The organism is Streptomyces sp. NBC_01268, assembly GCF_036240795.1.
In the GTDB taxonomy this organism is placed as follows: domain Bacteria; phylum Actinomycetota; class Actinomycetes; order Streptomycetales; family Streptomycetaceae; genus Streptomyces.
The window spans coordinates 4393048-4508390 of the sequence record NZ_CP108454.1; the positions used below are offsets into that span (position 1 = coordinate 4393048).

The 115343-nt window shown below is 72.9% G+C and carries 95 protein-coding genes and 1 tRNA gene (2 of these 96 only partly in view); 61 read left to right on the forward strand and 35 right to left on the reverse strand.

The annotated features are described in order from the left end of the window. From pstS to mshD, 8 genes are all read right to left on the reverse strand, one after another. On the reverse strand, positions 1–478 hold the beginning of the coding sequence (gene pstS, locus OG309_RS19605; protein ID WP_329422569.1) for a phosphate ABC transporter substrate-binding protein PstS. 656 nt of this gene lie to the left of the window's left edge; only the first 478 of its 1134 coding nucleotides appear in the window; the start codon lies at positions 476–478; its stop codon lies off the left edge, out of view. A gap of 196 nt (positions 479–674) precedes the next feature. After that, positions 675–1073, reverse strand: coding sequence for an NUDIX hydrolase (locus OG309_RS19610; protein ID WP_329422571.1), 399 nt, complete (start codon positions 1071–1073; stop codon positions 675–677). Then, on the reverse strand, positions 1070–2065 hold the full coding sequence (locus OG309_RS19615) for a CHAD domain-containing protein (RefSeq protein WP_329422573.1): 996 nt from the start codon (positions 2063–2065) through the stop codon (positions 1070–1072). Before OG309_RS19615 ends, OG309_RS19610 begins: the two co-directional genes overlap by 4 nt. Further along, positions 2052–4313 (reverse strand): RNA degradosome polyphosphate kinase, encoded by a 2262-nt coding sequence (locus OG309_RS19620; RefSeq protein WP_329422575.1) that lies wholly within the window; start codon positions 4311–4313, stop codon positions 2052–2054. Before OG309_RS19620 ends, OG309_RS19615 begins: the two co-directional genes overlap by 14 nt. Positions 4314–4545: 232 nt before the next feature. Continuing rightward, entirely contained in the window at positions 4546–5496 is a 951-nt protein-coding gene (locus OG309_RS19625; RefSeq protein WP_329422577.1) for an ABC transporter permease, read from the reverse strand. After that, positions 5493–6332 (reverse strand): ABC transporter ATP-binding protein, encoded by an 840-nt coding sequence (locus OG309_RS19630; RefSeq protein WP_329422579.1) that lies wholly within the window; start codon positions 6330–6332, stop codon positions 5493–5495. Before OG309_RS19630 ends, OG309_RS19625 begins: the two co-directional genes overlap by 4 nt. Beyond that, positions 6329–6715 (reverse strand): GntR family transcriptional regulator, encoded by a 387-nt coding sequence (locus OG309_RS19635; protein WP_402544597.1) that lies wholly within the window; start codon positions 6713–6715, stop codon positions 6329–6331. The genes OG309_RS19630 and OG309_RS19635 overlap by 4 nt, the downstream gene beginning before the upstream one ends. 131 nt (positions 6716–6846) lie before the next feature. Then, complete coding sequence (mshD, locus tag OG309_RS19640; protein ID WP_329422582.1) at positions 6847–7773, reverse strand: mycothiol synthase; 927 nt, start codon at positions 7771–7773, stop codon at positions 6847–6849. Between the two features lie 140 nt (positions 7774–7913). Between mshD and OG309_RS19645 the strand changes: the two genes are divergently transcribed. The 3 genes from OG309_RS19645 to OG309_RS19655 all read left to right on the forward strand — a co-directional run bounded on the left by OG309_RS19645 (position 7914) and on the right by OG309_RS19655 (position 14132). Further along, a complete protein-coding gene (locus OG309_RS19645; protein ID WP_329422584.1) occupies positions 7914–9755 on the forward strand; it encodes a bifunctional metallophosphatase/5'-nucleotidase in 1842 nt (613 codons plus the stop codon). A gap of 137 nt (positions 9756–9892) precedes the next feature. Then, on the forward strand, positions 9893–13201 hold the full coding sequence (locus tag OG309_RS19650; RefSeq protein ID WP_329422586.1) for a FlgD immunoglobulin-like domain containing protein: 3309 nt from the start codon (positions 9893–9895) through the stop codon (positions 13199–13201). A 70-nt stretch (positions 13202–13271) separates the two neighbouring features. Continuing rightward, positions 13272–14132, forward strand: a complete 861-nt coding sequence (locus OG309_RS19655) for a phosphatidylinositol-specific phospholipase C (RefSeq protein WP_329422587.1) — start codon at positions 13272–13274, stop codon at positions 14130–14132. On the opposite strand, the gene OG309_RS19660 is transcribed toward OG309_RS19655, so the two are convergent. The 5 genes from OG309_RS19660 to OG309_RS19680 all read right to left on the reverse strand — a co-directional run bounded on the left by OG309_RS19660 (position 14097) and on the right by OG309_RS19680 (position 19395). Then, complete coding sequence (locus tag OG309_RS19660; RefSeq protein ID WP_329422589.1) at positions 14097–15563, reverse strand: sensor histidine kinase; 1467 nt, start codon at positions 15561–15563, stop codon at positions 14097–14099. The two genes, OG309_RS19655 and OG309_RS19660, sit on opposite strands and share 36 nt — an antisense overlap. Continuing rightward, entirely contained in the window at positions 15560–16297 is a 738-nt protein-coding gene (locus OG309_RS19665) for a response regulator transcription factor (protein WP_329422590.1), read from the reverse strand. Before OG309_RS19665 ends, OG309_RS19660 begins: the two co-directional genes overlap by 4 nt. A gap of 20 nt (positions 16298–16317) precedes the next feature. Further along, positions 16318–17427 (reverse strand): S1C family serine protease, encoded by a 1110-nt coding sequence (locus OG309_RS19670; protein ID WP_329422591.1) that lies wholly within the window; start codon positions 17425–17427, stop codon positions 16318–16320. 110 nt (positions 17428–17537) lie between these two features. After that, complete coding sequence (locus tag OG309_RS19675; RefSeq protein ID WP_329422592.1) at positions 17538–18560, reverse strand: LacI family DNA-binding transcriptional regulator; 1023 nt, start codon at positions 18558–18560, stop codon at positions 17538–17540. A 61-nt stretch (positions 18561–18621) separates the two neighbouring features. Beyond that, positions 18622–19395, reverse strand: a complete 774-nt coding sequence (locus tag OG309_RS19680) for a response regulator transcription factor (protein WP_329422593.1) — start codon at positions 19393–19395, stop codon at positions 18622–18624. A 230-nt stretch (positions 19396–19625) separates the two neighbouring features. Here OG309_RS19680 and OG309_RS19685 point away from each other — a divergent pair, with 230 nt between their 5' ends. From OG309_RS19685 to OG309_RS19715, 8 genes are all read left to right on the forward strand, one after another. Beyond that, positions 19626–20450 (forward strand): alpha/beta hydrolase, encoded by an 825-nt coding sequence (locus OG309_RS19685; protein ID WP_329422594.1) that lies wholly within the window; start codon positions 19626–19628, stop codon positions 20448–20450. A 45-nt stretch (positions 20451–20495) separates the two neighbouring features. Beyond that, positions 20496–20750, forward strand: coding sequence for a MoaD/ThiS family protein (locus OG309_RS19690; RefSeq protein ID WP_046908573.1), 255 nt, complete (start codon positions 20496–20498; stop codon positions 20748–20750). Between the two features lie 10 nt (positions 20751–20760). Next, positions 20761–21990, forward strand: a complete 1230-nt coding sequence (locus OG309_RS19695; RefSeq protein ID WP_329422595.1) for a hypothetical protein — start codon at positions 20761–20763, stop codon at positions 21988–21990. Positions 21991–22094: 104 nt separating this feature from the next. Continuing rightward, positions 22095–22784: an LmeA family phospholipid-binding protein gene (locus OG309_RS19700; protein ID WP_329422597.1), complete on the forward strand. Its 690-nt coding sequence runs from the start codon at positions 22095–22097 to the stop codon at positions 22782–22784. A gap of 253 nt (positions 22785–23037) precedes the next feature. Further along, a complete protein-coding gene (locus OG309_RS38160) occupies positions 23038–23118 on the forward strand; it encodes a putative leader peptide (RefSeq protein ID WP_350497993.1) in 81 nt (26 codons plus the stop codon). A gap of 147 nt (positions 23119–23265) precedes the next feature. Beyond that, positions 23266–24111 (forward strand): sulfurtransferase, encoded by an 846-nt coding sequence (locus tag OG309_RS19705; protein WP_329422598.1) that lies wholly within the window; start codon positions 23266–23268, stop codon positions 24109–24111. Between the two features lie 45 nt (positions 24112–24156). Continuing rightward, positions 24157–24444, forward strand: a complete 288-nt coding sequence (locus OG309_RS19710) for a DUF1416 domain-containing protein (protein ID WP_046908577.1) — start codon at positions 24157–24159, stop codon at positions 24442–24444. A 61-nt stretch (positions 24445–24505) separates the two neighbouring features. Further along, positions 24506–24817 carry a DUF3099 domain-containing protein gene (locus OG309_RS19715; RefSeq protein WP_329428447.1) on the forward strand — a complete coding sequence of 104 codons (312 nt, stop codon included), beginning with the start codon at positions 24506–24508 and terminating at the stop codon, positions 24815–24817. A 19-nt stretch (positions 24818–24836) separates the two neighbouring features. On the opposite strand, the gene OG309_RS19720 is transcribed toward OG309_RS19715, so the two are convergent. Beyond that, the gene (locus OG309_RS19720; RefSeq protein WP_329422599.1) at positions 24837–25199 is read right to left on the reverse strand and encodes a DsrE family protein; all 363 of its coding nucleotides are present in this window, start codon (positions 25197–25199) and stop codon (positions 24837–24839) included. A 286-nt stretch (positions 25200–25485) separates the two neighbouring features. Between OG309_RS19720 and OG309_RS19725 the strand changes: the two genes are divergently transcribed. From OG309_RS19725 to ygfZ, 3 genes are all read left to right on the forward strand, one after another. Beyond that, entirely contained in the window at positions 25486–26058 is a 573-nt protein-coding gene (locus OG309_RS19725; protein WP_329422601.1) for an FABP family protein, read from the forward strand. Positions 26059–26119: 61 nt separating this feature from the next. Continuing rightward, positions 26120–26557 carry a Fur family transcriptional regulator gene (locus OG309_RS19730; protein ID WP_329422603.1) on the forward strand — a complete coding sequence of 146 codons (438 nt, stop codon included), beginning with the start codon at positions 26120–26122 and terminating at the stop codon, positions 26555–26557. A 9-nt stretch (positions 26558–26566) separates the two neighbouring features. Beyond that, the gene (gene ygfZ, locus OG309_RS19735; RefSeq protein WP_329422604.1) at positions 26567–27532 is read left to right on the forward strand and encodes a CAF17-like 4Fe-4S cluster assembly/insertion protein YgfZ; all 966 of its coding nucleotides are present in this window, start codon (positions 26567–26569) and stop codon (positions 27530–27532) included. A gap of 21 nt (positions 27533–27553) precedes the next feature. On the opposite strand, the gene dtd is transcribed toward ygfZ, so the two are convergent. Beyond that, on the reverse strand, positions 27554–27979 hold the full coding sequence (gene dtd, locus OG309_RS19740) for a D-aminoacyl-tRNA deacylase (protein ID WP_329422605.1): 426 nt from the start codon (positions 27977–27979) through the stop codon (positions 27554–27556). 139 nt (positions 27980–28118) lie between these two features. Between dtd and OG309_RS19745 the strand changes: the two genes are divergently transcribed. The 4 genes from OG309_RS19745 (at position 28119) to OG309_RS19760 (ending at position 32939) form a co-directional block, all read left to right on the forward strand. Beyond that, positions 28119–28724: an RsiG family protein gene (locus OG309_RS19745; RefSeq protein WP_329422607.1), complete on the forward strand. Its 606-nt coding sequence runs from the start codon at positions 28119–28121 to the stop codon at positions 28722–28724. A gap of 155 nt (positions 28725–28879) precedes the next feature. Next, complete coding sequence (locus tag OG309_RS19750) at positions 28880–30133, forward strand: GNAT family N-acetyltransferase (RefSeq protein ID WP_329422609.1); 1254 nt, start codon at positions 28880–28882, stop codon at positions 30131–30133. Positions 30134–30157: 24 nt separating this feature from the next. Then, complete coding sequence (locus OG309_RS19755) at positions 30158–30793, forward strand: TetR/AcrR family transcriptional regulator (protein WP_402544557.1); 636 nt, start codon at positions 30158–30160, stop codon at positions 30791–30793. A 109-nt stretch (positions 30794–30902) separates the two neighbouring features. Beyond that, positions 30903–32939 carry a HelD family protein gene (locus tag OG309_RS19760; RefSeq protein WP_329422612.1) on the forward strand — a complete coding sequence of 679 codons (2037 nt, stop codon included), beginning with the start codon at positions 30903–30905 and terminating at the stop codon, positions 32937–32939. Positions 32940–32976: 37 nt separating this feature from the next. On the opposite strand, the gene OG309_RS19765 is transcribed toward OG309_RS19760, so the two are convergent. Beyond that, a complete protein-coding gene (locus OG309_RS19765) occupies positions 32977–34395 on the reverse strand; it encodes an MFS transporter (RefSeq protein WP_329422614.1) in 1419 nt (472 codons plus the stop codon). Between the two features lie 115 nt (positions 34396–34510). Here OG309_RS19765 and OG309_RS19770 point away from each other — a divergent pair, with 115 nt between their 5' ends. The 4 genes from OG309_RS19770 (at position 34511) to OG309_RS19785 (ending at position 36472) form a co-directional block, all read left to right on the forward strand. Continuing rightward, the gene (locus OG309_RS19770) at positions 34511–34996 is read left to right on the forward strand and encodes a MarR family winged helix-turn-helix transcriptional regulator (protein WP_329422616.1); all 486 of its coding nucleotides are present in this window, start codon (positions 34511–34513) and stop codon (positions 34994–34996) included. Between the two features lie 92 nt (positions 34997–35088). Further along, a complete protein-coding gene (locus OG309_RS19775; RefSeq protein ID WP_329422617.1) occupies positions 35089–35493 on the forward strand; it encodes a helix-turn-helix domain-containing protein in 405 nt (134 codons plus the stop codon). 21 nt (positions 35494–35514) lie between these two features. After that, positions 35515–36033, forward strand: a complete 519-nt coding sequence (locus OG309_RS19780; RefSeq protein WP_329422618.1) for a hypothetical protein — start codon at positions 35515–35517, stop codon at positions 36031–36033. 94 nt (positions 36034–36127) lie between these two features. Continuing rightward, on the forward strand, positions 36128–36472 hold the full coding sequence (locus tag OG309_RS19785; protein ID WP_329422620.1) for a DUF2516 family protein: 345 nt from the start codon (positions 36128–36130) through the stop codon (positions 36470–36472). Between the two features lie 85 nt (positions 36473–36557). On the opposite strand, the gene OG309_RS19790 is transcribed toward OG309_RS19785, so the two are convergent. From OG309_RS19790 to OG309_RS19800, 3 genes are all read right to left on the reverse strand, one after another. Further along, positions 36558–37793 carry a PP2C family protein-serine/threonine phosphatase gene (locus OG309_RS19790; protein WP_329422621.1) on the reverse strand — a complete coding sequence of 412 codons (1236 nt, stop codon included), beginning with the start codon at positions 37791–37793 and terminating at the stop codon, positions 36558–36560. Between the two features lie 234 nt (positions 37794–38027). Further along, on the reverse strand, positions 38028–39074 hold the full coding sequence (locus OG309_RS19795) for a C40 family peptidase (protein WP_329422623.1): 1047 nt from the start codon (positions 39072–39074) through the stop codon (positions 38028–38030). A gap of 233 nt (positions 39075–39307) precedes the next feature. Beyond that, entirely contained in the window at positions 39308–40102 is a 795-nt protein-coding gene (locus OG309_RS19800; protein WP_329422625.1) for a class I SAM-dependent methyltransferase, read from the reverse strand. Between the two features lie 228 nt (positions 40103–40330). Between OG309_RS19800 and mshA the strand changes: the two genes are divergently transcribed. Further along, the gene (mshA, locus tag OG309_RS19805) at positions 40331–41689 is read left to right on the forward strand and encodes a D-inositol-3-phosphate glycosyltransferase (RefSeq protein ID WP_329422627.1); all 1359 of its coding nucleotides are present in this window, start codon (positions 40331–40333) and stop codon (positions 41687–41689) included. Next, positions 41682–42200, forward strand: a complete 519-nt coding sequence (locus OG309_RS19810) for a YbjN domain-containing protein (protein ID WP_329422629.1) — start codon at positions 41682–41684, stop codon at positions 42198–42200. Before mshA ends, OG309_RS19810 begins: the two co-directional genes overlap by 8 nt. Here OG309_RS19810 and OG309_RS19815 read toward each other — a convergent pair. After that, positions 42169–43467 carry an MDR family MFS transporter gene (locus OG309_RS19815; RefSeq protein ID WP_329422631.1) on the reverse strand — a complete coding sequence of 433 codons (1299 nt, stop codon included), beginning with the start codon at positions 43465–43467 and terminating at the stop codon, positions 42169–42171. The genes OG309_RS19810 and OG309_RS19815 overlap by 32 nt on opposite strands. A gap of 165 nt (positions 43468–43632) precedes the next feature. Here OG309_RS19815 and OG309_RS19820 point away from each other — a divergent pair, with 165 nt between their 5' ends. The 4 genes from OG309_RS19820 (at position 43633) to OG309_RS19835 (ending at position 46395) form a co-directional block, all read left to right on the forward strand. Beyond that, positions 43633–44391, forward strand: coding sequence for a phosphoglyceromutase (locus OG309_RS19820; RefSeq protein ID WP_329422633.1), 759 nt, complete (start codon positions 43633–43635; stop codon positions 44389–44391). 254 nt (positions 44392–44645) lie between these two features. After that, entirely contained in the window at positions 44646–45329 is a 684-nt protein-coding gene (locus OG309_RS19825; protein ID WP_329422634.1) for a hypothetical protein, read from the forward strand. 140 nt (positions 45330–45469) lie between these two features. Beyond that, positions 45470–45826, forward strand: a complete 357-nt coding sequence (locus OG309_RS19830) for a hypothetical protein (protein ID WP_329422636.1) — start codon at positions 45470–45472, stop codon at positions 45824–45826. 86 nt (positions 45827–45912) lie between these two features. Next, positions 45913–46395 carry a GNAT family N-acetyltransferase gene (locus OG309_RS19835; protein ID WP_329422637.1) on the forward strand — a complete coding sequence of 161 codons (483 nt, stop codon included), beginning with the start codon at positions 45913–45915 and terminating at the stop codon, positions 46393–46395. Positions 46396–46524: 129 nt separating this feature from the next. Here the strand turns inward: OG309_RS19835 and OG309_RS19840 are convergent, their stop codons facing one another. Both OG309_RS19840 and phoU read right to left on the reverse strand, forming a co-directional pair. Then, complete coding sequence (locus OG309_RS19840; RefSeq protein WP_329422639.1) at positions 46525–46677, reverse strand: hypothetical protein; 153 nt, start codon at positions 46675–46677, stop codon at positions 46525–46527. A 103-nt stretch (positions 46678–46780) separates the two neighbouring features. After that, entirely contained in the window at positions 46781–47461 is a 681-nt protein-coding gene (gene phoU, locus OG309_RS19845; protein ID WP_329422641.1) for a phosphate signaling complex protein PhoU, read from the reverse strand. Positions 47462–47724: 263 nt separating this feature from the next. Between phoU and OG309_RS19850 the strand changes: the two genes are divergently transcribed. Further along, the gene (locus OG309_RS19850) at positions 47725–49056 is read left to right on the forward strand and encodes a sensor histidine kinase (RefSeq protein WP_329422643.1); all 1332 of its coding nucleotides are present in this window, start codon (positions 47725–47727) and stop codon (positions 49054–49056) included. A gap of 31 nt (positions 49057–49087) precedes the next feature. Further along, positions 49088–49768, forward strand: coding sequence for a response regulator transcription factor (locus OG309_RS19855; protein WP_188271409.1), 681 nt, complete (start codon positions 49088–49090; stop codon positions 49766–49768). A gap of 83 nt (positions 49769–49851) precedes the next feature. On the opposite strand, the gene OG309_RS19860 is transcribed toward OG309_RS19855, so the two are convergent. Beyond that, positions 49852–50466: a DUF461 domain-containing protein gene (locus tag OG309_RS19860; RefSeq protein WP_329422647.1), complete on the reverse strand. Its 615-nt coding sequence runs from the start codon at positions 50464–50466 to the stop codon at positions 49852–49854. A gap of 643 nt (positions 50467–51109) precedes the next feature. Here OG309_RS19860 and OG309_RS19865 point away from each other — a divergent pair. The 6 genes from OG309_RS19865 (at position 51110) to OG309_RS19890 (ending at position 57516) form a co-directional block, all read left to right on the forward strand. After that, a complete protein-coding gene (locus OG309_RS19865) occupies positions 51110–51592 on the forward strand; it encodes a CarD family transcriptional regulator (protein WP_003953493.1) in 483 nt (160 codons plus the stop codon). 313 nt (positions 51593–51905) lie between these two features. Further along, the gene (gene ispD / locus OG309_RS19870; RefSeq protein ID WP_329422648.1) at positions 51906–52655 is read left to right on the forward strand and encodes a 2-C-methyl-D-erythritol 4-phosphate cytidylyltransferase; all 750 of its coding nucleotides are present in this window, start codon (positions 51906–51908) and stop codon (positions 52653–52655) included. Further along, the gene (gene ispF / locus OG309_RS19875; RefSeq protein ID WP_443067584.1) at positions 52645–53265 is read left to right on the forward strand and encodes a 2-C-methyl-D-erythritol 2,4-cyclodiphosphate synthase; all 621 of its coding nucleotides are present in this window, start codon (positions 52645–52647) and stop codon (positions 53263–53265) included. Before ispD ends, ispF begins: the two co-directional genes overlap by 11 nt. A gap of 70 nt (positions 53266–53335) precedes the next feature. Then, positions 53336–54736 (forward strand): cysteine--tRNA ligase, encoded by a 1401-nt coding sequence (gene cysS / locus OG309_RS19880; protein WP_329422650.1) that lies wholly within the window; start codon positions 53336–53338, stop codon positions 54734–54736. Between the two features lie 132 nt (positions 54737–54868). Beyond that, on the forward strand, positions 54869–55828 hold the full coding sequence (rlmB, locus tag OG309_RS19885; protein ID WP_329422652.1) for a 23S rRNA (guanosine(2251)-2'-O)-methyltransferase RlmB: 960 nt from the start codon (positions 54869–54871) through the stop codon (positions 55826–55828). Between the two features lie 146 nt (positions 55829–55974). Continuing rightward, positions 55975–57516 (forward strand): DoxX family membrane protein, encoded by a 1542-nt coding sequence (locus OG309_RS19890; RefSeq protein ID WP_329422653.1) that lies wholly within the window; start codon positions 55975–55977, stop codon positions 57514–57516. Between the two features lie 120 nt (positions 57517–57636). On the opposite strand, the gene OG309_RS19895 is transcribed toward OG309_RS19890, so the two are convergent. The 3 genes from OG309_RS19895 to OG309_RS19905 all read right to left on the reverse strand — a co-directional run bounded on the left by OG309_RS19895 (position 57637) and on the right by OG309_RS19905 (position 60176). Next, positions 57637–58350 (reverse strand): nucleotidyltransferase family protein, encoded by a 714-nt coding sequence (locus OG309_RS19895; RefSeq protein ID WP_329422654.1) that lies wholly within the window; start codon positions 58348–58350, stop codon positions 57637–57639. A 39-nt stretch (positions 58351–58389) separates the two neighbouring features. Next, the gene (locus OG309_RS19900; RefSeq protein WP_329422656.1) at positions 58390–58800 is read right to left on the reverse strand and encodes a hypothetical protein; all 411 of its coding nucleotides are present in this window, start codon (positions 58798–58800) and stop codon (positions 58390–58392) included. Between the two features lie 278 nt (positions 58801–59078). Then, positions 59079–60176 carry an ABC transporter ATP-binding protein gene (locus OG309_RS19905; RefSeq protein WP_329422658.1) on the reverse strand — a complete coding sequence of 366 codons (1098 nt, stop codon included), beginning with the start codon at positions 60174–60176 and terminating at the stop codon, positions 59079–59081. Positions 60177–60357: 181 nt separating this feature from the next. On the opposite strand from OG309_RS19905, the gene OG309_RS19910 reads away from it, so the two are divergent. Continuing rightward, positions 60358–60431, forward strand: a tRNA-Thr gene (locus OG309_RS19910). Between the two features lie 748 nt (positions 60432–61179). Here the strand turns inward: OG309_RS19910 and OG309_RS19915 are convergent. Then, positions 61180–62193, reverse strand: a complete 1014-nt coding sequence (locus OG309_RS19915) for a DUF6414 family protein (RefSeq protein WP_329422659.1) — start codon at positions 62191–62193, stop codon at positions 61180–61182. Positions 62194–64059: 1866 nt separating this feature from the next. Between OG309_RS19915 and OG309_RS19920 the strand changes: the two genes are divergently transcribed. Together OG309_RS19920 and OG309_RS19925 are read left to right on the forward strand one after the other, a co-directional pair. After that, the gene (locus OG309_RS19920; RefSeq protein ID WP_329422660.1) at positions 64060–64740 is read left to right on the forward strand and encodes a hypothetical protein; all 681 of its coding nucleotides are present in this window, start codon (positions 64060–64062) and stop codon (positions 64738–64740) included. 297 nt (positions 64741–65037) lie between these two features. After that, on the forward strand, positions 65038–65304 hold the full coding sequence (locus tag OG309_RS19925) for a hypothetical protein (protein ID WP_329422661.1): 267 nt from the start codon (positions 65038–65040) through the stop codon (positions 65302–65304). Positions 65305–65356: 52 nt separating this feature from the next. On the opposite strand, the gene OG309_RS19930 is transcribed toward OG309_RS19925, so the two are convergent. Continuing rightward, positions 65357–70153 (reverse strand): non-ribosomal peptide synthetase, encoded by a 4797-nt coding sequence (locus OG309_RS19930; RefSeq protein ID WP_329422663.1) that lies wholly within the window; start codon positions 70151–70153, stop codon positions 65357–65359. A 14-nt stretch (positions 70154–70167) separates the two neighbouring features. Further along, positions 70168–71187, reverse strand: a complete 1020-nt coding sequence (locus OG309_RS19935; RefSeq protein WP_329422664.1) for a ketoacyl-ACP synthase III family protein — start codon at positions 71185–71187, stop codon at positions 70168–70170. Between the two features lie 298 nt (positions 71188–71485). On the opposite strand from OG309_RS19935, the gene OG309_RS19940 reads away from it, so the two are divergent. After that, positions 71486–72814 carry an MFS transporter gene (locus OG309_RS19940; RefSeq protein ID WP_329422666.1) on the forward strand — a complete coding sequence of 443 codons (1329 nt, stop codon included), beginning with the start codon at positions 71486–71488 and terminating at the stop codon, positions 72812–72814. Between the two features lie 13 nt (positions 72815–72827). Next, a complete protein-coding gene (locus tag OG309_RS19945; protein ID WP_329422668.1) occupies positions 72828–73583 on the forward strand; it encodes a thioesterase II family protein in 756 nt (251 codons plus the stop codon). Between the two features lie 96 nt (positions 73584–73679). On the opposite strand, the gene ectB is transcribed toward OG309_RS19945, so the two are convergent. Together ectB and OG309_RS19955 are read right to left on the reverse strand one after the other, a co-directional pair. Next, positions 73680–74930 (reverse strand): diaminobutyrate--2-oxoglutarate transaminase, encoded by a 1251-nt coding sequence (gene ectB, locus OG309_RS19950; RefSeq protein WP_329422670.1) that lies wholly within the window; start codon positions 74928–74930, stop codon positions 73680–73682. Positions 74931–74997: 67 nt separating this feature from the next. Next, positions 74998–75900, reverse strand: a complete 903-nt coding sequence (locus tag OG309_RS19955; RefSeq protein WP_329422672.1) for a cupin-like domain-containing protein — start codon at positions 75898–75900, stop codon at positions 74998–75000. Between the two features lie 617 nt (positions 75901–76517). Between OG309_RS19955 and OG309_RS19960 the strand changes: the two genes are divergently transcribed. The 10 genes from OG309_RS19960 (at position 76518) to OG309_RS20005 (ending at position 100297) form a co-directional block, all read left to right on the forward strand. Continuing rightward, positions 76518–76895 carry an MbtH family protein gene (locus OG309_RS19960; protein WP_329422674.1) on the forward strand — a complete coding sequence of 126 codons (378 nt, stop codon included), beginning with the start codon at positions 76518–76520 and terminating at the stop codon, positions 76893–76895. 112 nt (positions 76896–77007) lie between these two features. Further along, positions 77008–78672, forward strand: coding sequence for a DUF885 family protein (locus tag OG309_RS19965; RefSeq protein ID WP_329422676.1), 1665 nt, complete (start codon positions 77008–77010; stop codon positions 78670–78672). A gap of 18 nt (positions 78673–78690) precedes the next feature. Then, positions 78691–79536 (forward strand): formylglycine-generating enzyme family protein, encoded by an 846-nt coding sequence (locus OG309_RS19970; RefSeq protein ID WP_329422677.1) that lies wholly within the window; start codon positions 78691–78693, stop codon positions 79534–79536. Further along, complete coding sequence (locus tag OG309_RS19975) at positions 79520–80566, forward strand: pyridoxal-phosphate dependent enzyme (protein WP_329422679.1); 1047 nt, start codon at positions 79520–79522, stop codon at positions 80564–80566. Before OG309_RS19970 ends, OG309_RS19975 begins: the two co-directional genes overlap by 17 nt. Positions 80567–80568: 2 nt before the next feature. Then, on the forward strand, positions 80569–81753 hold the full coding sequence (locus OG309_RS19980; RefSeq protein WP_329422680.1) for a cytochrome P450: 1185 nt from the start codon (positions 80569–80571) through the stop codon (positions 81751–81753). Beyond that, on the forward strand, positions 81750–88217 hold the full coding sequence (locus tag OG309_RS19985; RefSeq protein WP_329422681.1) for a non-ribosomal peptide synthetase: 6468 nt from the start codon (positions 81750–81752) through the stop codon (positions 88215–88217). Before OG309_RS19980 ends, OG309_RS19985 begins: the two co-directional genes overlap by 4 nt. 2 nt (positions 88218–88219) lie before the next feature. After that, positions 88220–91297, forward strand: a complete 3078-nt coding sequence (locus tag OG309_RS19990) for an amino acid adenylation domain-containing protein (protein WP_329422682.1) — start codon at positions 88220–88222, stop codon at positions 91295–91297. Positions 91298–91302: 5 nt separating this feature from the next. Then, entirely contained in the window at positions 91303–91566 is a 264-nt protein-coding gene (locus OG309_RS19995) for a phosphopantetheine-binding protein (RefSeq protein ID WP_329422683.1), read from the forward strand. After that, positions 91563–97994 (forward strand): non-ribosomal peptide synthetase, encoded by a 6432-nt coding sequence (locus OG309_RS20000; protein ID WP_329422685.1) that lies wholly within the window; start codon positions 91563–91565, stop codon positions 97992–97994. The genes OG309_RS19995 and OG309_RS20000 overlap by 4 nt, the downstream gene beginning before the upstream one ends. Continuing rightward, positions 97991–100297: a penicillin acylase family protein gene (locus tag OG309_RS20005; RefSeq protein ID WP_329422686.1), complete on the forward strand. Its 2307-nt coding sequence runs from the start codon at positions 97991–97993 to the stop codon at positions 100295–100297. Before OG309_RS20000 ends, OG309_RS20005 begins: the two co-directional genes overlap by 4 nt. 38 nt (positions 100298–100335) lie before the next feature. Here OG309_RS20005 and OG309_RS20010 read toward each other — a convergent pair whose 3' ends face one another. After that, the gene (locus OG309_RS20010; protein WP_329422687.1) at positions 100336–101100 is read right to left on the reverse strand and encodes a thioesterase II family protein; all 765 of its coding nucleotides are present in this window, start codon (positions 101098–101100) and stop codon (positions 100336–100338) included. A gap of 89 nt (positions 101101–101189) precedes the next feature. On the opposite strand from OG309_RS20010, the gene OG309_RS20015 reads away from it, so the two are divergent. From OG309_RS20015 to OG309_RS20040, 6 genes are all read left to right on the forward strand, one after another. After that, the gene (locus tag OG309_RS20015) at positions 101190–102212 is read left to right on the forward strand and encodes an NAD(P)-binding domain-containing protein (protein WP_329422688.1); all 1023 of its coding nucleotides are present in this window, start codon (positions 101190–101192) and stop codon (positions 102210–102212) included. 268 nt (positions 102213–102480) lie between these two features. Next, complete coding sequence (locus OG309_RS20020; protein ID WP_329422690.1) at positions 102481–104193, forward strand: DUF885 domain-containing protein; 1713 nt, start codon at positions 102481–102483, stop codon at positions 104191–104193. A gap of 200 nt (positions 104194–104393) precedes the next feature. Beyond that, on the forward strand, positions 104394–105026 hold the full coding sequence (locus OG309_RS20025) for a TOPRIM nucleotidyl transferase/hydrolase domain-containing protein (RefSeq protein WP_329422691.1): 633 nt from the start codon (positions 104394–104396) through the stop codon (positions 105024–105026). 192 nt (positions 105027–105218) lie between these two features. Continuing rightward, positions 105219–107267 carry an amino acid adenylation domain-containing protein gene (locus tag OG309_RS20030; RefSeq protein WP_329422693.1) on the forward strand — a complete coding sequence of 683 codons (2049 nt, stop codon included), beginning with the start codon at positions 105219–105221 and terminating at the stop codon, positions 107265–107267. A gap of 73 nt (positions 107268–107340) precedes the next feature. Further along, a complete protein-coding gene (locus OG309_RS20035; RefSeq protein WP_329422695.1) occupies positions 107341–108600 on the forward strand; it encodes a cytochrome P450 in 1260 nt (419 codons plus the stop codon). Next, complete coding sequence (locus tag OG309_RS20040) at positions 108597–109736, forward strand: branched-chain amino acid aminotransferase (protein WP_329422697.1); 1140 nt, start codon at positions 108597–108599, stop codon at positions 109734–109736. Before OG309_RS20035 ends, OG309_RS20040 begins: the two co-directional genes overlap by 4 nt. Before the next feature lie 83 nt (positions 109737–109819). Here OG309_RS20040 and OG309_RS20045 read toward each other — a convergent pair whose 3' ends face one another. Then, a complete protein-coding gene (locus tag OG309_RS20045; RefSeq protein ID WP_329422699.1) occupies positions 109820–111208 on the reverse strand; it encodes an NAD(P)/FAD-dependent oxidoreductase in 1389 nt (462 codons plus the stop codon). 154 nt (positions 111209–111362) lie between these two features. Between OG309_RS20045 and OG309_RS20050 the strand changes: the two genes are divergently transcribed. The 3 genes from OG309_RS20050 to OG309_RS20060 all read left to right on the forward strand — a co-directional run bounded on the left by OG309_RS20050 (position 111363) and on the right by OG309_RS20060 (position 113642). Then, a complete protein-coding gene (locus tag OG309_RS20050) occupies positions 111363–112079 on the forward strand; it encodes a DsbA family protein (RefSeq protein ID WP_329422701.1) in 717 nt (238 codons plus the stop codon). A 9-nt stretch (positions 112080–112088) separates the two neighbouring features. Beyond that, on the forward strand, positions 112089–112991 hold the full coding sequence (locus OG309_RS20055; protein ID WP_329422702.1) for an aminoglycoside phosphotransferase family protein: 903 nt from the start codon (positions 112089–112091) through the stop codon (positions 112989–112991). Positions 112992–113159: 168 nt separating this feature from the next. Then, positions 113160–113642 (forward strand): GNAT family N-acetyltransferase, encoded by a 483-nt coding sequence (locus OG309_RS20060; RefSeq protein ID WP_329422705.1) that lies wholly within the window; start codon positions 113160–113162, stop codon positions 113640–113642. 3 nt (positions 113643–113645) lie between these two features. Here OG309_RS20060 and OG309_RS20065 read toward each other — a convergent pair whose 3' ends face one another. After that, positions 113646–114830, reverse strand: coding sequence for a methyltransferase (locus OG309_RS20065; RefSeq protein WP_329422707.1), 1185 nt, complete (start codon positions 114828–114830; stop codon positions 113646–113648). Positions 114831–114834: 4 nt separating this feature from the next. Then, complete coding sequence (locus tag OG309_RS20070; RefSeq protein WP_329422709.1) at positions 114835–114972, reverse strand: hypothetical protein; 138 nt, start codon at positions 114970–114972, stop codon at positions 114835–114837. A gap of 227 nt (positions 114973–115199) precedes the next feature. Here OG309_RS20070 and OG309_RS20075 point away from each other — a divergent pair, with 227 nt between their 5' ends. Further along, positions 115200–115343 carry the beginning of a DUF6879 family protein gene (locus OG309_RS20075; RefSeq protein WP_329422711.1) on the forward strand. 603 nt of this gene lie beyond the right edge of the window, so 144 of the gene's 747 nt are visible here — the first part of the coding sequence; it begins with the start codon at positions 115200–115202; its stop codon lies off the right edge, out of view.

Here is a 115343-nt window from a genome sequence, read left to right on the forward strand (position 1 = left end):
GGGTGGGGGCGTCCAGGACGAGGTTGTCCACGCCGTCCAGCTTGTAGCCGATGGCGATGGGGCCGCCGACCATCGGCAGGTTGATGCCCTTGCCGCCCTTGCAGATCTTCTGCGACTCGGCGACCTCTTCGTCCTTGAGGGCGGAGTCGGAACCGGCGAAGGTGACCTGGCCCTGGTTGAACTTGGTGATGCCACCACCCGAGCCGATGGCCTGGTAGTTGACCTCGACGCCCGAGCAGGCGGCCTGGAAGTTCTTGACCCACAGGTCCATCGCGTTCTTCTGCGCGCTGGAGCCGGCGGCCAGGAGCTGGCCCTTCGCGCCGTCGCACTTGACGTTCGACGCGGCGGCGGAGGTCTTGCCACCATCCTTGGTGGGCTCGTTGTTGTTGTCCGAACCACACGCCGAGAGAACGAGCGCGCCGGAGACGACGAGGGCACCGATCGCGGAGGCGCGAAGCCCGTTTCGCGAAAGCTTCACTTTCGGGTGTTCCTTCCAGAAGCCGCCTGCCGTGGACCTTGCTGTCCTGGACGTTGTACGGCGGCGCGTGTCGGGGTGGTGGGTGCGGCACTGTGCTGTGCACCTTGTACGGCCGAAATTAGGCAGAACAGGTGAAGCGGTCGACGGGGGAGGGTGAACGGGAAGTGAACCGTGCCGGAAGGTGAGGTGCGGACCGTTACCTGGTCGTTGTCGCCAGGAGCGCGTCGAGGAGTTCGCGGTCGCGGGGCTGGGTGAGCCGGGCCCGGGCGGCGGCGGGGGCGAGCCAGGCGAGGGCGTCGACCTCCCGGGAGGCCGCGAAGGCGCCGTCGAGGGCGCGCGCGGCCCAGTAGCTGACCTCTTTCGGCTCCCCGTTCACCGGGTAGCGGAGGGTGGGGAGGCGGGCGCCCAGCTCGCAGGCGTGGCCCGTCTCCTCCCGTACCTCGCGCAGGGCGCAGGCGGAGAGCGTCTCGCCGTGCTTCAGCTTGCCCTTCGGATGGGACCAGTCGCCGTATTTCGGTCGGTGGACCACGGCGATCTCGACCCCGCGCCCCGATGCCGCCGGGCGCCAGAGGACGCAGCCCGCGGCGAGGATCACGGGACGCCCGCCGTGGTGCGGGACCAGGCGCGCTGGAAGGCGAAGCGGGAGGCTTCGACGTCGTGGCGCTGGTCGGCGTGGAGGACGCCCAGGGCGTAGGCGGTGGCCGGGGCGATGCGGGGGGTGCGGGCGGCGGTGGCGGCGGCCGCGGCGGCTTCGGCGGCGTCGCGGTGGCGGTCGAGGGCGCGGCCGGCTTCGTAGAGGTCCGGGTCGGGTTCGGCGCCGGCGTTCAGGACCTCGCCGGCGTAGCGGTGCAGGCGGAGCAGGGCGCGGGTGTGGTGCCAGGGCGCGTCCTGGTTCTCGCCGGCGGCCAGGGCGAGGGCCTCGGCGTTGTACGGGTGGGCCGCGCGGGTCAGCGGGAGGGCGGCGACCGCGTCGAGGAGGCGGTGTTCGACGCCCACGGCGGGGGCGTCGAGGACCTCCAGGGCGGGGGCGGCGCCGGCCGGGCCGAGGGGGACCTCGGAGGCGAGCAGGGCGACGCAGTCCGCGACGGCGTGGAAGCGGGAGGAGCCGAGTGCCTGCAGGGCGGCGGAGTGGGCGCGGGTGCGGGCGAGGGTGAGCTGGCGTTCGAGGAGGGCGCCGGCGCGGGCGGCGCCGACGGTGAGGCCGGGGCCGGTGCTCTCCGTGCGGCGCGCCGCGGGGACCGTCAGGCCGGCGCCGCCGCTCGACAGGCGGGACAGGGCGTCCACCAGCCGGACCAGGCGGGAGGTGCAGGCGTGCTCCAGGGCCAGGGTGCCGGAGAGCCAGGCGAGCTCGGTGCGGAGCTGGTCGGCCCAGGCGGTGTCCAGGAGCGGCCGGAAGGTGTGCAGGGTCCCGCTGATGCGGCGGGCGGCGGCCCGTAGCGTCCGGGTGGCCTCCTCGGCGCCCGAGGTGTCGGCGCCGCTGTCGCCGTGCAGCCGCAGGCCGCGGAGGAAGTCCGCGGCCCGCGCGTGCAGATAGGGGGCGAGCACCTCGCCGGCCGAGACCTCGGAGGTGATGTCAGGGTTGTGCACGCCGGCGCCTCCGCGCGTCGATGAGCATCTCCTGGACGTGCCGCAGCGGCTGGCCTTCGGGATCGGTCGCGTGCCGCGTCCAGTTCCCGTCCGGGCCGAGGTGCCAGGAGGAGGTGGTGTCGGACATCCCGGTCTCCATGAGCCGGGTCAGTGCGGCCCGGTGGGCGGGGTCGGAGACCCGTACGAGGGCCTCGATCCGCCGGTCCAGGTTGCGGTGCATCATGTCGGCGCTGCCGAGCCAGACCTCGGGTTCGCCGCCGTTGGCGAAGGCGAAGACCCGGGAGTGCTCCAGGAAGCGCCCGAGGATCGAGCGGACCCGGATGTTGTCGGAGAGGCCTTCGACGCCGGGGCGCACGGCGCAGATGCCGCGGACCCAGATGTCGACGGGGACGCCGGCCTGGGAGGCCCGGTAGCAGGCGTCGATGACGGCCTCGTCGACGAGCGAGTTGACCTTGATCTTGACGTAGGCGGGCCGCCCGGCGCGGTGGTGGGCGACCTCCTTGTTGATCCGGGAGACCAGGCCGTCGCGGAGCGACTTGGGGGCGGTGAGCAGGCGCCGGTAGGTCTCGCGGCGGGAGTAGCCGGAGAGCCGGTTGAACAGGTCGGACAGGTCGGCACCGACCTGCGGGTCCGCGGTGAGCAGGCCGAGGTCCTCGTAGAGCCGGGCGGTCTTGGGGTGGTAGTTGCCGGTGCCGACGTGCGAGTAGCGGCGCAGCACCTCGCCCTCCTGGCGCACCACCAGGGACAGCTTGCAGTGGGTCTTCAGGCCGACCAGGCCGTAGACGACGTGGCAGCCGGACTCCTCCAGCTTGCGGGCCCACTTGATGTTGGCCTGCTCGTCGAAGCGGGCCTTGATCTCGACGAGGACGAGGACCTGCTTGCCGGCCTCGGCGGCGTCGATGAGGGCGTCGACTATCGGGGAGTCGCCGGAGGTGCGGTACAGCGTCTGCTTGATCGCGAGGACGTCCGGGTCGGCCGCCGCCTGCTCCAGGAAGGCCTGGACGGAGGTGGAGAAGGAGTCGTACGGGTGGTGCAGGAGCACGTCCCGTTCGCGGACCGCGGCGAAGATGTCGGGCGCGGAGGCGGACTCGACCTCGGCGAGGTCACGGTGGGTGCCGGCGACGAACTTGGGGTACTTCAGCTCGGGCCGGTCGAGGGAGGCGATGCCGAAGAGGCCGGTGAGGTCGAGCGGGCCGGGCAGCGGGTAGACCTCGGCGTCGGAGATCTTCAGCTCGCGTACGAGGAGGTCGAGGACGTAGGGGTCGATGGACTCCTCGACCTCCAGGCGCACCGGCGGTCCGAAGCGGCGGCGCATGAGCTCCTTCTCCAGGGCCTGGAGCAGGTTCTCGGCGTCGTCCTCCTCGACTTCGAGGTCCTCGTTGCGGGTCACCCGGAACATGTGGTGGGCGAGCACCTCCATGCCGGGGAAGAGCTCCTCCAGGTGGGCGGCGATGACGTCCTCCAGCGGGACGTACCGCTCGGGGGAGGCCTCCAGGAAGCGCGAGAGCAGCGGCGGGACCTTGACGCGGGCGAAGTGGCGGTGGCCGCTGACGGGGTTGCGGACGACGACCGCGAGGTTGAGGGAGAGCCCGGAGATGTACGGGAAGGGGTGGGCGGGGTCCACGGCCAGCGGGGTGAGGACGGGGAAGATCTGCTGCCGGAACAGGGTGAAGAGGCGGGCCTGCTCCTTCTCCGTGAGCTCGGGCCAGCGGATGAGGTGGATGCCCTCGTCGGCGAGGGCCGGGGCGACGTCCTGCTGGTAGCAGGCGGCGTGCCGGGCCATGAGCTCGCGCGAGCGGGTCCAGATGAGGTCGAGCACCTCGCGGGGCTGCAGGCCGGAGGCGGAGCGGGTGGCGACTCCGGTGGCGATGCGGCGCTTGAGGCCGGCGACGCGGACCATGAAGAACTCGTCGAGGTTCGACGCGAAGATCGCGAGGAAGTTCGCCCGTTCGAGGAGGGGCGTGTGGGGGTCCTCGGCGAGTTCGAGCACCCGCTCGTTGAACGCGAGCCAGCTGCGCTCCCGGTCGAGGAAGCGGCCCTGGGGGAGTTCCCCGGCGCTGTCGTCGTCCTCGTACGTGTCGAGGTCGGCGTCCAGATCGGGTTCGAGGTCGCTGGTGGCCGCGCCATTGACGGCGTGCGGCCGGTGAGCGGCTATGGATCCCAGGGAGGGCTGGGGGGATTTCGCGGACGCCTTCGAGGACGCCTTCGCGGACGGCTGGACCGGGACCTCGGCGGGCTGCTGGCTCATGGTCCCATTCTTCCGCGCGAAGGGCTGGTGGGGCGCGTCGGAGCGGGCCGTGGGGGAGGGAAGTCTCCCCTTGGGAAGAGCGGGCACGGAGCGCTTCATTGCGTGAGCGTCGCAAGCGCGTCTGAATGGCCGGTAACGAGGACGTGTCCTCCCGGAATCGGGGGCGGGGCCGCATGGACCCCGCCACCTGCGTTTCTGTCGGCGCCGGGCGCCGCTCGACCGGGGGTGCGCGCTACGGGTGCCGGGCGCGCAGGACGCGGAAGGCCGCGAGGAGCGCGAGGGCGGCGAGGGCGAGGAGGATGCCGGTCTCGGCGAGCTGGGTGGGCCAGAAGTGGGACTGCGGGTGGTAGTCGAGGTACTGGCCGGTGACGTTCTTGGCGGCCCAGCACTCCTCGGGGGTGTCCCCCGGTCCGTAGCAGGACCACTGCTCGATGCGGTGCCCGTCGCGGGTGAGCAGGCCCGTGTCCATCATGAGTCCGCCGTCGGGGACGAGGAGCGGACCCGTGGCCCGGGAGACGGGGCCGGTGATCGTCTCGACGCCGAGCAGGCTCCAGCGCAGGCTGCCGAGGACGAACATGACCAGGCCCACGACGAGGCCGGTGACGGACATCGCGAGGAGGGTGCGCCGGACGAGCTGGCCGACCAGGGTGCCGACGGCGACGGCGGCGAGGACGTAGCCGACGAGCACGATCCCGGTGCCCTCGTACGTTCCCCGGTCGCCCCAGCCGGACGGGTACGTGCCCGAGACGTGGCCCCAGCCGAGCCGGTAGACGCCGATGAGGGCGAGGGCGGCCGCCACGGCGACGACGCCGGCGGTGACGACCTTGGCGCGCAGCCAGGCCGCCGGGGTGACGGACTGGGTGAGGGCGAGCCGGTACGTGCCGGACTCGAACTCGCGGGCCACCAGGGGGCCGGCCACGAAGGCGCCGGCGAGCAGGGGAAGCAGGAGCAGGCACGTGCCCGCGTACTCGACGGCGAGGCGCAGCACCTCGTAGGCGTGGCTCTCGTCGGACGGGGCCCAGGAGCCGTCCGGGAGGAGGACGTCGGGGTGCTGGGCGGCCCAGATCCGCAGGCCGCCGATGACGGCGAGGGAGAAGGCGACGGCGCCGGCCACCAGCCAGAGCGTGCGCCGGTACTGGCGGACCGTCACCCAGGACGACCCCTTCAGGGCGAGAGTGCTCACGCGGCGGCTCCTTCGACGGTGCGGAGGTGGGCGAGGAGGAGGTCCTCCAGGGTGGGCTCGGCGGCCTCCCACCGGCCGTCGAGGGGGCCCTCGCGGCGGACCAGGGCGGTGAGCTGACGGCCCGTCGTGCGGGTGTCGACCACGGTGTGCGGGGCGAGGTCGGCGACGGGACCGGTGAGCAGGGTGTGCTCCGCGAGCAGGTCGTCGACGTCGCCGGCGAGGCGGATGCGGCCGCCGGCGAGCAGCAGGAGGTGGTCGCAGGTGCCCTCCAGCTCGGTGAGGATGTGCGAGGACATGACGACGGTGGTGCCGCGTTCGGCGGCGTCGGCCATGAGCAGGCCCATCAGCCGGTGCCGGGCGAGCGGGTCGAGGTCGGCCATCGGCTCGTCCAGGAGGAGCAGTTCGGGGCGCTTGCCGAGGGCGAGCGCGAGGGCGACGCGGGTGCGCTGCCCGCCGGAGAGCTCGCGGACGAGGGCGCGCGGGTCGAGCTCGTCGGCGAGGACCTCGCGGGCGGCGGTCCCGTCCCAGCGGCCGGGGTTGAGCTCGCGGCCCATGCGCAGGGTGTCGGCGACGGTGAGCCGGGGGTGCAGCGGCTTGTCCTGGGCGACGTACGCCAGGCGCTCGCGGGGCGGCGCCGTGATCGTGCCCTCGGTCGGCCGGAGCAGGCCCGCGGCGAGGCCCAGGAGGCTGGACTTGCCGGCGCCGTTGGGGCCGACGAGGGCGCAGACGCGGCCGGCGGGAAGGGTGAGGGAGCAGTCGCGCAGGGCCCAGGGCCGGGCGCGTCCTCCGTACCGTATGCCGAGGCCGGCGGCCTCCAACGCCGTCGTGGTGCTCATGCGTCGTCCCCCTTGTAGAACGTGTCCAGTACGGATGTGAAGAGCGCGGCGACGTCCTCGCGGCCGAGGCCTTCGGCGCGGGCCCGGCGGGTCCAGTCGGCGAGTTCGCCGCGCAGCGGCGAGTCGGCGGGGCCGGTGCCGAGGGTGGCGCGGACGAAGGTGCCGAGGCCGCGGCGGGCCTCGACGAGGCCCTCGCGTTCGAGCTCGCGGTAGGCCTTGAGGACCGTGTTGGGGTTGATGGCCGTGGCCTCGACGACCTCACGTGCGGTGGGCAGGCGGTCGCCGGGTTCCAGGAGGCCCATGCGCAGGGCCTGTTTGGTCTGCTGGACGATCTGGAGGTACGTGGCGACGCCGCTGCGCCGGTCGATGCGGTAGGCGAGCACGGGCTCTTCCACCACCCTTTCACTAATCAAGTAGTGAAAGGGTGGTGCAAAGAAGGGGGCGGTGTCAACCGCCCCCTTCTGGGAAGGAGTTCAGGACCCCGTGTCGGGGTTCAGGACCCCGTGCCGGGGTCTCAGGACTCCGTGCGGTACATCAGGTCCACCTCGTGGGTCCGGAAGCCGAGGCGCTCGTAGACCGTCACCGCCGCCGTGTTGTCGGCGTCCACGTACAGCATCGCCGTGGGCAGGGTCTGGGCCGCGAGGTGCCGCAGGCCGGTCGCGGTCAGGGCCTTGCCCAGGCCGCCGCCCTGCGCGTCGGGCAGGACGCCGACGACGTACACCTCGCCCAGCTGCTCCTCCGCGTGGACCTTGGTCCAGTGGAAGCCGACCAGCCGCCCGTCCTTCTCCGCGAGGAAGAAGCCCTTCGGGTCGAACCAGGGCTCCGCCATCCGGTCGTCCAGGTCCCGCTGGGTCAGCGAGCCCTGTTCGGGGTGGTGGGCGAAGGCGGCCGCGTTGACCGCGAGCCAGGCCGCGTCGTCCTGGCCGGGCACGAACGTGCGGACGGTGACGCCCTCGGGCAGCACCGGCTCCGGGATGTCCAGCGGCACCAGCGGACGGCGCAGCTGGCGCAGTTCGCGGAACAGCGTCAGGCCGAGGACCTGCGCGAGGTGGCGGGCCGCCGACTTGCCGCCGTGCGCCCACACCCGCAGCCGCTTGCCGGAGGCGTCGAGCAGGGCGCTGCCCAGGGCCCGGCCGTGGCCGCGGCCGCGGTGCGAGGGGTGCACGACCAGCTCGGCCGCGGGGGCCTCGACCGGGTCGGTCTCCTCCAACTGGGCGTAGCCGTACAGCCTGGGGCCGACCGTGAGGAGGAAGTGGCGGACGCCCTCGCGGCGCCCGTGGCGCAGGTAGAGCCGGCCCTGCTCGGACACGGCGTGCATGCCGTCGGCGCGGTCGGCGGCTTCCAGGAGGTCGAGGACCGCCGTGACCTGCTCGGGGTTCAGTTCTTCGTAACTGTTGATCTGCCGTCCCGGTTCAAGGGCCGGCGCCGCGTCGGAAGTCATGGTGACGAGCCTACGGCCGGGGCGCGCCGCCTTGGGGCAGATCAATGGCAACCAGCTCGTAACCAGCCGACCCCTGTTGCGCTACGCGCGTTGACTCTAGGCTGCGGCTCGCAGGACAGATCGGGATTCAAGGGGAGCGGATGGCAGCGAAGCGGTCGAAGCAGAACAGGGCGGGGCGGCGGATACTCGTCGCCGGGGCGGGGCTGGCCACCATCGGTGCGCTCGTCGCCGCGATGCCCGCCGGCGCGTCGCAGGACGACGTGAGCGCCGCGGGCGCGTCGTACGGCACCAACGGCAAGGGCTGGGGGCGGATGGTCGACGTCCAGCTGCTCTCCTTCAACGACCTGCACGGCAACCTGGAGCCCCCGGCCGGCTCCTCCGGCCAGGTCACGCAGACCAACCCGGACGGCACCACCACCAAGATCGACGCCGGCGGTGTCGAGTACCTGGCCACGCACCTGCGCCAGGCCCGTCAGGGGAATCGTTACTCCATCACGGCCGCGGCCGGTGACCTGATCGGTGCCTCGCCGCTTCTCTCGGGCCTCTTCCACGACGAGCCCACCATCGGCGCGCTCAACAAGCTGGACCTCGACGTCACCTCGGTCGGCAACCACGAGTTCGACGAGGGCGCGCGCGAGCTGGCCCGCATGCAGGACGGCGGCTGTCACCCGACCGCCGGCTGCTTCGTCGAGGGCAAGAAGTTCGGGGGCGCCGACTTCCCGTACCTCGCGGCCAACGTGACGAACGAGAAGACCGGCAAGCCGCTGCTCGACCCGTACTTCATCTGGGAGAAGGACGGCGTCAAGATCGGCTTCATCGGCGTGACCCTGGAGGGCACCCCGAACGTCGTCACCGCCGAGGGCGTCAAGGGCCTGAAGTTCGGCGACGAGGTCGAGACGATCAACAAGTACACGAAGGTCCTGGAGCGCAAGGGCGTCAAGTCCATCGTCGCCCTGGTCCACGAGGGCGGCATGCCGGCCTCGGCCTCGTACAACTACAACTGCGACGGTGACGGCGACGGTGACGGCGAGGGCGTCTCCGGCGCGATCGTCGACATCGCGAAGAACGTCTCGCCCCAGGTCGACGCGCTGGTGACCGGCCACACCCACCAGGCGTACGTGTGCAGCATCCCCGACCCGTCGGGCAAGCCGCGCCTGGTCACCTCGGCGTCCTCGTTCGGCAAGCTGTACACCGACACGACGCTGACCTACGACCGCCGCACCAAGGACATCGTCCGCACCGCGGTCGCCTCGGCCAACCACGTCGTCTCGCGTGACGTCCCGAAGGCCGCGGACATCACCCAGCTCATCGAGGACTGGAAGACGCTCGCCGCTCCGGTCGCCAACCGCCCGCAGGGCTACATCGCCGCCGACATCAACGGCCGCGGCTCCACGGCGTACGAGAAGCCGCTCGGCGACCTGATCGCCGACGCGCAGCTGGAGGGCCTGGCCCCGGCGGACAAGGGCGGCGCCCAGGTCGCGCTCATGAACCCGGGCGGCATCCGCTCGGACCTCGTCCACAAGGCGTCCGGCGCCGAGGGCGACGGCGTGGTGACCTACGGCGAGTCGTTCACCGTGCAGCCGTTCACCAACATGATGAACGTGGTCGACCTCTCCGGCGCGAACCTGATCGCCGCGCTGAAGCAGCAGGTCAGCGGCTCGAACCTGAACTCGGTGAAGATCCTCCAGGTCTCGAAGGGCCTGACGTACACGCTCGACATGACCAAGACGGGCGCGGACCGCGTCGTCGACGGCACGATCAAGCTGAACGGTGCGGCGATCGACCCCGCGAAGACCTACCGCGTCGCGATGAACGAGTTCCTCGCCGGCGGCGGCGACGGCTTCCCGGCGCTCGCCACGGGCACCAACAAGCTGGTCGGCGCGTCGGACCTGGACGTCTTCAACGCCTACCTGGCGGCGAACTCGTCGGCCTCCGCCCCGCTGGCGGTGCCGGCGGCGGACCGGATCACGGTCGTGAAGTAGGCCTCACGGCATAGGCGTTGCTTACGGGAGGGGCGGGTCCGCTGCGGCGGGCACCGCCCCTTGTCGTTACCCCTGAACATGTTCGAACTCCCTGTTACGCTCGTTCGATTCGGAACTTCTGGGGAGTGGTTCGGTCCATGGGAACAGGGTGGGGAAAGCGGCGGAGAGGCGCACTCGCGCTCGCCGCGGCGACGACGGCGCTGGTCGCGCTGACGCCGGTGGGTGCGGGGGTCGCGTACGCGGCCGGGAGCGACGCGCCGGCCGAACTGGTGATCCCGGCGGAGGAGAAGGCCGATCCGTACGCGTCGATCGTGCGGCCGGGCACGACGGGCTTCCTGCAGGGTGACTCGGCCGGGGAGTTCCGCTGGTACTCCTACGCCGACGGCGGCTCCACGGCGTTCGCGGACGACGGCGCCCAGGTCCACGGCAACGGCACGGACACCTTCGCCCGGGTGTACGAGCAGGCGGGCAAGGTCGTCTTCCAGGACGCCGGCGGCGGTGCCGAGGAGACCCTCGTCATCGGGACCGGCCGGCACGTCCTCGGTCTGGCCGGCCGCACGGTCGTCGCCGAGTCGACGGCCCCGGACGGCACGCTGCACGCGTTCTCCCTGGTGAACGGCGTCCCGGTCGACCGCCCGGTCACCGGTCTGCCGTCCGGCGCGGGGGAGTTCGTGGTGCAGGGCACCGCCCCGAGCGGCTTCCTGCTCTCCTACCAGGCCGACCAGGTGAGCGCCCTCGCCTGGGTCGACCTGTCCGGCGACGCCCCGCAGGTGCGCGACCTCGGCGACGGCCTGAGGTCGGCCTTCGTGCAGGGCGACGACCTGCTCACGGTCACCGCGGCCGGGAAGCTGCGCGTGCGGGACCTCGCGGGCGACTGGTCCGCACCCGCCCGCGAGACGGACTGGACGGGCGACGAGTACCCGGTGTCCGTCCGGGGCGACCGGGTCCTGAGCACGCGGAGCAACGCCGACGGGCGCCTGACGCTGCTCTCCCGTCCCTTCGGGGGCGGCGCCCAGAGGCAGGTCCTCGACGGCCTGACCCTCATGCCGAGGAGCGGCGGCGGGCCCCTGCTCGCCGTCGTCGACGACGAGCTGGACCCCTCGCGTCCGGTCTACCGGGTCGCGGTGGGCGCCGACGGCGAGTTCGCGGCCACGAAGGTGGCCGTCGTCCCGGCCAGGCGCACCCTCACGCTCGGGGTCTCCGCCGCGCAGGGCGTCCTGAACGCCGTCGACGAGGTGCCCCAGGGCGGCGAGCACCGGCTGCGCTCCCTCGCGCTGACGACCGGCGGGCCGCTCGCCGCGGGCGGCCGCGTCGACCGGGGCACGGACCCCGAGGACGACCGGTACTTCGGAGTGCCCACGGGCGACGGGCGGACCGTCTTCCCCAGTGGCTTCAGCCTGTACGCCCTGGAGGCCGGGGCGAAGCTGCCGCCCGTCTACACGGGCGCCTGGGACCTGGGGGGCGGCCCCGTCGGAGCTTCCGGCCGCTACGCCTCCTACACCGACGTGGCCGACGCGCGGCGGGTCTTCGACCTGGACGCCGGGGAGGACGCCACCCCGAAGGGCCTCGTCAAGGGAGCCCCGACCTTCCTGGACGGCGGCACCCTGTGGGCCGCGAACGGCACCCCCGGCGCGCTCTCCGCGATCGACGTCCGCACCGGGGCCACCGCCCGGAAGCTCACCGTCGCCGACTGCGTCCTCAAGGACGTCCAGGCGGTCGGCGCCGACGTCTACTGGAAGTGCGACGCGAAGTCCGGCGTCCTGAACACCGTGACGCAGGTGAACACCGCGCTGCCCGCGCACACGTCGGCGCGCCTCGGCGACGGCTACGTCACCCACGAGAAGGACGGGCTGCTCTCCCTGACGCCGCTGCGCGGCGGCGGCGCGACCCGTGAGATCGGCCGGCCCGCCGACGAGCAGCCCGAGCGCGGCTGGAGCGTCGACCGCTTCGGCGGCCACACCGTCTTCGCCGACGCCCAGCAGCGCCTGCACGTCGTGCCGAGCGGTGTCCCGGCCGCGGGCCTGTCCGTGCTCGACTCCGAGCTGCCCGGCGACGTCTTCGACGTCGAGACCGCCAAGTCATGGACCGCGAAGTGGTGGCTGTCCAAGCCGGCCGCCTCCTGGACGCTGAGCGTGAAGGACAAGGCCGGGAAGGTCGTCCGGACCCTGCGCGGCGGTGAGACCCGGGGTCTCGTCAAGGCCGTCTGGGACGGGAAGGACGACTCCGGGGCGGGGGCCGTCGACGGGCGTTACGCCTACGAGCTCGCCGTCGTGCCCGCCGACGGGGTCGGGAGCGAGCTGCGCCGCAGCGGTGAGACGCTCCTGACGCACGGCGGACTCGGGGCGTACGAGCCGGTGACGCCGACCCGGATCCTGGACACCCGCAGCGGCCTCGGCGCGCCGAAGCACCCCCTCGGTGGCGGCAACACGCTGACCCTCCAGGTCACCGGGCGCGGCGGGGTGCCTGCGACCGGCGTGTCGGCGGTCGTCCTGAACGTGACGGCGACGAACGCCTTCGCGTCGACGTACGTGTCGGTCTACCCGTACGGCACGCAGCGCTCCAGCGCGTCGAACCTGAACGTGACGGCCGGGCGGCCGGCGTCCAACCTGGTGACCGTGCCCGTCAAGGACGGCAAGGTGACGCTGTACAACTTCACGGGAGCGGTCGACCTGATCGCGGACGTGGCCGGCTCCTACACGATGAGCGGCCCGGGCGACCGGTTCGCTCCGGTGACCCCGGCGCGGGTCCTCGACACCCGGAGCGGGCTCGGCGCGCCCAAGGCCAAGGTGGGCCCGGAGCGGACGGTGAACCTCCAGGTCGCGGGCCGTGGCGGGGTGCCGGCGACCGGGGTGTCGGCGGTGGTCCTGAACGTGACCGCGACCGGGCCGACCGCGTCGGGCTTCGTGTCGGTGTACCCGTACGGGACGACGCGCACGGCCGCCTCGAACCTGAACTTCACGGCCGGTCAGACCGTCGCCAACGCCGTGATCGTCCCCGTGAAGGACGGCAGGATCACGCTCTACAACCGCGCGGGCTCCGTCGACCTGCTGGCCGACGTGTCCGGCTACTTCGCCGCCGGTGACCAGGGGGCGCTGTTCCACCCGCTGGCCCCGGCCCGGCTCGTCGACACCCGGCGGGCGCTGGGCGGGCGGACGCTCGGGCCGGCGCAGAGCCTGATGCTGCCGGTCGCGGGGATCGGCGGGGTGCCCGTGAGCGGGGCCTCGGCGGTGGTGCTGAACGTGACGGGGACGAACGCGACGAAGTCGACGTACCTGGCGGCCACGACGGTGCCGGGGACCCCGAAGGTCTCCAGCATCAACCTGCTGCCGGGGCGGACCGTGCCGAACCTGGTGGTCGTGCCGGTCGTGGACGGGAAGCTGTACCTGTACAACCACGCCGGTTCGACGGACGTGATCGTGGACGTCTTCGGGTACTTCACCGGCTGACCGCGGCCCGGGACACCGGGTACGAACGGACTATGGCAGGGGCACGTCAACCCCTGCCATAGTGCCGTCCATGGACCGACGACGCTTTCTCGCGGGCGCCGCCGCAGCTTCCGGCGCCCTGCTCCTGGGTGCCCCCTCCGCCCGGGCGGCCACCGCCCTCGGGACGCAGGACTGGATGGCTGCCCACGGCGACCCCACCCCGCTCCAGAGGCTCACGATCCCCGGCACCCACGACTCGGGGGCGCGCTACGGCGGGCCCTGGACCGAATGCCAGAACACCACCATCGCCCAGCAACTGGACAGCGGCATCCGGTTCCTGGACGTGCGGTGCCGGGTGACCGGTGGATCGTTCGCGATCCACCACGGGGCCTCCTACCAGAACCTCATGTTCGGAGACGTCCTCGGCGCCTGCTGGGACTTCCTCGCCGCGCACCCCACCGAGACCGTCCTGATGCGGGTCAAGCAGGAGTACTCGTCCGAGTCCGACGCCACCTTCCGCGCGGTCTTCGACGACTACCTCGACCACCGCGGCTGGCGGCCCCTCTTCCGGATCGGCAACGGCGTCCCCACCCTCGGCGAGGCCCGCGGCCGGGTCGTGCTCCTCGCCGACAACGGCGGACTGCCCGGCCTGCGGTGGGCCGACGGCACGTACTTCGACGTGCAGGACGACTACCAGGCCGAACCGTTCGGCAAGTGGCCCAAGGTGCAGGCGCAGTTCCGCAAGGCGGCCACCCAGCCCGGCCGCTTCTACGTCAACTTCGTCTCCACCGCGGCCGGCCTCCCGCCCCGGTGGAACGCCGACCGGCTCAACCCGCAGGTGCACGCGCTCCTCGACGGCGAGGGCGCGGGCTGGAAGGGGCTCGGGATCGTCCCCCTCGACTACCCCCACACCCGTTCAGGACTCGTCGAGTCCCTCATCCGGCACAACTGACCCTTCCGGCGCCGGGGACGACGGCGGCGGCGTCGGGGCTCCCGGCAGCCGCACCGTCGCCACCGTGCCGCCGCCCTCCGCCGGGGTGAGCGCGACCGTGCCGCCGGCCTGCCCGACCGTCCGGGCCACGATCGACAGGCCGAGACCCGAACCCGGCAGGCTGCGCGCCGAGGGCGAGCGCCAGAAGCGGTCGAAGACGTGCGGCAGCTCGTCCGCCGGGATGCCGGGGCCGTGGTCCCGGACCGTCAGCTCGCCCCGCATCAGGGTCACCTCGACCGTCCCGCGCGGCGGCGAGAACTTCACCGCGTTGTCCAGGACGTTCACCAGCGCCCGCTCCAGAGCCGCCTGCTCCGCCCGCACGTACCAGGGCGCCAGGTCCGTCACGAAGGTCAGCTCCGGGCCGCGCAGCCGCGCCCGGTCCAGCGCCGCGCGCAGGATCGTGTGCAGCGGCACCACCTCCAGCGGGCCGCGGGCCGCCGCGTCCGGCCGGGACAGCTCCTGGAGGTCGCCGATCAGCGCCGCCAGCTCCGTCATCTGGGCCTTCACCGAGGCCATCAGGGCCCGCCGGTCCTCCGGCGGCAGCGCCCGGCCGGTCTCCTCGCTGCGGGCCAGCAGCTCGACGTTGGTCCGCAGCGAGGTCAGCGGCGTGCGCAGCTCGTGGCCCGCGTCCGCGATCAGCTGCGCCTGCCGGTCGCGGGAGGTCGCCAGCGCGGCCGTCATCGCGTTGAAGGACCGGGAGAGCCGGGCGATCTCGTCCTCGCCCTCGACCGGGATCCGGACCGTCAGGTCCTCGGTCGCCGCCACGTGCTCGACCGCCCCGGTCAGCCGGTGCACCGGCTCCAGCCCGGTCCGCGCCACCCACAGGCCGGCCGCCCCGGAGCCGACCACCCCGATGCCGGAGACGAGCAGCAGCACCCAGGCCAGCGTGGACATCGAGTTGTCGATCTCGTACGTGGGGCGGGCGACGGAGACCGCGACCGGCTGCGAGATCGGCTGCCGGACCAGGTTCATGGGGTACGTGTAGACCCGCATCTCCGTGCCGTCCTCGGCGTTCGTCGTGTGCAGCGCGGAGGAGACGTGGCCCTGGGCCACCGCCGTGTCCGAGGTCTGCGCCGGGATCACCGAGCGGCCCGTGGAGCAGAGCACCTCGCCGTCCGTCGACACGATCTGCAGCGTCTGCCCGCCGCGCGGCGCCGGCAGCGGCCGGTTCTGCGTGGCCGCCCCGCAGGAGCTCAGCAGCTTCTGGGCGTCCTGCGGGGTGAGCTGCGCCGAGCGCAGCGAGTCGTCCAGTTCCGCCTCCAGCTGGGCCCGGGTCACGAACCAGCAGGCCACCGAGACCGCCGCGACCGCCACCGCCACCGCGAGCGCGGTGAGGAGCGCGAGCCGGGAGCGCAGCGGCCGCGAGCGGAACCAGGTCACCGGGCTGGTCACTCCGCGCCTCCGCCGCGCAGCACGTAGCCGACCCCGCGCACGGTGTGCACGAGGCGCGGCTCGCCGCCCGCCTCGGTCTTGCGGCGCAGGTACATCACGTACACGTCCAGCGAGTTGGAGCTCGGCTCGAAGTCGAAGCCCCACACGGCCTTCAGGATCTGCTCGCGGGTCAGCACCTGCCGCGGGTGCGCGAGGAACAGCTCCAGGAGCGTGAACTCGGTACGGGTCAGCTCCACCGGCCGCCCGCCCCGGCTCACCTCGCGCGTGGTCAGGTCCATCCGCAGGTCCTCGAAGGACAGCACGTCGCCCTCCGGCCGCGGCCCGGCCTGCGGCGCCGCGTACGAGCTGCGGCGCAGCAGGGCGCGGATCCGGGCGAACAGCTCGTCCAGCTCGAAGGGCTTCACCAGGTAGTCGTCCGCGCCCGCGTCGAGACCGGTGACCCGGTCGCCGACGGTGTCGCGGGCGGTGAGCATCAGGATCGGCACGGTGGAGCCGGACGCCCTGATGCGGCGGGCGGCGGTCAGGCCGTCCATGCGGGGCATCTGGACGTCGAGGACGACGAGGTCGGGGGCGTACGTCTCCATCCTGGCGAGCGCGTCGAGCCCGTCGACGGCGTCCTCGGTCGCGTACCCCTCGAAGGCGAGGCTGCGGCGCAGCGCCTCCCGCACGGCGGGCTCGTCGTCCACGATGAGGATGCGCTCGGCGCGTTCGGCTTCGTTCTGCTGGCCAGTCATGGGGCCAGCGTCCCATGTGTTCAGGCGGCACCGCCCGAGCGCAGGCTGTCCAGGTCGGCCTTGAGGGTGTCGACCGGGATGGCGAATCCGAGGCCGACGCTGCCGGCCGTGGAACCGCCCGAGGAACTGGGCGAATACATGGCCGAATTGATTCCGATGATCTCGCCGTTCATATTGATCAGCGCGCCGCCGGAATTACCGGGATTGAGCGAGGCGTCGGTCTGGATCGCCTTGTACGTGGTCTTCGAGGAGCCGGTGTCGCCGTTGAACTGCTGCCCGCCGAACTCGAACGGCCACCCCTGGCGCGGGTCCCACTGCTGCCCCTGCCCCTGGCCCTGCCCCTGACCCTGGTCCTGGCCCTGGCCCTGGCCGTCCTCCTTGGCGACGGTCACGTCGCGGTCGAGGGCGGAGACGATGCCGCTGGTGACGGTGCCGGTCAGGCCCTCGGGGGAGCCGATCGCCACGACCTCGTCGCCGACCCGCACCTTGGACGAGTCGCCGAGCGTCGCCGTCTTGAGGCCGGACGCGCCCTCCAGCTTGATCAGCGCCAGGTCCTTGTCCGGGTCCGTGCCGACGACCTTGGCGTCGTAGCTCTTGCCGTCGGAGGTCTGCACCTTGATCGACGAGGCGCCGGAGATGACGTGGTTGTTGGTGACGATCTCGCCGTCGCCGGTGATGATCACGCCCGAGCCGGTGGACTTGCCGGACGTCGAGCTCGCGGAGATCTCCACGATCGACGGGGAGACCGCCTGGGCCACCCCGGCGACCGTGCCCTTGCTGCTCGCCGACACGTTCGTGCCGCTCACGGAGCCGGTCGCGGAGGCGGCGCCGTCGGAGGTCCAGCGCTCGACGAGGGTCGCGGTGCCGCCGCCGACCGCCGCGGCGGCGATGGCCACGGCCGCCAGGAGGCCGACGCCGCGCTTGGCCCGGCGGTGCGGGCCGGGAGCGGGCGCCGGGGAGGCGAAGGCCGGCTGCTGCGGGGGCGGCGGCGGGCTGTAGCCGCCGGCCGGGGTGTGCCCGCCGGACGGCCAGACGGTGGTGCCCGGCTCGGTGCTGATGGGCTCGGCCGGGTCGTACGGCGGCCGCGGCGGGTAGTACGGCTGCTCCTGGGGCTGCTGGTTGTCCGTCATGGCTACGACTCTCGGAGCCGTTCATGAGAACGGCCTGAGGGCGGGGTGAGAAGCCCGACAGAAGTGCGTATGCCCGATATAAAGACCCGGCGGGTCCTGCTCGCCGCGGCTCAGGAACAGCCGCAGGAGCGGCGCACGATCAGCGCCGACGGGAACTGCTTCACCCGCTCGCGGCGCGAGCCCGAGACCCGGACCGAGTCGTCGAGCACGAGGTCCACCGCGGCCCGGGCCATCGCCGGACGGTCCGAGTAGACCGTGGTCAGCGGCGGGTCGCTCAGCGCCGCTTCCTTGACGTCGTCGAAGCCCGCCACGGCGAGCTCGGTCGGCACGTCGATGCGCAGCTCGCGGGCGGCCCGCAGCACGCCGAAGGCCTGGTCGTCGGTCGAGCAGAAGATGGCCGGCGGCCGGTCGGGACCGGCGAGCAGCTTCAGTGCCACCTGGTAGGCGTCGTAGCGGTTGTACGGCGCCTGGAAGAGCCGGCCCTCGACGGAGAGCCCGGCCTCCTGCATGGCACGCCGCCAGCCCTCCTCGTGGTCGGCGACCGGGTCGCCGACGGCCGGGGTGTTCGGGACGCCGCCCATGCAGGCCACGTACGGGTGCCCGTGCTCCAGGAGGTGGCGGGTGGCGAGCTGCGCGCCGCCGATGTCGTCGGTGACGACGGCGACGTCGTCGATCGCCTCGGGCCGCTCGTGCAGCAGCACCACGCGCGCGTCCCAGGCCTCGATCTCGCTCGCGGCCTGCTCGCTCATGCCCTGGCTGACCAGGATCAGACCGGAGACCCGCATGCCGAGGAAGGCCCGCAGGTAGTGGATCTCGCGCTCGGTGCGGTAGTCGGAGTTGCCGACCAGGACCATCTTCCCGCGCTCGGCGGCGGCCTGCTCGACCGCGTGCGCCATCTCCGCGAAGAAGGGCTGGCGGGCGTCGGGGACGACCATGCCTATGAGATCCGTCCGCCGGGACGCCATCGCCTGGGCCACCCGGTCGGGGCGGTAGCCCAGCTCCTTGATGGCGGCGAGGACACGCTCGCGCGTGGCCGGGGCGACCGGCCGGGGTCCGTTGTTGATGACGTAACTCACGACCGCGGTCGAAGTTCCCGCCAGTCGCGCTACGTCATCCCGCGTCACCTTGGCCACGCGCGGCAGTCTACGCGGGGTGACCTACCTACCGGCAGGTCGCGTTGTGGCATACGCCACGTTAACTGTCCTCCACCGGAGTGAGTTCCCGCGCCGCCTCCTTGACGCGGGCCGCGCTCCGGGTGTCCTGCCGGCCCCGGGGGTCCTCGGCGGGGCGCTCCGGCTTCTCGGGGGTGACGAAGCGGTAGCCGACGTTGCGGACGGTCCCGATCAGCGACTCGTGCTCGGGTCCCAGCTTCGCCCGCAGACGCCGTACGTGGACGTCCACCGTTCGGGTGCCGCCGAAGTAGTCGTAGCCCCAGACCTCCTGGAGGAGCTGGGCGCGGGTGAAGACCCGGCCCGGGTGCTGGGCCAGGTACTTGAGGAGCTCGAACTCCTTGAAGGTCAGGTCCAGGACCCGGCCCTTCAGCTTGGCGCTGTACGTCGCCTCGTCGACCGACAGGTCGCCGTTGCGGATCTCCATCGGGGAGTCGTCCGCGACGATCTGCTGGCGGCCCGTCGCGAGCCGCAGCCGGGCCTCGACCTCGGCCGGACCCGCGGTGTCCAGGAGCACGTCGTCGATGCCCCAGTCGGCGGTGACGGCCGCGAGGCCGCCCTCGGTCACGACCAGGATCAGCGGACAGCCGGGACCCGTGGAGCGCAGCAGCTGGCACAGCGAGCGGATCTGCGGGAGGTCGCGCCGTCCGTCGACGAGGATCACGTCGGCGCCGGGGGTGTCCACCAGGGCCGGCCCCTCGGCGGGGGCCACGCGCACGTTGTGCAGCAGCAGGCCGAGGGCGGGGAGCACCTCGGTCGAGGGTTGGAGGGCATTGGTCAGGAGCAGCAGTGAGCTCATCCCACCCCACCTGCCCGGGTCGTCGTCTTCCGGTCGTGCTGGCTTCGCTCGTCCATGACGTCGGTTCCTCCTCGGTCCCTGCGAGGACGTCTGCGGCACTGCTTTCTGTTCTCACCTGCGGCTCTCGCGCCCTGAGAGCTTTCGGTAATCCATCCGTAACAACGGTCGGAAAACACAAAAGGACCCGGGGGCTGCGTTGCCCGGATCCTCTGGCAAGCAGAATAGCCCACATGAGTTCCGAGGCAGAGGGCCGATTTCACATGGTGGATGTTTCCTCGCTCACTTCCGTCCACGATCGTGACTCCCGCCGCGTGATGCTGCGTACCGATGACGGTGTCCGGATCGAGGCGTTTTACGAACCGGCCACGGCAAGTGTCACCGATACGGCGGTCGTCGTCGCGCACGGGTTCACCGGGTCGGTCGACCGCCCCGCGCTCCGGCGCGCCGCCCTCGCCCTGCGGGGCCACGCGAACGTCGTCACGTTCTCCTTCCGCGGCCACGGCGGCTCCGGCGGCCGCTCGACCGTCGGCGACCGCGAGGTCCTCGACCTGGCGGCGGCCGTCCGCTGGGCCCGTGAGCTCGGGCACACCCGGGTGGCGACGGTCGGCTTCTCCATGGGCGGCTCGGTCGTCCTGCGGCACGCCGCCCTGGAGCGGGGCACCGGCGCGCACACCGACGCCGTCGCCGCCGTCAGTGCCCCGGCGCGCTGGTACTACCGGGGGACGCCCTCGATGCGCCGGGTGCACTGGGTGGTGACCCGGCCGGCCGGCCGGCTGGTCGGGCGCTACGGCCTCGGCACCCGCATCGACAACAGGGACTGGGACCCCGTCCCGCTCTCCCCGGTGGAGGCCGTGCCGCTGATCGCGCCGACACCGCTGCTGATCGTGCACGGCGACCGCGACGCCTACTTCCCGCTGGACCACCCCCGCAGCCTGGCCGCCGCGGCGCCCGAGGGCGCGGCCGAGCTGTGGCTGGAGCGGGGCATGGGCCACGCGGAGAACGCGGCCGGCGAGGAGCTGCTCGACCGGCTCGGCGGCTGGCTCGCCCGGCCATAGCCCATCATGGGGGGCGGCGCGCACACGAACGAAGGGAGTGCCGCTATGGCAGCGGGAACCATCCGCTACTGGGCCGCGGCGAAGGCGGCCGCCGGTGTGGCCGAGGAGCCGTACGCCGCGCGGACCCTGGCCGAGGCGCTCGACGCGGCCCGCGAGAGGCACCCCGGCGAGCTGGTCCGGGTCCTCCAGCGCTGCTCGTTCCTCATCGACGGCGACCCCGTCGGGACCCGCGCCCACGAGACGGTACGGCTGGCGGAGGGCGGCACGGTCGAGGTGCTCCCCCCGTTCGCAGGAGGGTGAACCGCACACCATGAGCAGTGACCAGCACTATCCGTACGAGCCGCAGCCTCAGCCGCAGGGCGGCCAGGACGGTCAGCCGTACGACCCGCACGTCACCCAGACGTGGGAGGGGCAGACCTGGGACACCCAGTACCAGCCGACGGTGCGGCCCCAGCAGCCCCGGCAGCCCGAGCAGCCCGAGCCTCTCGCGTACGAGACGCCCTACCTGCCGCCGCAGGGGCAGGCACACGGCCAGGCGCAGGACCACGGGCAGGGCCAGGGACCGTACGCGTACGAGTACGCGTACACCACGGGCGGGCACCCGCTGCCGCCCGAGAGCCCGGTCGGGTACCCGCCCGCGTACGAGGCGCCCGTGCCCGCGTACGCGGCCGCCCCGGTACCGGACGTGGCCCCGGTCCCGGCCCCGGACGTGGCCCCGGACGTGGCTCCCGCCGGGCCCGAGGGCCCCGCGTACTCCACGCCCACCATGGGCGGCAACGCCCGGGTCACCGATGCCCAGCGGGCCCGCGCCGAGGGGCGTTCGCCGGTCATCGAGCCCGGGATGCAGCCCGCCGCGCTGACCGCCGTCCTCGGCGTCCTGCTCGCCGTCGGCGCCTCCGTCGGCTCGTACGCGCTGCTCGTCCCGCTGCTCCTGCTGCAGGCGGTCACGGCGGCCGGCTGGTTCCGGCTCAACGGCATGTGGCCGGCCCGGCAGGGCATCGCCCTCGCCTTCCTGGGCGGCGTCACCGCCGACGTCGCGCTGCTCGCCGCCGGCCGGGAGAACGCCCCCGCCGCGATCCTGGGCACGCTCGGCGTCTGGGTGCTGCTCACGCTCGTGCTCCAGCTGCGCAGCCACGCCGACCCGGACGAGCGGATGTACGGCCTGATGGCGACGGTCGCCTCGGCGGCCCTCGCGGTCCTGGCCGCCGGGCACCTCGGCGCCGAGCCGGACGCGGTGGTCGTCGGCGGGGTCGCGGTCGCCGCCGCGGTCCTCGCCCGTGCGGTGCCGCTGCCCGGACCGGTCTCCGTGGTCGTCGCGCTGCTCGCGGCGGCCGGCGCCGGCATCGCCGCGGGCGGGTTCACCGGCCTCGGCGCCTCCGGCGCGCTGCTCGGCCTGGCGGCCGGGGTGTGCGCGCTGATCGGACTGCGCGTGGCCAGCTACGACTACCCCTCGCGCTTCGTGCACATGACGGCCGGTGTCGCGCTGCCGCTGACCGCCGCCGCGCCCGCCGTCTACCTGCTGGGACGCGCCCTGGCGTAACCGCCGCCACAGCCCCGTGGGGGAACCACTCGGCCCCCCGACACGTCGATCTTCGTGTCGGGGGGTCGAAGTCGTCCCGGTACGCCTCAGGAGGAAGGAACACCATGCGAGCACTGCGGATTGTGCTGATCCTGGCCGTCGTGCTCGGAGGCGTCCTGGTCGGCGTGGACCGCCTGGCCGTGGCCTACGCGGAGTCGGAGGCGGCCGACCGGGTGCGGCTCGGGGCCGTACGGGCGGAGTCCACCGACGTCGACATCAAGGGCTTCCCGTTCCTGACCCAGGCCGCCGACAAGCGCTTCGACGAGGTCGAGGTGCGGCTGACGGGCGTCCGGGCGACCGCCGGGGGCCACGCGGTGCGGATCGGCGAGCTGACCGCCGACCTGTACGACGTCACCCTGAACGAGAGCTACACGAGCGCCCGCGCGGCCTCCGCCAGCGGCACCGCGCTGATCTCCTACGCGGACCTGGGCGCCGCCTCCGGCCGGGACGTCAAGGTCGCCTACGGCGGCGACGGCAAGCTGAAGGTCACCGGCGGGGTGCACGTCCTCGGCCGCACGCTCACCCGCAGCGTCCTGTCCACGGTGACCCTGCTGGACGGCGACACCCTCCGGGTGCGGGCCGACGCGGTGCCCGGAGAGGGCATCCCGGGCCTTGAGGACCTGGTGCGCGCCCGCACGGACTTCGACCGCCGGATCGAGGGTCTGCCGCAGGGCATGAAGCTGGCGAAGGTGGAGGCCCGGGCGGACGGCCTCGCGGTGTCGGTGACGGGCAAGGACGTCGTCCTGGCGGGCTGAGCCCGCCCCGCCCGCATTGCCCGCTACGCCCCGCATTCCCCCCGTATTCCGCCCGTGGGCGGCCCCTCCCGCGGGCCGGTGATCACATGCTGAGACACCGTTGTCCGATCCGCAGATGGTCAACCGGGGCACGTCACCCCACACGCGTCCGGGCGCCTCGGCGCCCTCTCCCCATCCCACATCCCGGACGATCGTGTCTCAAAATACGACACGCCGGTGACACGGCCGCCTGTCCGTCCCTACGATCGAGGGCATGAAGCGACAGGCGGATCTCACGAAGCGGCGGGCAGTAGACCTGTGCCGCGTCGCCGCCATGCTCTGTCGCTCGGTCTGAGCGGGACGCACTGCTCCCGTATTCCTGAGGCCCTACGGCATGACGTCGGGGCCACCCTGCGCAGCAGCACCACCATCGCCCGCATGCGATGGCGCGTACCCGCACAAACTGCACGAACCGCCGCACACTGCCCCGGAGGAGAACAGCATGGCTCGCAGCGACGTCCTGGTCGACGCCGACTGGGTCGAGGCCCGCCTCGACGACCCGCAGGTCGCTCTCGTCGAGGTCGACGAGGACACCTCGGCCTACGAGAAGAACCACATCCGCAACGCCATCCGGATCGACTGGACCAAGGACCTGCAGGACCCGGTCCGCCGTGACTTCATCGACCAGGAGGGCTTCGAGAAGCTCCTCTCGGCCAAGGGCATCGGCAACGACACCACGGTCGTCCTCTACGGCGGCAACAACAACTGGTTCGCCTCGTACGCCTACTGGTACTTCAAGCTCTACGGCCACCAGGACGTGAAGCTCCTCGACGGCGGCCGCAAGAAGTGGGAGCTCGACTCCCGCGACCTGGTCGACGGCTCCGAGGTCCCGAACCGCCCGGCCACCGAGTACAAGGCCAAGGCCCAGGACTCCTCGATCCGCGCCTTCCGCGACGACGTCGTGGCCGCGATCGGCACCCAGAACCTCGTCGACGTGCGTTCGCCCGACGAGTTCTCCGGCAAGCTGCTCGCCCCGGCCCACCTCCCGCAGGAGCAGTCGCAGCGCCCGGGCCACGTCCCGTCCGCCCGCAACATCCCGTGGTCGAAGAACGCCAACGACGACGGCACCTTCAAGTCGGACGAGGACCTCAAGGCCCTCTACGAGGCCGAGCAGGTCGACCTGGCGAAGGACACCGTCGCCTACTGCCGCATCGGCGAGCGCTCCGCGCTCACCTGGTTCGTCCTGCACGAGCTGCTCGAGGTCCCGAACGTCAAGAACTACGACGGCTCGTGGACCGAGTACGGCTCCCTCGTCGGCGTGCCGATCGAGCTCGGCGCCAACAAGTAACCCTCCCCCGGTACCCCGGACCCCTCGACCGTAAGGATTCCCACCATGTGTGGAGCGCAGCCCGGCGGCCCCGACGCCTCGACGATCAAGCCCGGTGAGACCACCATCCAGGGCTTCGTGACCAAGGACGGCCAGCCCGTCACCGGTTACGTCCGCCTCCTGGACTCGACCGGCGAGTTCACGGCCGAGGTCCCGACCTCCGCCACCGGCCAGTTCCGCTTCTACGCGGCCGAGGGCACCTGGACCGTCCGCGCCCTGGTCCCCGGCGGCACCGCCGACCGCCAGGTCGTGGCCCAGAAGGGCGGCCTCGCGGAGGTCGCGATCGCGGTCTGATCCGCACCACGAACGGCCGGAGGGCCGTGCCTCCTGGGGGGTTGGACGCCATCACCAGGACCTGAGGCACGGCCCTTCGGCTTGCCCTCGGTCGTATTCTGAAGGTGTGTACGCACGGCGTCGGCGCGTCTATTTCTGGATGATGGGTGCCTGCCTGGTCCTGTTCGTGGGCGCCTGGGCAGTCGTGCGCCTGTTCTCGGTCCCCGTGGCCATCGGCATGTGCGTGGTCGCGATGCTCATCCCCCCGGTCGCCGCGATGACGGCCAACCGGAGGGGACCCGAGGACCGCTGGTGGGACGATCCTTCGGGGGACAAGACGTCCGACGAGTGGTGGGACGAGCTGGACGGGAAGAAGAGGAAGGACCCGGACTAGCCGGCCGGGCCGTGTTCCGTCAGTAGACGAGGGCCTGCGTCCCGTCCGCCATCGCCTCCTGGACGAAGACCTGGGCGCCCGCGATGCGGATGCCCTTCAGCACGTCCTCCTCCGTGATGTCCCGGCGGGTCGCGCACTGGGTGCACAGGGTGATGCGGCCGGCCGCCAGGATCGAGTCGATCAGGTCCGGCAGCGGCGCGGCGTGCGGGAGTTCGAACTCGGCCGCGCGGCCCGGCAGCGCGAACCACGAGGACTCGCCGGTCAGCCAGAGCGAGACCTCCACCCCGCTGGCGACGGCGACGGCCGCCACGGTGAAGGCCTGGGAGCAGCGTTCGGGGGCGTCGGCCCCGGCGGTCACCTTGATCACGAGCTTCTTCGCCATACGCCGAACTGTAATGCGGGGTTCCACGGAGCGGGCCGAACCGGTGCGGGACGTGCGGTCTGCCCGACAGGCCCACCTCACCGAGAGGGCCGGGCCCCCGCCCACTAAGCTGGGGTCCGGCCCGTTCCGCCTTCACCGCTCATTCGAGGAGCACCAAGTGATCGTTTTCTTCGAAGTCCTGCTGGCGCTCGTCTGCGTTGCGGTCCTCGCCTTCGCCGGGCTGACCGTGAAGAAGCTGTACCAGGGCCAGCGCTAACCACTCCTTCACAGATCGCCTGAGCTGCTCATGATCGAGATTCCGTCCGACCTCAACCCGGGCCTCGTCCCCCTCGCGTTCCTCCTCGGTACGTGGGAGGGCGCGGGCGTCTCCGACTTCCCCGGCGCCGAGAAGTGCAACTTCGGCCAGTCCGTGACGTTCAGCCACGACGGCCGTGACTTCCTCGAGTACCACTCGCACTCCTGGGTCCTGGACGCGGACGGCAACAAGGTCCGCCCGCTGGAGAGCGAGAGCGGGTACTGGCGCATCGACAAGGACCGCAAGGTCGAGATCGTCATGGTCCGTGACCAGGGCATCGTCGAGGTCTGGTACGGCGAGCTCGCCGACCAGAAGCCGCAGATCGACATCGCGACCGACGCCGTCGCACGGACCGCCGCCTCCGGCCCGTACAGCGGTGGCAAGCGTCTGTACGGCTACGTGAAGAGCGACCTCATGTGGGTGGGCGAGAAGGCCACCCCCGAGGTCCCGCTGCGGCCGTACATGTCGGCGCACCTGAAGAAGGTCGTCACCCCCGAGGAGGTCGCCGAGATGGCGCGCAACCTCCCCGACATGCCCGACGACGGCATCGCCTTCTTCAAGTAGGACGCAAGTCGACCCGACGGGGCCGTGCCGTGGTGTGCCGCGCCCTCCTACACTGGGGGGCGTGGTGAGCACCGACTGGAAGAGCGACCTGAGGCAGCGCGGCTACCGGCTGACGCCCCAGCGCCAGCTTGTCCTGGAGGCCGTGGACGTGCTGGAGCACGCGACCCCGGACGACATCCTCGTCGAGGTCCGCAAGACGGCCTCCGGCGTCAACATCTCCACCGTCTACCGGACCCTGGAGCTCCTGGAGGAGCTCGGTCTGGTCAGCCACGCCCATCTGGGGCACGGCGCGCCGACCTACCACCTGGCCGACCGGCACCACCATCTGCACCTGGTCTGCCGGGACTGCACCGAGGTCATCGAGGCCGACGTCGAGGTGGCCGCCGACTTCACCGCGAAGCTGCGCGACACCTTCGGTTTCACCACCGACATGAAACACTTCGCGATCTTCGGGCGGTGCGAGGACTGCACCCGGAAGGCCGCCGACGCCGAGTCGTAGTCTTGGGGCATGAAGAGCCCCCTGCTGTCCCTGCCCGGCGCCGTCCCCGCCGAGGGCCGTGACGAAGGAGTCGCCGCGCACTACGGCGACCTGTTCCGCGAGCAGCGGACCCTCGCCGACGGCACCGGTTTCGTCGACCTCTCCCACCACGGCGTCATCACCGTCACGGGTGACGACCGGCTGAGCTGGCTGCACCTGCTGCTCACCCAGCACGTCAGCGACCTGCCGCCCGGCCAGGCCACCGAGGCGCTGATCCTCTCCGCGAACGGGCACATCGAGCACGCCCTCTACCTCGTCGACGACGGCGAGACGGTCTGGGCGCACGTCGAGCCCGGCACCCGCGCCGAGCTCGTCGCCTACCTGGAGTCGATGAAGTTCTTCTACCGGGTCGAGGTCGCCGACCGCACCGAGGACTTCGCCGTCGTCCACCTTCCCGCCGGTTCCATCGCCCCGCTGCCCGAGGGCGCGGCCGTGCGCGAGACGGCGTACGGGCGGGACGTGTTCCTGCCCCGTGCCGACCTGGAGGCCTTCGCCGGCTCCCACGGTCCGGCCGCCGGCATCCTCGCGTACGAGGCGCTGCGGGTCGAGGCCCACCGGCCGCGGCTCGGCTTCGAGACCGACCACCGCACCATTCCGCACGAGCTCGGCCTGATCGGCAGCGCCGTCCACCTCCAGAAGGGCTGCTACCGCGGCCAGGAGACCGTCGCCCGCGTGCAGAACCTGGGCAAGCCGCCGCGCCGCCTGGTCTTCCTGCACCTGGACGGCAGCGAGGTGCTCCTGCCGGGGCACGGCACCCCGGTCCGGCTCGCCGCGGACGGCGAGGAGGGCCGCCAGCTGGGCTTCGTCACCAGCTCGGCGCGCCATCACGAGCTGGGGCCGATCGCGCTGGCCCTGGTGAAGCGGAACGTGCCGGTGGACGCGGATCTCGTCGTGGGGACGACCGCCGCGGCGCAGGAGACGGTCGTCGAGCCGTAGGCGCCGGAGCCGCGAGCCCCGTCAGACCTCGATCAGCACGGTGAACGGGCCCTGGTTCGTGAGCGACACGCGCATGTCCGCTCCGAACCTGCCCGTCTCCACCGTGGCGCCCAGTTCCCGCAGCCGGGCCACCACCTCGTCGACGAGGGGTTCGGCGACCGGGCCGGGCGCCGCCGCGTTCCAGGTGGGGCGGCGGCCCTTGCGGGCGTCCCCGTACAGGGTGAACTGCGAGATGACGAGCAGCGGCGCGTTCACGTCGGAGCAGGACTTCTCGTCCTCCAGTACCCGGACGGACCAGAGCTTTCTGGCCAATTGCGCCGCCTTCTCGGGGGTGTCGTCATGGGTCACCCCGACCAGGACGCACAGCCCCTCGCCGACGATCTCTCCGACGGTCTCCCCTGCGACGACGACGTTCGCGCCGTCCACCCTCTGCACCACTGCTCGCATGCGCACCAACCTACCGATCGTCCCGGCGGCCGAAGGATCGAGGGCCGAACGGGTGCAGACCGCCTGCGTCGGCCGGGTCCCGAGTGGCACCATGCGTGTCAGGCGGTGCGGTTCCGCACCGGTCGAGGGGACGAATCTCATGAGTGCACCTGGCACCGGGCACACGCCGTCCGGTCCCGTTCCGCTGGTCCGAACCGACGGCGCCGTCGGGCGCCCGCCCGTGCAGCGGAGCGCCGAGCCCGACCTGCCGGAGCGGCCGGACGGCGATCTCGGCGCGCTGCGGCTGCCCGAGCTGCGGGCGCTGCGCCGCGACGCGCAGGGCGACGAGGCGGATCTGAGCTACGTACGGCGGATGCTGCAGGGCCGGATCGACATCCTGCGGGCCGAGCTGGCGCGGCGCAGCGACCCCGAGGCGCCGGTCCTGGACCGGCTCTCGGAGATCCTGGCCGACGCGCCGTCGCGGCGCGGGGCGGCCGCCCGGTCGGCGCGGCACGTGACGCTGTCGACGCCGCGCAGCGAGGAGTACCGGCGGCTCGCGGCCGAGATGCTGTCCGAGGTCGAGCTCTCCGACCTGTCCGCCCGTACGGACGCCGAGCTGCACACCGCGATGGGGCGGCTCGCCGGGTACGAGCAGCAGGTGTCCCGGCGCCGGTACGACCTCCAGCGGACCGCCGACGACTGCAGCGCGGAGATCGCCCGCCGCTACCGGGAGGGCGAGGCGCAGGTCGACGACCTGCTGGCCTGAGCGGTCCGCGGGGCAGTCCGCACAGCGGCCCGCGGGCAGCGCGCACAGCGCTCCGCGGGGCAGTGCGTACCGCGCTCCGCTGCGCGGTCGAGGCGTCGTCGCGGGCGCGGAAAACCCGGGTGCGGGGCGTCTTCGGCGGCGCATAGGTTGGCCGGATGAGCCTTGAGGTGCGCGCGATCGACGAGTCCGAGTTCGCCCAGTGGCTGCGGACCCTCCGCGTGGGTTTCCTGCGGACACCCGTCGTCGCGGACGGCGAGGTCGTGGACCGGCTTCCGCACACCGACCTCTCCCGCACCTTCGGCGCCTTCGACCGGGGCCGGATGGTCGCCACCTTCCAGTCCTTCGACCAGGAACTGAGCACGGTCGGCGGGGCGAACCTGGCGGCGGACGCCGTCAGCGGCGTCACCGTCTCCCCGACCCACCGCAGGCGCGGGCTGCTCAGCCGCATGATGAAGGACGACCTGGCGGCGGCGAAGGAGCGCGGCGACGCGTGCGCGACGCTGATCGCCGCCGAGTACCCGATCTACGGGCGGTTCGGCTTCGGCCCGGCCTCCTGGACGACCGAGTGGTCCGTCGACGTGACCCGGGCCGGGTTCGACCTCCACCGGCCCGGCTCCGACGGCGACGACGGCGGGCGGATCGACCTGACCGACGGCGCCGAGATCCGCGCGGAGGGCCCCGCCCTGCACCGCCGGATGGCGACGGGGCGCGCCGGCATCACCGCGCGCAGGCCCCGGAACTGGGACGTCGGCACCGGCAACTCCTTCCACCACAGGCCGTGGACCGAGCCGTTCTACGCGATGTACCGCTCGGGGGCGGGCGAGGTCGAGGGGTACGTGGCGTACACCGCCGACGACAAGTGGACCGACGGCAACCAGCCGGTGCAGACGGCGACCGTGCGCGATCTGGTCGCGGTCACCCCGGCCGCCGAGCGGGCGCTGTGGCGGTACGTGTGCTCGATCGACTGGATCACCTCCGTGCGGTCCGGCAGCCGCGCCCCCGACGCCCTGCTGCCGCTGCTGCTGCCGGATCCGCGCGCGGCGCGGGTGGTGACGCACACCGACATGCTGTGGCTGCGGATCCTGGACGTGCCGAAGGTGCTGGAGCCGCGCACGTACGCGGCCGAGGGCACCCTCGTCCTCGACGTGCGGGACGCGGCGGGCCTCGCGGGCGGGCGCTACCGGCTCGACACCTCGCCGGAGCCGGGCGGCTCCTCCTGCGTGCCGACCGACGCCGCGCCGGACCTGGTCCTGGACGTGGCGGAGCTCGCCCGGCTGGCGCTCGGCGACGAGTCGGTGCTGCGGCTCGCGGCGCTCGGCCGGGTCGAGGAGGCCGCGGCGGGGGCGGCGGTCCGGGCGGACCTGCTGCTGCGGGCCGCGCGGCGGGCGTGGACGATGGACATCTTCTGATTCTGGTCTCTGTTCGTCGGTCGTGTGGGTGAGAGGTGGCGGGGCTGCGTGAGTGGGCTGCGTGAGCGGAAGAAGGAGCGGACGCGGCAGACGCTCTCGGACATCGCCGTCGCGCTCTTCCTGGAGAAGGGCTTCGACGCGGTGTCCGTCGCCGAGATCGCCGCGGCGGCCGAGGTCTCCAAGCCGACGCTCTTCCGCTACTTCCCGGCCAAGGAGGACCTGGTCCTGCACCGGTTCGCGGACCACGAGGACGAGCCGGCCCGGGTCGTCGCCGCCGCCCGCGAGGCGGGTACGGCGCCGCTCGACGCGCTGCGCGACCACGTCCTGGCGGGCCTGGAGCGGCGCGATCCGGTGACGGGTCTCAACGACGACCCGCGGGTCCTGGCCTTCCTGCGCCTGCTGTACGGCACGCCGGCGCTGGTGGCCCGGATGCACGCGTACCAGGGGCGCTCGGAGGAGCTGCTGGCCGGCGCGCTGGGCGGGGACGACCCGCTGGCGGCGCGGCTGGCGGCGGCGCAGGTGGTGGCGGTGCTGCGGGTGCTCGCGGAGGAGAACGTACGGCGGATCACGGCGGGGGAGCGGGTAGAGGAGGTGCTGCCGGCGGCGGTGGCGGCGACGCGGCTGGCGTTCGGGAGGCTGGGGGCGGGGCTGCCGTACTGAGTCCCGCCGGGTTCACGGGGCGGCGGGCCTTCCGGCCGGCTGCTCCGGCTGACGAACATGACCGATAAAAAAATGTAACCGAGTAACGTTTTCTGGGTACCCTGGACCCATGAAGCCGCTCGACCGTGAACTCCTGAACGAACGCGGCCACCACGAGACCTGCCGCGCCGCCCTCGCCCGGATGACCGAGGACGTCGAGGAACAGGTCGTCACCGGTGAGGACACCGCCGCCTCCGGCGCCGACGCCGAAGCCCTCGGCTACCACCTGCGCAGCCGCGCCAAGGTCTTCCGCGAGCAGCCGCCCGGCCCGCTCTTCTTCGGCCGCCTCGACCGCGAGGACGGCCAGGTGCACCACATCGGCCGGCGCCGCGTCGCCGAGCACCCGGCCGCCCCGCCGCTCGTCGTCGACTGGCGGGCGCCCGTCTCCCGCGCCTACTACCAGGCCGGGCCCCAGGACCCGCAGGGCGTCGTCCGGCGGCGCCGGTTCGGCTGGGCGCCGAACAGCAGGGGCGCCTCCGAGGACCTGACCGCCCTGGAGGACGAGCGGCTGACCGACGGCGAGTCCGGGACCGGCGCGATCCTCACCGGCGAGATCGAACGCCCCCGCGTCGGCCCCATGCGGGACATCGCCGCCACCCTCCAGCCCGAGCAGGACGACCTCGTACGCTCCGGCCCCGGCGAATCGGTCTGCGTGCAGGGCGCCCCCGGCACCGGCAAGACCGCCGTCGGCCTGCACCGCGCCGCCTACCTCCTCTACAGCCACCCGCAGCGCCTCAAGCGCTCCGGACTCCTCGTCCTCGGCCCCAACCGCACCTTCCTCTCCTACATCTCCGAGGTGCTGCCCGCGCTCGGCGAGACCGGGGTGCGCCAGTCCACCGTCGGGGAGGAGCTCGCGCGCCACGAGGTCCGCGCCGAGGACGGCGAGGCCGCGGCCCGGGTCAAGCACGACGCCCGCATGGCCGAGGTGCTGCGCGGGGCGCTGTACGCGCGGGTCGACCCGGCCGCCGCCGGAGAGCTCGCCGTGCCGGACGGCTCGTACCACTGGCGGCTGCCGGCCGCCGAGATCGCCGCGATCGTGACGGCGGTACGGGAGGAGACCCCGCCCTACGCCACGGGCCGCGAACGGGTCCGCGCCCGCATCGTCCGGGCCCTCCAGCTGCGGGCGGAACGCCGGGCCGGGGTGCTCGGGGCCGCCTGGACCCGCCGGATGGAGCGGGCCCGGCCGGTGACGGCGGTCCTCGACGCGTGCTGGCCGAAGGTGACGCCGGAGGAGGTCCTGGCGGCGTTCCTCACGGACCCGGCCGCGGATCCCGCCGATCGCGTCGGTCCCGCTGACCCTGCCGATCGCGTACCTCGTCCGCTGCTCACGGAGGAGGAGCGGGACGCGGTCCGCTGGGCGAAGCCCCCGCGCTCGTACCGCAGCGCCCGCTGGAGCGCCGCCGACCTCGTCCTCCTCGACGAGCTGGCCGGACTGATCGAGCGGACCGAGGGGTACGCGCACATCGTCGTCGACGAGGCGCAGGACCTCTCGCCCATGGAGTGCCGGGCCGTCGGGCGCCGTGCGGACTTCGGCTCCCTGACCGTCCTCGGCGACCTGGCCCAGGGCACCACGCCGTGGGCGGCGCGCGACTGGCGCGAGCAACTGGCCCACCTGGGCAAGCCCGACGCCGAGGTGGTGCCGCTCACCACCGGCTACCGCGTCCCGGCGGCCGTCGTCGAGCTCGCCAACCGGCTCCTGCCGGCCCTGGACACGGACGTCCCGCCGGGGCGCTCGCTGCGCGCGGGCGGCACGGTGGCGGTCCGCCGGGTGGCCGATCTCGGGGAGGGGGTGGCCGAGGCCGTCCGGCTGGCGCTGAGGGAGGAGGGTTCGGTGGGGGTCATCGCGCCGGACGAACTGGTGGGGGCCTTGCGGGAGTACGGGACCGGGGCGGGGGCCTGGTCCGGGGACCGGGTCTCCCTCGTCCCCGCCACCCTCGCCAAGGGCCTTGAGTACGACCACGTCGTCGTCGCCGAGCCCGCCGCGATCGTGGCGGCCGAACCGCGGGGGCTGCACCGGCTGTACGTGGTCCTCACGCGGGCGGTGTCGCGGCTGGACCTGGTGCACCGGGAGCCGCTGCCGGAGCCTTTGGGCCGTGGCGGGCGGTGAGTTCGGCCGCCGGTGCGGGCGACGGGCCGGCCGGCGCTCACGCCGCCATGGTCAGCTCCTTCCGGGCGGACCCGGGCGTGCGGAGCAGGGCGAGGGCGAGACCGAAGGCGGCGACGAGCAGTCCCGCGCCGACGGTGAAGGCGAGGTGGTAGCCGCCGGTGAGGGCTTCGGCGGTGGGGCGGCCCGCGGCGGTGAGGGACTCGGTGCGGGCGGCGGCGAGGGTGGAGAGGACGGCGATGCCGAGGGCCATGCCGATCTGCTGGGTGGTGTTGAAGAGGCCGGAGGCGAGGCCGGCGTCGGCCTCCTTGGCGCCGGACATGCCGAGCGCCGTCAGCGCGGGCATCGCGAGCCCGAACCCGGCGCCGAGGAGCATCACGGGCAGCAGGTCGACGGGGTACGAGGCGTGGACCGGGAGGCGGGCGAGGAGGACGAGCATGCCGATGAGCAGGACGATGCCGGTGAGCAGGATGTTCCGCTCGCCGAAGCGGGCGATGAGGCGGGCCGAGAGGCCGAGGGAGACGGTGCCGATGACGACGGCGGCGGGCAGCATGCCGAGGCCGGTCCCGGCGGCGCTGTAGCCGAGGACCTTCTGCATGTGGAGCGCGACCAGGACCTGGAAGGAGAAGAGGGCGGCGACCATCAGCATCTGGACGAGGTTGGCGCCGGCGACGCTGCGGGAGCGCAGGACGCGCAGCGGCATCAGGGGGTCGGCGGCGGTGGCCTGGCGCACGAGGAAGCCGGCGAGGAGGGCGAGGGCGAGGGCGCCGAGGCCGAGGGTGTGGGCGGAGCCGGCCCCGTATTCCTCGATCTTCACGACCGCGTAGATGCCGGTCATGAGGCCGGAGGTGACGAGGAGGGCGCCGAGGAGGTCGGCGCGGCCGCGGGTGGCGGCGGGGCGGTCGGCGGGCAGGGCGGGGAGGGCGGTGAGGAGGGCGGCGAGGCCGATCGGGAGGTTGATGAAGAAGATCCAGTTCCAGGCGAGGGCGTCGGTGAGGACGCCGCCGAGGACCTGGCCGATGGAGGCGCCGGCCGCGCCGGTGAAGCTGAACACGGCGAAGGCCTTGGCGCGTTCGCGGGGTGCGGTGAAGAGGGTGACGAGGATGCCGAGGCTGACGGCGGAGGCCATCGCGCTGCCGACGCCCTGGAGGAAGCGGGCGGCGATCAGGACGCCGGGGGAGGCGGCGAAGCCGGCGAGCACGGAGGCGGCGGTGAAGAGCGCGGTGCCGGCGAGGAACATGCGCTTGCGGCCGAGCAGGTCGCCGAGGCGTCCGGCGAGGAGGAGCAGGGCGCCGAAGGCGATGAGGTAGGCGTTGACGATCCAGCTGAGGCCGGCGGGGGAGAAGCCGAGGTCGTCCTGGATGGCGGGCATGGCGACGGTGACGATGCTGCCGTCGAGGATCGTCATCAGCATGCTCGTGGCGAGGACGCCGAGGGCGGTCCAGCGTGAGGTGGGCATGACGGTGTCTCCCTTTCGGGTGGGGCGGGGCGGGGAGTGTCGACAGAAAGAACGCTAACAGATAGTTCCGTTGCAGACTATCTATCTCGGTCGGGCTCCTGGGTACCCTGGGCGCATGACCTCCATGGCGCCCGCCCGCACCGAGCCGGACCTCTCCTACCTCCTGGACCACACCAGTCATGTCCTGCGCACGCGGATGGCCGCGCGGCTCGGCGAGATCGGGCTGACCGCGCGCATGCACTGCGTGCTGGTCCACGCGCTGGAGGAGGAGCGCACGCAGGCGCAGCTCGCCGAGATCGGCGACATGGACAAGACGACGATGGTGGTCACCGTCGACGCCCTGGAGAAGGCCGGCCTCGCCGAACGCCATCCGTCCAGCACGGACCGGCGCGCCCGCGTCATCGCGGTCACCGAGAAGGGTGCGCGGGTCGCCCGCGAGAGCCAGCGCATCGTCGACTCGGTCCACGAGGACGCCCTGGCCTCCCTCCCCGCCCAGGCCCGCGAAGCCCTCCTTCACGCCCTCGGCCTCCTGGCCGCCGGCCACCTGGAGACCCCGACCGAGGGCCCGCACGCCGCGCGGCGTGCGCGGCAGGCGACGTGACGGGGGTGGTGGCCGCCGTCCCGGGGTGCTGTGACGGAACTATTGCAAGCGCCTGCTTGCAATAGTTAGCGCGGGCTGGCAGGGTCGGGGGCATGGCATCGCTCAACGTCGGCAATCTTGGTGAGTACCTCCGTGAACAGCGGCGCACCGCGCAGCTGTCGCTGCGGCAGCTCGCCGAGGCCGCGGGCGTGTCGAATCCGTATCTGAGTCAGATCGAGCGAGGGCTGCGCAAGCCCAGCGCCGAGGTGCTGCAGCAGGTCGCCAAGGCGCTGCGGATCTCCGCCGAGACGCTGTACGTGCGGGCCGGGATCCTCGACGAGAAGGAGCGGGACGAGCTGGAGACGCGCGCCGTCATCCTGGCCGATCCCTCGATCAACGAGCGGCAGAAGCAGGTGCTGCTGCAGATCTACGACTCCTTCCGCAAGGAGAACGCCGCCGAGGCCGCGCAGGCAGCCGAGCAGCAGGCGCAGCAGCCGCCGCAGCCCACCGAGACGTAAACCTCCGGGAGGACCACGACCATGGCCATCATCGACGAACTCCGTACCCCCCTCTACTTCGCCGCCGGCACCGCCGACCTCGCCGTCCAGCAGGCCAAGAAGGTGCCCGGCCTGATCGAGCAGATCGCCGCCGAGGCCCCCTCGCGGATCGAGGCCGTCAAGAAGACGGACCCGAAGGCGGTGCAGGAGAAGGCGCAGGCGAAGTTCACCGAGTTCGTGGGCGGCTTCGACACCGACCTGAAGAAGCTGGGCGAGCAGGCCCAGGACCTGGCCCTGCGCGGGGTCGGCGTCGCCGCCGAGTACGCGGTCAAGGCGCGCGAGAAGTACGAGGAGCTCGCCGCGCACGGCGAGGAGGCCGTGAAGGCCTGGCGCGGCGAGGCCGCCGAGGAGATCGTCGAGATCGCCGTGGTCGTCGAGCCCGATTCCGAGCCGGCGAAGGCGGAGGCCGTCGAGGAGCCCGCCGTGCCCAAGCCCGCGCGCAAGACCAGTGCCCGCAAGGCGCCCGCCAAGAAGGCCGTGGCCGCCGAAGGGGCCGAGTAGCAGCAGGGCCGGGCACTAATCCCCGTGTCCCGCGCGTTGTAGCGGGTACGTTGGCCGCGAGGCGCTCTTTCCACTCACCTAGGCGGTGCACAGCATGTTGCGCGACGGATTCGACTCGATTCTGTGGCTGGTGGTCGGGCTGGTCTTCATCGGCTTCGCCGTCGCCGCCCTCGTGTTCGCCGCCATGGCGCGCGAGGACGCCTACCGCGCGGCGGAGAAGCAGACCAAGAAGTTCTGGCTGATCCTGCTGGGCATCAACCTCGTCGTGAACCTGCTGCTGCAGATGCTGTTCCTCCAGATCGCCGGGCTCATCGCCGCCATCGTCTTCATGGTCGACGTGCGCCCCGCGCTCCGCGCGGTCTCCGGCGGCGGCGGTGGCCGGCGCGGCGGCGGCTCCAGCAGCGACGGGCCGTACGGGCCGTACAACGGCGGGCGCTGACCCCTAGGGCGACGACCCCGGGGGCGATGGCCCCGGGACGACGACCCAGGGGGCGACGGCCCCGCAGAGACAGCAGGCCCCGGGCTCAGCCCCGGGGCCTGTCCCGTTCCAGGGCCAGGACGGCCACGTCGTCCGTGAGCTCGCCGCCGTTCAGGGTGCGCACCTCCGTGACCGCCGCGGCCAGCAGTTCCTCGCCCCGCAGGCCCGCCGCGAGCTGCCGGTTGATCATCTCGACCATCCCGTCCTGGCCGAGCCGCGGCGAACCGGGCCCCGCCGAGCGGCCCTCGATCAGCCCGTCGGTGTACATGAGCAGGCTCCACGAGGCGCCCAGCTCCACCTGCCGGCGGGGCCAGCGGGCGCGCGGCAGCAGGCCGAGGGCCGGGCCGCCGTCCTCGTACGGCAGCAGCCGCGCCATGCTCCCGTGCCGGGCGATCAGCGGCGCGGGGTGGCCGGCCAGGCACAGGCCGGCCCGGCGCCCGTCGGGCGCGATGTCGACGGTGCACAGGGTCGCGAAGATCTCCTCGCTCTCCCGCTCGTGCTCCAGGACCTGCTGCATCGTGGAGAGCAGCTCGTCCCCGCACAGCCCGGCGAAGGTCAGCGCCCGCCAGGCGATCCGCAGCTCCACGCCCAGCGCCGCCTCGTCGGGGCCGTGCCCGCAGACGTCGCCGATCATCGCGTGGACGGTCCCGTCGGGCGTCCGCACGGTGTCGTAGAAGTCGCCGCCGAGCAGCGCCCGGGACCTGCCGGGCCGGTAGCGCGCGGCGAAGCGCAGGTCGGAGCCCTCCAGAAGCGGCGTCGGCAGCAGGCCGCGCTCCAGGCGGGCGTTCTCCTGGGCGCGCAGCCGCGACTCGGCCAGCTTCACCTGCACGACGTCGGCGCGCTTGCGCTCGACGGCGTAGCGGATGGCGCGGCTCAGCAGCCGGCCGTCCAGCTCCTCGCGGAAGAGGTGGTCCTGGGCCCCGACCCGTACCGCCTCGGCCGCGAGCTCGGCGTCCGCGGACGTGGTGAGGGCGAGGACGGCGTGCCGCGGGGCGAGCCGCAGGATGTGCCGGAGCGGCGCGAGCGGGTCGTCGTCGGCCGTGCGCGGTACGGGCAGCGCGAGGTCGACGAGCACGCAGTGCACGTCGTCGGTGAGGAGCCGCTCGGCCTCGGTGAGGTTGCGGGCGGTCCGGATCCGCAGCCGGGTGCCGGTCGCGTCGAGCATTTCGGGTACGGCGAGGGCGCCCGCCGGGTCGTCCTCGACGACCAGCAGCGTGAGATCGGTGGCGGTGCCTGGTGCCGGGAGAGAATCGATTCTCTGCCGCGGTACGGGTACGGGCATCGGTCTGGTTTTCCTTCCCTCCCCCCGAGGGCCGGGGACCGACCATAGCGGTACCGCCGGGCGCCGCGGAATGGCGATCACACGGTGGACCGGAGATCGGCGCTGGCATATGCCGCGGATGGGGAGGTAGCCGCCTGCGGGCCGATGAGAAACGTCACTCCGGGGGTGGGGGAGGGCCCGGGGGCGGGCCGTGGCGCCCGTCACCCCCCCCGGTGTGCGCCCCCGGCGGCACGGCTACGGGCGGACCACGCCCAGGATCTCCATCGAGCCGGCCCCCGCGATCGTCACGTTCCGCCCGGGGCGCGGCGCGTGGACGATCGCCCCGTTCCCGACGTACATGCCGATGTGGCTCGCGTCCTTGAAGTAGACGATCAGGTCGCCGGGCCGCATGTCCTTGATGTCGACGCGCGGCAGCAGTCGCCACTGCTCCTGCGAGGTGCGCGGGATCGGGCGGCCCGCGCTGCCCCAGGCGCTCTGGGTGAGCCCCGAGCAGTCGTACGAGCGCGGGCCCTCGGCCCCCCACACGTACGGCTTGCCGATCTGGGCCGTCGCGAACTCCACCGCCCGCTTGCCCTCCGGCGTCGTCGCGTCGCTCAGGCCCTTGAGGACGCCGGTGCCGACCCAGGCGGTCTGTGCCCGGTACTGCTCCTGCTGCTCCAGGCGCAGCAGCCGCTCCCGCTCCTCGGCGGCGAGGTCGGACTCCAGCTTCTTGGCGGCGGCGATCTTGTCGTTGATCTCCTTCTTCGCCTTGGCCTGCTTGATCCGGTTGGCTTCCAGCTTGGTCCAGTTGACGCTGGCGTCCTTGGCGTACGTGGTGAGTTCGCCCTGCGTCCGGGTCATCTCGCCGAGCAGGTCCCGGGTGGCCTTCTGGCCCTCCTTGAGGCGGCCCGCGGTGTCGAGGAAGAGCTGGGGGTCGTCGGTCAGCACGAACTGCGCGCCGTCCGGGAGCCCGCCGTTGCGGTACTGGGCGCGGGCCGCGGCGCCCGCCCTCGCCTTGAGGTCGTCGATCTTCTCGTTGCCGGCCACGATCATGCGGGCCAGCTTCACGATCTCGTCGGACTGCTCGTCCGCCTTCTCCTCGGCCAGGTTGTAGGCGTCGGTGGCGGAGGCGGCCTGGCGGTAGAGGCCGTCGATCTCCTTGCGGACCTCTTCGAGGGTCTTCTTCGGCTGCGCCGGCGGGGCCGGGGCGGCGGCGGCCTGCAGGGTGAGGGCGGGTGAGGCCAGCACCGTCAGGGCGCAGACCACGGTGATCGTGGTGATGGCGTGGCGGCGTCGGTTCACAGGCTCCCCCTCAAGTGACCCATTTCAAGATGTCCTGGTTCGGCTCAATCTGATTTACCGTCAGTAACTTAGTCGTGACCTTGGTGATGGTGCCACGCGAAACACGAAAGCGACAGGGGAAAGCGGGGCCTGTCGGGTCACTTCCCCCCACGAGGGACGATCGTTTCCCCCGGTGCGTTCCCCCACGGGGGAAATTCGGCGGGAGTTCGGCGGGAGTTCGGCGGGAGCGTCGCTCAGCCGCGCGGCGCCAGCGCCTCCCACCGCACCGTCACCTCGCCCTGCCGCCACCGGCGCGGACCGTCCGTCAGCGGCCAGTCCGCCGCCAGGTCGCGGACCGAGCGGATCCAGCGCTGCCGGGCCCCGAGCGAGGCGTACGGGGCGGCCGCCGCCCACGCCCGGTCGAAGTCCCGCAGGAAGGCGTGCACCGGCTCGCCCGGCACGTTCCGGTGGATCAGCGCCTTCGGCAGCCGCTCCGCCAGGTCGGAGGGCCGGTCCAGCGAACCGAGCCGGGTGGCGAAGGTCACCGTCCGCGGCCCGCCCCGGCCGAGCGCCACCCACACGTGCCGCCGCCCGATCTCGTCGCAGGTCCCCTCCACCAGCAGCCCCTCCGGCCCGAGCCGCGCGCACAGGCGCTCCCAGACCGCCGCGACCTCGGCCTCGTCGTACTGGCGCAGCACGTTCGCGGCCCGGATCAGGGCCACCTCGCCGGCCACCGGCACCTCGAAGCCGCCGTGCCGGAAGGCGAGCCCCTCCCGCTCGTACGGCTTCGCGGCGGCGACCCGGGCCGGCTCGATCTCGACCCCGACGACGGTGGCCCGGGGGTCGGCGGTGCGCAGCCGGTCCAACAGCTCGACGGGCGTCCACGGCGCGGCGCCGTAGCCGAGGTCGACGGCGACGGGGGGCGTGACGGAGCGGCGCAGGGCCGGTCCGTGCACGGCGGCGATCCAGCGGTCCTGGCGGCGCAGACGGTTGGGGTTGGTGGTCCCGCGGGTGATCGTGCCGACGGGGCGGGTGGTGCGGGGGGCCATGGAACGAGCGTACGGGGTGGTGGGGCCCCTCCCCGCCGGGTGCGGACGGCCCGCGGAGACACCGCCCCCGGCGGGTGCCTCCGCGGACGCACCCGTAATGAATTGGCAAAGCGGGTGGCGTGGCGGAAATGAAACCCGGCATTCCGGTGTTGGCGCGGCTGGACGGTGTCCCACACCTGCCTCCGAACCATGCCCGATGCCATGCCCGACAGCGGAAGGACCGCCGACGTGAGCCAGTACGTGTCCCGGTTCGCCGGCACCCTGGTGGCGCCGCCCCGGCTCCGGCTTCCCGGCCGGCACCGCACCCCGCGCCGCGTGGCCATGCTCAGTGTCCACACCTCCCCCCTGCACCAGCCGGGCACCGGCGACGCGGGTGGCATGAACGTCTACATCGTGGAGCTCGCCAAACGGCTGGCCGCGATCAACATCGAGGTCGAGATCTTCACCCGCGCCACCACCGGCGGCCTCGCCCCGGTCGTCGAGCTCGCCCCCGGCGTGCTCGTCCGGCACGTGGACGCGGGACCGTACGAGGGGCTGGCCAAGGAAGAGCTGCCGGCCCAGCTGTGCGCCTTCACGCACGGCGTGATGCAGGCCTGGGCGGGCCACCGGCCCGGCCACTACGACCTGGTCCACTCCCACTACTGGCTCTCCGGCCACGTCGGCTGGCTCGCCGCCGAACGCTGGGGCGTCCCGCTCGTCCACGCCATGCACACCATGGCCAAGGTCAAGAACGCGGCGCTCGCGGAGGGCGACACCCCCGAGCCCGCCGCCCGCGTGATCGGCGAGACCCAGATCGTCGAGGCGGCCGACCGGCTGATCGCCAACACGGCCGAGGAGGCGGACGAGCTCGCCCGCTTCTACGAGGCCGACCCGGCCAAGATCGCCGTCGTCCACCCGGGCGTGAACCTGGACCGCTTCCGCCCCGCCGACGGGCGCGCCGCCGCCCGCGCGCGGCTGGGGCTGCCCGCCGACGCCTTCATCCCCGTCTTCGCCGGCCGCATCCAGCCGCTGAAGGCCCCCGACATCCTGCTGCGCGCCGCGGCCCTGCTCCTGGAGCGGGACCCGTCGCTGCGCTCGCGCATGGTGGTGCCGGTCGTCGGCGGCCCGAGCGGCAGCGGTCTCGCCAAGCCGGAGGGGCTGCAGAAGCTGGCCGCCAAGCTGGGCATCAGCGACGTCGTCCGCTTCCACCCGCCGGTCGGCCAGGAGCGGCTCGCGGACTGGTTCCGGGCGGCCAGCGTGCTGGTGATGCCCTCGTACAGCGAGTCCTTCGGCCTGGTCGCCATCGAGGCGCAGGCGGCCGGCACCCCGGTCGTCGCGGCCGCGGTCGGCGGTCTGCCCGTGGCCGTACGGGACGACGTCACCGGCTTCCTCGTGCAGGGGCACGACCCGGCCGACTACGCCCGCGCGCTCGGGCGGTTCGCCGACGACCCGGCGCTGACCGCGACGATGGGCGCGGCGGCGGCCCGGCACGCCGGATCGTTCGGCTGGGACACGGCGGCCTCCGGGACGGCCGACGTGTACACGGCCGCCATGCACGACCACCGGCTCCGGGAGCAGCGGCGTCGCGTACGCTCGCACCATGGCTGAGGCTGCGGACGTCCGGCGGATCGCCGAGATCGCCGAGATCATGGTGGACACGTTCAAGGACGCGGAACTGGAGTGGGAGTCCCCCGGGGCGGGCTCCTACGTGGTCAAGCTGCCCGGCACCCGCAAGCTGTTCACGACGCTGTCGCTGCGGATCGGCCGCCACTCCCTCTCGCTCAACGCGTTCGTCGTCCGGCACCCGGACGAGAACGAGGCGGGCGTCCACCGCTGGCTCCTGGAGCGCAACCTCAAGCTGTACGGGGTGGGGTACGCGATCGACGCCCTCGGCGACATCTACCTGGCCGGCAAACTGCCGCTGGCCGCCGTCACGCCGCAGGAGCTGGACCGATTGCTCGGCTCCGTCCTGGAGGCGGCGGACGGCGACTTCAACACGCTGCTGGAGCTGGGCTTCGCGACGGCGATCCGGCGGGAGTACGAGTGGCGGGTGTCGCGCGGCGAGTCGACGCGGAACCTCGACGCGTTCAGGAACCTGACACGGAAGCCGGCGAACTGACCTTCTCCGGTGCGGGGTTCGCGGCCTCCGGAGCGGGTCCGGTGATGACCACCTTCTCCAGCTCGGGGGTCGCCTCGGCGTCGGACTCGGCGTCGGCCAGGGCCGACCGAAGCCGGGTCTGGTAGCCCACCGCGGCGACGGCGCCGATCACCGCGGAGGCGATCCACAGCACGTCGGGACCGGGCCCGTCGACGATCGCGCCGGCCGCGATCGGTGCGACGAAACCGGCGACGGCCCAGGACATGCCCATCACACCCTGGTAGCGGCCACGGGCGTGCTCCGGGGCGAGCCGGGCGGTGGCGGCGGCGTTGGTGGGAACGTGGACCATCTCGCCGATCGTCCAGACGACGACCGTGGCGGCGAAGGCGAAGGACGAGCCGGCGAGCGCGGTGGCGCCGGTGCCGAGCGCGAAGAGCAGCGAGGAGACCGTCAGCAGCATCGCGGGGGAGCGCTTGTCCGTCACCTTGTTGACGAGGAGCTGGAAGGCGACGATGACGACGCCGTTGACGGCGATCACGACACCGTACGCGGACGTCCCGAGGCCCTCCCCGGCCATGGTCAGCGGCAGGCCGATCCAGGGGGCGGTGAAGACCAGGCAGACGAGCAGGTTGAGCAGCACCAGGGTGCGGAACGGCGCGTCGCGCAGGACGGTGAGGATGCCGACCTTCTGCTCGCCGACGGTCTCCCCGGTCGCCGCGTCGACCGCGGCCTCGGGCCGGGTCTCGGGCAGCCGCAGGAAGACGATCAGGGCGCACAGCGCGGTGGCGGCGGCGTCGACCACGAACAGGGTGCGGTAGCCGAGGACGATCGCGGCACCGCCGCCGATGGCGGCGATGGCGAAGCCGAGGTTGAGGGCCCAGTAGTTGAGGGCGTAGGCGCGGCGGACCTCGTGGGCGGGCACCATGTCGGCGATGGTCGCGTTGATGGAGGGCCGCACGCCCTGCATGGCGATGCCCATCAGGAGGACGACGGTGGCGATGCCCCAGGCGCTGGTGACGAAGGCGAGCAGCAGGGCGCAGGAGGCGGCCGCCAGGTGCATGCTCACCATCGTGGGGCGGCGGCCCCAGCGGTCGGTGAGGAACCCGCCGAGCGGGGAGCCGGCGACGCCGCCGAGGCCGTGGAGAGCGACGACGAGTCCGGCGAACCAGGCGGAGTGGCCGAGCTCCTGGGTGAGGTAGAGGGAGAGGAAAGTCAGGACGAAGGCCCCGGTCCTGTTGACCAAGGTCGACAGCCAGAGCCACCAGAAGCCCCCCGGAAGTCCTGACACCGTGGCCCTGGCTGATCGTCTGAGCGAATCGATGGACATGTGAGGCCGCCCCCTGGTGCTGTGTAAGTCCCGCTTTCCGGTAGCGAAACTTACGCATCTCATACGCCGGACGCCAGTGAATTGACGGTGCGCGTCAATCGTCGGGCGTCGTCTAGGCTCGGAGACATGGCCGACGCACCGTACAAGCTGATCCTCCTCCGCCACGGCGAGAGCGAGTGGAACGAGAAGAACCTGTTCACCGGCTGGGTGGACGTGAACCTCACCGCGAAGGGCGAGAAGGAGGCGGCGCGCGGCGGAGAACTGCTGAAGGACGCCGGCCTGCTGCCCGACGTGCTCCACACCTCCCTCCAGAAGCGCGCCATCCGCACGGCGCAGCTCGCCCTCGAAGCGGCCGACCGGCACTGGATCCCGGTCCACCGCTCGTGGCGCCTGAACGAGCGCCACTACGGCGCCCTGCAGGGCAAGGACAAGGCCCAGACGCTCGCCGAGTTCGGCGAGGAGCAGTTCATGCTGTGGCGCCGCTCGTACGACACCCCGCCGCCGGCGCTCGCGGACGACAACGAGTACTCCCAGGCCCACGACGCGCGCTACGCGACGATCCCGCCGGAGCTGCGCCCGCAGACCGAGTGCCTGAAGGACGTCGTGGAGCGCATGCTCCCGTACTGGTACGACGGCGTCGTCCCGGACCTGCTGGCCGGCCGCACGGTCCTGATCGCCGCTCACGGCAACAGCCTGCGCGCCCTGGTCAAGCACCTCGACGGCATCTCGGACGCGGACATCGCGGGCCTGAACATCCCGACGGGCATCCCGCTGGCCTACGAGCTGGACGAGAACTTCAAGCCCCTGAAGCCGGGTGGCACGTACCTGGACCCCGACGCCGCCGCCGCGGCGATCGAGGCCGTGAAGAACCAGGGCAAGAAGTAACCCCGGAGCGCCGCAGCCGACGTGCCGAAGCCCCCTGTTCCGCCGGTTCTCCCGGTGGGCCTGGGGGCTTCGGCGTTCCCGGACCGTCCCCGGGCCGTCCCCGGGCCGTCCCCGGACCGTCCCCGGCCTGTGCCGGGTGTGTTCCGGATCGGTGACATCGGGTGGCTGGATATCGCGCATGGGAAGGGGCGTTGCTACGTTCCGTACCGGCGTGCGGCCAGGGGTGGCCGCCGACGGATGAGGGGGAGTCCGGAATGAAGCAGTCGGGTTTCAGACAGGCTGTCGTCGCGGTCACGGCGGTGGCGCTGGCGGCCGTCGTCACGGGATGTCAGAAGGGCGGCCCGACGGGCGAGCCGGCCGGTGGGGCCGCCGCGAAGCCGGGCGCCGTCGCGACGGCGCCCGAGGAGACGACGGACACGCCGACCGCGCAGCCCGCGGTGAGGACCTCGAACGCCCCGAAGACCCCCACGTCCCCCCAGGCGTCCAAGGCGTCCAGGGCGTCCAGGACCTCCAAGCCGTCGACGCCCGCGGCGAAGAAGAAGCCCGGCGCCGCGCCCGCCGCTCCCGGCTGTGTCACCGCCCCGCCGGACCCGGACGCGTACGACCCCGACGAGTTCGCCCTGTACCGCGTCGAGGAGCTGCCCGGCAGTACCGGCAAGGTCAACCTCGTGCTGCAGAACGGCGCTTGGGGCTGCGGGGAGCCCGACACCGACGGCGCCCCCTTCGTCGTCAGCGGCGAGGAGAGCCGCTGGGCCATGGACCAGGCCGCGTACGTGACCGCGACCACCCCGATCGTCGAGAGCACCGAGAACCGGCGGATCGGCGTGCAGGAGCTGATCGACTGGGTGAAGGCGCACCCCGACTCGGGGCTGGTGTTCCGCTATGAGACGGGCGACGACGGGGCGATCCACCGTCTTGACCAGGTCTTCACGCCGTAGCGCGGGCGCTCGGCCGGCCGGGTGAGGGGGAAACCTTCCGCCTTCGGGGCTCCGCACGCGGGGCGGGCGGGGGGAGTAGAGGTGCGGGTGACGGGTCGTCCCGACGACCTCATGAACCCCCCTCACGAAAGAGAACCCCTGTGCGTCTCCGGCACTCCCTCGCCGCCGCTTGCGGCGCCCTCGCCCTGACCGCCGTCCTCGCCACGCCCGCCCACGCCGCCACGGGCGACTTCGGCTACCAGGTCGTCGGACAGAACGGCGGGCCCATCCTCGTCACGCTGCACGACCCGGCGAGCGGGGAGTGCATCACCCTCCCCGAGGTCGCGGACCCGAACTCCTCCGAGCCGGCCTTCGCCCCGCACAACGACACCGACGCCTACGCGCTCGTCTTCACCGGTCCCGAGTGCACCGGCGACGAGTGGCGCCTCCGCCCGCACGGCCGTCCCGCCTCGGAGCGTCTGAAGCTGCGCTCGGTCGTCTTCCTCCCCACCGACTGACCGCGCCCGGGCCCCCGGCCGCGGGGGCCCTCGGCGGGCCTTGAACGGGTGCCGTCGGCGCGCCCGGTTCGGCTACCGTCCAGGCCATGAGCACGTCACTCCGCCTTGAGCCGATCACCCCCGCCAACGTCGACGCCGCCCTTGAGCTGCGCGTACACCCCCATCAGACCAAGAACGTCGCCCCGGTCGACCGCTCGCTCGCCGAGGCGTACGCGTACGGCGAGACGGCCTGGCCGCGACTGGTGTTCGACGGGGAGGAGCTCGTCGGGTTCCTGATGGCCTTCGTCGACATCCAGTGGAACCCGGAGAAGGACCCGGCCGACCGGCGCAGCGGGCTGTGGCGGCTGAACATCGGGGCCGAGCGCCAGGGCAAGGGGTACGGGCGGTTCGCCGTCGACGCCGTGCGCGAGGAGCTCGTGCGTCGTGGGGCGCGCCAGATGTACGTGTGCTGGCAGCCGGGCGAGCACGGGCCCGGCGAGTTCTACCGGCGGCTCGGGTTCAAGGAGACCGGGGAGCACTCCGGGGAGCAGATCGTCGGCGTGCTGGAGATAGGCCCCGGGCAGGAGTGACGCCGGCGCCGCCCGGTGAGCCACCAGCGCGCGTGAACCACCGGCCCCGCGGGGCGCGCCGGCCTGCGGGGTCCCGCGCCGGCCCCGCACGGCGTGGGACCCCGCCGGGGCGGGGCCCACACCACGTGGTCAGCCGGAGCAGCCCCCGCACTGGCACGGTCCGCCGGACTGGCAGCCGCAGCCGCAGCCCGAGCCGCAGCCGCAGGCGCCGAGGACGGGCAGGAACTCCGCGTCGCGCGGGGTCTCGTGCTGGGGGTCGGTGGTCGGAGCGGATTCGGCCATGGGGTCCCTCCCTGGAAGGCGTACCTCGCCTCCTCCCATTGGATGCCCAGCCACCAGGGCGCATCAACGGCGCACTGTTGTGCGACCCCCCGCTCCGCAGGGCTTACGCGCCCTCGACGGGCGCCTCCGCCTGCTGGAGCTCGTCCGCGTGCTCACCCGTCACCAGGTACACCACGCGCTTCGCCACGGACACCGCGTGGTCCGCGAACCGCTCGTAGTAGCGGCCCAGCAGCGTCACGTCGACGGCCGTCTCGATGCCGTGGCTCCAGCGGTCGTCCATCAGGTGCTGGAAGAGCGTCCGGTGCAGCAGGTCCATCTCGTCGTCGTCCTGCTCCAGCTGGAGCGCCAGGTCGACGTCCTTGGTGATGATGACCTCCGCCGCCTTCGCCATCAGGCGCTGCGCCAGCTGTCCCATCTGCAGGATCGTCGCGTGCAGGTCGTTCGGCACCGCGCGGGCCGGGAAGCGCAGCCGGGCCAGCTTCGCCACGTGCTGGGCCAGGTCGCCCGAGCGCTCCAGGTCGGCGCTCATGCGCAGCGAGGTGACCACGATCCGCAGGTCCGTCGCCACCGGCTGCTGCCGGGCGAGCAGCGCAATCGCACGCGCCTCCAGGTCGTGCTGGAGGTCGTCGACCCGCTGGTCGGCGGCGATCACGCTCTCCGCCAGCTTCAGGTCCGCGTCCAGCATCGCCGTCGTGGCGCGCCCGATCGCCGACCCGACCAGCCGGGCCATCTCGACCAGGCCCTCGCCGATCGAGTCAAGTTCCTCGTGGTACGCGTCACGCATGGGATGTCCCTCTCTACCTCTACGACGGGAATCGGGTGGGCTCGGACTCCCACGCTTCCACGTTCGGCCCTGTACGCGTCCGGATCCACCCCCTCACATGAATCAGCCCTTGCTCTCAGGTGAACTCTGGGCGACGTACGGCGCAGTGTCCCCCGGATCAAATGAACCAGCACCGTCCCCATGGTGAACTCTGGGCGACGACTGTTCGAGCAGCCACTCGGACGGCTGGGAGAGTGTCGGCGGACCCGCATAACCTTGATGCCATGGACGTGAACGCGGCGGTCGCCGCATTGGCCGCTATCGCCGGAGTGTGCACCGGCGTGATCGCCATGCTGGCGTTCCGCTGGAGCGAGCGCGACCAGGCGAGACCCACCCGTACCTCTCTGCACACCGACGCCGTGCTGCCGCCCGGCGTCGACACCGTGCTGTCCGTGCTGCGCTCCTCCGCGGTCGTTCTCGACGAGAGCGACTCGGTGGTCAAGGCCAGCTCGGCGGCGTACGCCCTCGGCCTGGTCCGGGGCGGGAAGCTGGCCGTCGAGCCCATGCTCAACATGGCCCGCGACACCCGCAGGGACGGCGAGATACGCCAGGTCGAGCTCGACCTGCCGCGGCGCGGTACGGGACGCGGCGAGGCCCTCGCGGTCTCCGCCCGGGTCGCCCCGCTGGGGTCCCGCCTGGTCCTGCTGCTCGTCGAGGACCTGACCGAGGCGCGCCGCATCGAAGCGGTGCGGCGCGACTTCGTCGCCAACGTGAGCCATGAGCTCAAGACGCCCACGGGTGCGCTCTCGCTGCTCTCCGAGGCCGTCATGGACGCCTCGGACGACCCCGAGGCGGTCACCCGCTTCGCCGGCCGGATGCAGATCGAGGCCACCCGCCTCACCAACCTCGTACAGGAGCTCATCGACCTCTCCCGGGTGCAGAACGACGACCCGCTGGAGGACTCCGAGCCGGTGCGGGTGGACGAGCTGGTCGCGGAGGCGATCGACCGCTCCCGCCACACCGCTTCCACCAAGCAGATCACCATGGCCTCCGGCGGCACCGCCGACCTGCACGTCTGGGGCAGCCGCGGCCAGCTCGCCGCCGCCCTGGGCAACCTCGTCGAGAACGCCGTCAACTACTCGCCGGCCCGTACGCGGGTCGGCATCGCCGCCCGCCGCGTCGCGGCACCCGGCGGCGACCTGATCGAGATAGCCGTGACCGACCAGGGCATCGGCATCTCGGAGAAGGACCGCGAGCGGATCTTCGAGCGCTTCTACCGCGTCGACCCGGCCCGCTCCCGTGCCACGGGAGGTACGGGGCTCGGGCTGGCCATCGTCAAGCACGTGGCCGCCTCGCACGGCGGGGAGGTCACGGTCTGGAGCACCGAAGGCCAGGGTTCCACCTTCACCCTGCGGCTGCCCGAGGCGGGCGCCGCGCGGCGGAACCGCGGGGCCGGTGCCGAGACCGGACTCGACGCCGACTTCGATCTCGACCCCGACCTCGACCCCGACCTCGACTCCGACTTCGACCCGGACTTCGACTCGGAGTTCGGCGCGGAGTTCGGCGCCGCGCCCGGCACCGCCGCCTCCGCCTCTCCCACACCCCCGATCTCATGACCGAACCGCTCCCCGCCCCGGAGGTCCTTCCGTGACCCGAGTGCTTGTCGTCGAGGATGAGGAATCCTTCAGCGACGCCCTGTCCTACATGCTTCGCAAGGAGGGTTTCGAGGTCGCCGTGGCGGCGACCGGGCCCGACGGCCTCGACGAGTTCGAGCGCAACGGGGCGGACCTCGTCCTCCTCGACCTGATGCTGCCGGGGCTGCCCGGTACCGAGGTCTGCCGCCAGCTGCGCGGCCGCTCCAACGTCCCGGTCATCATGGTGACCGCCAAGGACAGCGAGATCGACAAGGTCGTCGGCCTGGAAATAGGAGCCGACGACTACGTGACCAAGCCCTTCTCCTCGCGGGAGCTGGTCGCCCGCATCCGCGCGGTCCTGCGCCGCCGCGGCGAGCCGGAGGAGGTCACCCCGGCCGCCCTGGAGGCCGGTCCGGTCCGCATGGACGTCGACCGTCACGTGGTCACCGTCGGCGGCGGCAAGGTCGACCTGCCCCTGAAGGAGTTCGACCTCCTGGAGATGCTGCTGCGCAACGCGGGCCGCGTGCTGACCCGCATGCAGCTCATCGACCGGGTCTGGGGCGCCGACTACGTGGGCGACACCAAGACCCTCGACGTCCACGTGAAGCGCCTCCGCGCCAAGATCGAGCCCGACCCCGGCGCGCCGCGCTACCTGGTGACGGTGCGCGGCCTGGGCTACAAGTTCGAGCCGTAGAGGGACCCGCGGTCCCGTACCGCACACGAAAGGGGCGCCCCCTCCTCACCGGAGGGGGCGCCCCTTCTCGTACAGCCGGACGGTCAGTGACCGGCCGCGTGCGTCGCCTCGCCCGTCGGGGTGGCGGTGCCCGTCGGGGTCGAGGTGGCCGTGGCCGTCGGCGGGGTGGCCGGCGGGGCCGGGACCTCGGACGGGCCGAAGTCCTTGAAGTAGCTGGAGGCCGGGACGACGAAGGCGCTCAGGCCGACGTCACCGGTCTTGCTCAGCTTGAAGACGACCCTCTGGGCGTCGCCGTTCCTGGCTTCGCGCAGGCCGCCCTCGATGACGGCGGAGGCGTTGCCCTTGCCGCCGATGACGACGGAGCCGTTGGCGGGGACGACGATCGGGCCGTCGCCCTCGGCCGCCTTGAGCTTCACGGTGCCGAGCGCGCCCGGCAGGGTGATCGAGTCGATGGTCTGGCGGGTGAGGCCGTTGTTGAAGACCGTCGCGGAGACGACGGCCGGGCCGATCGCACCCGGGTCGGGCTGGGTGATCACGAGCGCGTTCTGGACCTTGACGTCGTCCACCGTGACGGCGGCGTTGTCCGGCTTGATTTCGAGCGTCTGTGCGTTGTTGCCCGCACCACAGGCGGACAGCGAAGCGATCGAGATCACGATGGCGGTGGCGGCGAGGGCGCCGCGTCGAAGGCTGCGGCTCACGGCGGCGGCATCTCCTAGGACGAACGGACAGGCTAAGGACGAGCTAAAGGTGTGTCAGCGGGGCTTAGGTTACCGAGCCGCGCTCTCCGTCCCGCACCCGACCCGCCCCCTATGCGGCGGCGGGGTCTCCGAGCCGGGCGTGTCACCCCGCGGACACGCCCGTTCCGGATCGTCATGAACACGCCGACATGGCCGGATCACGCCCCATTGGCCTGTCGTTCACATAACCGCGGTGATCAATTCGGCCGCCGCCCCCGCATTCCGTGCGCCCGCTCCCGGAATCCCGCTCCGCGTAAAACGGGACCGGTCCCGGTGATCAATTCGGGATTCGATCGGTTGAGTACGCTGGATGCATCCGTACGGGTGGTCGATCCTCGAACGGAGTGCGTGAAGAGGGCCACACCGAACCGGGCAAACCGGGGCATCGACCCTCTGTCGAGGCACCCCGGACGGGTGTAGCGTGCGCGTTTCTCTCCGTCCGCGCAGCCGCTCCGACCTGCGAATACCGCCTTCCGGAAGCCCGTCGCAGCACGTTCGCCGCGCTGTTGTCAAGCCCCGAGATATGCCCTGACCTGCGAAAACGCCATTCAGAAGAAGCCGTATCCGTGTTACCCTGGATAGCCACGGAAGGGGTACCTGTCACATGACGTTCAAGGTTGGCGACACCGTGGTCTATCCCCATCACGGGGCCGCGCTGATCGAGGCCATCGAAACTCGCCAGATCAAAGGCGTGGACAAGACCTACTTGGTGCTCAAGGTCGCGCAGGGCGACCTGACGGTTCGCGTGCCGGCGGACAATGCGGAGTTCGTCGGAGTTCGCGACGTGGTCGGTCAGGACGGGCTGGACCGGGTCTTCGAGGTGCTGCGCGCGCCGTACGCCGAGGAGCCGACGAACTGGTCTCGTCGTTACAAGGCAAATCTGGAGAAGCTCGCCTCCGGCGACGTCATCAAGGTCGCCGAAGTGGTGCGCGACCTGTGGCGCCGCGAGCGGGAGCGTGGCCTCTCCGCAGGTGAGAAGCGGATGCTCGCCAAGGCTCGCCAGATCCTGGTGAGCGAGCTCGCTCTCGCTGAGAACACCAACGAGGACAAGGCCGAGGCACTCCTCGACGAGGTGCTCGCGTCCTGACGCCTGCGCACTGACGCTTGGCGTCCAGCCATGCTCATCACCCATGCCGCGGTGCCTGTCGGCGCGCTGTGATCCCATCGATGAACCCATCGATGCCACAGCGCCGTCGCCGGGCACCGCGGCATGTTCGTCTCTCTTTTCCCGACCCCCTGCACCTACCGCACCCAGCCGTGCACCTGCATCTGTCCGTGCCGCTTTCGCAAGGCGACGCCCCGACCGTCGTCACGGAAAGGGCCCGGTCGAGGCGTCGCAACAAGCTAGTTGACGCCATACCCACGTCGCCCGCGGAAACAAACCTGCCGGAGTGCAACCGATGTCAGACGAAGCGCGTCCTTCCCGTACCGCCGTGGTGATTCCGGCGGCCGGCCGGGGCGTACGCCTCGGCCCGGGCGCCCCCAAGGCGCTCCGCGCGCTGAACGGCACCCCCATGCTCATCCACGCCGTCCGGGCCATGGCCGCCTCCCGCGCCGTCTCGCTCGTCGTGGTGGTCGCCCCCTCCGACGGGGCCGCCGAGGTGAAGAACCTCCTCGACGCGCACGCCCTGCCCGAGCGGACCGACTACGTCGTCGTCCCCGGTGGCGACACCCGCCAGGAGTCGGTGCGCCTCGGCCTGGACGCCGTCCCCGAGGAGGTCACCACCGTCCTCGTGCACGACGCCGCCCGCCCCCTGGTCCCGGTCGACACCGTCGACGCGGTGATCGAGGCCGTACGGGACGGGGCCGTGGCCGTGGTCCCCGCGCTGCCCGTCGCCGACACCGTCAAGGAGGTCGAGCCGGCCGAGCGCCCCGGCGGCCCCGAGCAGGTCGTCGCCACCCCGGTCCGCGCCCGCCTGCGCGCCGTCCAGACCCCGCAGGGCTTCGACCGGGCCACGCTCGTCGACGCCCACGCCACCGTCGCCCTCAGCGGCGAGGGCGCCACCGACGACGCCGGCATGGTCGAGAAGCTGGGCGCGCCCGTCGTCGTCGTGCCCGGCCACGAAGAGGCCTTCAAGGTGACCCGCCCGCTCGACCTCGTCCTCGCCGAGGCCGTACTCGCCCGCAGGAGGGCCAACGATGGTTTCTGATCCCACCCCCTCTGTTCCCCCTGTCTCCCCTGTTCCCCCTCTCCCCTCTCCCACCGCTCCCTCCGCTCCCTCCGCTCCTTCCTCCCGCCCGTCCCCCCCGCTGCCCCGCACGGGCATCGGCACCGACGTGCACGCCTTCGAGAAGGGCCGCGAGCTGTGGTGCGCGGGTCTGCTCTGGGACGAGGCCGCGAGCGACGGCTACGGACTCGCCGGGCACTCCGACGGTGACGTCGCCGCCCACGCCGCCTGCGACGCGCTCTTCTCCGCCGCCGGCGTCGGCGACCTCGGCGCCCACTTCGGCACCTCCCGCCCCGAGTGGTCCGGCGCCTCCGGCGTCACCCTGCTCGCGGAGGCCGCCCGGATCGTCCGCGCCGCGGGGTTCGAGATCGGCAACATCGCCGTCCAGGTCGTCGGTGTCCGCCCCAAGGTCGGCAAGCGCCGCGACGAGGCCCAGAAGGCGCTGAGCGCGGCGGCCGGCGCGCCCGTCTCCGTCTCGGGCACCACCACCGACGGGCTCGGCCTCACCGGGCGGGCCGAGGGCCTGGCCGCCCTCGCGACCGCCCTCGTCTATCCCGTATCGCCCGCGGCGGTCCCGGAATCGGCCGCGTAGGCGGAAAAAAGGCGCCCCGCGACCGGGAATCGGGCGCGGGGCACTACCGCCTGCCCACTACCCTGGGGTGGTGACCATTCGCCTGTACGACACCAGCGCCCGGCAGATCCGTGACTTCACCCCGCTCACGCCGGGCTGTGTCTCGATCTACCTCTGTGGCGCGACGGTGCAGGCCGCCCCGCACATCGGGCACATCCGCTCGGGTCTGAACTTCGACATCATGCGCCGCTGGTTCGCGTACCGCGGCTACGACGTCACGTTCATCCGCAACGTCACCGACATCGACGACAAGATCATCAACAAGGGCGCCGACCAGGGCCGCCCCTGGTGGTCCATCGGCTACGAGAACGAGCGCGCGTTCAACGCCGGCTACGAGGCGCTCGGCTGCCTCCCGCCGACCTACGAGCCCCGCGCGACCGGCCACGTGCCCGAGATGATCGAGATGATGCGGGGCCTCATCGAGCGCGGCCACGCCTACGAGGCCGACGGCAGCGTCTACTTCGACGTGCGTTCCTTCCCCGGCTACCTGTCGCTGTCCAACCAGGACATCGACGACCTGCGCCAGCCCTCCGAGGAGGGCATCACCGGCAAGCGCGACCCGCGCGACTTCGCCATGTGGAAGGCGACCAAGCCGGGCGAGCCCGACTGGGAGACCCCGTGGGGCCGCGGGCGTCCCGGCTGGCACCTGGAGTGCTCGGCGATGGCCCACAAGTACCTCGGCTCCGCCTTCGACATCCACGGCGGCGGCCTCGACCTGATCTTCCCGCACCACGAGAACGAGATCGCCCAGGCCAAGGCCTTCGGCGACGAGTTCGCGCGGTACTGGGTGCACAACGCCTGGGTCACCATGAGCGGCGAGAAGATGTCGAAGTCGCTCGGCAACTCGGTGCTCGTCTCCGAGATGGTGAAGAACTGGCGCCCGATCGTCCTGCGCTACTACCTGGGCACCCCGCACTACCGCTCGATGATCGAGTACAGCGAGGAGTCCCTGCGCGAGGCCGAGGCGGCGTTCGCCCGCATCGAGGGCTTCGTCCAGCGCGCCACCGAGAAGGCCGGGGCGCCCGTCGCCCCCGCCGCCGAGGTGCCGCCGGCCTTCGCCGAGGCGATGGACGACGACCTGGGCGTGCCGCACGCGCTGGCGATCATCCACACCACCGTCCGGCAGGGCAACAGCGCGCTGGCCGCCGACGACAAGGACGAGGCCGTCGCCCGCCTCGCCGAGGTGCGCGCCATGCTCGGCGTCCTCGGCCTCGACCCGCTCGACCCGCACTGGGCCGAGGAGTCCGGTGGCGGCGAGGAGCTCCACGGAGTCGTCGACACCCTCGTACGGCTCGTGCTCCAGCAGCGCGAGTCGGCGCGGGAGCGCAAGGACTGGGCGACCGCGGACGCCATCCGCGACCAGCTGGGCCGGTCCGGCCTCGCCATCGAGGACGGAGCCGACGGCCCCCGCTGGACGCTCGGGAACCGCTAGTACGCCGATGATGTGCCGTCCGGGTCCCCGGGCGGCACACTTCAGTTAGCAGACACGTCTTACACAGAGACTCACGCACGAGTTACGCGCAGACTTACGCACGTACGCAGCAGGCAGAGGAAACAGGTAGTCATGGCCGGGAACAGCCAGCGCAGGAACCGCCGCACGTCCAACAAGAAGGGCGCGACGATCGGCAGCGGTGGCCAGCGGCGCAAGGGCCTGGAGGGCAAGGGCCCGACGCCCAAGGCCGAGGACCGCAAGGGCCACAAGGCCTTCCGCGTCTCCAACGCGATGGCCCGCCAGGCCGCCAAGCGCCGCCCGGCCCCCCGCCGCGGCGGCCCCAAGGGCACCAGCGAGATGGTCGTCGGCCGCAACCCGGTCTTCGAGGCGCTGCGCGACGGCGTGCCCGCCACCACCCTCTACGTGCAGCAGTTCATCGACAACGACGAGCGGGTGCGCGAGGCGCTCCAGCTCGCCGGCGCGCGCGGCAACATCAACCTGATGGAAGCCCCGCGCCCCGAGCTCGACCGCATGACCAACGGGCTGAACCACCAGGGTCTGGTCCTCCAGGTCCCGCCGTACGAGTACGCGCACCCCGAGGACCTCACCGCGGCCGCCTACGACGACGGCGAGGACCCGCTGATCGTCGCCCTCGACGGCGTCACCGACCCGCGCAACCTCGGTGCGATCGTCCGTTCCGTCTCCGCCTTCGGTGGTCACGGCGTGGTCATCCCCGAGCGCCGCGCCGCCGGCATGACGGCCGGTGCCTGGAAGACCTCCGCCGGTACCGCCGCGCGGACCCCGGTCGCCCGGGTCACCAACCTGACCCGCGCCCTGCAGGAGTACAAGAAGGCCGGCATCGCGATCGTCGGCCTCGCCGCCGAGGGCACGCACGAGGTGCAGGACCTGGACGCGCTGGCCGGCCCGGTCGTCATCGTCGTCGGCTCCGAGGGCAAGGGCCTCGGCCGCCTCGTCGGCGAGAACTGCGACTACCTCGTCCGCATCCCGATGCCGGGCGGCGCCGAGTCGCTGAACGCCGGTGTCGCCGCGGGCGTCGTGCTGTACGAGGCGGCGCGTCGCCGGACGCGCTGAACCGCTTCTACCGGATCTGCTTTCCGGACGTGCGTCCCCCGTACGGGCTGACCCGAACGGGGGACGCGCCCCGGCCGTGATCTTGACGGGCCTCGGACATTTGCGAGCCGTCAAGGCAGTGTCCTAAACGCACATCACTCGGTTAGATGAGTGTGGACACCAGAACGCCCCGGCCGGGGTTCGACGATCAGCCCGCGCTGAGCATGGTCAAGGTGGATTCCGATCCCGCCCAGGTGATCGTGAACCACGCCAGCTTCCGTGTGCGGCTCGCGCCGGCCCAACAGCCGAAGTTCGCCGCGAGCCCGCGCATCGCCGCTTTCGCCGGAGCGGGAGTCGCCGGTGCCGGGGTGGGCGCCGCGCGCCGCCGGCCCGTCGTGTGGACCGGCAAGTCCGCGCCCGGCGCCACCGGTCTCCTGCAGGCGGTGCGCGAGTCGTCCGCGGCCTCGGTCTCCACGCTGGAGCCGTCGACGCAGACCATCCCGCGCATCGACGACACGATGCCCACCCCCGTGGTCCCCGCCGGACCCGCCGCCCCGCTGCTGCCGCCGATGCGCCGCGCCGAGGGGGCGTACGACGAGGTCTACGCGATCGAGCCCGACGCCTACGACCAGGGCGCGGGACCCGACGCCCGGGCCACGCACCGGCACGGCGCCGACGCGGTGCGGCACGCCTACTACCCGGGCCGCCGGATGAACCTCGGGGTGGTGCTGCTGCCGCTGCGGGTCTTCCTCGGCTTCATCTCCATCTACGCCGGCATGGGCAAGCTGTGCGACCCCGTCTACTTCGACGGCGGCGAGCGCGGCTCGATGGTCAAGTGGCTCAACTCGCTGCACCCGTGGGCCCTCGCCGAGCCGCTGCGCGACTTCGCTCTCCAGCACCCGGTGGGCGCCGGGCTCACCGTCGCCTTCCTCCAGGTCGTCGTCGGCGTCCTGACCGTCCTCGGCCTCTGGCAGCGGGTCGCCGCCGTGGTCGGCGCGCTGCTGTCGGCGGCGCTGATCCTGACGGTCAGCTGGAAGACGGTCCCCGTCTACGACGCGCCCGACATCATCTTCCTGGCCGCCTGGTCGCCGCTGATCATCGCGGGCGCCCCGGTCTACTCGATCGACGGGCGACTGGCCGGCGAGGCCTGGCGCACCCTCGGGCCGCGCTCCGAGCTGTGGGACCTGCGCCGCCGGGTGCTGCGCCGCGGCACGGTCGTCGCCGCCGTCGTCGTCGGCCTCACCCTGCTGGTCGGCTCGATGCTGGGCGGGGCCGTGCGGTCCACGCAGATGGTCACGGTGCCCGGTCCGGACGACGACCCGATCAACCACCTGCCCGGCGAGCCGCTCCCGAAGGAGCCCGGCGCCACCGGCCCGTCCCGCAAGCAGTCGAAGAGCCCCGAGCCCTCGGCGACGACCGGGGCGAGCGGCGAGGACGAGCGGGACGAGAAGACGGCCGAGCCGTCCCGGACCGAGGAGCCCCGCCGCGGCGAGCGCACCAGCCCGACGGCCTCGCAGGGCGGCGGCACCCGCACCCCGAGCCAGTCCCGCACGGCGGCCCCGCCGACCTCGACGGGCTCCGGCTCGGGCTCCGGCGGCTCGGGCGGCACCAGCGGCACGCCGAGCAGCGGCAGCAGCAGCGGCGGCTCCACGGACGGCGGCTCGTCCACGTCGGGGCCGCAGAACCCGATCGGCGGGCTGCTGGGGTGAGGTAGCGGCCCCTCCGGTACGAGAGGCACGAAGGGCCCCGGGTGTCGTGCGGACACCCGGGGCCCTTCGGCATGCGGAGCGTGTACGCCCTGGGGCTCGTACGCCGCGCGGTCCTCCCGGCTAGGCCTGGGCGGCCAGCTCCTTGGCGGCCTCCGTGAGGTCCTTGGCGGTGTCGATCGCGCGCCAGTAGGCCCCCTGGGGCAGCGGGAAGCCCGCCAGGCGCCGTTCGCGGGCCAGGCGGGGGAAGGTGGTGCGCTCGTGGTCGCCGAGGTCCGGCAGCAGGTCGGTGAAGGCGGCGGAGAAGACGTACACGCCCGCGTTGATGAGGTACGGGGACGGCGGCGACTCGATGAAGTCGGTGATGTGGCCGAACGCGTCGGTCTCGACGGCGCCCCAGGGGATGCGGGGGCGGGCCAGGGCGAGGGTCGCGGTGGCGTCGCGCTCCTGGTGGAAGTCGGCCATCTCGCGCAGCGAGAAGCGGGTCCAGATGTCGCCGTTGGTGGCGTACCAGGGCTTGTCGGGGTCCGGCAGGTGGGCGGCGGCGTACTTCAGGCCGCCACCACGGCCCAGCGGCTCCGACTCGACGACCGTCGTCACCTTGAGCGGCAGGACGGCGCTGCTCAGCCACTCCTGGAGCACCTCGGCGAGGTGGCCGCAGGAGACGACGACGTCCGTCACTCCCTCGGCGGCGAGCCAGGAAAGCTGATGGCCGATGATCGGGGTCCCGGTGCCCGGGATCTCGACCATCGGCTTGGGGCGGTCGTCGGTGTACGGGCGCAGCCGCGAGCCCTGGCCGCCCGCCAGGACCACGGCCTGCGTCGGGGAGGTATGCATACCGGGAACGATATGCGTACCGGCGATGCCGGGCTCCCCTCAGCTCGCGTGCATCACGCCGGTCGCGAAGGAGGTGTCGCAGACCGGGCGGGAGAACGACTGGGCGCGGGTCGGGCCGTAGTGGCGGACGGCGGCGGCGCCGAGGGAGCGGGCGATGGACATGCAGTGCTTGGCGAGCGACGGGCGGTCCTCCACCTCGCGCTGGAGGTGGGTGAGGGCCGTACCGGGGTCCTTCTCCTGAAGCTCTGCGAGCAGCTGGTCGCGCAGAATATCCTGCGGGGCACGGGCCTTGGCCCGGGGCGAGACGTCCGTGGACGACGCCAGCAGCTGGGTCCCGGAGCCGTGACCGGCCCACGGAACGGCGGACACCGCGAGTGTCCCGGAGAGCACCAGGACGACGGGCAGGACGAGGGCGAGAGAGCGGCCGATTCGGCGGGCAGTGTGCGTCACGCAGGCGAGCGTAGCGGCCGGTAGTGATATGGCGACATTTAGTCACTCTCGCGGGGGATGGTTCGAGGCGTCTTTTCGAATCCGGTGTTGACGTCGGGGGGTGGGCGGGGGCCTGGATGCCCAGTTCTGCCGGGGTTTTCACCGAGTCGGGGATTCATGCGTCCTGTACGCGAACGGCCCCGCCCCCGCAAGCGGGGACGAGGCCGTGAGGGCCGCGGGTCGCGGCAGGCGCGTCGGGCGCGTCGGTCGCTTCAGTCGCGCCGGTCGCGTCAGTCGCGTCAGTCGGAGAGGCGCTCGCCGGTCGAGGTCGAGAAGACGTGCAGCTCGGCGGAGCGGGGCACGACCTGGAGGGTGGAGCCCTTCGCCGGGACGTCGCGGCCGCCGACGCGGACCACCAGGTCCTTGTCCTCGCCGCCGACGCGGGTGGAGCCGTAGACGAAGCCGTCGGAGCCGAGCTCCTCGACCACGTTCACCGTCACGGCCAGGCCGTCCTTGCTGGTCGCGCTCTGCACGTCGAAGTGCTCGGGGCGGACGCCGACGGTGACCGTGGTGTCGCCCTTGGCGGAGGCGGCGGCGATGGCGTCACGGGAGACCGGGACGACGCTGTTGCCGAACTTCACGCCGCCGTCGGTGATCGGGACCTCGATCAGGTTCATGGCGGGGGAGCCGATGAAGCCGGCGACGAAGAGGTTGGCGGGCTTGTCGTACATGTTGCGCGGGCTGTCGACCTGCTGGAGCAGACCGTCCTTGAGGACGGCGACGCGGTCGCCCATGGTGAGCGCCTCGGTCTGGTCGTGCGTCACGTACACGGTGGTGATGCCGAGGCGGCGCTGCAGGCTGGCGATCTGCGTACGGGTCGAGACGCGCAGCTTGGCGTCGAGGTTCGACAGCGGCTCGTCCATGAGGAAGACCTGCGGCTCACGCACGATGGCGCGGCCCATGGCCACACGCTGGCGCTGACCGCCGGAGAGCGCCTTCGGCTTGCGGTCGAGGTACTCGGTGAGGTCGAGGATCTTCGCGGCCTCTTCGACCTTCGTGCGGATCTCGCTCTTGTTGACGCCGGCGATCTTCAGGGCGAAGCCCATGTTGTCGGCGACCGTCATGTGCGGGTAGAGCGCGTAGTTCTGGAACACCATGGCGATGTCCCGGTCCTTCGGGGGCAGGTGCGTGACGTCGCGGTCGCCGATGCGGATGGCGCCGGTGGTGACGTCCTCCAGGCCGGCCAGCATGCGCAGCGAGGTCGACTTGCCACAGCCGGAGGGGCCGACGAGAACGAGGAACTCGCCGTCGGCGATCTCGATCTCCAGCTCGTTGACGGAGGGCTTTTCGGCGCCGGGGTAAACCAGGGTCGCCTTGTCGTAGGTGACGGAAGCCATGGTGATGTGTCCCTTCACCGGCAGGAACGTGCCGGACGATCCGAGTAAAGGAAGGATTGAGGTCTAGTCCACCTGGGTGAACCGCAAGTGACGCTACCTGCCGCCACCGGATCTGTCAGCCCTCCGAGGGCGTGAGATTCCCGCCCCCGCGCGGTCGGCGGTTCGTTACACTGCTCAGGTTGCCTCCTTAGCTCAGCTGGCCAGAGCACCGCTCTTGTAAAGCGGGGGTCGTCGGTTCGAACCCGACAGGGGGCTCGTCGGCAGAGGGCCGGCCCGGGGTTGTCTCCCGGGCCGGCCTTTTCGCGTGGTCCACGCCGTGCCACCACCGTGCCAGAAGCCACCCGACCGCCACCTTCGCGGCTCCCCCCAACTCCGCCGACCGCGATCCCCGCCCGACCTCGCCCGCGAGGTGCTCCTCCGGTTGTCCGTCACGGCTGAAGGAACGGCGCGCGGGTCGGGCGTTGATGCGGCGCAGGCAGGCGATGAGCTTCCGGGCACGGGCGGCGGCGTTGAAGCCCAGGCTTTGAGAGGGGGCGCGGTAAGACTTTCTCTACTTCATCAAGGCACCGGCTGCGCTCCGCTCCGCCGGGCGGGCTTCCCGGCTCCGCTCGGGGCGCCGCTCCTGCCTTCGGCCCGCTCCGCCCCCGCTGCGCCGACGCCCGCCCCTGCAAAACGGGATAGGCCCAAGGGCATGAGTCGAGCCCCAACCACGTCCGATACCCAAGGTCACCGACATGCCTCCGGCGGGGGCCTCAGGCTCCGGGATAGCGGAGGCACCGTGCGCGGGTGCCGGCCGGTGGGGTGGGGCGGCGGGGAACTCCCATCCCGTCTGCCGTCGACCCAGGCAGAGCCGAGCAGACACGGCACCGGGCGTCCAGGTCGTTCGTACAGTGGCGCGCTCCACCTGGACGCCCGGCACCGCGCCCGCTCCGCATACGTGTGGGCCGACGGCAGACGGGATGGGAGCTGGGGCGGTTCGTGGGGAGCGTCCCCGTACGGAGGCTTAGCGCAGCACGGGCGCGAATCCGCCTGGCCTGGGAATAGATCGATACACCGCGAACGGGATCAAGGAAAATCCGGGGTGCTGGGGAAGGTCAATAAAACCAATCCTGCCGAGGCTGCGCATCTGTGAGTTCATAACCTCCGCGAAAAGACCACGACTCATTACCCCTCCATCACTCATGAAGTTTTGATCGGGAAGCTCCTTCTCCTCCGTCCCGTAGCTTCCAATGCTTCCCATGATTGTCAATTCCTGGGGCTCTGCACCGTAGCGGGCAAGAAGAATGTCGGCCTCGCTGTCGAGGTACTGCCGCCCCTCTTGAAGGCGCGCACTGATCAATACATCCTTCGCCGGATTCAGGTTGATGTGCAGTCCGGGAGTGAAGACTCCCCTGGAAATCTGAACGAAGGATCGTAGCGTGGTTCTATTGACTCCGTCGATAGATGGGAATTCGGGAATCAAATCCTCAAGCTCGGCCGGGGCTGCTGTGGGTGCATCCTTTGGTGCGCGAGGTTGGTTGCCCGGCCTGCTCTTTGCCTGCCCCTGCTTCCCTCTTGCTCCGGCCGAGACGGATGGTGTGTCGCCGGGAGAAAACCCCAAGCCTGCCAGCCCGGCATTCACGGAGGCGAAAGCGGAGAAGGCGGCGGCGACGTAGCGTGCATCAAAAAATGACCCTACAGCCGTAACCCTGACTAGCGAACCAGGTGGCAGGGATTTCTTAATCTCGCCAGAATTCCACTTCTCGATGTCGGAAACTTCCAGTGAAATATCGCTTAGGATACCTTCCGACTCCAAGGCGTCTTCAAGCATAGGGAACAGCGCGTCCCCCAGAGACTTGTTCGTGTACTCCTCACCGGAGGAGCCCTGGAAGTGTTGAGCGGCCACGCGGGGGCCGACGGTAGTCCTCTTCTCCGTGCGCTCAGTCAGTCGAGATTCTTCTGCGACTCCGCCGTCGAGTTGGGCGAGCATTGCGCGCACTTTGTCGGTGTCGACATAGAGGAATTCTCGCAGAATCACAGGGGCCTCCAACTCGGTGAGTGGGGCCGGGGTATGCGCCGAACCGCGCCCGTGTATGCCGTTTCAGAGGGTCGTGACAGTGCCGGGATGCTGCGGATCTGCGGGAAACGCGCCGCGGTTGCGCGAGGCACCGATCCACCAGCCCGGCTTTGATGCCGTGGTCCGTTCACTGCGCGACCCCGGAGGAGGCATCTCCCACGGGGTGTCGCGCCCGGCCGGAGTCGGTTGTCGACGCCGGCCCAAGCCAGCGTGCTCGCCCGGCGCCTCAGCCTCATCCAGAGTCAACGCCTGTCCGCGACGTCCCCGTACACACCTGCCGGCCAGCGTGCGGACGAGGCACCATCTCGTTCGCATCGGTGCAGCAGGGAGCGAGGTCGATCACAGACGTGTTGCCAGCCATCCTCTTAGATCTGGGGATTGCGGTTGGCTGAATCTGCTACGGACCTACCCGAAGGCAACTAAAATCCTCCCCATGTCTCGCGACAGACGATCGACACCGGAACGATATACCTGGTTGCCACACAAGGCCGTACGCGCATGCCAGCGCCTCTCAAAGAGACACTCCGAACTGTTCCAAGGGGCGCATCATTTTGCGATCGACGTCGCCGCTTTCCTCGCCATCATGGCATTTCCGGCGCGAGGCACGCGGAGAAGCCGCCAAGACATTCTCGATGGATTGACTCTCGTAACGGAGATGAAAGTCCTTACAGAGGCCGCGGAGGAACGGCTGTTACGCGAGGCGCGACGTCGTGGAATTACCTTCCAGGAAATCGCCGAGGCTATGGCAATGCGAAGCAGGCAGGCTGCTGAGCAGCGATTCATTCGATTGGTCGGGGGGAGTGGGCCGGCGGAACAAGCCCAGATGAATCGTCGCCGACGAGAACGATTTGGGTATGAGATTGACGCTCAGGGCAGACATGAAGATCACATGTGGAACTTGGGGGCGGAATTTCGGTCCCTAGCCCTTGAGTCTCTCCTGCCGGATGAGATCGCGACAGAGGAGGAGCGTCCCTGAGCTGCCCAGCTCCCATGCCGACCTGATGAAACACGAAAAGCGCTCCGGCTATCGCCGTCATCTGTTCGGGCGATGCGAATTTAGAGCATGCCACAAGGAACGCTGCTTGGGCCGCAATCCGCACACTCCCGGCCCGCCCGAGACGTTTTGCCCATTCTTGAACATTCCTGCACACCAGCACATTTCCCCGCTTCGGCGACGATTTAAGTTCCCGTGCAGAAAGAATGCCACTCAACAGAGTGGTCGACCTCGGTCGAAAAATGGTTATCCTGTGCCATACCAACCCATCGCCGCGAAGACATGCAGGTGGCGGCCGCAGTGATCTCAGCGAGAACCGCCCTAACCGTCAACGAATGATTGACTGCGTCGATGCAGCTGGACCGTGCCGCGGAGGCCAGGGGGCCTGGTGATATCGGAGTCTCCCAAGCAGCTTCCTCAGGACCTGTGGGCTGTGCCATGTCTGGCTGTGCACCCCTGCCGTGCTTGTATCTGCCTTCAGTCGCAGGTTCGTAGGTCGCGGCCCATTCGCGGACGGGAAAGAGTGCCGAAGGTGTCAGTGCGCTTCCGACCTGCTGAAACGGGCGCCGTGCACAGGGCCTCCGGAGCCGTGTGCGGAGAAGCCCCCGGGCGTTGACCCGGGGGCTTCGTGTCGTTTGGGGCGTGGCTGCTATCCGAAGGCCGCCGCCGGAAGGTGTGGACCCTCTTCCTCTGTGGGGGGTCGGAGGGATCGGGCATCGGCAAGCGATGACCAGGTCAGAGGTCATCAGCTGGATAGTGCCCCAGGGCGGCTCAAGAACCAGGGGAAGAAGTAGCCTGCCGAAGCTGTCCGTGCCGGCGTCTATAGTCCGGGCATGTTTCCGCAGCCAGTTGAGGGGGCCGTGGGCCCCTACGACGCGGGGTATTTCCCTCGCGTGGAGATGCGCATGCATCCGGCCGACGAGGCCATCACCGAGGCCGTCGCCAAGCTGGGCGGTGCCCCCCTGTGGCTGGAGGAGCCCTGCTGGCCTCTGAACCCCCGCACAGGTGAGCCGCTCGACTTCATCGGGCAGATTCCGGTCCCCGTCGAGCCCGGCGACGAGCTCCGCATGGCGTATCTGTTTCTGTCGTACGAGGACTACGAGACCGGTGGCATGGATCCTGAGGACGGAGAGTCCGTGCTGCTCATCCAGCCCGGCGGGCGGATACCCGGATTCGCCACCATCGGGCCGGTCGGGACCAGGGGACGTTCACTCTTCGAGTTCGACGCCGAAGACGAGCAGGTGCCGGTGGAGTTCCGGATCGAGATGCGGTCGGTCTCCGAGGAGCAGGAGCGGTACCTGGAGAGGAACGGGTGCTTCGATGTGGACAACTACATCGGAGGGCGAGCGAACTACCGGATGTGGGCCGGCGTCGAGGCGCCGTGGCGGTTCTTCTTCGCCTTGGCCTGTACCGGCGACACAGGGCCGTACTTCCTCAACTTCGGTCACGGCGCCGGGTATGCCTACCTCAGTCCTGACGGTCTGGAAGGGCGCTTTGGCTGGGACGCGGCCTAGTGCCGGCGGTGGCGCATCAGGGCGGGGCGCACTGACGCTCGACGGCAGTCCGCGACCGTGCCACATTCGTGCCAGATCGAGCGGGGAGCCACGGGGAACGAGGGGCGTTGACGGGTCCTGGGCCGTTGATAAGCTCCTCGATCATCAGCGCGTGTCAGGTGCATTGCCACCCTCCCGCTCTTGTAAAGCGGGGGTCGTCGGTTCGAACCCGACAGGGGGCTCGTCGGCAGAGGGCCGGCCCGGGGGTGTCTCCCCGGGCCGGCTCTTTCGCGTGGTCACATCTTGGGGAGGGGCGTCATGGCTGTGGGGATCGTGTTGCTGGTGTTGGGGGTCGGTGCCGTGGGCTGGGGGGCCATGTTCCTCTTCAACCTGCGTGGTGCGGCGGACAAGGCGACGGCTCGTCGCAACGCCGTGCGTGCGGTGACCGCGGCGCGGGTCATGGACCTGAGCCTCACGGAGCCGTCCCGGTTCGGTGCCTGGTTCTTCCGGCTCCTGGGCGGCATCGCGCTGCCCGGGGGGCTGTTCCTCGGTTTCATCGGGCTGGCGTTGACGCTCTCGGAGTGAGCGGGGTCCGGGGGAGGCCGGTCGGGGAGGGCCCCGGCCGGCCTTCGGCGTGTCAGGGCTGGGTGTCCAGGTCCGATTCGATGCGGGTGACCAGGTCCGTGAGGGTGGCCGCGAAGAGGTCCATGACGGTGAGGGGGACGCCGAAGCGGGACTTCAGGCGGGCTGCGGTCTTCATGGCCAGGAGGGAGTCGCCGCCCAGGTCGAAGAAGTTCTCGTCCAGGTCCGGGGCGTCGATGCCCAGGAGGGTGGCCACCACTTCCGATACCTCCGCAGCGACCTGGGAGGCGTGGTCGTGGAGCTGGGGGGTGTGCGCGGGGGGCGTGGGGAGGGCGGGTTTGTCGATCTTGCCGCTGGGGGTGCGGGGGAGGGCCGGAAGGGGGGCCCAGCGGGTGGGGATCAGGTGGGCGGGGAGGTGGGTGGCCAGGGACGCGCGGAGCGCCGTGGTGTTCGCGTGGGACGGGGTGACGTAGGCCGTCAGGAGGTCGTCGCGGACGACCACCACCGCCTCGTCGACCTCGGGGTGCGCCACGATCGCCGCCTCCACCTCGTGCGGTTCGATCCGGTAGCCGCGGACCTTCAGCTGGTCGTCCGAGCGGCCCGCGTACTCCAGGATGCCGTCGGCGCGGAAGCGCGCCACGTCGCCGGTGCGGTACATGCGGGCGCCCGGCTCGGACGCGTACGGGTCGGGGAGGAAGCGTTCCGCCGTCTGCCGGGGGGCGGCGCGGTAGCCGCGGGTCACCTGGGTGCCGCCGATCCACAGGTCGCCGAACACGCCGACCGGGACCGGGCGCAGGGTCGCGTCCAGGACGCGGGCGGTCGTGTTCGCCACGGGGACGCCGACGGGGATCACCTCGTCGGGGACGTCGCCGGCCCGGATCGCGTGCCAGGTGCAGCCGACGGTCGTCTCCGTCGGGCCGTACTCGTTGATGACGCGTGTCGACGGGGCGTGGGTCTTCCACGGGGTGAGCATGTGGCCGTGGAGTTGTTCGCCGCCGATGACCAGGTGGTCCGCCGCCGTGGCGAACTCCCGCGGGGTCAGGGCCTGGTCGAGGAGCGCCAGGTGGGACGGGGTCAGTTTCAGGAGGCCGAAGCCGCCCCGGGCCGCGGACGCCACCAGGTTCTCCGCGCTGCGTTCCTTCGCCCCGCACGTCACCGGTTCGCCCGCCGCCCACACCGGGAACACCGAGGTCACCGGCAGGTCGAACGCCATCGACGAGTACAGCGGTGCGCCCGCGCCGCGTGTCGAGCGGTAGGCGTCCCGCGCCCACGTCACGTAGTTGACGATGTTGCGGTGCTCCACCTGCACGCCCTTCGGCAGGCCCGTCGAGCCCGAGGTGAAGATGACGTAGGCGAGGGTCGTGGGGGGCAGGTTCAACTGGAGGTTGGTCGCGGGGAGTTCGTGCATGCCGTCCGGGGTCGGTGACAGCGTGGGGGTGTCCGGGAGCGGGTGCTCCGACACCGCCAGGTGGGCCCCCGCCGCCTTCAGGAGTGCCGCGTGGCGGGGGGCCGGGTCCGCGGGGTCCAGGGGGAGGTAGGCCGCGCCCGCCTTGAGGATCGCCAGGAGGGTGGTCAGCAGGGGCGGGCCGCTGCGGAGGGCCACGCCGACCACGTCCTCCGGGCGGACGCCCCGGGCGATCAGGTGCCGGGCCAGGCGGTTCGCGTCGGCGTTGAGCTCGGCGAAGGTGAGGGTGCGGCCGTCCGCGTCGACCACCGCCGGCGCGTTCGGACGGGTGCGGGCCACCCGCTCGATCAGCTCGTGCAGCAGCGTGGCCTCGGGGGGTGCGGTCGGGCCCGTCGCGTAGGACGCCAGGGCCGTCCGCTCCGGGGCGGGGAGCAGGTCCAGGGCGGCCAGCGGGGTGTGCGGGGCAGTCGTCGCCGCCGTGAGGAGGGTGCGGAAGCGGGCGGTGAGGCGGTCCGCCGTCGCCCGGTCGTACAGCGCCGTCGCGTACTCCAGCTCGCCCGTCACCGTCCCGTCCGGCCGGCGGACCAGGTCCAGGGTCAGGTCGAACTTCGCGGTGCGGCGCGGTACGGGGAGGGGTTCGGCCGTCGTGCCCGCGACCCGGAACGGCGTGCGGGGGGCCGGGGTGTAGGTGAAGGAGGTGTCGAAGAGGGGGTTCTCCGTGAGGGAGCGGTCCGGGGACAGCCGGTCCACCACCCGGTCGAACGGCACGTCCTGGTGGTCCACCGCGTCGAGGACGGCCGCCCTCGTCCGGGACAGGAACTCGGTGAAGGGCGGGTTGCCCGTCGTGCGCGTGCGGATGGGGAGCTGGTTGGCGAAGTAGCCGATCGTGTCGGCCAGGGCGGGGGTCGGGCGGGCCGCCGCCGGCGTGCCCACGACGACGTCGGCGCCGGGGGCGTGGCGGGACAACAGGGCCTGGAACGCCGCCAGGTAGACCGTGAAGGGGGTCGTGCCCCGGTCCGAGCCCAGTTCCTCCACGCGGGTCACCAGGTCGGCGGGCAGGGTGAACGCGATCGCGTCGCCGTCGGCGGTCCGGGTCTTCGGGCGGGGGCGGTCCGTGGGGAGGCGGGAGCGGTCCAGACCGGTCAGGGTCCGCTGCCAGTGGTCCAGCTGGGCCTCGCCCTCGGGGGAGGCCAGCCACGTCTGCTGCCACGACGCGAACGCGCGGTAGGGGGTGGGGAGTCCGGCCGCGAGGCGGGGAGCCGACAGCTCTGCGGCCAGGATGTCCAGGGACAGGCCGTCGCAGGCCATGTGGTGGATCGACACCACCAGGGCGTGGTCGTCCTCGGCCAGGCGGACGAGCTGCGCGCGGAAGGGGAGCTCCTCCGCCAGGTCGAACGGGCGCTTCGGCTCCGCCGCCAGCAGTGCCGCGAGCGCCTCGGGGGAGTCGGCCGCGGAGAGGGTGAACGGGGCGTCCGGGACCGGGTCCAGGACCGGGGCGGGTGCGCCGTCGACCACGGGGAAGCGGGTCCGCAGGGGCTCGTGGCGGTCGAGGACGGCGCGCAGGCGGTCCCGCAGCGCCTCCACGTCGAGCGGGCCGCGCAGCCGGACCGCCCACGGTTCCACGTACGCGTCCTGCTCGGGCGCCAGCCGGTGCAGGAACCACAGGGCGCGTTGGCCGAAGGTCGTCGACGGCGGAGTCGCGGGGGCATCGGGCGCGGGGGGCACGGGCAGCGGGGTGGTCGTCCGGCGGCGGGGGAGGGCTGCCACCGCGGCGACCGTACGGGCGCGCAGCACGTCCGCCGTGGACGGAGCCGCCCCCGTCGCCTGCCGCAGCTCCGACACCAGCCGGGCCGCGGTGAGCGAGTCCACGCCCAGGGCGACCAGGTCGTCGGACGTGCCCAGGCCGTGCAGGCCGAGGGCCTCTTCGCAGACGCGGACCAGCAGGGCCTCGTCCTGTGTCGCCGGGGCCACGTACGGGGCCCGGTGGGTGGGGGAGGGGGCCGGGAGCGCGCCGCGGTCGACCTTGCCGTTGCTGTTGAGCGGGAACGTGTCCAGGAGGACGTAGTCGGACGGCAGCATGTAGTCGGGGAGCGTGGTGCGCAGGTGCGCGGTCAGGTCCTCTGCCGGGGCCGGGTCGCCGGTCAGGTACGCGACCAGCTGCTTGCCGCCCGCCGGCGTCGTCCGGGGGTGGACGACCGCCGCCCGTACCCGGGGGTGGGCCGCGAGCCGCGCCTCGATCTCGCCCAGCTCCACCCGGTGTCCGTTGATCTTCACCTGGTGGTCGGCCCGGCCGAGGATCTCCACCCGGCCGTCCGGCAGGACCCGGCCGAGGTCCCCGGTCCGGTAGCGGCGCGCGCCGCCCGGGGCCGGGACGAACGTGGCGGCCGTGAGCCCGGCCCGGCCGACGTACCCGTCCGCGAGGCCGCTGCCCTCGATGTACACCTCGCCGACCAGGCCCGGTGCGGCGGGCGCCGCGGTGGCGTCGAGGACCGTGACGCGTTCGCCCGCGAGCGGCGCCCAGTCCGTCAGCCGGCCGTCCGGGCCGAGCCGGGAGACGGCCGACCAGATGGCCGTCTCCGTCGGGCCGTACAGGTCCCACACGGGGACGCCGGTACGGGCCAGGCGCTCGGCCAGGTCCGGCGGCAGGCCCTCGCCGCCGCACCAGACGCGGAAGCCGGCGGGCGGCGCCCAGCCGGAGTCGAGGAGCAGGCGCCAGGTCGCCGGGGTCGCCTGCATGAGCGTGGCGCCGTCGGCGAGGAGTGCGGCGAGGCGGCCGGGGTCGCTCGCGTCGGCGCGGCCGGCGACCACGACCGTGCCGCCGGCGAGCAGCGGCAGGAACAGTTCGACGACCGAGATGTCGAACGCCGCCGTCGTCACCGCCACCAGCACGTCGTCCGCGTCGAGTCCGGGCCGGTCGGCCAGCGCCGCGAGGGTCGCCGTCACCGCCGCGTGGCGGACGGCGACGCCCTTGGGGCGGCCCGTGGAGCCGGACGTGTACATCAGGTAGGCCAGGCCGGAGGCCGAAGCACGGGAGGGGGCCGGGGCCGGGTGGGTGGTCGTCAGGTCGGAGAGGCGTGCGGTGCCGGTTCCGGACGGGGCCGTCGCCGCCTCGCCGGTCGCGTCGGTCACCACCAGGGCGGCGCCGGAGTCGGCGAGGACGTAGGCGATGCGGTCCGCCGGGTGGCCCGGGTCGAGGGGGAGGTAGGCGGCGCCTGCGCGCCACACGGCGAGCAGGGCGACGATCAGGTCCGCCCCGCGCTCGACGCAGACGCCGACCACGTCGCCGGGGCCGACCCCGCGCGCCGCCAGGCCCGCGGCGACGCGGGCGACCCGATCGTCCAGCGCGGCGTACGTCAGCGCCTGCGTGCGGTCGCGTACGGCGAGGGCGTCCGGGCGCCGGGCGGCGGCCTGGGCGACCCGGTCGGGTACGGGGCGGGCGTCGCTCATGCCGTCTCCTCGCTTCACTGCGCGGGTGTCGTCGCGGCGGGCGTCCACGCGGGCGGTTCGACCACTTCGAGTACGGCGCAGCCGTAGCTGAAGCCGACGCCGCTGCCGCACAGGGCGACGAGGTCGCCGGGGCGCACCGCTCCGGTCTCCAGGAGGTGGGTCAGTCCGCCGAACTGGTTCGTCGTGCCCATGTGGCCGACGGTGCGGCCCCAGTCCCAGGTGGTCCGCTCCGTGCCGATGCCGAGGCCCTTGCGGAACTCCTGGTCGACCATGTTGGCGCCGATGTTGGGGAACACCCACCGCGTCACGTCGTCGGGCGTGGCGCCCGCGTCGGCGAGGGCCTGGTCGATGGTGTCCCGCTCGGTCTCCGCCATCGAGCGGAGCATCGGGAGCAGGCGCTTGCGGTGCGCCATCAGGAAGGCGCGCCGGTCGGGGAAGTCCTTGGGGTCGGGCGGGGGCGTCGCCGTGAACCGGCCGTCGCCCTGTACCGCCGTCGACAGGAGGCGCAGCGGGCCGGGGCCGTGGTGCAGGACGAGCGCCGAGGCGCCGTCGGCGTCCACGCTGCCGGGGTCGAGGCGGTAGCGGTTCACGCCGGGGCCGCCGTGCCGGTCGGCGGTGGTGAGGAGGGCCGCCGTGCCGGGGCCGGCCGCGGTCAGGTAGGCGGCGGAGAGCTGCAGGGCGGCGAGGGCGCCGTTGCAGGACTGGCGTACGTCGACGGTGAAGGCGCCGCGCGCCAGGGTCCTGCCCTGCACGTAGGAGGCGGGGACCACGTCGTCGGGGCCCTGCGGGGTGCTGCCCGCGTGGGCGTGCAGGACGATGGCCGCCTCGTCGACCGCGGCCCGGCCGAGGGCGGCGGTGCCGGCCCGGGCGGCCAGGTCGACGGGCTCGGTGTCCTCGGCGGAGGAGACCGACACGTAGCCGTGCGCCTCGGCGAGTTCGGGGTCGTACCGTCCGTCGGCGATCGCCGTCGTGACGTCCTCGGTGCTCCCTGTCGCGAGCGCACAGGACAGCACATGGATACCGGTCCACCGCATGCTCAACCCCCAGTCTTGGCACCACGGTTGTGGACAGCGGCGCCGACTATAACCCGGCCTCCGGTGGTCGGGGGAAGAGTGTCGATCTTCGCGGACGCCGGGAGGGGTGTGGTCAACTAGGGCTCTGATATGGCCATTTGGATGCAATGGGGCTCGATCAACGGCTGAAATAGAGCGGAGTTGACCTGTTGCCTGCCGTGAGCCGCCCTCGTTACGATCTTCAGCGCTGTGCTCATGACATCTTGCAGGGGAAGGGCGCGCGTGTGCGCTGGAACGAACCGTCCAAGGGGAGCATGTGATGGATGACCAGTCGAAGGACCGGTCCGGAGCACGGCAGACCCTGAGGCAGTCGTTCGCGCCACTCTCGCTGCGCCCGTTCCGGATCCTGTGGACCGGCAACGCGATCTCCGCCATCGGCAGCAGCATGACCCGCATCGCGCTGGTCTTCTCGGTCCTGTCGATCGGCGGATCCGCCACCGACATCGGCATGGTGATGGCCGGCCAGGTGGGTGCGCAGGTCGTCTTCACCCTCGCCGGCGGCGTGTGGGCCGACCGCCTCCAGCGCCAGTTCGTGATGCTGACCGCCGACCTGATCCGCGCCGGGGCGCAGGCGGTGCTCGCGGTGCTCCTGCTGAGCGGGAACGCGCAGGTCTGGCACCTGGTCGTCGGCGGTGTCGTCTTCGGCTCCGCCCAGGCCTTCTTCGGGCCGGCGTCCAGCGGACTGATCGCCGAGATCGTGCCGCCGGAGCAGCTCCAGCGCGCCAACGCGCTCATGACCTCCTGCTTCAGCTTCTTCAGCGTGGTCAGCCCCGCCCTCGCCGGTGTCGCCATCGCGCTCGTCGGACCGGGACTCGTCCTCGCGATCGACGCGGTCACCTTCGTCGTGAACGCGATCTCGCTGGCGATGCTGAAGCTGGCCCCGCGCAAGGTGCAGGTGTCGGGCTCGTTCTGGGCGGACCTGGGGGAGGGCTGGAAGGAGCTCATCTCCCGCCGCTGGCTCTTCCTCAACATGATCGCGCACGGCTTCCAGAACCTGGCCATCGTCGCGTACTTCGTCCTCGGACCGACCATCGCGGACAAGTCGCTGGGCGGCGCCTCCTCGTGGGGTCTGATCGCCGCGGCGTACGCCGCGGGCTCGATCTCCGGCGGAGTGGTGGCGCTGCGCCTCGACCCGAAGCGCCCGCTGATCGCCGGCAACCTGGCGTTCGCGCTGACCGCGCTGCCGCTGCTCGCGCTCGCCGTGCCGATGCCGGTGTGGGCCGTGATGGCGGCGGCGTTCGTCGGCGGCACCGGCGGCATGTTCCTCGACGCCGTCTGGCGGGCCTCGCTCCAGCAGCTGATCCCCGACGAGGTTCTGTCCCGGGTCGACTCGTACGACTGGATGATCTCCACGGTGGCGGCGCCGGTCGGCCTCGCGCTCGTGGGTCCGCTCGCCGCCACCACCAGCAACACGTCGACCCTGCTGATCGCCGCCGTGGCGATCGTCCTCCCGCTCTCCGCCACCGTGCTGATCCCCGGTGTCCGCGCGGTGCGCCGGCTGCCCGACGGCCGGACCGTCGGCCCGCAGCCGCGGGGCGCGGTGCCCGAGCCGCGGCCCGAGCCCGAGCCCGTGGCGGACCGACCGTAAGGAACGAGGAACCATGGCCGACGCGCCGAGCAGATGGATTCGCCGCTACCGGACCGCGCCCGACGCCCCGGTGCAGCTGGTGTGCCTCCCGCACGCCGGCGGGGCCGCGAGCTACTACCGGCCGCTGGCCCTGCCGCTGCACCCCGAGGTCGAGGTGCTCGCGGTGCAGTACCCGGGACGCCAGGACCGGTACAACGACCCGTGCATCGACGACTTCGAGGAGCTGACCGAGCGCACGCTCGCCGCGGTGCGGCCCGCGATCGACCGGCCGGTGGCGCTGTTCGGGCACAGCATGGGCTCGCTGCTGGCCTTCGAGGTGGCCCGGCGGCTCGAAGCCGAGGGGATCGAGCCGCTCGCGCTGTTCGCCTCGGCCAAGCGGCCGCCGTCCCGGCACCACATCGAGCTGCCGCGGCAGGCGACCGACGAGGAGCTGATCTCGGAGATCGCCGCGCTGGACGGCACCGAGGAGCGGCTCCTGGTCAGCGAGGACATGCGGGTGCTGTTCCTGCCCGCGCTGCGCGCGGACTACACGGCGCTCGCGGTCTACCGGCCCACCGACGCCCGGCTCGCCTGCCCGGTGGTGGCCCTGGTCGGCGACGACGACGAGCGGGTCTCCGTGGACGACGCCGCCGCGTGGGAGAACCACACCACCGGCCCGTTCGACCTGAACGTCTTCTCCGGCGGGCACTTCTACCTCAACGACCAGTGGGAGGACGTCGCCGCCGTCATCAAGCGGCGCGCGGCCGACCTGGTGCCGCAGCAGGGCTGACCCGGGCGCACGGGCGGGTCGCCGTACGGCGGGGACGGGCGTACGGGAAGGGGGCGCGGCGCCCGAAGCGGCTGCCGCGCCCCCTTTCCGTACCGCTCAGCCCGCCCGGCCGAGCACCACCCGTACGGACTCCTCCAGGATCGCCAGCCCCTCCGCCAGCTCCGCCTCGGTGATCGTCAGCGGCGGCAGCAGCTTCACGACCTCGTCGTGCGGTCCCGCGGTCTCCACCAGCAGGCCCCGCGCGGTCGCCTCGTCGGACACCGCGTCGGCCAGGCCCGCGCCGAGGACGAGGCCGTGGATGAGGCCGCGGCCCCGGGTGGACAGGCCCGCGCCGGGGTGGGCGTTGACGATGCCCCGGAGCGCGTTCGCGACCCACTCGCCCTTGGCGCGGGTGGACTTCTCCAGGACGTCGTCGCGCCAGTAGACGCGCAGCGCCTCCGTCGCGGTGACGAACGCCGGGTTCACGCCGCGGAAGGTGCCGCTGTGCGCGCCGGGCCGCCACACGTCGAGCTCGGGGCGGACCAGGAGGAGGGTGAGGGGGAGCCCGTACCCGCCGATGGACTTCGAGAGGCAGACCAGGTCGGGTACGACGCCCGCGTCCTCGAAGCTGAAGAAGGCGCCGGTGCGGCCGCAGCCGGCCTGGATGTCGTCGACGATCAGCAGGATGCCGTGCTCCCGGCACAGCTCCGCGAGGGCCCGCAGCCACTCGCCGCTCGCCACGTTCACGCCGCCCTCGGCCTGCACCGTCTCGACGATGACCGCGGCCGGCCGGTCGAGTCCGCTGGCGGGGCCGGCGAGCATGCGGGCCAGGTGGTCGGGGCGCGGGTGCTCGTCGTAGCCGTCGAAGGGCACCGAGGTGGTGCCGGTGAGGGGCAGCCCGGCGGAGCGGCGGTGCAGGGGGTTGCCGGTGACGGTGAGCGCGCCGAGCGTGGCGCCGTGGAAGGAGTTGGTGAAGTGCACGATCTCGGTGCGGCCGGTGACCGTGCGGGCCAGCTTCATGGCGGCCTCGACGGCGTTGGCGCCGCCCGGGCCCGGGAAGAGGACCTTGTGGTCCAGGCCGCGGGGCCGCAGCACCAGCTCGTGGAGGGTCTCCAGGAGCTCGCGCCGGGCGCCGGTGAACATGTCGAGGGCCTGGGTGACGCCGTCGCTCTCGATGTAGTCGAGCAACGCCCGCTTCAGGACAGGGTTGTTGTGGCCGTAGTTCAGTGAGCCGGCGCCGGCGAAGAAGTCGAGCCAGCCGCGCCCGTCCTCGCCGTACAGGCGGCTTCCGGAGGCGCGGGAGAAGACGACCGGCCAGCGCCTGCTGTAGGACCGCACGCCGGACTCGCGCTGCTCGAAGATGTTCAAGGAAGTCCTTCCCCCGTGAAGAGAGTTCCCCGTGACGCGAGTCCTTCCCCGTGGGCGGGGACCCCCGCTAGGAGATGTACGAGTAGTACGAGCGCAGTCCCGGCATCACCAGGCCGCGCGGCAGGCCGGCGACGACCCCGAGCGCGAACAGCAGGTTGTACCGGAGGTTGGTGAGCGGCATGCCCTCGCGGACCGCCGCGATGCCGCGCAGGGCGCTGGCCCGGTCGTGCCAGTCGATGTTGAACGAGATCGACGCCTGGGGCGAGGTGACCTTGTGGAGCGTGCCGGGCGGCATGTAGAACATGTCGCCCGCCTCGACGTCGCAGGTCAGCACCGTCGCGTCCCGGAAGCGCGGGTGCCTGTCCAGGTCGGGGGCCTCGGGGTCGACCTCGGCCCAGCGCCAGTTGTACGGGTAGCACTTGTCGCGCTCGGCGTCGGCGACCATGACGAACCGCTTCGACCCCTGGATCTGGAAGAACAGGTTGTGCGTGAGCAACGTGTCGAAGTGGAGCGGGGTCTGGGCGCGCGAGGGCCCGACGAAGAACTGGGTGAACTGCCACCAGCGGTCGCGGAAGAACGGCGGGAAGAACCCGACGGGGAAGGGCCCCAGGTCGCGGCGGAGCGCCGGGATCATGGAGAGCAGGGGCACGTCGTGCAGGTAGCCGGGCGGCTCGGCGACGAGGGTGGGGTCCTCGGCGAGCCGGGCCTCCCACTCGGCGAGCTCCTTGGCGTAGTCGGCGAGCCGGACGACCGAGGTGCGCCCGGCCGAGACGGTGCCGACCTTGAGCTGCACCCGCTGGTCGGGCGCGATCGCGGCGAGGTGGGCGGCGGACCAGGTGGAGACCGCGGGCATGCCGGCGACCGCGCCGCGGATCACCACCGGCCTGCGCCCCTGGTACTCGGCGCGGAACTCGGCGGGACTCAGCGCGGTCCGCACGTCGACGGAGACGGGTCGGGCCGTTGTCGTCACTGACATCTCCTACTCGTCTTACGCGGGGCGCGGGCGTACGCGGGCAGGGACGACCGGGGGCGGCTGCGCGCGTGTCGTGGTCGTGATCGGTGGCCACCGGTCGGGCGCGGTGTCCGGCGAGGGCGGGTCGCGGCGAGCCGGCTGACGTCGTGGTCGCGTGCCCCCCTCGCTCCACTCCGGCACCGTCGGACACTACCCGCTGATCGTCGGGTTGGCGAGAGGTGATCTTCCGGTAGGGGCTTTGCGGAGGTCGTCCAACAGGGCCTCCATATAGGGGAGTTCGGTGGCTTTCGGAGATGGCCGTTTGTTCGCTGAACGGTCAAGATCCAGCAGGGTTGGGCCTGTTGCCCCGGATCCCCCGCTATGGGCCGCTGACCTGCGGGGATGATGGGTCTCTCAAGTGCCTTGAACTGTGCGTGCGTTGGGCTCGTGGGGGCCGGAAAGTCTTGACAGTGCCGGAAGCCGCGATCTAGCTTGAGGCCCGTTGAGCTGCGGGGGAGGCGGTTCGCCGGGGAGATCCCGGGGACGTGTCCGAATGGCTCCCGCGGCGAGACGCGTCAGTGGCGCATCCTGCACCGCTCCGGTCGGCAACGACTGTATGGGGGATTTCAGATCTGATGTTCGACGACGAGAACGCCGAATACCTGGTCGTGATCAACGACGAGGCGCAGTACTCGATCTGGCCCGCGGCCCGCGATCTGCCGGCCGGCTGGGCGGCGGAGGGCGGACCCCGCTCCCGTACCGAGTGCCTCGATCACATCGAACTGGTCTGGACCGACATGCGCCCGAAGAGCGTGCGCGAGGCCCTGGAAAATGCCGGATCTCTTAGCGGACAGGGGAGTCGAATGGTTCTCTCACAGCTTGTGGACGCCGATGAACTGAAGGCCATGTCGCCGGAGGAGCTGCGCGAGATGCTGGCCAGCCTCGACGACGACGTGATCTACGGCGAGGACGGCGACGTCATCGAGCCCAACCCCGGTGGCGAAACGGTTTAGCGCATCGTGCGGCACCGGACGGGGTCACCCGTCCGGTCCGCTCGCCCTGCTCGGTTGACCTGAACGAAACGCCATTTGTCGCCCCCCAGGTGCGGCACTACGGGGAGTGGCAATGACGTCTGGTGCCCTGAGTTCTGTTTCCGCTGTCGTCGACCACGTCTTCGACCGCTATCCGCAGGTCGCCAGACGGGCCGGCCGCCATGACTTCGACGGCCGGCTGCCCGAGGTCGCGCCCGACTCGCCCGCCGTCCTCGACGGCCTGCTGGCCACCGTGACCGGGCACCTCGACGCCCTGCCGCGGGACGCCGACCCGGAGCTCCGTGCCGACCTCGGCACGGCGGCCCGGGTGCTCACCGACGAGCGGTTCCGGATCACCGGAGCGGGCCGGGTCCACCGCGGGCCCGACGCCTGGCTGGCCGAGACCGACCTCCACGTCTACCTGCGCGGTGACTACGCGCCGCTCGACGAGCGGATCGGCGCGCTCTCCCGCCACCTCGGCGCGCTGCCGGACTTCCTCGCGGCCACCGCGGAGACGCTCGGCCGCACCCTGCCGGCCGGCGAGCGCGTCGGCGGCGTCGAGAACGCCCGAGCCCGGGCGGTGTCCGTACGCGGCATGATCACCCGGCTCGTCGAGGCACGGCCCGAGTTGGCGGACGGCCCGCTCATGGAGCAGGCCGGCCGGGCGAGCGCGGCGTTCACGGCCTTCGCGGACGCGGTCGCGGCCACCCAGCCGGTCCGGGCGGTGCTCGGCCCCGAGCGGCTCGCCGCCTACCTGGAGGCCGCCGAAGGCGTCGACACCCCGGTGGACGAGCTGCTCGCCGAGGCGGCGGCCGAGGTCGGCAACCTCACCGCACGCCTCGACGCGCTCTCCGCCCGCCTGGGGGTGAGCACCCGGCAGGAGCTGTACGGCCTGCTGAGCGCCCGCCTCCCGGAGGGCTCGGTGACCGGCACGCTGGCGCGGATCATCGACCGGCTCCACGGGTTCTGGGCGGAGCAGGACGTCGTGACCCTGACCGGCACGCAGCGGCTCGACATCCGCCCCGTACGCGATCTGTCGACGTCCGCGGTGGTCGTCTTCGACACGGGCGGCCCGCTCGAGAAGGTGCCGCAGCCGCACGTGCTGCACGTCCCGGAGCCGCGCGATCCCGCCGCGCTCAGCGACTACCTGAACGAGCCGATGCTCGAGATGATCGCGGTGCACGAGGTCCTGCCCGGCCACTTCCTGCACCACGAGGCGACCCCCGGGCACGCGGGCCTGATCCGCCGCTGCGTGCCCTGGTTCCCCGGGGTCACCGAGGGCTGGGCGCACTACACCGAGGAGCTGGCGATCGAGCGCGGTCTCGCCGAGGACCGTCCGCTCGTCGAGGTGGCCGCGCTGCGGTTCGCCCTGGAGGCCGCCACCCGCCTGCTCGTCTTCCTCTCCGTCCACGCGGGGCGAAGCAAGTTCGGTGCCGCCGCCGCCGAGGCCGCCACGCTCTGCGCGTGGTCGCCGGAGCGCGCCGGCCGCGAGGTGCTGGCCACGGCCGCGCAGCCGGCCCGCGCCATGTACACGCTCGGAAAACTGCACATCAGGCGGTGGCGGGAGCTCTCCGGCGCGGCGGCCCCGGCCGCCGGTCCGAAGGCCTTCCACGACCGCCTGGTACGGGCCGGCAGCGCGCCGCTCTCCGTCGTCCGGCAGTACTGCCTCGACGACGGGGGCGACCGGCGCGACGGGAGCGACAGCCGCTCCGGCCGGCACAGCAACGACAGCAGCGTCTCTCACGCAACCGCATCCTGACCTACTGAAGGAGAACCTGTGACCGAGGTGACGGCCGAAGTCATGCCCGCCGAGGCATTCCCCGCGGACTACTGGGTCACCATCCCCGGTGGACCCTTCATCATGGGTTCCGACGAGCTCAGGGAGGACGGCAAGCCGCGCGCCGCCGCCCCCGAACACCGCGTCGACGTGCCGGAGTTCCGCATCGCCAAGCGCCCGGTGACCGTGGCGGATTTCCGTAAGTTCGTCGAGGCGACCGGCCACGTGACCGACGCCGAGAAGGCCGGCAAGAGCTGGGTGTGGATCGGCGACCCGGCCGTCATCATCCCGGACCAGGACTACCTGTGGAAGGCGATCGACGGCGCGACCTGGCGCACCCCGCGCGGCGTGGGCTCCACCGTGGAGGGCAAGGACGACCACCCGGTCACCCACGTCAGCTACGCGGACTGCATCGCGTACACCGAGTGGACCGGCACCCGGCTGCCCAACGAGGCCGAGTGGGAGAAGTGCGCGCGCGGCACCGACGGGCGCCGTTTCCCGTGGGGCGACGAGGAGCCCACCGCCGAGCACTGCAACCACACGATGGTGGTCGCCGACACCAGCCCCGTCGGCGCGTTCCCGAAGGCGGCCGGCCCGTACGGCGTCGAGGACATCACGGGCAACGTGTGGGAGATCATGTCCAACGGCTTCCACCACTACCCGTTCGACGAGAACAAGCCCCGCCGGGTCATCAAGACGCGCGCCGGCACCATCCCGCTGGGCGTGATCCGCGGCGGCTCCTTCTACAACAACCACGACCCCCGTGGCTGCCTGGCGTGGGTGCGGATCTACAACCTGCCGGACTACAGCTGCTACGACATGGGGTTCCGTGTCGCCGCCCGCTGAGACCGGCGGCCCGGAGCACCCGGGGCACCCGGAAGCCCCGCCGCGGGCGGCCCGGGTCGACCGGCTGCTGCTCGACCGGGCGGACGCGCTGCTGCGGGACCTGCCGAGGACCCGGGTGGTGCGGCTGCCGCACCCCGGGATCCGGCTCTACGCCAAGATGGAGTCGGAGAACCGCACCGGCAGCGCCAAGGACCGGGCCGCGATCTGGATCCTGCGCGAGGCCGTACGGCGCGGGGACATCACCCGGGACACCACGGTGGTCGAGTCGTCCTCCGGCAACTTCGCGCTCTCCCTGGCCTCGTTCCTGAACGAGCTGGACGTGCCGTTCGTGCCGGTCCTCGACCCGAACGTCAACGCGGCCACGGAGCGGACGCTGCGCCGCCTGTGCGCCCGGGTCGAGAAGGTCACCGAGCCGGACGGCACGGGCGGCTACCTGCTCAGCCGGCTCGGCCGGGTGGCCCAGCTGCGCGCCGAACTGCCGGACGTGTACTGGCCCGACCAGTACGCCAACCCGGACGGGGCGCGCGGCCACTACGAGCTGACCGCGGGCGAGCTGCTCGCCGACGTCGGCCGGATCGACTACCTGTTCGTCGGCGTCGGCACCGGCGCGACGGTCAACGGCCTGTCGCACCGGCTCGGCAAGGAGCAGCCGGACGCCCTGGTGATCGCCGTCGACGTCGAGGGCTCGGCGATCTTCGGTGCCCCGCCGGCCCGCCGGCTCATCCCGGGCATCGGGTCCAGCATCCGCCCGCCGCTGGTCGACGCGGCGTGGATCGGCAAAGTGGTCGTGCTGTCCGAGCGGGACGAGGTGGCCGGCTGCCGGGCGCTGCTGCACGACCACGGCATCTACGCGGGCGGCTCGACCGGCTGCGTGTACGCCGCGATCACCCGCCACTTCGAGGGGCACAGCGGCCCGGAGCCCGTGGTGGCGTTCCTGTGCGCCGACAACGGCGAACCGTACGCCGACACGGTCTACGCGGACGACTGGGTCGCCGAACACCTGACACCGGTCGCAACCAAGGGAGCATGAGCGTGACGACGAGCGTCTGGACGCCGCCGCCGGCCGACGAGGCGGCACTGGCCGACTGGCTGCGGGTGCGTGAGCCGGTCGAGCAGGCCCCCGGCGGCGGGGGCTGGCACGTCTTCGGCTACCAGGAGGTCAAGGACGTCCTCGCCGACCACGGCGCGTTCTCCAACGCCGTGGTGCGGCCGGTGTCCGACGACTCGCCGATGCGCCTGTACCGCAAGGGCAACCTGACCTGGATGGACCCGCCCCGGCACCGCAACCTGCGGGCGCTGGTCAGCCAGGCCTTCACCCCGCGGTACGTCGCCGAGCTGGAGCCGATGGTCCACGAGACCGTCGACACGATCCTGGCCGGCATCCGCGGCCGCGACGAGGTGTCCTTCGTCCGGGAGTTCGCCTCGCCGGTCGTGGCCACCGTCATCGCGCGGATGCTCGGCATCCCCGGCAACGGGCTGCGGCTCTTCCAGGAGTGGTCGCAGGCACTGCTCGCGCTGGCCGACCCGGGCGCCGAGCAGAACGGTCTGCAGACGGTGCTCACCAAGACGCAGATCGCCGAGGCGTTCCTGCACCGCTTCGTCGCCAAGCGGCGGGCCGCCCCGGCCGACGACCTGACCAGCGGGCTCATCGCGGCCGAGGTGGACGGCGAGCGGCTCGGCGACGAGGAGATCGCCGGGCTGATCGCGCTGCTGATGTCCACCGGGCAGGCCGCCACCCTCACGCTCGTGAACTCGATGATCGTGCTGGCCCGGCACCCGGAGTCGCAGGCCCTGCTGCGGTCCCGCCCCGACCTGCTGCACCAGACCATCGACGAGGTCATGCGCTACCGCTCCGAGACCACCCGGGTGGACCGCAAGACCACCCGGGCCGTGGTGGTCGGCGGGCACGAGATCCCGGCCGGGCAGACGGTGTCCGTGTGGATCGCGGCGGCCAACCGCGACCCGCGGGTCTTCGACCGCCCGGGGGTCTTCGACATCGAGCGCAAGCCCAACCCGCACATCGCGTTCGGCCACGGCATCCACTACTGCCTGGGCGCGCCGCTCGCGCGGGTGGAGATCCGGATCGCGCTGGCGAAGCTGCTCGACGCCACGACCGGGTTCACGATCGACCCGGCGGGCACCCGGCTGCTCGACCCCCGGCTCATGTTCGGCGCGAGCGAGGCGGCCGTACGGTTCGACTGGAAGGAAGCACGATGACCGGGTTCGGTCCCGGCGGCCTGGTCGCCCGGCTCGCCGAGCACGCCCTGAGCACCCCCGGGAAGGTGGCGCTGTCGGTCGCGCCGGTCGGCGGGGGAGACCGGGTCGACCTGTCGTACGCCGAGCTGACCGCGCGGTCGCGCGCCGTCGCCCGCGCGCTGCTGGCGAAGGTGCGGCCCGGTGCGCGGGTGCTGCTGCTGTTCCCGACGGCGCCGGAGTTCGCGCCCGCGTTCCTCGGCTGTCTCGCCGCCGGCGTGGTCGCCGTGCCGGTGCCGCTGCCGCTGGACGAGGGCGCGCAGCGGCGGGTCCTGAACGTGGCGCGGGACTGCGACGTCTCGCTGGTGGTGTCGCTGTCCTTCGTACGGGACTTCGTGCTGGCCGGTGAGGACCCGGAGCTGCGCGCGTTCGCGGAGGCGCACGACTGGCTGCTCGCCGACCGGGTCGGTGCGACCGCCGGGGACGCGGCGGACTCCGGGTTCGACGACGGGGCCGGGCTGCCCGTCGCGGGCGCCGACGACATCGCCTTCCTCCAGTACACCTCGGGCTCCACCAGCACCCCGCGCGGTGTCGTCGTGACGCACGGCGCGCTGATGCACAACGAGGCCGCGATCCAGCGCTCGTTCGGCGTGCGGCAGGACTCCACGATCGTCAGCTGGCTGCCGCTCCACCACGACATGGGCCTCATCGGCGCGATGCTGCAGCCGCTGTACAGCGGGGCCAGGGGCGTCGTCCTCGACCCGCTGTCGTTCCTGCGGAGCCCCGCGAGCTGGCTGCGGACGATCAGCGAGGAGGGCGCCGACATCAGCGGCGGGCCCAACTTCGCGTACGACCTGTGCGTCCGGAAGGTCACCGAGGAGGAGAAGGCGGGGCTCGACCTGTCCCGCTGGCGGGTGGCGTTCAACGGTGCCGCCCAGGTCTACCCGCGCACCCTGCGCGCCTTCTCGCAGGCCTTCCGCGACACCGGCTTCCGTGCCGAGGCGCACCTGCCCTGCTACGGCCTGGCCGAGTCGACGCTGCTCGTCACCACCGTCGCCCCGGGTGTCTCCCGTACCTTCGAGGACGGCCGGGAGCTGACCGCGTACCGGCTGCCCGACCATGCCGACGTGCGGGTCGTCGACCGCGAGAGCGGCGCCGAGGTGACCGCCGGGGAGGTCGGCGAGATCGCCGTCGCGGGCGGCAGCAACGGCACCGGCTACTGGGGGCAGGAGCCCTTCGGGGAGTTCCTGCGCACCGGTGACCTCGGCTTCCGCGACGGCGAGGAGCTGTTCGTCGTCGGGCGCAGCAAGGACCTGATCGTCCAGCGCGGACGCAACATCTACCCGGAGGACCTGGAGGCCGACGCGGGCGTCTGCGACCCCGACGTCCGGCCCGGCCGCACCGCCGTGTTCGGCGTGGAGAACGAGCCCGCCGAAGGTGCCGACGCCGCCGACGGCGACGAGTCGGTCGTGGTGTGCCAGGAGGTGCAGCCGCGGACCGCGCCCGCCCGGTACGGCGAGATCGCCGCCCGGGTGCGGGCCACGCTCTCGCGGGTCCACGGCGTCACCGCGCGCACGGTCCTGCTCGTGCCGCCCGGCACCATCACAAAGACGTCCAGCGGAAAGGTCCAGCGGTACGCGGCACGGCAGCGGCACCTCGCCGGTGAGCTGCCCGTGCTGCTCGCCGACACCCTGACCGGCCGCGGCTCCTCGCTGACCGAGCGGCTGGCCGGCGCCCCGCTGACGGCCGCGCTCTGCGCCCACATCGGGGAGCTGCTCGGCCTTCCGGAGGCCCCGGCGCCCGACGCGTCCCTCGCCGACCTGGGCGCCGACTCGCTCACCGCCGTGCGGGTCCGGCAGGACCTCGCGGACGCGCTCGGCGTCGAGCTGGCGCCGACGGTCGCGCTGCGCGCGGGCTCGATCGGCGAGCTCGCCGCGCTCGCCGAGGCGGCCGGCGCGGCCCCCGCGCCCGCCGCGGCCGGAGCGACCGGCACGACCCCTTCGCCCGCCTCCGCCGAGGGGCCGGGCGGCTACGCGCTCAACGCCTCGCAGCGCGCGCTGTGGTTCCTGCACCGGGCCGCGCCCGGCGGCGACTACAACGTGACCCGCGCGTTCCGCGTCACCGGCACCGTCGAGCCCGAGGCGTTCCGCACCGCGCTGGCCGCCGTCGCCGACCGGCACCCGAGCCTGCGCCTGGCGCTCACCACCCGCGACGGCGCCCCGCACGCCGAGGTCCGCGACCCGTCCGGCGCCGACGCGGCGACCGTCGACCTGGTGACCGTCGACGCCCGCACGTGGGACGCGGACCGAGAGGGCGACTGGTACCGGGAGTTCGCGACGCGCCCGTTCGACCTGGCCGCCGGCACCCCGCTGCGCGCCGCGCTGCTGCGCCGCGACGCCGACTGGCTGTTCGCCCTGTCGCTGCACCACCTCGTGTGCGACGTGTCGTCCTTCGCGCTCGTCGTCGCCGACCTGGCCGCCGCGCTCGACGGGGAGACCCTCGCCCCCTCCGCGGTGCCCGCCCCGGCGCCGGAGCCCGACCACGGCGCCTTCTGGCGCGCCGAGCTCGACGGCGAACTGCCCACGCTGACCCTGCCGAACCTCGGCGCGACCGCGGCGCCCTCGCCCGGCGCGGCCCGCGAGTCGCTCGCCTTCTCCGTGCCCGCCGCGCCGCTGGCCGCGTACGCCCGCGCGCACGGCCTGACCCTGCACAACCTGCTGCTCGCCGCCTACCAGGTGCTGCTGCACCGCCTGTCCGGACAGGCCGACCTGCTCGTGGGCGTCCCGTACGCGGGGCGCACCGACCGGGCCCGCGCCGACTGGGTGGGCTACCTGGTGAACGTGGTGCCGGTCCGCTCGGCGTACAGCGCGCTGACGCCGTTCGGCGCGTTCGCCGCCGCCACCCACCGGCACGTCCTCGACGTCCTCGACCACGCGGACCAGCCGCTGTCGGAGATCGTGCGGACGGTCAACCCCGACCGCGACTCGGCGACGGCCACCGTCTTCCAGGCCATGTTCACCTGCTACACCGCCTCCCTGCCCGGCGCGGCGGCCGTGGTGACGGGCGACGAGCGGGCCGCGCTGCCCGCCGGTGCCGCCACCCTGCACGGCCACCGGGTCCCCGACCACACCACGCAGTCCGACCTCGGGCTCAACGTGGCGGTCCGCGACGACGTGCTGGACTTCCAGCTCCAGTACGACGACGCACGGGTCACCCGCGAGCAGGCCGAGCTGGTGGCCCGCACGCTGCCGACACTGCTCGCCGGGATCGGCGCGGACGGTGACGGGCCGCTGCCGCTGCTCACCCCGGACGAGGCCGCGGTGCTCCTCGCGCGGGCCGTCGGCCCCGACGTGCCGAGGCCGGAGAACTACCTCGACTCCTTCGAGCGCTGGGCCGACCGCACCCCGGACGCCGTCGCCGTCGACGACGGCACGGTCACCCTGACCTACGCCGAGCTCGACGCCCGCGCCAACCACGCGGCCGAGCGGCTGCGGGCGGCCGGGGTGGCCACGGACCGCACCGTCGTGATGAGCGCGGACCGCTCGGCCGACTACCTGGTCGCTTTGGTCGCCCTGCACAAGGCCGACGGCGCGTACGTGCCGATCAGCCCGCGCGAGGCGCCGCTGCGCGCCGAGGCGATGGTCGAGGCGGTACGGCCGGCCGCGATCATCGCGACGCCGTCGGGCCGCCATCTCTTCGGCGACCGCCCGGTGTTCGACCTGGCCGAGCTGGCCTCGGGCAGCAGCACCACGCGGCCGCCGCGGCTCTGCCACGAGCACGCCACCTCGACGATCATCCACACCTCCGGCTCCACCGGGGTGCCCAAGGCGGCCGTCTCCACGAACTACGGCGTCACCAACCACATGTGGCAGATGGCGGAGCACTTCGCGCTCACCGAGCACGACTGCGTCGCCCAGACCGCCCCGGTGTCCTTCGACATCTCGGTGTGGCAGCTGCTCACCCCGATCATGATCGGCGGCCGGGTGAGGATCGTGCCCGAGCCGGACTCGCAGTCGCCCGCGAGCCTGCTGAAGGCCGTCGCGGACGGCGGCGTGACCATGCTGGAGCTGGTGCCGTCCAACATCGTGGCCCTGCTCGACGCCGGTCTCGCCGCGAGCCCGGGCGCGCTGCGGGTGATGCTGTCCACGGGCGAGTCGCTGACCCAGGACGTGCTGCGGCGCTGGGTGCGCGAGCTGCCCGCCATCCCCGTGCACAACGCGTACGGGCCCGCCGAGTGCACCGACGACGTCACGGCGGGGCTGTGCGGTTCCGGCCCGGACGGGCCGCTGACCACCGCCGTCGGCCTGCCGCTCGCCAACACCACGGTGCACGTCCTCGACGAGCACCTGCAGCCCGTGCCGGCCGGCGTGGTCGGCCTGCTGTACGTCGGCGGCGGGGCGGTCGGGCGCGGCTACCGCGGCAACCCGCGGCGCACCGCCGAGATGTTCGTGCCCGACCCGTACGCGGCCGGGCCCGGCGGGCGCCTGTACCGGACCGGCGACCTGGGGCGGGTCAACGCCGACGGGGACCTGGAGTTCCTGGGCCGGGCCGACACCCAGATCAAGATCCGCGGCCAGCGGATCGAGGTCGGCGAGGTCGAGTCCGCGCTGCGCCGCTGCCCCGGAGTCGTCGAGGCGGCGGTGAAGGTGCACACCGGACCGGCGGGCGCCTCGCTCGTCGGCTACGTGTCCCGGCCCGGCGGCCCCGAGGGCCCGGCGGCGGTCCTCGACCTCGACGAGGACGAGCGCTTCCGCGCCGTGCTCGCCGAACGCCTGCCCCGGCACATGATCCCCACGATCATCGCCGAACTCGGCCGGCTGCCCCGCTCCAAGAACGGCAAGGTCGACTACCGGTCGCTGGAGTTCACGGCGCCGGAGACGACCCGGACCAGCGCCGGCCTCGACGACCCGCTCGCCGCGACCGTCCGCTCGCTGTGGGCGGAGCTCCTCGAACGGGCCGAGGTCGGCTGGGACGACAGCTTCTTCCAGCTCGGCGGCCACTCGCTGCTCGCCCTCACGATGATCGACCGGGTCGCCGCGCTGCTCGGCGTACGGCTCGAGGTCGACGCCGTGTTCGCCCGGCCGCGGCTGCGGGACTTCGTCGCCGCCGTCCGCGAGGCCGACCCGGCGACCGCCCGGCACACCGCGGAGCGGCCCCCCGCCGACCCGACCGCGCCGGTGCCGGCGAGCGCCGCGCAGCAGCGCTTCTGGTTCCTCCGGGAGATGGACCCCGACTCGCCGACGTACAACATGCCCGGCGTGCTGCGGCTGCGCGGCGACCTGGACGAGGAGGCGCTGGAGACGGCGCTGCGCGACACCCTGGCCGCGCACCCCGTGCTGCTCGCCCGGTTCGCCACCGACGGCGGCGAGCTGACCTGGACGGCCCGTCCGGCGGAGGAGTTCGCGCTCGACCGCCTGGACCTGCGCGGCCCGGTGGCCGAGCTCGGCGACGAGGTCTTCGACCGGCTCGTCGCCGACGAGGCGGCGGTCGTCGCGGACCTGCGGCGCGAGCCGCCCTTCCGGGCGCTGCTCGCGCGGCTCGGGGAGCGCGACTGGGGCCTCTTCGTGAACATCGACCACATCGCGTGCGACGGCTGGTCCCTCACCGTGTTCCTGAGCGGCCTCGCCGACCGCTACAACGGACTGAAGCCCCCGGCGTCGGGTTACGGCTTCGCCGACTACTGCCACGACGAACGCTCCTGGTGGGAGAGGCGCGACCGGACCGAACTGGCGGCACTCTGGCAGGACGTGACCGGACGTCGGGCCGCGCTCGCGCCGCTGCCGGACCGGGCCGCGCCGCCCGCCCCGGACGAGGAGGAGGCCGGCAAGCACACCGACGTCCTCGACGCCGGACTCGGCGCCGCCGTGCGCGAGCTCGCCGGATCCGCCGGCGTCACCCCGTACATGGTGTTCGCGACCGCCCTGGCCGCGCTCGCCCACAGCGGGTCGGACGAGCGGGAGCTGGTCATGCTGGGCACGCTCATCGCCCAGCGCGACCGGCCCGAGTGGCGGCAGGTCGTCGGCCCGCTGCTGAACGTGTCGGTGCTGGCCGTGGAGCTGTCCCCGGCCGACCCGGTGAGCGAGGCCCTCGCCGCCGTGCGCGCCGGGGCGCTGCGGGCCTACCGCTGCGCCCACGTGCCCTTCCAGGAACTGGTGCCGCTGCTGACGCCGACACCCGACGGGGACGGCTCCCCGTTCGACGTGATGCTCGTGATGCAGCCGCCCGGCACCCCCGTCGAGCTGGCCGGCCTGGAGGTCGAGCCGACCGACCTGGACGCCGCGTCGGCCCCGTACCCGCTGCTCGTCGACGTCGAGGAGCGGGACGGCGGCTACCGCGTGTCCTACCGCTACCGGACGGGCAGGTTCGACGCGGCCGGCGTCGCCGAGCTCGCCGACCGGGTGCGCACCACGGTCCGCGCGCTGGTCACGGCCGGTGCCGCACCCCTCGCCGAGCTGGTTCCCGCGGGCACCGCGGCCGAAAGGAGCTGAACATGACCGAGCCGGTCGTGCGTCCCCTGCTGTCGCGGTTCGCCGCCGCCCTCGAACGGGACCCCGGCGCGCCCGCCGTGGTGGCCGACGGGGTCACCACCAGCTACGCCGCGCTCGACGCCACGGCCCGCGGGCACGCGGCGGCGCTGCGGGCCGCCGGCGCGGGGCCCGAGACGATGGTCGCGCTGGTCGCCGACCGCGGGCCCGGCTACGTCGCGATGATGCTCGGCACGCTGCTCGCCGGTGCCGCGTTCGTCCCCGTGGAGCCGAGCGTCCCGGTCGGGCGCGCCCACCAGATGTGCGCCGGGGCCGACGTGCGGGTGCTGCTCGTCGCCCCGGGGCACGAGGAGTTCGCCGCCGCGATCGCGGGTGGCCTCGACCCGGCGCCGGCGGTGCTCGTCGCCGGGGAGCCGGCCGCCGGGGAGCCGGGGGGCGCGCCGGGCGCCGTGGCCGGGCGGCCGCGGGACGGGCTCGCGTACGTGATCTTCACGTCCGGGTCGACCGGTACGCCCAAGGGCGCCATGGTCCAGGACGGCGGCATGGACAACCACATCGCCGCCAAGATCGTCGACCTCGACCTGGGCCCGGCCGACTCCATCGGCCTCACCGCCCCGCTCTCCTTCGACATCTCGGTGTGGCAGACGCTCACCTCGCTCACCGTCGGTGCCCGCGTCGCCGTCGCCTCCCCGCGGAACATCGCCGAACCCGCCGAACTCGTCGCCTGGGTGCGGCGGCACGGCGTCACCGTCCTGGAGATCGTCCCGTCCTTCCTCGCCGTGCTCACCGCGCAGCTCGACGACGAGATGCGGGCCGGGCTCTCCTCGCTGCGCTACCTCGTCGCCACCGGCGAGGCGCTGCCCGGCGCCGTCGCCACCCGCTGGTACGAGCACTGCCCGGACATCCCGATCGTCAACGCCTACGGTCCCACCGAGTGCTCCGACGACGTCACCCACCACATGGTGACCGCCGAGGAGAGCGCCGCCCGCGCCTGGCCGTCGATCGGGCGCGAGGTCCTCAACACGCGCCTGTACGTGGTCGACGCCGACGGGCGCGAGCTGTCCACCGGCACCGAGGGCGAACTCCTCGTCGGCGGTGACGGCGTCGGCCGCGGCTACATCGGCGACCCGGTGCGCACCGCGCTCACCTTCGTCCCCGACCACCTGTCCGGCACGCCCGGCGCCCGCCTGTACCGCACCGCCGACCGCGCGAGCCGCGCCGCCGACGGCACGATCGACTTCCACGGGCGCCGCGACCGCCAGGTGAAGATCCGGGGCCACCGGGTCGAACTCGGCGACGTCGAGGCCCAGTTGCTGCGGGTGCCCGAGGTGCAGTCGGCGGCCTGCGTGTACACCGGCGGGCGGCTGCGGGCGTTCGTGACGCTGAACGCCGAGGCCGACGTCCTCACCGCCGTGCGCGCCGTCGCCCCCGCCTACCTCGTCCCGCACGAGGTGACCGTCCTCGACCGGCTGCCGGTCAACACCTCCGGGAAGATCGCCTACCGGGCGCTCGAGGACCTGCCGTCCACCGGGACCCCGGCCCGAGCCGAGGCCTCCGCGCCGGGCACGGCGGTGGCCGCCACCCTGGACACCGTCCGCGCCCTGATCGCCGAGACCCTGCGGGTGGCGGCCGTCGGGCCGGACGACGACTTCTTCATCGCCGGCGGTGACTCGCTGACGGCGATGACCCTCGTCTCCACCGCCCGCACCCGCTTCGACGCCGAGGGCACCTCCCTGCGCGCCTTCCTGTCCCGGCCGACCGCCCGCGGCCTGCTCGCCGCGGTCGAGGCGGCGGAACCCGTCGCCCCGCACGAGGACACCGGCCCGGCCGGCACCCTCTCCTCCGGGCAGGAACGCCTCTGGTTCTTCGAGCAGCTGCACCGCAAGAAGGCGCCCAACCTGCTGATCCTCTCGCTCGACCTGCGCGGGCGGCTCGACCGGGACGCGCTGCGCCACGCGCTCGCCGCGATCGTCGCCCGGCACGAGCCGCTGCGGACCGTCTTCACCCAGGAGCGCGGCATCCCCAAGGCCGTCGTGCGGCCCACGGCCGAGATCGTCCTGGAGGAGGGCGCGACGGGCGACTTCGCGATCTCGGCCCGCACCCCCGAGCCGCCCCTGACCACCGCCCGCCTCGAACGGGTCGCGGACGACCACCACGTGCTCACCTTCGCGATGCACCACCTCGTCGCCGACGGCTGGTCCCTCGAAGTGCTCAAGCGGGACATCGCCGAGTACTACGAGCGCTACCTCGCCGGCGACGCCGAAGTGCCCCTGCCCCGCACCTCGTTCTCCCGCTACGTGGACGCCGAACGGGGCTGGCTGGCGGGCCCGGACGCCGAGGAGTGCACCCGCTACTGGACCGGCCTGCTGGCGGGCGCGCCGCCCGCGATCGACCTGCCGCTGGACCGCCCGCGCCCCGCCAAGCCGGCCTTCGTCACCGACCACGTCGTCACCCACCTCACGGCCGAGGAGACCGCCGCGCTCGCCGCGACGGCCCGCGCCCACGGCGCCACCCCGTTCATGGCGGTGCTCGCCGCCTCGTACGTCGTGCTCCGGGACGCCACCGCCGCCACCGACCTGGTGCTCGGCATCGACTCGGTCAACCGCTCGTGGCCGGGCAGCGAGGAGCTCATCGGCACCTTCGTGAACCAGCTGCCGGTCCGCTTCTCGCCCGGCACCGCCCCGACCTTCGGCGAGCTCCTCGACCTGGCGCGGGTGCGGGTGCTCGGCGCGCAGGAGAACGACCGGCTGCCCTTCCACAAGCTGGTCGCGGCCGTGAACCCGCCGCGCCAGGCGGGCCGCTTCCCGCTGTTCCAGGTCAAGGTCACCCACCAGGGCGCCTGGCGCACCGGGATGGCCCTGAAGGACCTGGAGGTCGTGCCGCGCGAACTGGCCGACCCCGTCATGGACCTGGACCTGATGATCGACGTCTCCGGCGAGAACGACCGGCTGCGCCTGGAGGTCCTGTTCTGGCCGGAGGTGCTCGACGCCTCCACGGTCGGTGGCTGGACGACGGCGCTGGCCGAGGTGCTGCGGGCCGGCGCGGCGAACCCCCACGCGGTACTGGCACTCGGTGAGAGGTGAGGAAGATGTCCACTCAGGATCAGGTCGCCGCGGTCTGGCGTGAAGTGCTGGAGCTGGAGACGGTCCCCGTCGACGAGGACTTCTTCGAGCTCGGCGGCCACTCCATGCTCGCGGTGCAGGCGCTGTACCGGCTCTCCGAGCTCACCGGCGTCGAGCTGGAGCTGGCGGACTTCTTCGAGCTCGGCACGATCGAGGAGATCGCCGTCGAGCTGGACCGCCTCATCGCCGAACGGCCCGCCGCCGAACCGGTCTTCGAGGGAGAGCTGTGACCGCACGGGACCTGTTGCGCCGCCTGGACGACCTCGGCGTGACGCTCACCCTCGCCGACGACCGGCTGCGCTACCGCGGCCGGGGCGAGACGCCGCCGCCCGAGCTGCTCGCCGAGATGAAGCGGCACCGGGACGAACTGGCCGACCTGGTCGGCCGCCGCGAGCGGCTGACCTGGCCCCCGGTGTCCGCGGGGGACACCGGGCCGCTGACCGCCGCCCAGCGCTCGCTCTGGGCCACCACCTACTTCGCCGAGGACGGCACCTACAACCTGTGCGCGGCCCTGCGGCTGCGCGGCCCCCTCGACCGCGACGCGTTCACCGCCGCGCTCCGCGACATCCACGACCGGCACCCGTCGCTGCGCACCCGCTTCCCGGTGACGGGCGGCGAGCCCCGGCAGCAGGTCCTGCCCGCCGTGGAGCCCCCGCTCGTCGTGACCGACGCGCCCGACCTGGACGCGTGCGCGGCCGAGTGCGCCCGCCTGGCCGACGAGCCGCTGGCCCTGGACACGGCACCGCCGGTCGTGATGCGGCTGTTCCGGATCGGGGGCGGGGCCGACGCCGAGGGCGCCGCGCCCGCCGGGCAGGACGCCGGGCACGACGCCGACGACCACGTCTTCTTCTTCGTCCTCCACCACGTCATCGCCGACGGCTCCTCCTTCGACCCGCTCCTCGACGACCTGGCGCGCTGCTACGCGAGCCGGGTCGCGGGCGAGGAGCCGCCGCCCGCCGCCGCCTCCGTCGGCATGGTCGACTACGCGCGCTGGGAGGCCGACCGGCTCGCCTACGCCGACCTGTCGGACGCCCGCCGCTACTGGCGCGAGCGGCTCGACGACGCCTCGCTGGGCGCGCTGCCGCTGCCGCCGCCGCGCGACGGGGCCGTGCCGGAGCGGGGCCGCGCCCACCAGGCCGTCGTCCCGGCCGACACCACCGCCGCGCTGCGGCTGCTCGCCGAGCGGAGCAGGGCGAGCCTGTTCACCGTGGTCTCCACCGGCGTGGCCGTGGCACTGGCCCGGTCCACCGGCCGCGAGGACCTCGTGGTCGGCATGCCGACCTCCCGCCGCGACCGCACCGGTCTCGAGCGGGTCGTGGGCCTGCTGCTCGACATGGTGCCGGTGCGCCTCGACGCCACCGCCACCGCGCCGTTCACCGAGCTCGTCCGCCGCACCCGGACCGCCGTCCTCGGGGCCGTGCGCCACGCGCCCGTTCCCGACGGGGTGGCCGGCTCCGGCGCCACGTTCAACGTCATCCTCACCGACCTCGGCGCCACCCCGCCCGCGCCCGTCTTCCCGGGGCTCACGATCGAGCCCGTCGAGGTCGAGCAGGTCGGCGCCAAGTACGACCTGAACTTCCTGGTCCGCGACGACGGCGACACCCTCACCGTCGAGATCGAGGCGGACCGGCGGGCCGTCGCCGACGCGGACGCCGCAGCGATCGGCGCGACCGTCGTCGCCGTGCTCACCGCCGCCGCGGCCGACCCGTCCGCCCCGGTCGCGACGCTCGCCGCCGGTGCCTTCGGGGTGGCCGCGCCCGGGGCCGTCGCCGCGCCCGACCGGGTGCCGCGCGCCGACGAGTCGCTGACCGGGCGCCTCGCCGAGCAGGCCCGTACGCGCGGGGAGGCGGTCGCCGTCACCGCGCCCGAGGGCGCCCTGTCGTACGCGGAGCTCCAGGCCCGGGTCGAGGCGACCGCGGGCGGGCTGCGGTCCCGGGGCATCGGCGCCGGCCAGGTCGTCGCGGTCTCGCTGCCGCGCGGCCTGGACCTGGTCGTCGCGATCCTCGGGGTGATGGCCTCGGGCGCCGCCTCGCTCGTGCTGCACGAGTCCTGGCCCACCGCGCGGGTGACCGACGTCCTCGACGACTCGGGCGCCCGGCTCACGATCACCGAGGACGCCACCGTCCCGGGCGTCCGCGCCACGCTCGCCGAACTGGCCCTGGAACAGGCACCCTTGGCTGCGGTCCCGGCGCACGCCGCCGCGTACGTGATCTACACCTCCGGGTCCACCGGCCGCCCCAAGGGCGTGCGGGTCACCCACCACAACGTGCTCAGCCTCCTCGACGCCACCGCCGGCGGCTACGGCCTCGGCCCGGACGACGTGTGGACGCTCTTCCACGCCTGCTCGTTCGACGTCTCCATGTACGAGATGTTCGGCTGCCTGCTGCACGGCGGGCGGCTCGTCGTGGTGCCGCGGCTGACGACGTGGGAGCCGGAGGAGTTCGCCGAACTCTGCGCCCGCGAGCGGGTCACGGTGCTCAGCCAGACGCCGTCCGCGCTCACCGTGATGCTCCCCGCGCTCGCCGCCCGCCCCGACGCCACCGCGCACATCCGCTACGTGCTGTTCGCGGGTGAGGCACTCGACCGGCGGCTCGTCGAGCGCTGGTACGAGGAGATCGGCGACCGGACCCAGCTCGTCAACATGTACGGGATCACCGAGACGACCGTGCACGCCTCCTGGCGCCTGCTGCGCCCCGAGGACGTACGGACCGCCGAGTCGGACATCGGCACCCCGCTGCCCGGCACCGCGCTGCACGTCCTGCACGACGACGGCGTGCCGGTCGCCGACCGCTGCGTCGGCGAGATCTACGTCGGCGGCCCGCAGGTCAGCGACGGCTACCTCGGCCGGCCCCGGGAGACCGCCCTGCGGTTCCTGCCGGACCCCTTCACCGACGTGCCCGGCGCCCGCATGTACCGCTCCGGCGACCTCGCCCGGCGCAACGGCACCACCCTCGCCTACCTCGGCCGCCGCGACCGGCAGGTGCAGGTCAACGGCTTCCGGGTGGAGCTCGCCGAGATCGAGGCCGCGCTCTCCGCCCGCCCCGGCGTGGACGCGGCCGGAGCGGCCGTCACCACCGACGACAGCGGCGCCCACCTGGTGGCCGTCGTCGTCCCCGCCGCCGGTGCCGCGCCCGAACCGGCGGACCTCCTCGCCGCGGTGCGCACCACGCTGCCCCGCTACATGGTGCCGCGCACCGTCGCCGTCGTGGACGCGCTGCCGCTGACCACCAACGGCAAGCTGGACCGCACGGCCGTGGTCGCCGCCGCGTCCGCCGCCACGACCGGTACGCCGACCGCCCCCGAGCCCGGCGCCCTGCCCGTCGGCGTTCGCGAGACGGTGCTGCTGGACCTGTTCCGCGAGGTCCTCGGCGATCCCGCCGTGGGCACCGCCACCGACTTCTTCGACGCGGGCGGCGACTCCATGCGCGCCATCCGCCTGGTCGGCCTCGCGAAGGACCGGGGACTCGGCCTGACCGTCCAGGACGTGTACGCCGCGCCGACCGTCGCCGCCCTCGCGCCGCTGGCCGCCGAGGGGGCCGAACCGCCCGCCGCGCGCGAGCCGTTCGCCCTGCTGCCGGCGCCGGCCGCGACCGGCTTCGCGCCCGACGTCGTCGACGCGTTCCCGATGACCGCCCTGCAGTCCGGGATGATCTACCACCAGGAGATGGCGCCCGGCGCCCGCGTCTACCACATCATGCTCAGCTACCGGGTGCGCGGAGCGATGGACCCGGCCGCCTTCCGGGCCGCCGCGCAGGCCGTCACCGACGCGCACCCGATCCTGCGCACCAGCTTCGACCTCGCCAACGCGCTCGGCCCCGTGCAGCGCGTCCACAGCGGCGTCACCGTGCCGGTCGACTTCGAGGACCTGACCCGGCTCGGCGACGACGCGCAGCGGGAGCGGATCCGGCAGGTCGTGGCGCGCGAGACCGCCACCGACTTCGACCTGTCCGCGCCGCCGCTGCTCCGGCTCGTCGTGCTCACCACCTCGGCCGACGACTACCAGCTGATCTTCACCCACCACCACGCCATCCTCGACGGCTGGTCGGTGAACATCTTCTTCGAGGACCTCCAGGCCCAGTACCAGGCGCTGCTCGCCACCGGCACGGCCCCGCCGCTGCCCCGCCCGCGCACCGCGTTCGGCGACTACGTGGCCCTGGAGCAGCGGGCCGTGGCCGACGCGGGGCACCGCGCGTTCTGGGCGGGCCGCACCGCCGGCAAGGCCCGGCTGGTCGCCCCGGACCGCACGGGTGCGCCCGTGATGCGCCAGCACCACGCGCACTTCACCGGACAGCTCGACGCGCTGCGCGCCACCGCGGCGCGGCTCGGCGTGCCGCTGAAGGCGCTGCTGGCCGCCTCGCACCTGCGGGTCGTGTCCTGGCTGACCGGCGCCGACTCCGTGGGCACCAGCATGGTCGTCGCCTGCCGCCCCGAGACCCAGGACTCCGACCGGGTCCTCGGCCTCTTCCTCAACCAGCTGCCGCTGCGGGTGGCGCTCGAAGGGCAGACCTGGGCGGAGCTGGCGGCGCGCGCCCACGAGGAGGAGCAGGAGGTCATCCGGCACCGCTGGTACCCGAACGCCGCGATCCAGAGCGCGTACGGGCCGGAGCCGATGTTCGACTCCAGCTTCAACTTCACCGACTACCACAACACCCGGCAGATGGTCCGGGACGGCGCCCTCCAGCTGCTCGACGCCGACGAGCTGGAGTCCACCCACTACGCGTACAGCTCGGCCTTCACCGTCGACGTCCGCACCCAGGAGCTGCGGCTCCTCATGGAGTACGACGCGGCGGCACTGCCCGAGAGCACGCTGGTCCTCGCGGCGGAGGCGCACCGCCGGGCGCTCGCCGCGATCGTCGCCGACCCCGACCGCCCCTTCCGCGACACGGAGCTGCCGGGGATCGCGGACCTGGCGCGCCTGATGGCCTCGGGCACGGCGCCCGTGGCCACGGCGCCCGTCGTCACGGCGTCCGTGGCCCCCGCCGCGGTGCCCCCCGCCGTCGTGGCCCCGCTCGTCCCGGCCCCGCGCCCCGTGCCCGTACCCGCCGTCTCCGCCCCGACCGGGTCGGACCTGGAGGCGGACGTGCGGGCCGTGTGGACCGAGGTCCTGGGCGTCCGGGAGCTCGACGCCACGACCTCGTTCTTCGACGCGGGCGGCGACTCGCTCACCGCGATGCAGGTGGTCAGCAGGCTCCGCGCCCGGCACGGCGCCCTGTCCATGCGGACGTTCATGGCGGCACCCACCGTCGCGGGCCTCGCCGAGGCCCTCGGAGGCGGTACCGCGCCGCAGCCCACGGCCACGGCTACGGCGACTGCGACGCAGGCCGCGCCGTCCGGCCGCCACCCGCTCTCCCTCGCGCAGCGCCAGATGTGGGAGATCGCCGGCCGGCTGCCCGGCGTCGGCCTGTTCGGGATGGCGGGCGCGCTGAGCGCCGACGGGCCGCTCGAACTGCCCCTCCTGGAGCGCACCTTCGCCGAGCTCGCCGCCCGGCACGAGGCGCTGCGCACCCGCATCGAGGACACCGCCGACGGCCCCGTGCAGGTGGTCGAGGAGCGGGTCACGGTCGCCGTCGACGTCAACGACCTCAGTGCCGAGGCGCACCCGGACCGGGCCTGCGAGAAGCTGATGGCCGCCGCCGCGCGCGAGCCGCTGCCGTTGGACCGGGCGCCGCTCATGCGGGTCGTTGTGCACCGGCTGGCCGCCGACCGGCACGTGATCTTCCTGAACATCCACCACATCGTCTGCGACGGCTGGTCGCTCACCCTGCTGCTGTCCGACGCGGCCCGGATCTACCGCGAGCTGGCCACCGACGGCACGCTCGCGCCCCGGCCGGTCCCGCGCGGCAGCGGCTGGCTGGCCCGGGACCGGGCCGACTGGCTCCGCAGCGGGGAGGCGGCGCGCCAGCGCGCGTTCTGGCTGGACCGGCTGACTCCGCCGTGGGGCGCGCTCGCGGACGGCCCCGGCAGCCGCTTCGCCGAGCTGGGCACGGCCACGTTCGTGCAGCGCCTGCGGTCGGCGTCGACCCGGGCGACCCTGTCGGCCGAGGACATGGCCGCCGTACGGGCCGCCGCGCGCAAGCACGGCATGACCGACTTCATGCTCGTGCTCGCCGCGTACGCGGCGACGCTGCGGGCGTGGAGCGGGCAGCGGGACATCCGGATCGCCACCATGCTCGCCAACCGGGTCGAGCCCGGCCTGGACGAGGTGGTGGGGCTGGTCGCCAACACGGTCGTGCTGCGCCTGCTGCTCGACGACCCCGATCCGGTGGCGGTCGGCCGGCAGGCCCGCGAGGTCTGCGTCGCCGCGCTCGACCACCAGGAGCTGCCGTTCGAGGAGGTGCTCTCCGGGATCCGCGAGCGGCACCCGGAGGCGGGCCCGGTCTTCGAGGCGATGCTCGTCGCGCAGGAGGAGACCCCGGCCGCCGCTCCCGGCGACGGCCTGGTCTTCGCCCCGTACCGGTCCGAGCGCGACGTGCTCGGCGCCCGGGTCGTGGCCACCGCGTCGGACTTCGTGGTGGGGATCGCCCCGATCGGCGGCGAGCTGCTGTTCGAGCTGCGCTACAAGCCGGCGACCACGCCGGACGCGCTGGCCGCCGAGCTGCTGACCGCGATCACGACCGCCGTGCGCGACACCGCGGCGGCCCTCCTGGAGACCCCGTGACGGCTTGCCCCGCCCACCGTCCGCGCCTGCGCCGCCTGTGGCTGCTGCCCACGGCGCGGGTGGCGGGCGCCGGGGGCGCGGCGGGCCTGGTGCTCGCCGCGGGGCTGCTCGCCGTGCCGTGGGCCTCGGCGGGCGTGCTGGTGGCGGCCGTGGCCGGCGTCGCCGGGTACGCGTACCGCAACCGTGCCCGGCTCGCGGTCGAGCGGCGGCTGCTGCGGGCGCTGCGGGAATCGGCGCCGTGCTGCCCCGGGGACGTCGAACTGCCGGGCCTGGAGGGCCCGGTGCGGGCCGAGAGCACGGGCGACGGGGTCACCCGGATCACGGCGGAGAGCGAGCACGACGCGGTCCGCGCCCTCGGGTACGCGATGGGCCGGGACCGCGGTTTCCAGCTGGACCTGATCCGGCGCAGCGGCGCCGGGCGGCTCGCGGAGGTGTGGGGGCGGGCCGCCGTGCCCGCCGACACCGAGTACCGCAGGCTCGGTCTCGCCGGGACCGCGCGGACCGCGACCGAGCGGCTCGACCGGCCCGAGCGGGAGCTGCTCGAAGCCTTCGCCGAGGGGGTCAACGCGGCCTACGCGGCGCAGACCCCGTTCGAGTGCCGCTTCCTGTCCTACCGGCCGCGGCCGTGGCGGGTCGAGGACAGCGTGCTCACCTCGCTCGTGCTGTTCCACTCCCTGTCCTTCAACGAGCAGGCCAAGCGGGCCGAGGCGGTCGTGCGCCGGGCGCTGCCCGGGCCCGTCGCCGACTTCCTGCTGGCCGGCGCCGAGGACCCGGAGCCGCCCGAGGGCCTGGCCCGGCACCGCGCCGACGCGGGCGAGGCGGACCTGGTCGCCCTCGACCGGGCCGTCGCGGGGTCCAACTGCTGGATCGCCCCGGGCGACGGGCAGCCGCTGCTCGCCTGCGACCTGCACCTGGCGCTCGGCCTGCCCAACGTGCTCTACGAGGTCGACCTGGCCTGGCCGGGCACCCGGCTGCGCGGGCTCGCGAGCCCCGGGCTGCCGGTCGTCCTCACGGGCACCAACGGGCGGATCGCCTGGGGTGTCACCAACCTCACCGCCGACGTGCTCGACCTCGTCCCGGCCGGTCAGGACCTGCGCACCCGCACGGAGCGCATCCGCGTCCGGGGCGGGAAGCCGGTCGACGTGGACGTCACCACGGACGGCACCATGCCCGTGTCGGAGACCCCGCTGTGCGGCGAGAAGGTCGCCGTGCGGTGGACGGGCCACGACCCGCGCGCCGCCGACCTCCGCTTCGGGCGCCTCGCCCGCGCCGGGGACCTGGACGAGGCCGTCGCGGTCCTCGACGGCGCGCACGGCGTTGCCCTCAACGTCCTCGTCACCGACCGGCACCGCGGCGCGCACCTGGCGACCGGCCTGCTGCCGCGCCGCCCGGCCGGCACCCCGCGCACCGACCCGGCCGAGGGGCACCTCACCGGTCCCGAGCGCCCGCGGATCACGGACCCCGCCGACGGGATCCTGGTGTCCGCGAACGACGCCGGGCTGCCCGAGGACACGTTCCGGATCGGCCTCGACCTGGACCCCGGCCACCGGGCCCGCCGCATCCGCGAGGTCCTGGGCGCGGCCCCCCGGCACGACGCGGCCGGGATGCGCGCCCTCCAGCACGACGTCGCCGCCGGGCTGTACGCGGCCTACCGGGACCTCGCGGTGGCGGCGCTGCCGCCCGGGGACCCGCTGCGCGCACTGCTCGCCGGGTGGGACGGCACCGCGTCGACCGGGTCCCGCGCCTTCGGCGTGCTGGTGCGGCTGCGGGAGACCCTCGCGGGGCGCGTCCTCGCGCCGTACCTCGCCGTCTGCCGGGAGCACGATCCCGCGTTCCGCTTCCCGTTCCGCACGCTCGACCGGCCGCTGCTCGCGATCCTGCGGGCCCGCGACCCCGCCCTGCTGCCCGCCGGGACGCGCGACGTCGACGGCTTCGTCGCCGCGTGCGTACGGGCGGCGGCGGGGGAGCGTCCGAAGCCGTGGGGGCGTCTCAACCGGGTCGGTCTGGGGCACCCGTTCGCCTCGCTGGTGCCGTGGGCGAACCCCGTGCTCGGCATCCGCCCGCGCCCGCAGGCGGGGATGCTGCACACCGTCCGTACGGCCGTCCCGGGCTTCGGCGCGGCCGGGCGCGTGGTGGTGAGCCCGGACGCGCTGCTCTCCGTGGAGCTGCCCGCCGGGCAGTCCGGGCATCCGCTCAGCCCGCACTACGCGGACCGGCACGGGCGCTGGGCGGACCTGCCCCCGTCCCCGTCGAGGACGGGCCGTCCCGGCTGCGGGTACGCCCTCCGCCCGCCCGGGACGTGAGGGCGTGCCCGCGGCCGCCGGGGACGGCCGTCCAGGCGCTACGCCGGGAGCTCGGCCACGTCGCCGAAGTCCCGGCGGATCTCGGCGAGCAGGGACTCCGGCGCGGAGAGGAACTCGAAGTGTCCGCCGGGGAGTTCGACGAACCGGTGGTCCGCCGTGGTGTCCTGCCAGCCGCCCATGAGCTTCGAGGGGATCTCGGGGTCCTCGGTCCAGCCGATCGAGGTGATCCCGGCCGGCAGGGTGAACAGGCCGGGCGCGTAGAGCTTGTTGGCGTCGATGTCGTTGACGAGCACTTCGAGGCCGGTCTCCAGGAGCGGCCCGCTGGGCTCGCCGCCGAGGTTCACGATGATGTGCTCGAGTTCGGTGCGCAGCCCGTCCCGGTCCAGCTCCAGCAGGCGCCCGTACGGGCCGTCCTGGGGGGCGACCTGGGACGAGACGTAGATCCGGGTGGGCAGCGGCAGGCCGGCGGCGGCGAGCTGCCGGGTCACCTCGACCCCGGGAAGCGCTCCGCCGCAGTGCCCGAAGAACGCGAACGGGCGGTCCAGGTAGGGCGTCAGGTACTCGATGAGCCCCTCCGCCATGTTCTCGTACGTGCCGTAGTGCGGCTCGGCGATGCGGTTCTGCCGGGCGGGCGGCTGGATCAGGCAGACGTCGATCGCGCCGATCCGGCGCGGCCAGGCCTGGTACATCGAGGCGCCGCAGCCCGAGTAGGGGAACAGGAAGAGGCGGGCCGCGGCCTCCGGGTCCGGGCGGCGCAGCAGCCAGCGCGGCGGCTTCTTGGGACGGGGCGCTCGATCAGTCATGCGGACGACCGTAAGCGAAGTCGGCTGGACGCTTCAAGGACTCAACTGCCTTGGCCCGTACGGAGAAAGACCGAGAAAGGACGAATGTCATGCAGGATCTGACCACCCCGCTGCGCTACCTCGACGGGGCGACCGTCGCCGAGCTGTGCGAGCGGATCGACCCGCTCGAAGTCGTCACCGAGGCCTTCCTCGGCGTGCGGGCGGGGCGCTCCGGGGTGGCCCCCGAGGCGGCGCTGCGCTGGACCGCCCCGGACGGGACCGCGGCCCGCAGCCTCATCCTGCCCGCCCGGCACGAGGGCAACTACGGCAGCAAGATCATCAACGCCTGCATCGGCAACGTGGACCGCGGCCTGCCCCGCGCGGCCGGGCTGATCGTGCTGTACGACCCGGAGACCGCCGCCCCGGTGTGCCTCATGGAGGGCGCCCGGATCAGCGCCCTGCGCACCGCCGCGGTCTCCCTGGCGGCGCTGCGGGCCGTCCGCCCGCTGTCCACGGTGGACCGGGTGGCGCTGCTCGGCTGCGGGCGCCAGGGGCGCACCCACCTCGACCTGCTGGCCGCCCGCGGCGCGGTGAAGTCGGTGGTCGCCTACGACCTGTCGCCCGGCCGGGCCGAGGCCTTCGCCGAGGAGCTGCGGGCCTCGCTGCCCGGGATCGAGGTCGAGACCGTCACGGACCCGGAGGCGGCCGTCCGCTCGGCGCCGGTCACCATCGCCGCGACGACGACCACCACCTCGTACGTGCCCCTCGCCTGGCTGCCGGAGGGCTCCGTCTTCGTCAACGTGTCCCTGGACGACGCCGACGAGGACGTCCTGCTCGGCGCGGACCACCTGTTCGTCGACGACTGGCACCTGGTGAGCGAGGACGACACCCGGCTGCTCGGGCGTCTGGCGCAGGCCGGCCGCGCCACGGCGCCCGGCACCACGGCCCCGGGCGCCCGGCCGGTCGACGCGGATCTCGCCACCCTGCTGTCCGGCGGCTACACCCGCCCGATCGGCGCCGCCGACCGCACGGTGATCAATCCGTTCGGCATGGGCGTCCACGACGTGGCCCTCGCGGCGCGGGTCCACGCGGCGGCCCGCGAGGCGGGCACGGGAGTGCTCCTTCCCCGGTGAGCGGGGCCGTCGAGGCCGGTCCGGGCCCTCACCGGAAGATCGGTGAATGTCCCGGAAAACCAAGACAGTTGGGACTCCGGCCGGCCCCGGCGGCGGCCACGTGATGATTGACGGGGTCGGGCCCTTCGCGCCATGATCCGTTGGTCGGCAGGTGAGTGCGCACCATTCCCACCTGCCGCGGCCGGGGGGTCCGCCGCACGACTTCGAGGTGAGACACCGCGTCCCGAACAGGCCGGTGACCGACCGACGCATGGTGAGGTGGGGGACGATGGACAACGACATGCCGACCGGACCGCGCGCCGTGCGCGAGGTGGCCGACGCGTACGTCGACGGGCTCGCCCGCCTGGACCCGGGCACCGCCGCCTTCCTCGGTGTACCGGCGGCACGCGGCGAGATGCCCGACCTCTCGCCGGACGGCCGCGCCGCCCTGGACGGACTGTCCCGCACGACCCTGCGGGAGCTGGACCGGGCCGAGCGCTCCGCAGGAGCCCTGAGCGACGTGGAACGCCGCTGCGGGCGCCTGCTGCGCGAGCGCCTCGAAGCCGACCTGGCCCTCGGCACCGACGACGAGTACCTGCGCGAGGTCGTCAACGTCTACGGCCTCCAGCAGCGCGTCCAGGGCGTCTTCCAGATGATGCCGACCGGCGACGCGGACGACTGGGCCCACGTCGCCGAGCGGATGGACCGGGTGCCCGACACCCTCGCCGGCTTCCGCGAGTCCCTCACCGGGAACCTGGAGAAGGACCGTTTCGTCGCCGCCCCGGCCCAGGTCCACGTGATCGCCGGCCAGCTCGACGCCTGGGTGCGCGACGGCGACGGGCGCGGCTGGTACGCCGGCTTCTGCGCCGACGCCGACGCCCCGGCCCCGCTGCGCTCCGCCCTGGACGGCGCGGCGACCCGGGCCGTCGCCGCCACCGCGGAGCTGCGCGACTGGCTCCGGGACGCCTACCTGCCCCGGACCGAGGGCCGCCCGGACGGCGTGGGCGCCGACCGCTACCGCACCTGGGCCCGCTTCTGGACCGGCGCCGAGCCCGACCTGCACGAGACCTACGCGTGGGGCTGGGCCGAGTACCGCAGGATCCGCGACGAGATGCGCGCCGAGGCCGAGCGGGTACGCCCCGGGGTCGGGGTGCGCGAGGCGATGCGCCACCTCGACGCTCACGGCGAGGCCGAGGAGGGCGTCGAGGCGATCCGGCTGCGGCTCCAGGGCTGGATGGACCAGGCCCTCGCCGACCTCGACGGAACCCTCTTCGACCTGGCCCCGCCGGTACGCGTGGTGGAGGCCGCCATCGCCCCGGCCGGCAGCGGCTCCGCCGCCTACTACACCGCGCCCAGCGTCGACTTCTCCCGCCCCGGCCGGACCTGGCTGCCGACCCAGGGGCGCACCCGCTTCCCGCTGTGGAGCCTGCGCAGCGTCTGGCACCACGAGGGCGTGCCCGGCCACCACCTCCAGCTCGCCCAGTGGCGGCACCTCGCGGACAGCCTCTCGACGTACCAGACCACCGTCGGGGGCATCGACGCCTGCACCGAGGGCTGGGCCATGTACGCGGAGCGCCTGATGGACGAGCTCGGCCACCTGCCCACCGCGGGCGACCGGCTCGGCTTCCTCGACTGGCAGATGCTGCGCGCCCTCCGCGTCGTCCTCGACATCGGCGCGCACCTGGCGCTCCGGATCCCCGAGGACTCGCCGGTCGGCGCCGGCCGGACCTGGACCCCCGCGCTGGCCAAGGAGTTCCTGGCCCTGCACAGCGGGCAGACGCCCGGTTTCGTGGACAGCGAGATCGGGCGCTACCTCGGCCTGCCCGGGCAGGCCATCTCGTACAAGCTGGGCGAACGCGCCTGGCTGGACGGCCGGGCAGCGGCCGAGGCCGCCCACGCGGCCCGCGGGGAGCGCCTCGACCTGAAGGCCTGGCACATGTCCGCGCTGTCGCTGGGCCCGCTGGGGCTCCGGGACCTCCAGGAGGAACTGGCCGGTCTTTGAGGGTGTCAGACGGTGTGAGGCGGGTCCGGCGGTGTCCGGCGGTGTCTCGAACGGATCGTGGAAAGGACGTACGCATGCGCACGGGGGCGGATCATGCGGAAGGCAGAGCACGGTGAGGACGGGGGCGTGTGCCACGGCGTCCGTCACCCGCGGGGTCTATGATCACGCGGCAGCATCGCTCTCCACGGCGAAGGAGTCCCATGGCTGACATGACCTCGTTCCGTGAGGCGGTCACGGCCTGGGCGGGCGGTGGCCCCGGTGACGAGCGGGCGCGTGACCTCGCGGCCGAGCTGGCCGAGGAGCTGCCCGTCAGGACCGCGGTCCTGCTCGAAGGCCCGAGCGACGTCAACGCCGTCAACACGCTGGCCGAGAAGCTGGGCCGTGACCTGGTGGGCGAGGGGATCTGCGTCCTGCCGATGGGCGGGGCGATGGGCGTGGGACAGTACGCCCGGTTCCTCGGGCCGTCCGGGCTGCGGCTGCACCTGACCGGACTCTGCGACGAGCAGGAGCGCGACTTCTACGAGCGCGGCTGGGCGCGGGCCGGTGCCGACCCCCGGGACTACTTCGTGTGCGCGGCGGACCTGGAGGACGAGCTGATCCGCGCGCTCGGCGTGGACCTGGTCAAGGAGCTCATCCGCGAGGAGGGCGACCAGCGCCCTCTGGAGACCTTCCTCCAGCAGCCCGCGCAGCGGGACCGCACCGCGCAGCAGCAGCTGCGGCGCTTCTTCGGCACGAAGAAGGGGCGCAAGATCCACTACGGCCGGGTGCTCGTCCAGGCCCTCACCCCCGACCGCGTACCCGCTCCACTCGCCGGCCTCTTCGACATCCTCTGAGCGCCGGGCGACGCCCCTCACCGGACCGGCGGCGTCCGTCTCGACGGAACGCCCCGGATCTCCGGCGGATTTGTCACGGTCCCCCGCGGGACCGCAGGCCGGTGCTCACGGGCGCCGGGCCCCAGGACCACTGAGAAAGTGCGCGCGCAGTTGCCCGCAGTTGCCCGCAGAGAGACTTCCAGAGGACGGACAATGAGCAACCTGACCGAAGAGCAGGACGTCACGTACCGCGTGGTCGTCAACGCCGAGAACCAGCACGCGCTGTGGCCCGGGTTCGCCGAGGTGCCGGACGGCTGGGACACCGCGTTCGGCCCCGCGGGACGCACCGAGTGCCTGGACCACGTCGAGGCCAACTGGGACGACATCAGGCCGAGTTCGCTGTCCGCTCAGATGGAGCGGGTCGGCGCCCGAGGGGCCGGCGCCGTCGCGGCCGACGCGGCGGCGCGGGACTTCGGCACGGTCACCGAGCGCTTCGCGGACCAGGTCAGGCTCCGCCCCGACGCGGTCGCCCTCCGCTTCCTGGGCGAGGACCTCACGTACGCCGAACTCGACTCCAGGGCCGACGAGCTGGCGCTGCGGCTGCGGGCCGTCGGGGTCGGCGAGGAGAGCGTCGTCGGCGTCTGCTTCGAGCGCTCCTTCGAGATGGTGATCTCGCTCGTCGCCATCCTGAAGGCCGGCGGCGCCTATCTGCCGGTACACCCGGACGAGCCGCAGGAGCGTTTCGCCTACATGCTGGACCGGGCCGGCGCCCGCGTCCTGCTCACCCACGGCCCGCTGGCCGACCGCATACCCGAGCTCGACGTCACGGTGGTGCGCGCCGACGAGCCCGCCGACCCCGCCCTGCCCGCCGACGCCGAGCCGCCCGCCGCGCGCAACGCGGCCGACAGCCTCGCGTACGTCTGCTACACCTCCGGCTCGACCGGCCGCCCCAAGGGCGTCAGCGTCACGCACCAGGGCGTCTCCCGGCTCGTCCGGGACGGCGACTACGCCGACTTCGGCCCCGGCGAGACCTTCCTGCAGCTGTGCGCGCTCACCTTCGACCCGGCCGCCTTCGAGATCTGGGGCGCGCTCCTCAACGGTGGCCGGCTCGTCATCCACGAGCCCGGCACGCTGTCCCTGTCCGACCTCGCGGCCTGCGTCAAGCGCGAGGGCGTCACCACCCTCTGGCTCACCACCGGCCTCTTCCACCGCATGGTCGACGGACACCTCGACGACCTCGCCGGCGTGCGCCAGCTGCTGGCCGGCGGCGACGTCCTGTCGCCCGCCCACATCAACCGGGTCCGCGCGACCCACCCGCACATCCGCCTGGTCAACGGGTACGGGCCCACCGAGAACACCTGCTTCACCACCTGCCACATCGTGAAGGAGCCGGTCGGCGAGACCGTCCCGATCGGCCGCGCCGTCGCCGGCACCGGCATCCTCGTCCTCGACGAGAAGCTGCGGCCCGTCCCCGAGGGCGAGTGGGGCCAGCTCTACACCACCGGCGAAGGCCTCGCCCGCGGCTACCTCGGCGACGTCCGCAAGACCGCCGAGACCTTCCTGCCCGACCCGAACGGCTCCGGCGAGCGCATGTACAGCATCGGCGACGTCGTCCGCGTCGGCCCCGACGGCGCCCTGGAGTTCCGCGGCCGCTCCGACGACCAGGTCAAGGTCGGCGGCTACCGCGTCGAGCTCGGCGAGATCGTCGCCGCGCTGTCCGGCCAGCCGGGCGTCAAGGAAGCCGTCGTGATCGTCCGCGAGGACGGCCCGCAGGGCGGCAAGACCCTCGTCGCGTACGTCGTCCCCGAAGGCGACGACGAGACCCTCGTGCTCGACCTGCGCGTCGCCCTCCGGGCCCGGCTGCCCCGCCACATGAACCCCACCTCGATCGTGGTCATGGGCCGCCTCCCGCTCACCCGCAACGGCAAGATCGACCGCCGGTCGCTGCCCGCGCCCGACCTCAACCCGCGCGAGGTCGAGGACGAGTACGAGCCGCCGCGCACCCCCGTCGAGGGCCTGCTCGCCGACCTCGTCGCCGACGTCCTCGGCGTCGAACTGGTCGGCGTCCACGACGACTTCTTCGAGCTGGGCGGCAACTCGCTGATCGCCACCGACCTGCTCAGCCAGATCCGCAAGGCGCTCTCCGTCGACGTACCGGCGACCCGCCTCTTCTACGAGAACCCCACCGTGGCCGGACTCGCCGACCTCGTCGAGTCGTCCCCGTCGACGGCGCCCGCCGGCGCCGGACCGGCGGCCGGATGAGCCCCGCGGCCACCCCCGACATCGCACGGCACCGCACGCCCGACGCAGGACCCCGTTCAGGAAGGGAAGACCGATGAAACTGACCCGGCCGGCCGAACAGAAGCCCGTCGACCTGAAGGACTTCGACCTCGTCGACCCCCACGAGCACGGCGTGGGCGACCCGCACGCCATCTGGCACGCCATGCGCGAGCGCGAGCCCGTGTGCTGGCAGCAGGTCGACGAACGCCTGGGCTACTGGTCGGCGACCACCTTCGAGGACGTCACGAAGGTCCTGAAGGACCACCGCGTCTTCACCTCCGAGCACGGCACCCTGCTCAACCTGCTCGGCAAGAAGGACCCCGCGAGCCGCAAGCAGCTTCCGGCGACCGACCCGCCGCGCCACACCAAGATGCGCTCCCCGGTCCAGCGCGCCCTCAACAGCAAGGTCCTGGAGCGCCACCGCGACCAGATCCGCGAAGAGGCCAACCGCCTCCTCGCCGGCATCCCGGAAGGCGAGGAGTTCGACTTCGCCGAGGTCGTCGGACAGCTCCCGATGGCGGTCACCGGCACCCTCATGGGCCTCGACCGCGAGGACTGGCCGCAGCTGACCTTCCTCACCAGCCAGGCGATCGCCCCGGACGACCCGGAGTTCGTCATGCCCGAGGGCGGCGAGGTCACCCTCCAGCGCGCCCACCGCGAACTCTTCGCCGCCTTCGAGCAGTCGATGAGCCGGCGCAAGGGCGAGGGCAACGGCGACCTCATCGACGTGCTGCGCACCATGGAGATGGAGGACGGCCGCAAGCTGCGCCCGGGCGAGATCGTCTCCAACTGCTACAGCCTCCTGCTCGGCGCCAACGTCACCACCCCGCACGTCCCGAACGCGGCCATGGTCGAGCTGGCCAAGGACGGCAAGTACGCCGACTGGGCCGCCCACCCCGAGCTCTTCGACAGCGGCATCAACGAGGCGCTGCGCTGGTCCTCCCCGGCCAGCCACTTCATCCGCTACGCCAAGACGGACGTCGAACTGAGCGGGGTCACCATCCGCCAGGGCGAGCCCGTCGCCGCCTGGATCGGCTCGGCCAACCGGGACGCCGGGGTCTTCCCCGACCCGTACGAGTTCGACATCCGCCGCGACCCCCGCAACCACCTGGCCTTCGGCGTCGGCCCGCACTACTGCGTCGGCCACGCGGTCGCCCGGATCGCGCTGCACGAGCTGTTCGAGGAACTCCTCGACCAGTTCTCCGGGTTCGAGGTCGCGGGCGAGCCGCAGCACCTGCACTCGAACTTCATCGCGGGCATGAAGCACCTCCCGCTCGTGGCGACCAGGCGCACCGAGAGGCTGTCGGCGAAATGACCCAGGTGACCGTCGCCGCGCCCGGCGCGCCCGCCGGAGCCGCGGCACCGGCCTTCGACCGGATCCCGCACCCCGCACCGGCGAGCCCGGAGCGGGTCGCCGAGGTCCTCGCCGACCCGGGGTTCGGCAAGTACGTCACCGACCACATGGTGACCATCGAGCACACCCGCGAGCAGGGCTGGCACGGCGCGTCCGTCCGCCCCTACGAGGCACTGGCGCTCGCGCCCACCGCCTCCGTCCTGCACTACGGGCAGGCCATCTTCGAGGGCCTCAAGGTGTACCGGCAGCCCGACGGCTCGGTGGCGGCCTTCCGCCCGGACGCCAACGCGCGCCGCTTCCAGGCGTCCGCCCGGCGCCTGGCGATGCCGGAACTGCCCGAGGAGCTGTTCCTGGAGTCGATGCGGGAGCTGCTCGCCCGGGACGCGCGCTGGGTGCCCGAAGGCGCCGGTCGCTCGCTCTACCTGCGCCCGCTGATGATCGCCACCTCCACCGAGCTGACGGTGGCGGCGGCGACCGAGTACCTGTACGTCCTCATGGCGATGCCCGCCGGCTCGTACTTCACCGGCGGCGTCAAGCCGGTCAGCGTCTGGCTGTCCGAGGACCACGTCCGGGCCGCGGCCGGCGGCACGGGCGCGGTGAAGGCCGCCGCCAACTACGCCGGGACGCTCGCCCCGCAGCGCCTGGCCGCCGAGCACGGCTGCGACCAGGTCGTCTGGCTGGACGCGGTGGAGCGGCGCTGGGTGGAGGAGATGGGGGCGATGAACCTCTTCTTCGTCTTCGGCTCCGGCCCCACCGCCCGCCTGGTCACCCCGCAGCTCAGCGGCTCGCTGCTGCCCGGCGTCACCCGCGACTCGATCCTCACGCTGGCCCGGGACCTCGGGTACGGGGTGGAGGAGCGGCGGGTCTCCGTCGAGGAGTGGGAGAAGGCGGCGGAGTCCGGCGAGCTCACCGAGGTCTTCGCCTGCGGCACCGCCGCGACGATCACCCCGGTCGGCACGGTCAAGCACGCGGCCGGCGAGTTCCTCGTCAACGGCGGCGCGCCGGGACCGGTCGCCCAGCGCGTGCGGGACCACCTGGTGGCGCTGCACGAGGGCGTGACCGAGGACCGGCACGGGTGGCTGTACCGGCTGACGTGAGGGAACTCCCGTACGGATAGGGCGGGTTCCCGCCGGCGGGCCTGCGAGACCAGGGCCGCCGGGCGGGAGCTCCGTCCGCCCTCTCAGCGCCCGCTGACCCGGTTGGCGAAGGTGGCCACCGGGTCGGTGGCGGCGCTGTGCCCGGTGGCCTCGCGCCGGTCGGCGCCGCGGAAGGCCGCGTACATCGTCTGGACCCCGAGCCAGCGCAGCGGCTCGGGCTCCCACTTGCGCACCTTGTGGTTGACCCAGGGCAGCTCGGTCAGCTCGGTGGCGCCCGACTGGCCGGAGTCCTGCTGGATGAGGTCGCGCAGCGTGCGGGCGGCGAGGTTGGTGGTGGCGACGCCGGAGCCGACGTAGCCGCCGGCCCAGCCGAGGCCGGTGGAGCGGTCCAGGGTGACGGTGGCGCACCAGTCGCGGGGCACGCCGAGGACGCCGGACCAGGCGTGCTCGATCCCGACCCCGGCGAGCTGCGGGAAGAAGCGCACCAGGATCTCGCGCAGGGCCTCGATGGTCTGCGGCTGGGTGCGCCCGTCGTTGTCGGTCTTCGACCCGAAGCGGTAGGGGACGCCCCGCCCGCCGAGCGCGATCCGCCCGTCGGCGGTGCGCTGGGCGTACATGTAGGCGTGCGCCATGTCGCCGAGGGTCTCCAGGCCGTTCCAGCCGATGGACTCCCACTGGGCGTCGCTCAGCGGCTCGGTGGCGATCATGGAGGAGTTCATCGGGAGCCAGGTGCGGCGCTGCCCGGCGAGGGAAGCGGTGAAGCCCTCGGTGCAGCGCAGCACGTACGGGGCGCGGACCGTGCCGTACGGGGTGACGGCGTGCTTCGGGCGGATCTCGGTGACCGGGGTGGACTCGTGGATCGTGACGCCCAGCGCCTCCACGGCGTCGGCGAGCCCCTTGACCAGCTTGACCGGGTGGAGCCGTGCGCCGTGCGGCGTCCAGCTGGACCCGACGGCCCCGGCGACCCGGATCCGCTCGGCGGTCCCGCGCGCCCCGTACAGCTCCCGGTCCTTCTCGCCGAAGGCGAGCTCGCCGGCGTGGAAGTCCTTGAGGCGGGCGAGCTGGGCGGGGGAGAGGGCGACCTCCAGGACGCCGCCGCGGTGCAGGTCGGCGTCGATGCCCTCGGCGGCGCAGACGTCGATGACCTCGGTGACGGTGGCGTTCATGGCGTGCTGGAGGCGGACGGCGGCGTCGTGGCCGTGCAGCTTGGCGTAGCGGTCGCGGCCGGCGATCCCGTTGTAGAGCCAGCCACCGTTGCGGCCGGAGGCGCCGTAGCCGCAGAACTTGGCCTCGAGGACGGTGATGTTCAGGAAGGGGACGGCCTTCTTGAGGTAGTACGCGGTCCACAGGCCGGTGTACCCGCCGCCGACGATGCAGACGTCGGCGGTGGCGTCGCCGGGCAGCGGTTCGCGGGGCGCGGGGGCGCCCTCCTGGGCGTACCAGAACGAGATCCCGCCGTTGATCGTGCTCATTGTCCATCCCTGCTTCCGGGTCCGTGCGCGGGAGGCTACAGGGCCTTTGGTCCCGTGAACACGGGCCTTTCGCGGGGTCCCGGTCGCCGGGGCGGCGCTTACGTTCGGGGGTACGGATTTCGTCGCCTGTAGCCCTTCGCGGAAGGACCTTGCCATGCGTGTACGCGGGACCCGGCGGGCGGTCGCGGCGGTGCTGGCCGTCGCCGCCATCGGCCTTGCGGGAACGGCCTGTTCGCAGGGTTCGGGCCGGGCGTCGGCCGCCGTGGAGGCGAGCGCGCCGGAACGCGCCCAGGCCCTGTCGGCCCTTCCGGCGGCCGTCGACGGCCCGCGCATCGTGGTCGGACAGCCGAAGGCCCCGCACACCGTGACGGTTTTCGTCGATCCGCGCTGCAGCTACTGCGCGAAGTTCGAGGAGGCCGCCGGAACGGTCCTCGCGGACGAGGCGGCGTCCGGGAAGGTGCGGGTCGAGTACGTGATCGCGTCGTTCCTGGACGCGCGCACGGGCGGCACGGCGTCGGCGCGGGCGGCGAACGCGCTGCGGGCGGCGGCGGAGGCGGGCCCGGGGAAGTTCGCGACGTACCAGGCGGCCCTGTTCGCGAGCCGGCCCTCGGAATCGTCGAAGGACGCCTACTCCCCGGACCACCTCCTGGAGATCGCCGACCAGGTGCCGGGGCTGCGGGGCGCGGCGTTCGACGAGGCGGTCCGGGAGAACACGTACGAGGAGTGGGTGGGCGCCGCGGAGAAGGCCTTCGAGGACGCGGGCGTGGGCGGCACCCCCACCGTGCTGGTCGACGGCGAGCCGCTCCCCGCGGGCAACGGCCTCTACGACGCCCACCGATTCTCGGAGGCGCTGCGCGACGCCGGTGTCTAGGCTCGGGGCGTGATCCACGTACCCGAGGAACTGGCTGCGTCGCAGGCGAAGTACAACGGGGCGGCGGGCCGCGCGTTCGTCGCCGCGCTGCCGGCCCTGACGGAGACCTTCCTGGACCGCTGGGACCTGGACGTGACGGGCGAGGCGATGCACGGCGTGGCGTCCCTCGTCCTCCCCGTCCGCAAGGCCGGCACCCCCGCGGTCCTCAAGCTGCAGCTCCTGGACGAGGAGAGCGAGGGCGAGGCGGAAGCCCTGCGCGTGTGGAACGGCGACGGCTCGGTCCGCCTCCTGGACCACGACCCCGAGACGGGCACGATGCTCCTGGAACGCGCCGGTCCGCCGCCGCACCCGCCCACCCACCTGTCGACCCACCCGGACCCCCGGGAGGCGGTCCGCGTCCTGGCCGACCTCCTGGCCACCCTCACCTCCCCCCAGGCCCCGGCGGGCCTCCGCACCCTGTCCGCGGTGGCGACCCGCATGCTGGCGGACACACCCGCCGCGGCGGCGCGGCTGGCCCCCGACGACGCGGCCCTCCTCACCACCTGCGCGGCGGCGGTACGGGACGTCCTCCCCGAACCGGGCGACCGCCTCCTCCACTGGGACCTGCACTACGACAACATCCTGGCCGCCGAACGCGCCCCCTGGCTGTCCATCGACCCGAAGCCCCTCTCCGGCGACCCCGGCTTCGACCTGCTCCCCGCCCTCACGGACCTGTGGAACCCGGACCCGGCGGAGACCCTGTGGCGCTTCGACCTCCTCACCGACCGCCTGGACCTGGACCGGACCCGCGCCCGCGCCTGGACGCTGGGCCGGGTGCTGCAGAACGCCCTGTGGGACGTGGAGGACGGCGAACCGTCCCTCGCCCCGAACCAGGTCTCCATCGCCCGGACCCTCCTGACGAGGGGCTCCTGACCGGGCCACCTGATGGGGCCACCGGATCGGGACCACCGGATCGGGACCACCGGATCGGGACCACCTGACCGGGACCACCTGACCAGGACTGACCAGGACCTCCCGATCAGGTGCCCACGACCTGGTCACTCCTGTCCCGGACGCCCCGTCCTGGTGCACCCTGGTCCCATGATCCGCACCGCGACCCCCGCCGACGTCCCCGTCATCCACCGCCTGATCCGCGACCTCGCGGAGTACGAGAAGGCCCTCGACGAGGCCCGCGCCACCGAGGCCCAGCTCCACGAGGCCCTCTTCGGCGACCGCCCCGCCGCCTACGCCCACATCGCCGAGACCCCCGAGGGCGAGCCCGCCGGCTTCGCCCTCTGGTTCCTCAACTTCTCCACCTGGCGCGGCGTCCACGGCATCTACCTGGAGGACCTGTACGTCCGCCCCGACCTGCGCGGCGGCGGCCACGGCAAGGCCCTCCTCGCCGAACTGGCCCGCATCTGCGTGGAACGCGGCTACGAGCGCCTCGAATGGTCCGTCCTCAACTGGAACGCCCCGTCGATCGCCTTCTACGAGTCCCTCGGCGCCCGCCCCCAGGACGAGTGGACGGTCTACCGCCTGACGGACGGGGCGCTGGCGGAGCTGGGACGCACGTCCGGGGCGTAGGGGTCAGCCGGCGGTGGGTCCGGGGAGGGGACGGTCCGGGTGGTCCAGCCAGACGCGCTCACCTTCAGGTGTCGTCGTCAGCCCGTACCGCCCGGGACCGGGGCGGCCCTGCCGAAACCACCAGGCGTATGCGGCCTCCACCTCGTTCCAGAGGCGGCGGGGGCCGTACTGCCACACGGTGAACCGGTCCTCCGACCGTCCGTCCCGGTCCACGGCCGCCCACGACCTGGCGTCGGTGGTCGCGACCCAGAGCCTGGAGGCCACCCCGTCCACACCGGGGTCGTCCTGCCAGGTGCGCCACACGTCTCGGAGCCGGAGACCGAGAGCGAACTGAGCGCTCCAGTCGCGGCCCGCGACGGCCTGCGGCGGGAGCACGGTCCATGACTCCTCGGGGCGGTGTCCGTCGCGGACGACGTCCCGGAAGATCCGCAGGTCCGTGCGCTGATGACGCATGAGCATGAACGCGGAGTGGGGTGCGAACACGCCGGAGGCGTCACCGTGGGCGCCCGCCTCCAGCCGGAGCAGGCCGTAGCAGAACCAGGGCGATTCCCACGGCACGAGGATGATCCCGCCGGGTTTCGTCTGCTCCACCCACGCCCGGGGAACGGACCGTACGGAACAGGTGGCCTCCACGCGATCGTACGGACCGCCCGAGGGGTGCCCCAGGGCCCCGTCCCCGGTGATGACAGCAGGCCCCAGACCCAGCCTCCGCAGACACGCCGCCCCGGCGTCCGCCAGGGCCGGATCCCACTCCACCGTGGTCACGTTCTCCCCGCCCAGCCGGTGGGCCAGGAGCCCGGCGTTCCAGCCGGTGCCGGTACCGATCTCAAGGACCCGGTGGCCGTCGGCCAGGTCCAGCATGTCGAGCATGCGGAACACGATGGACGGCTCGGACGCGGACGACGAGGGCCACCGGTCCGCGTCGCCGGGGTCGTGCCCGTCGTTGACCTGGGTCACCACGGGGGCGTCGGCGTACGCGGCCTGGAGCCACGTCTCCGGGGTCTCCGTCCTGTCGCACGGCTCCAGGTCGTCACCGAGGTAGATGCGTTCAGGGAGGAACCGGTGGCGCGGAACGGCCCAGGCCGCCTCCTCCCACTCCGAACTCAGGTGCCCTACCGGTTCCTTGGCCACCGCGCCGAGCAGACCCCGCAGGGCGATCCGCTCCGCCGCCGAGAGTTCCTGCGCCATCGGATCAGCTGCCTTCCTTGCCGTGCTTCGGCGGGTCCTTGGGCTTGGCGGTGTCCGCCGAAGGCTTGGACGTACCGGGGTCCTTGCCTCCGGCGTGCTGCCCCTCGCCTCCGCCGCCGCCCTTACCCGTTCCCCATCCCATGCCGTGCTCCTCTCGGTCGGGGACTGCTCGTCGACCCGCCTGCTCGGCGGCCCTGAACTCGACGCTAGGAGGCAGAGGTTGTCCGGCGGTACGTTGTTTTCTCGAATGTGCTCGACGGGCCGCACGGTTTGCTCGCGTTTTCTCGTGGAGCCCGGCTGAACCTGTGGAGCGGAGCCGGGCCCCCCCGCCAAGCTGTTGGATCGACATCCCTGGAAGGGAGAGCGTCCATGGCTCGTCAGTTGCGCTTCACCGGTACCGACAGCAAGATCGACGGTTGCCCCGCCCTGCACACGGACGTGGGAACCGGCGAGATCATCGTTCAGGGCACGCCGATCACCGACCCGGAAGACCTCGCGCAGCTCCGGCACTTC

Bases quoted from the DNA above. Each gene is read 5' to 3' on its own strand.
- OG309_RS19620 (WP_329422575.1), bottom strand. From the start codon at position 4,313: ATGAGCCAGCAGCCCGCCGAGGTCCCGGTCCAGCCGTCCGCGAAGGCG.
- OG309_RS19630 (WP_329422579.1), bottom strand. From the start codon at position 6,332: ATGAGCACCACGACGGCGTTGGAGGCCGCCGGCCTCGGCATACGGTAC.
- mshD (WP_329422582.1), bottom strand. From the start codon at position 7,773: ATGACTTCCGACGCGGCGCCGGCCCTTGAACCGGGACGGCAGATCAAC.
- OG309_RS19645 (WP_329422584.1), top strand. From the start codon at position 7,914: ATGGCAGCGAAGCGGTCGAAGCAGAACAGGGCGGGGCGGCGGATACTC.
- OG309_RS19650 (WP_329422586.1), top strand. From the start codon at position 9,893: ATGGGAACAGGGTGGGGAAAGCGGCGGAGAGGCGCACTCGCGCTCGCC.
- OG309_RS19655 (WP_329422587.1), top strand. From the start codon at position 13,272: ATGGACCGACGACGCTTTCTCGCGGGCGCCGCCGCAGCTTCCGGCGCC.
- OG309_RS19665 (WP_329422590.1), bottom strand. From the start codon at position 16,297: ATGACTGGCCAGCAGAACGAAGCCGAACGCGCCGAGCGCATCCTCATC.
- OG309_RS19670 (WP_329422591.1), bottom strand. From the start codon at position 17,427: ATGACGGACAACCAGCAGCCCCAGGAGCAGCCGTACTACCCGCCGCGG.
- OG309_RS19680 (WP_329422593.1), bottom strand. From the start codon at position 19,395: ATGAGCTCACTGCTGCTCCTGACCAATGCCCTCCAACCCTCGACCGAG.
- OG309_RS19685 (WP_329422594.1), top strand. From the start codon at position 19,626: ATGAGTTCCGAGGCAGAGGGCCGATTTCACATGGTGGATGTTTCCTCG.
- OG309_RS19690 (WP_046908573.1), top strand. From the start codon at position 20,496: ATGGCAGCGGGAACCATCCGCTACTGGGCCGCGGCGAAGGCGGCCGCC.
- OG309_RS19695 (WP_329422595.1), top strand. From the start codon at position 20,761: ATGAGCAGTGACCAGCACTATCCGTACGAGCCGCAGCCTCAGCCGCAG.
- OG309_RS19700 (WP_329422597.1), top strand. From the start codon at position 22,095: ATGCGAGCACTGCGGATTGTGCTGATCCTGGCCGTCGTGCTCGGAGGC.
- OG309_RS38160 (WP_350497993.1), top strand. From the start codon at position 23,038: ATGAAGCGACAGGCGGATCTCACGAAGCGGCGGGCAGTAGACCTGTGC.
- OG309_RS19705 (WP_329422598.1), top strand. From the start codon at position 23,266: ATGGCTCGCAGCGACGTCCTGGTCGACGCCGACTGGGTCGAGGCCCGC.
- OG309_RS19710 (WP_046908577.1), top strand. From the start codon at position 24,157: ATGTGTGGAGCGCAGCCCGGCGGCCCCGACGCCTCGACGATCAAGCCC.
- OG309_RS19720 (WP_329422599.1), bottom strand. From the start codon at position 25,199: ATGGCGAAGAAGCTCGTGATCAAGGTGACCGCCGGGGCCGACGCCCCC.
- OG309_RS19725 (WP_329422601.1), top strand. From the start codon at position 25,486: ATGATCGAGATTCCGTCCGACCTCAACCCGGGCCTCGTCCCCCTCGCG.
- ygfZ (WP_329422604.1), top strand. From the start codon at position 26,567: ATGAAGAGCCCCCTGCTGTCCCTGCCCGGCGCCGTCCCCGCCGAGGGC.
- dtd (WP_329422605.1), bottom strand. From the start codon at position 27,979: ATGCGAGCAGTGGTGCAGAGGGTGGACGGCGCGAACGTCGTCGTCGCA.
- OG309_RS19745 (WP_329422607.1), top strand. From the start codon at position 28,119: ATGAGTGCACCTGGCACCGGGCACACGCCGTCCGGTCCCGTTCCGCTG.
- OG309_RS19750 (WP_329422609.1), top strand. From the start codon at position 28,880: ATGAGCCTTGAGGTGCGCGCGATCGACGAGTCCGAGTTCGCCCAGTGG.
- OG309_RS19760 (WP_329422612.1), top strand. From the start codon at position 30,903: ATGAAGCCGCTCGACCGTGAACTCCTGAACGAACGCGGCCACCACGAG.
- OG309_RS19765 (WP_329422614.1), bottom strand. From the start codon at position 34,395: ATGCCCACCTCACGCTGGACCGCCCTCGGCGTCCTCGCCACGAGCATG.
- OG309_RS19770 (WP_329422616.1), top strand. From the start codon at position 34,511: ATGACCTCCATGGCGCCCGCCCGCACCGAGCCGGACCTCTCCTACCTC.
- OG309_RS19775 (WP_329422617.1), top strand. From the start codon at position 35,089: ATGGCATCGCTCAACGTCGGCAATCTTGGTGAGTACCTCCGTGAACAG.
- OG309_RS19780 (WP_329422618.1), top strand. From the start codon at position 35,515: ATGGCCATCATCGACGAACTCCGTACCCCCCTCTACTTCGCCGCCGGC.
- OG309_RS19785 (WP_329422620.1), top strand. From the start codon at position 36,128: ATGTTGCGCGACGGATTCGACTCGATTCTGTGGCTGGTGGTCGGGCTG.
- OG309_RS19790 (WP_329422621.1), bottom strand. From the start codon at position 37,793: ATGCCCGTACCCGTACCGCGGCAGAGAATCGATTCTCTCCCGGCACCA.
- OG309_RS19800 (WP_329422625.1), bottom strand. From the start codon at position 40,102: ATGGCCCCCCGCACCACCCGCCCCGTCGGCACGATCACCCGCGGGACC.
- OG309_RS19810 (WP_329422629.1), top strand. From the start codon at position 41,682: ATGGCTGAGGCTGCGGACGTCCGGCGGATCGCCGAGATCGCCGAGATC.
- OG309_RS19820 (WP_329422633.1), top strand. From the start codon at position 43,633: ATGGCCGACGCACCGTACAAGCTGATCCTCCTCCGCCACGGCGAGAGC.
- OG309_RS19825 (WP_329422634.1), top strand. From the start codon at position 44,646: ATGAAGCAGTCGGGTTTCAGACAGGCTGTCGTCGCGGTCACGGCGGTG.
- OG309_RS19835 (WP_329422637.1), top strand. From the start codon at position 45,913: ATGAGCACGTCACTCCGCCTTGAGCCGATCACCCCCGCCAACGTCGAC.
- OG309_RS19840 (WP_329422639.1), bottom strand. From the start codon at position 46,677: ATGGCCGAATCCGCTCCGACCACCGACCCCCAGCACGAGACCCCGCGC.
- phoU (WP_329422641.1), bottom strand. From the start codon at position 47,461: ATGCGTGACGCGTACCACGAGGAACTTGACTCGATCGGCGAGGGCCTG.
- OG309_RS19850 (WP_329422643.1), top strand. From the start codon at position 47,725: ATGGACGTGAACGCGGCGGTCGCCGCATTGGCCGCTATCGCCGGAGTG.
- OG309_RS19865 (WP_003953493.1), top strand. From the start codon at position 51,110: ATGACGTTCAAGGTTGGCGACACCGTGGTCTATCCCCATCACGGGGCC.
- ispD (WP_329422648.1), top strand. From the start codon at position 51,906: ATGTCAGACGAAGCGCGTCCTTCCCGTACCGCCGTGGTGATTCCGGCG.
- ispF (WP_443067584.1), top strand. From the start codon at position 52,645: ATGGTTTCTGATCCCACCCCCTCTGTTCCCCCTGTCTCCCCTGTTCCC.
- rlmB (WP_329422652.1), top strand. From the start codon at position 54,869: ATGGCCGGGAACAGCCAGCGCAGGAACCGCCGCACGTCCAACAAGAAG.
- OG309_RS19890 (WP_329422653.1), top strand. From the start codon at position 55,975: ATGAGTGTGGACACCAGAACGCCCCGGCCGGGGTTCGACGATCAGCCC.
- OG309_RS19895 (WP_329422654.1), bottom strand. From the start codon at position 58,350: ATGCATACCTCCCCGACGCAGGCCGTGGTCCTGGCGGGCGGCCAGGGC.
- OG309_RS19905 (WP_329422658.1), bottom strand. From the start codon at position 60,176: ATGGCTTCCGTCACCTACGACAAGGCGACCCTGGTTTACCCCGGCGCC.
- OG309_RS19920 (WP_329422660.1), top strand. From the start codon at position 64,060: ATGTTTCCGCAGCCAGTTGAGGGGGCCGTGGGCCCCTACGACGCGGGG.
- OG309_RS19925 (WP_329422661.1), top strand. From the start codon at position 65,038: ATGGCTGTGGGGATCGTGTTGCTGGTGTTGGGGGTCGGTGCCGTGGGC.
- OG309_RS19930 (WP_329422663.1), bottom strand. From the start codon at position 70,153: ATGAGCGACGCCCGCCCCGTACCCGACCGGGTCGCCCAGGCCGCCGCC.
- OG309_RS19935 (WP_329422664.1), bottom strand. From the start codon at position 71,187: ATGCGGTGGACCGGTATCCATGTGCTGTCCTGTGCGCTCGCGACAGGG.
- OG309_RS19940 (WP_329422666.1), top strand. From the start codon at position 71,486: ATGGATGACCAGTCGAAGGACCGGTCCGGAGCACGGCAGACCCTGAGG.
- OG309_RS19945 (WP_329422668.1), top strand. From the start codon at position 72,828: ATGGCCGACGCGCCGAGCAGATGGATTCGCCGCTACCGGACCGCGCCC.
- OG309_RS19960 (WP_329422674.1), top strand. From the start codon at position 76,518: ATGTTCGACGACGAGAACGCCGAATACCTGGTCGTGATCAACGACGAG.
- OG309_RS19965 (WP_329422676.1), top strand. From the start codon at position 77,008: ATGACGTCTGGTGCCCTGAGTTCTGTTTCCGCTGTCGTCGACCACGTC.
- OG309_RS19985 (WP_329422681.1), top strand. From the start codon at position 81,750: ATGACCGGGTTCGGTCCCGGCGGCCTGGTCGCCCGGCTCGCCGAGCAC.
- OG309_RS19990 (WP_329422682.1), top strand. From the start codon at position 88,220: ATGACCGAGCCGGTCGTGCGTCCCCTGCTGTCGCGGTTCGCCGCCGCC.
- OG309_RS19995 (WP_329422683.1), top strand. From the start codon at position 91,303: ATGTCCACTCAGGATCAGGTCGCCGCGGTCTGGCGTGAAGTGCTGGAG.
- OG309_RS20010 (WP_329422687.1), bottom strand. From the start codon at position 101,100: ATGACTGATCGAGCGCCCCGTCCCAAGAAGCCGCCGCGCTGGCTGCTG.
- OG309_RS20015 (WP_329422688.1), top strand. From the start codon at position 101,190: ATGCAGGATCTGACCACCCCGCTGCGCTACCTCGACGGGGCGACCGTC.
- OG309_RS20020 (WP_329422690.1), top strand. From the start codon at position 102,481: ATGGACAACGACATGCCGACCGGACCGCGCGCCGTGCGCGAGGTGGCC.
- OG309_RS20025 (WP_329422691.1), top strand. From the start codon at position 104,394: ATGGCTGACATGACCTCGTTCCGTGAGGCGGTCACGGCCTGGGCGGGC.
- OG309_RS20030 (WP_329422693.1), top strand. From the start codon at position 105,219: ATGAGCAACCTGACCGAAGAGCAGGACGTCACGTACCGCGTGGTCGTC.
- OG309_RS20035 (WP_329422695.1), top strand. From the start codon at position 107,341: ATGAAACTGACCCGGCCGGCCGAACAGAAGCCCGTCGACCTGAAGGAC.
- OG309_RS20040 (WP_329422697.1), top strand. From the start codon at position 108,597: ATGACCCAGGTGACCGTCGCCGCGCCCGGCGCGCCCGCCGGAGCCGCG.
- OG309_RS20045 (WP_329422699.1), bottom strand. From the start codon at position 111,208: ATGAGCACGATCAACGGCGGGATCTCGTTCTGGTACGCCCAGGAGGGC.
- OG309_RS20050 (WP_329422701.1), top strand. From the start codon at position 111,363: ATGCGTGTACGCGGGACCCGGCGGGCGGTCGCGGCGGTGCTGGCCGTC.
- OG309_RS20060 (WP_329422705.1), top strand. From the start codon at position 113,160: ATGATCCGCACCGCGACCCCCGCCGACGTCCCCGTCATCCACCGCCTG.
- OG309_RS20065 (WP_329422707.1), bottom strand. From the start codon at position 114,830: ATGGCGCAGGAACTCTCGGCGGCGGAGCGGATCGCCCTGCGGGGTCTG.
- OG309_RS20070 (WP_329422709.1), bottom strand. From the start codon at position 114,972: ATGGGATGGGGAACGGGTAAGGGCGGCGGCGGAGGCGAGGGGCAGCAC.